81 protein-coding genes, 1 tRNA gene and 1 riboswitch (1 of these 83 running past the window's edge) are annotated in these 94391 nt (G+C 69.2%); of the genes, 57 read left to right on the forward strand and 25 right to left on the reverse strand.

Translation table 11 applies throughout. The features are described 5' to 3' along the window. Positions 1-619: the 3' portion of an SPFH domain-containing protein gene (locus ACFVHY_RS09915; RefSeq protein WP_269553678.1), read on the forward strand. 614 nt of this gene lie to the left of the window's left edge; the window shows 619 of its 1233 coding nt (coding positions 615-1233); the start codon falls outside the window, past its left edge; it ends in the stop codon at positions 617-619. A 7-nt stretch (positions 620-626) separates the two neighbouring features. On the opposite strand, the gene ACFVHY_RS09920 is transcribed toward ACFVHY_RS09915, so the two are convergent. The 3 genes from ACFVHY_RS09920 to ACFVHY_RS09930 form a co-directional block, all read right to left on the reverse strand. After that, a complete protein-coding gene (locus tag ACFVHY_RS09920) occupies positions 627-1265 on the reverse strand; it encodes a hypothetical protein (RefSeq protein ID WP_390271367.1) in 639 nt (212 codons plus the stop codon). Further along, positions 1262-1867: a hypothetical protein gene (locus ACFVHY_RS09925; RefSeq protein WP_390271369.1), complete on the reverse strand. Its 606-nt coding sequence runs from the start codon at positions 1865-1867 to the stop codon at positions 1262-1264. The genes ACFVHY_RS09920 and ACFVHY_RS09925 overlap by 4 nt, the downstream gene beginning before the upstream one ends. An 82-nt stretch (positions 1868-1949) precedes the next feature. After that, on the reverse strand, positions 1950-2732 hold the full coding sequence (locus ACFVHY_RS09930; protein ID WP_068971568.1) for a TVP38/TMEM64 family protein: 783 nt from the start codon (positions 2730-2732) through the stop codon (positions 1950-1952). Positions 2733-2877: 145 nt separating this feature from the next. On the opposite strand from ACFVHY_RS09930, the gene ACFVHY_RS09935 reads away from it, so the two are divergent. Genes ACFVHY_RS09935 through meaB form a run of 3 tightly spaced genes read left to right on the forward strand, consistent with a single transcriptional unit; the run spans position 2878 to position 8095 of the window. Beyond that, positions 2878-4824: a methylmalonyl-CoA mutase family protein gene (locus ACFVHY_RS09935; protein WP_390271371.1), complete on the forward strand. Its 1947-nt coding sequence runs from the start codon at positions 2878-2880 to the stop codon at positions 4822-4824. After that, complete coding sequence (gene scpA, locus ACFVHY_RS09940) at positions 4821-7097, forward strand: methylmalonyl-CoA mutase (protein ID WP_137810566.1); 2277 nt, start codon at positions 4821-4823, stop codon at positions 7095-7097. The genes ACFVHY_RS09935 and scpA overlap by 4 nt, the downstream gene beginning before the upstream one ends. Beyond that, complete coding sequence (gene meaB / locus ACFVHY_RS09945; protein ID WP_058250405.1) at positions 7097-8095, forward strand: methylmalonyl Co-A mutase-associated GTPase MeaB; 999 nt, start codon at positions 7097-7099, stop codon at positions 8093-8095. The genes scpA and meaB overlap by 1 nt, the downstream gene beginning before the upstream one ends. A gap of 145 nt (positions 8096-8240) precedes the next feature. On the opposite strand, the gene ACFVHY_RS09950 is transcribed toward meaB, so the two are convergent. Then, positions 8241-9191 carry an LLM class F420-dependent oxidoreductase gene (locus ACFVHY_RS09950; RefSeq protein WP_390271373.1) on the reverse strand — a complete coding sequence of 317 codons (951 nt, stop codon included), beginning with the start codon at positions 9189-9191 and terminating at the stop codon, positions 8241-8243. 4 nt (positions 9192-9195) lie between these two features. After that, positions 9196-10266 (reverse strand): nucleoside hydrolase, encoded by a 1071-nt coding sequence (locus tag ACFVHY_RS09955; protein ID WP_159370756.1) that lies wholly within the window; start codon positions 10264-10266, stop codon positions 9196-9198. Between the two features lie 112 nt (positions 10267-10378). Here ACFVHY_RS09955 and ACFVHY_RS09960 point away from each other — a divergent pair, with 112 nt between their 5' ends. Further along, positions 10379-11641, forward strand: a complete 1263-nt coding sequence (locus tag ACFVHY_RS09960) for a M23 family metallopeptidase (protein ID WP_390271375.1) — start codon at positions 10379-10381, stop codon at positions 11639-11641. A 93-nt stretch (positions 11642-11734) separates the two neighbouring features. Next, positions 11735-12664: a mechanosensitive ion channel family protein gene (locus ACFVHY_RS09965; protein ID WP_058250577.1), complete on the forward strand. Its 930-nt coding sequence runs from the start codon at positions 11735-11737 to the stop codon at positions 12662-12664. Between the two features lie 66 nt (positions 12665-12730). On the opposite strand, the gene ACFVHY_RS09970 is transcribed toward ACFVHY_RS09965, so the two are convergent. Further along, positions 12731-12819 (reverse strand) — tRNA-Leu (locus ACFVHY_RS09970). A gap of 120 nt (positions 12820-12939) precedes the next feature. Between ACFVHY_RS09970 and ACFVHY_RS09975 the strand changes: the two genes are divergently transcribed. Further along, on the forward strand, positions 12940-14274 hold the full coding sequence (locus tag ACFVHY_RS09975) for a M20/M25/M40 family metallo-hydrolase (protein WP_065632192.1): 1335 nt from the start codon (positions 12940-12942) through the stop codon (positions 14272-14274). Positions 14275-14380: 106 nt separating this feature from the next. Then, a complete protein-coding gene (locus tag ACFVHY_RS09980; protein ID WP_078112464.1) occupies positions 14381-14926 on the forward strand; it encodes a YbhB/YbcL family Raf kinase inhibitor-like protein in 546 nt (181 codons plus the stop codon). 53 nt (positions 14927-14979) lie between these two features. Here the strand turns inward: ACFVHY_RS09980 and ACFVHY_RS09985 are convergent, their stop codons facing one another. Genes ACFVHY_RS09985 through ACFVHY_RS09995 form a run of 3 tightly spaced genes read right to left on the reverse strand, consistent with a single transcriptional unit; the run spans position 14980 to position 17522 of the window. Continuing rightward, the gene (locus ACFVHY_RS09985) at positions 14980-16116 is read right to left on the reverse strand and encodes a quinone-dependent dihydroorotate dehydrogenase (RefSeq protein WP_390271378.1); all 1137 of its coding nucleotides are present in this window, start codon (positions 16114-16116) and stop codon (positions 14980-14982) included. Further along, complete coding sequence (locus ACFVHY_RS09990; RefSeq protein ID WP_068971564.1) at positions 16110-16457, reverse strand: DUF5703 family protein; 348 nt, start codon at positions 16455-16457, stop codon at positions 16110-16112. The genes ACFVHY_RS09985 and ACFVHY_RS09990 overlap by 7 nt, the downstream gene beginning before the upstream one ends. Before the next feature lie 33 nt (positions 16458-16490). Beyond that, positions 16491-17522: a YncE family protein gene (locus ACFVHY_RS09995; RefSeq protein ID WP_390271380.1), complete on the reverse strand. Its 1032-nt coding sequence runs from the start codon at positions 17520-17522 to the stop codon at positions 16491-16493. Positions 17523-17671: 149 nt separating this feature from the next. On the opposite strand from ACFVHY_RS09995, the gene ACFVHY_RS10000 reads away from it, so the two are divergent. From ACFVHY_RS10000 to ACFVHY_RS10025, 6 genes are all read left to right on the forward strand, one after another. Continuing rightward, entirely contained in the window at positions 17672-18514 is an 843-nt protein-coding gene (locus ACFVHY_RS10000; RefSeq protein ID WP_058250412.1) for an undecaprenyl-diphosphate phosphatase, read from the forward strand. A gap of 67 nt (positions 18515-18581) precedes the next feature. Beyond that, positions 18582-19343: an MSMEG_4193 family putative phosphomutase gene (locus ACFVHY_RS10005; protein ID WP_390271382.1), complete on the forward strand. Its 762-nt coding sequence runs from the start codon at positions 18582-18584 to the stop codon at positions 19341-19343. A gap of 25 nt (positions 19344-19368) precedes the next feature. Further along, positions 19369-20103 carry a DUF3090 domain-containing protein gene (locus tag ACFVHY_RS10010; protein ID WP_226513263.1) on the forward strand — a complete coding sequence of 245 codons (735 nt, stop codon included), beginning with the start codon at positions 19369-19371 and terminating at the stop codon, positions 20101-20103. Continuing rightward, positions 20075-20929 carry an SCO1664 family protein gene (locus ACFVHY_RS10015; protein ID WP_390271385.1) on the forward strand — a complete coding sequence of 285 codons (855 nt, stop codon included), beginning with the start codon at positions 20075-20077 and terminating at the stop codon, positions 20927-20929. The genes ACFVHY_RS10010 and ACFVHY_RS10015 overlap by 29 nt, the downstream gene beginning before the upstream one ends. 66 nt (positions 20930-20995) lie before the next feature. Then, entirely contained in the window at positions 20996-22249 is a 1254-nt protein-coding gene (gene mshC / locus ACFVHY_RS10020) for a cysteine--1-D-myo-inosityl 2-amino-2-deoxy-alpha-D-glucopyranoside ligase (protein WP_390271387.1), read from the forward strand. Between the two features lie 54 nt (positions 22250-22303). Next, entirely contained in the window at positions 22304-22612 is a 309-nt protein-coding gene (locus ACFVHY_RS10025) for a hypothetical protein (protein ID WP_058250417.1), read from the forward strand. Between the two features lie 28 nt (positions 22613-22640). Here the strand turns inward: ACFVHY_RS10025 and ACFVHY_RS10030 are convergent, their stop codons facing one another. Further along, complete coding sequence (locus tag ACFVHY_RS10030; RefSeq protein ID WP_058250418.1) at positions 22641-23519, reverse strand: PAC2 family protein; 879 nt, start codon at positions 23517-23519, stop codon at positions 22641-22643. Positions 23520-23570: 51 nt separating this feature from the next. Between ACFVHY_RS10030 and metH the strand changes: the two genes are divergently transcribed. Together metH and ACFVHY_RS10040 are read left to right on the forward strand one after the other, a co-directional pair. Then, positions 23571-27161: a methionine synthase gene (gene metH, locus ACFVHY_RS10035; protein ID WP_390271389.1), complete on the forward strand. Its 3591-nt coding sequence runs from the start codon at positions 23571-23573 to the stop codon at positions 27159-27161. Positions 27162-27199: 38 nt separating this feature from the next. Continuing rightward, positions 27200-27967: a crotonase/enoyl-CoA hydratase family protein gene (locus ACFVHY_RS10040; RefSeq protein WP_390271391.1), complete on the forward strand. Its 768-nt coding sequence runs from the start codon at positions 27200-27202 to the stop codon at positions 27965-27967. A 439-nt stretch (positions 27968-28406) separates the two neighbouring features. Here ACFVHY_RS10040 and ACFVHY_RS10045 read toward each other — a convergent pair whose 3' ends face one another. Then, the gene (locus tag ACFVHY_RS10045; protein WP_390271393.1) at positions 28407-30029 is read right to left on the reverse strand and encodes a DUF222 domain-containing protein; all 1623 of its coding nucleotides are present in this window, start codon (positions 30027-30029) and stop codon (positions 28407-28409) included. Positions 30030-30244: 215 nt separating this feature from the next. Beyond that, a complete protein-coding gene (locus tag ACFVHY_RS10050) occupies positions 30245-31168 on the reverse strand; it encodes a manganese-dependent inorganic pyrophosphatase (RefSeq protein WP_390271395.1) in 924 nt (307 codons plus the stop codon). A gap of 139 nt (positions 31169-31307) precedes the next feature. Here ACFVHY_RS10050 and ACFVHY_RS10055 point away from each other — a divergent pair, with 139 nt between their 5' ends. Continuing rightward, complete coding sequence (locus tag ACFVHY_RS10055) at positions 31308-32738, forward strand: MFS transporter (protein WP_390271397.1); 1431 nt, start codon at positions 31308-31310, stop codon at positions 32736-32738. Here ACFVHY_RS10055 and ACFVHY_RS10060 read toward each other — a convergent pair. Then, on the reverse strand, positions 32651-33505 hold the full coding sequence (locus ACFVHY_RS10060) for an alpha/beta fold hydrolase (RefSeq protein WP_390271399.1): 855 nt from the start codon (positions 33503-33505) through the stop codon (positions 32651-32653). The genes ACFVHY_RS10055 and ACFVHY_RS10060 overlap by 88 nt on opposite strands. A gap of 119 nt (positions 33506-33624) precedes the next feature. Between ACFVHY_RS10060 and ACFVHY_RS10065 the strand changes: the two genes are divergently transcribed. From ACFVHY_RS10065 to hisG, 5 genes are all read left to right on the forward strand, one after another. Further along, the gene (locus ACFVHY_RS10065; RefSeq protein ID WP_390271401.1) at positions 33625-34095 is read left to right on the forward strand and encodes a CinA family protein; all 471 of its coding nucleotides are present in this window, start codon (positions 33625-33627) and stop codon (positions 34093-34095) included. A gap of 65 nt (positions 34096-34160) precedes the next feature. Then, on the forward strand, positions 34161-34961 hold the full coding sequence (locus ACFVHY_RS10070; protein ID WP_390271402.1) for a helix-turn-helix domain-containing protein: 801 nt from the start codon (positions 34161-34163) through the stop codon (positions 34959-34961). 80 nt (positions 34962-35041) lie between these two features. Beyond that, positions 35042-35713 carry an HAD family hydrolase gene (locus tag ACFVHY_RS10075; RefSeq protein WP_390271520.1) on the forward strand — a complete coding sequence of 224 codons (672 nt, stop codon included), beginning with the start codon at positions 35042-35044 and terminating at the stop codon, positions 35711-35713. Continuing rightward, on the forward strand, positions 35710-35973 hold the full coding sequence (locus ACFVHY_RS10080; RefSeq protein ID WP_014926729.1) for a phosphoribosyl-ATP diphosphatase: 264 nt from the start codon (positions 35710-35712) through the stop codon (positions 35971-35973). Before ACFVHY_RS10075 ends, ACFVHY_RS10080 begins: the two co-directional genes overlap by 4 nt. Positions 35974-36062: 89 nt before the next feature. Next, a complete protein-coding gene (hisG, locus tag ACFVHY_RS10085) occupies positions 36063-36908 on the forward strand; it encodes an ATP phosphoribosyltransferase (RefSeq protein ID WP_390271404.1) in 846 nt (281 codons plus the stop codon). A 408-nt stretch (positions 36909-37316) separates the two neighbouring features. On the opposite strand, the gene ACFVHY_RS10090 is transcribed toward hisG, so the two are convergent. Together ACFVHY_RS10090 and ACFVHY_RS10095 are read right to left on the reverse strand one after the other, a co-directional pair. Beyond that, a complete protein-coding gene (locus ACFVHY_RS10090) occupies positions 37317-38162 on the reverse strand; it encodes a thioesterase family protein (protein WP_390271406.1) in 846 nt (281 codons plus the stop codon). A 67-nt stretch (positions 38163-38229) separates the two neighbouring features. Then, the gene (locus ACFVHY_RS10095; RefSeq protein ID WP_390271407.1) at positions 38230-39126 is read right to left on the reverse strand and encodes a RecB family exonuclease; all 897 of its coding nucleotides are present in this window, start codon (positions 39124-39126) and stop codon (positions 38230-38232) included. Positions 39127-39330: 204 nt separating this feature from the next. On the opposite strand from ACFVHY_RS10095, the gene ACFVHY_RS10100 reads away from it, so the two are divergent. The 3 genes from ACFVHY_RS10100 to ACFVHY_RS10110 all read left to right on the forward strand — a co-directional run bounded on the left by ACFVHY_RS10100 (position 39331) and on the right by ACFVHY_RS10110 (position 44832). After that, a complete protein-coding gene (locus ACFVHY_RS10100; protein WP_390271409.1) occupies positions 39331-40161 on the forward strand; it encodes a tRNA (adenine-N1)-methyltransferase in 831 nt (276 codons plus the stop codon). Positions 40162-40362: 201 nt separating this feature from the next. Beyond that, positions 40363-42180, forward strand: a complete 1818-nt coding sequence (gene arc, locus ACFVHY_RS10105; protein WP_390271411.1) for a proteasome ATPase — start codon at positions 40363-40365, stop codon at positions 42178-42180. Positions 42181-42297: 117 nt separating this feature from the next. Next, positions 42298-44832 carry an FHA domain-containing protein gene (locus tag ACFVHY_RS10110; protein WP_390271522.1) on the forward strand — a complete coding sequence of 845 codons (2535 nt, stop codon included), beginning with the start codon at positions 42298-42300 and terminating at the stop codon, positions 44830-44832. Between the two features lie 40 nt (positions 44833-44872). Here the strand turns inward: ACFVHY_RS10110 and ACFVHY_RS10115 are convergent, their stop codons facing one another. Together ACFVHY_RS10115 and glgP are read right to left on the reverse strand one after the other, a co-directional pair. Continuing rightward, positions 44873-45298 (reverse strand): nitroreductase family deazaflavin-dependent oxidoreductase, encoded by a 426-nt coding sequence (locus ACFVHY_RS10115; protein ID WP_390271413.1) that lies wholly within the window; start codon positions 45296-45298, stop codon positions 44873-44875. A gap of 103 nt (positions 45299-45401) precedes the next feature. Continuing rightward, entirely contained in the window at positions 45402-47996 is a 2595-nt protein-coding gene (glgP, locus tag ACFVHY_RS10120) for an alpha-glucan family phosphorylase (protein ID WP_390271415.1), read from the reverse strand. A gap of 67 nt (positions 47997-48063) precedes the next feature. On the opposite strand from glgP, the gene dop reads away from it, so the two are divergent. The 11 genes from dop to ACFVHY_RS10175 all read left to right on the forward strand — a co-directional run bounded on the left by dop (position 48064) and on the right by ACFVHY_RS10175 (position 60382). Then, positions 48064-49563, forward strand: a complete 1500-nt coding sequence (dop, locus tag ACFVHY_RS10125; RefSeq protein WP_058250430.1) for a depupylase/deamidase Dop — start codon at positions 48064-48066, stop codon at positions 49561-49563. 194 nt (positions 49564-49757) lie between these two features. Then, positions 49758-49949 (forward strand): ubiquitin-like protein Pup, encoded by a 192-nt coding sequence (locus ACFVHY_RS10130; protein WP_004019064.1) that lies wholly within the window; start codon positions 49758-49760, stop codon positions 49947-49949. Continuing rightward, the gene (gene prcB / locus ACFVHY_RS10135; RefSeq protein ID WP_159370773.1) at positions 49946-50827 is read left to right on the forward strand and encodes a proteasome subunit beta; all 882 of its coding nucleotides are present in this window, start codon (positions 49946-49948) and stop codon (positions 50825-50827) included. The genes ACFVHY_RS10130 and prcB overlap by 4 nt, the downstream gene beginning before the upstream one ends. After that, positions 50824-51615 carry a proteasome subunit alpha gene (prcA, locus tag ACFVHY_RS10140; RefSeq protein ID WP_390271418.1) on the forward strand — a complete coding sequence of 264 codons (792 nt, stop codon included), beginning with the start codon at positions 50824-50826 and terminating at the stop codon, positions 51613-51615. The genes prcB and prcA overlap by 4 nt, the downstream gene beginning before the upstream one ends. Before the next feature lie 75 nt (positions 51616-51690). After that, positions 51691-53049 carry a Pup--protein ligase gene (pafA, locus tag ACFVHY_RS10145; RefSeq protein WP_004019052.1) on the forward strand — a complete coding sequence of 453 codons (1359 nt, stop codon included), beginning with the start codon at positions 51691-51693 and terminating at the stop codon, positions 53047-53049. Positions 53050-53118: 69 nt separating this feature from the next. Next, positions 53119-54111 (forward strand): helix-turn-helix transcriptional regulator, encoded by a 993-nt coding sequence (locus tag ACFVHY_RS10150; RefSeq protein WP_390271420.1) that lies wholly within the window; start codon positions 53119-53121, stop codon positions 54109-54111. Then, a complete protein-coding gene (locus ACFVHY_RS10155) occupies positions 54111-55082 on the forward strand; it encodes a helix-turn-helix transcriptional regulator (protein WP_390271422.1) in 972 nt (323 codons plus the stop codon). The genes ACFVHY_RS10150 and ACFVHY_RS10155 overlap by 1 nt, the downstream gene beginning before the upstream one ends. Positions 55083-55165: 83 nt before the next feature. Further along, positions 55166-55438, forward strand: coding sequence for a Sec-independent protein translocase subunit TatA (gene tatA / locus ACFVHY_RS10160; protein WP_280361527.1), 273 nt, complete (start codon positions 55166-55168; stop codon positions 55436-55438). A 93-nt stretch (positions 55439-55531) separates the two neighbouring features. Then, complete coding sequence (gene tatC / locus ACFVHY_RS10165; protein ID WP_390271524.1) at positions 55532-56449, forward strand: twin-arginine translocase subunit TatC; 918 nt, start codon at positions 55532-55534, stop codon at positions 56447-56449. Beyond that, a complete protein-coding gene (locus ACFVHY_RS10170; RefSeq protein WP_390271424.1) occupies positions 56446-59250 on the forward strand; it encodes a DEAD/DEAH box helicase in 2805 nt (934 codons plus the stop codon). Before tatC ends, ACFVHY_RS10170 begins: the two co-directional genes overlap by 4 nt. A 211-nt stretch (positions 59251-59461) precedes the next feature. Continuing rightward, on the forward strand, positions 59462-60382 hold the full coding sequence (locus ACFVHY_RS10175) for a DUF4333 domain-containing protein (RefSeq protein WP_390271426.1): 921 nt from the start codon (positions 59462-59464) through the stop codon (positions 60380-60382). Positions 60383-60498: 116 nt separating this feature from the next. Here ACFVHY_RS10175 and ACFVHY_RS10180 read toward each other — a convergent pair whose 3' ends face one another. Beyond that, the gene (locus ACFVHY_RS10180; protein WP_259935891.1) at positions 60499-61455 is read right to left on the reverse strand and encodes a 5'-3' exonuclease; all 957 of its coding nucleotides are present in this window, start codon (positions 61453-61455) and stop codon (positions 60499-60501) included. A 54-nt stretch (positions 61456-61509) separates the two neighbouring features. Between ACFVHY_RS10180 and ACFVHY_RS10185 the strand changes: the two genes are divergently transcribed. After that, on the forward strand, positions 61510-62676 hold the full coding sequence (locus tag ACFVHY_RS10185; RefSeq protein WP_390271428.1) for a M24 family metallopeptidase: 1167 nt from the start codon (positions 61510-61512) through the stop codon (positions 62674-62676). Between the two features lie 107 nt (positions 62677-62783). On the opposite strand, the gene ACFVHY_RS10190 is transcribed toward ACFVHY_RS10185, so the two are convergent. After that, positions 62784-64634, reverse strand: a complete 1851-nt coding sequence (locus tag ACFVHY_RS10190) for a DUF222 domain-containing protein (protein ID WP_390271429.1) — start codon at positions 64632-64634, stop codon at positions 62784-62786. Positions 64635-64962: 328 nt separating this feature from the next. Next, on the reverse strand, positions 64963-65364 hold the full coding sequence (locus ACFVHY_RS10195) for a PPOX class F420-dependent oxidoreductase (RefSeq protein WP_247449173.1): 402 nt from the start codon (positions 65362-65364) through the stop codon (positions 64963-64965). 63 nt (positions 65365-65427) lie between these two features. On the opposite strand from ACFVHY_RS10195, the gene ACFVHY_RS10200 reads away from it, so the two are divergent. The 4 genes from ACFVHY_RS10200 to ACFVHY_RS10215 are packed head-to-tail and all read left to right on the forward strand — an operon-like array spanning position 65428 to position 69063. Further along, the gene (locus tag ACFVHY_RS10200; protein ID WP_390271432.1) at positions 65428-66222 is read left to right on the forward strand and encodes an SDR family NAD(P)-dependent oxidoreductase; all 795 of its coding nucleotides are present in this window, start codon (positions 65428-65430) and stop codon (positions 66220-66222) included. Then, positions 66219-67529, forward strand: a complete 1311-nt coding sequence (gene cbiE / locus ACFVHY_RS10205; protein WP_390271434.1) for a precorrin-6y C5,15-methyltransferase (decarboxylating) subunit CbiE — start codon at positions 66219-66221, stop codon at positions 67527-67529. Before ACFVHY_RS10200 ends, cbiE begins: the two co-directional genes overlap by 4 nt. Then, on the forward strand, positions 67526-68302 hold the full coding sequence (gene cobM, locus ACFVHY_RS10210) for a precorrin-4 C(11)-methyltransferase (protein WP_390271436.1): 777 nt from the start codon (positions 67526-67528) through the stop codon (positions 68300-68302). The genes cbiE and cobM overlap by 4 nt, the downstream gene beginning before the upstream one ends. Further along, entirely contained in the window at positions 68299-69063 is a 765-nt protein-coding gene (locus ACFVHY_RS10215) for a cobalt-precorrin-6A reductase (RefSeq protein WP_390271437.1), read from the forward strand. The genes cobM and ACFVHY_RS10215 overlap by 4 nt, the downstream gene beginning before the upstream one ends. On the opposite strand, the gene ACFVHY_RS10220 is transcribed toward ACFVHY_RS10215, so the two are convergent. Genes ACFVHY_RS10220 through cobG form a run of 3 tightly spaced genes read right to left on the reverse strand, consistent with a single transcriptional unit; the run spans position 69016 to position 72423 of the window. Further along, entirely contained in the window at positions 69016-70614 is a 1599-nt protein-coding gene (locus tag ACFVHY_RS10220; protein ID WP_390271439.1) for a precorrin-2 C(20)-methyltransferase, read from the reverse strand. The genes ACFVHY_RS10215 and ACFVHY_RS10220 overlap by 48 nt on opposite strands. Before the next feature lie 11 nt (positions 70615-70625). Continuing rightward, complete coding sequence (locus ACFVHY_RS10225; protein ID WP_390271441.1) at positions 70626-71249, reverse strand: precorrin-8X methylmutase; 624 nt, start codon at positions 71247-71249, stop codon at positions 70626-70628. Between the two features lie 13 nt (positions 71250-71262). After that, complete coding sequence (gene cobG, locus ACFVHY_RS10230; protein WP_390271443.1) at positions 71263-72423, reverse strand: precorrin-3B synthase; 1161 nt, start codon at positions 72421-72423, stop codon at positions 71263-71265. A 60-nt stretch (positions 72424-72483) separates the two neighbouring features. Next, positions 72484-72561: riboswitch (cobalamin riboswitch) on the forward strand. A 71-nt stretch (positions 72562-72632) separates the two neighbouring features. On the opposite strand from cobG, the gene cobN reads away from it, so the two are divergent. The 5 genes from cobN to ACFVHY_RS10255 all read left to right on the forward strand — a co-directional run bounded on the left by cobN (position 72633) and on the right by ACFVHY_RS10255 (position 81444). Further along, the gene (gene cobN, locus ACFVHY_RS10235) at positions 72633-76442 is read left to right on the forward strand and encodes a cobaltochelatase subunit CobN (protein WP_390271445.1); all 3810 of its coding nucleotides are present in this window, start codon (positions 72633-72635) and stop codon (positions 76440-76442) included. Positions 76443-76698: 256 nt separating this feature from the next. Then, positions 76699-77208 carry an FxsA family protein gene (locus tag ACFVHY_RS10240; protein ID WP_390271447.1) on the forward strand — a complete coding sequence of 170 codons (510 nt, stop codon included), beginning with the start codon at positions 76699-76701 and terminating at the stop codon, positions 77206-77208. A gap of 108 nt (positions 77209-77316) precedes the next feature. Beyond that, positions 77317-78951 (forward strand): amidohydrolase, encoded by a 1635-nt coding sequence (locus ACFVHY_RS10245; RefSeq protein ID WP_390271449.1) that lies wholly within the window; start codon positions 77317-77319, stop codon positions 78949-78951. Beyond that, positions 78948-80642 carry an apolipoprotein N-acyltransferase gene (lnt, locus tag ACFVHY_RS10250; protein ID WP_390271451.1) on the forward strand — a complete coding sequence of 565 codons (1695 nt, stop codon included), beginning with the start codon at positions 78948-78950 and terminating at the stop codon, positions 80640-80642. Before ACFVHY_RS10245 ends, lnt begins: the two co-directional genes overlap by 4 nt. Next, on the forward strand, positions 80626-81444 hold the full coding sequence (locus ACFVHY_RS10255) for a polyprenol monophosphomannose synthase (protein ID WP_390271453.1): 819 nt from the start codon (positions 80626-80628) through the stop codon (positions 81442-81444). The genes lnt and ACFVHY_RS10255 overlap by 17 nt, the downstream gene beginning before the upstream one ends. A 77-nt stretch (positions 81445-81521) precedes the next feature. Here the strand turns inward: ACFVHY_RS10255 and ACFVHY_RS10260 are convergent, their stop codons facing one another. Beyond that, positions 81522-81866: an RNA polymerase-binding protein RbpA gene (locus ACFVHY_RS10260; RefSeq protein WP_058250448.1), complete on the reverse strand. Its 345-nt coding sequence runs from the start codon at positions 81864-81866 to the stop codon at positions 81522-81524. A 468-nt stretch (positions 81867-82334) separates the two neighbouring features. On the opposite strand from ACFVHY_RS10260, the gene ACFVHY_RS10265 reads away from it, so the two are divergent. From ACFVHY_RS10265 to ACFVHY_RS10290, 6 genes are all read left to right on the forward strand, one after another. Continuing rightward, positions 82335-82616 carry a hypothetical protein gene (locus ACFVHY_RS10265; RefSeq protein ID WP_390271455.1) on the forward strand — a complete coding sequence of 94 codons (282 nt, stop codon included), beginning with the start codon at positions 82335-82337 and terminating at the stop codon, positions 82614-82616. Then, the gene (locus tag ACFVHY_RS10270) at positions 82613-83749 is read left to right on the forward strand and encodes a DUF475 domain-containing protein (protein WP_390271457.1); all 1137 of its coding nucleotides are present in this window, start codon (positions 82613-82615) and stop codon (positions 83747-83749) included. The genes ACFVHY_RS10265 and ACFVHY_RS10270 overlap by 4 nt, the downstream gene beginning before the upstream one ends. A gap of 201 nt (positions 83750-83950) precedes the next feature. Then, entirely contained in the window at positions 83951-84172 is a 222-nt protein-coding gene (locus ACFVHY_RS10275) for a DUF3263 domain-containing protein (protein WP_065632045.1), read from the forward strand. Between the two features lie 36 nt (positions 84173-84208). Next, complete coding sequence (locus tag ACFVHY_RS10280) at positions 84209-84532, forward strand: hypothetical protein (protein WP_390271459.1); 324 nt, start codon at positions 84209-84211, stop codon at positions 84530-84532. Next, positions 84529-85272, forward strand: coding sequence for a VOC family protein (locus ACFVHY_RS10285; protein ID WP_390271461.1), 744 nt, complete (start codon positions 84529-84531; stop codon positions 85270-85272). The genes ACFVHY_RS10280 and ACFVHY_RS10285 overlap by 4 nt, the downstream gene beginning before the upstream one ends. 99 nt (positions 85273-85371) lie before the next feature. Then, positions 85372-86379 carry an oxygenase MpaB family protein gene (locus tag ACFVHY_RS10290; RefSeq protein WP_058250453.1) on the forward strand — a complete coding sequence of 336 codons (1008 nt, stop codon included), beginning with the start codon at positions 85372-85374 and terminating at the stop codon, positions 86377-86379. Between the two features lie 18 nt (positions 86380-86397). Here ACFVHY_RS10290 and ACFVHY_RS10295 read toward each other — a convergent pair whose 3' ends face one another. Beyond that, positions 86398-87630, reverse strand: coding sequence for an NAD(P)/FAD-dependent oxidoreductase (locus ACFVHY_RS10295; RefSeq protein ID WP_390271463.1), 1233 nt, complete (start codon positions 87628-87630; stop codon positions 86398-86400). Between the two features lie 28 nt (positions 87631-87658). Here ACFVHY_RS10295 and ACFVHY_RS10300 point away from each other — a divergent pair, with 28 nt between their 5' ends. The 5 genes from ACFVHY_RS10300 (at position 87659) to ACFVHY_RS10320 (ending at position 94059) form a co-directional block, all read left to right on the forward strand. Next, complete coding sequence (locus tag ACFVHY_RS10300) at positions 87659-88888, forward strand: glucose-1-phosphate adenylyltransferase family protein (RefSeq protein WP_390271464.1); 1230 nt, start codon at positions 87659-87661, stop codon at positions 88886-88888. Then, positions 88885-90564: a phospho-sugar mutase gene (locus ACFVHY_RS10305; protein WP_390271466.1), complete on the forward strand. Its 1680-nt coding sequence runs from the start codon at positions 88885-88887 to the stop codon at positions 90562-90564. The genes ACFVHY_RS10300 and ACFVHY_RS10305 overlap by 4 nt, the downstream gene beginning before the upstream one ends. Positions 90565-90582: 18 nt before the next feature. Then, positions 90583-91014: a helix-turn-helix transcriptional regulator gene (locus ACFVHY_RS10310; protein ID WP_058250457.1), complete on the forward strand. Its 432-nt coding sequence runs from the start codon at positions 90583-90585 to the stop codon at positions 91012-91014. A 19-nt stretch (positions 91015-91033) separates the two neighbouring features. After that, a complete protein-coding gene (locus ACFVHY_RS10315; RefSeq protein ID WP_390271468.1) occupies positions 91034-91444 on the forward strand; it encodes a VOC family protein in 411 nt (136 codons plus the stop codon). 206 nt (positions 91445-91650) lie between these two features. Continuing rightward, on the forward strand, positions 91651-94059 hold the full coding sequence (locus ACFVHY_RS10320) for an ATP-binding cassette domain-containing protein (RefSeq protein ID WP_390271470.1): 2409 nt from the start codon (positions 91651-91653) through the stop codon (positions 94057-94059). Positions 94060-94391: the final 332 nt, after the last annotated feature.

A 94391-nucleotide genomic window follows, 5' to 3' on the forward strand; every position in this document is an offset into this window, starting at 1 on the left:
CGCCGAGGGCAACAAGCAGTCGCAGATCCTCGCCGCCGAGGGTGCCAAGCAGGCCGCGATCCTCGCGGCCGAGGCGGAGCGGCAGTCGCGCATCCTGCGGGCGCAGGGCGACCGCGCCGCGTCGTACCTCAACGCCCAGGGTGAGGCGAAGGCGATCGAGAAGACCTTCGCGGCGATCAAGGCGGCCAAGCCGACCCCGGAACTCCTGGCCTACCAGTATCTGCAGCAGTTGCCCGAGATGGCCAAGGGCGAGGGCAGCAAGGTGTGGGTGGTGCCGTCCGACTTCGGTTCGGCCCTCCAGGGTTTCGCGAAATCCTTCGGTGTGCAGGGAGACGATGGCGTGTTCCGGTACGAGCCGGCCGACTCGCCGCCCTCGCCGATCGACGACTCGGAGACCGAGGACTGGTTCTCGATGGCCTCCGACCCCAAGGTCGCCCAGGCCGTCGCCGAGGCGGAGGCGGTGGCCCGCACCCCGGTCGCGCCCGAGATCACCGCTCGTGCGGCGCGCGCGTCGCGCCATGCGTCGCCGGTGGGGTCCGAGCCGGCCGAGCTCACCGATGGTGCGTGGTCCCAGCCCGTACAGCCCGAGGAGCCGGGGCCGGCCGAGCCCACGACCTGAGAACGGCTCAGCGGATGAGGTGCTCGACGCCCGCCATGCCGACCGCCCACATCACCGAGGCGAAGGTGCCCATGATGAACTGCTCGGCCGCATGCGGGGCGCGCAGCTCGGGGTAGCGGGCGAGGCTTTTCACGGCCAGGATGATCGCGAGGCCTTCGGGCCACCCCGCCATCAACGTGGTGACGACCGCGAGGCGTTCGAGGTATCCGATCACCCGGCCGCCGCGCAACGGCCCGGCTTCGGCCGGGTCGGCCGGGTCGGTCGGGGCGGGCGCCGGGGAGTCGGGCGTGTCGGTGTCGTCCCCGGTTCCGTCATCCGGCGACCCCTCCGGATCGGGTCCGGGCCCCGGGCGCTGGCCGACACCTCCGGCGACGAGGACCGTCCGGACCACGGGTCCGCCGCCGGTGACCGCCGCGAGCGCGGCGACGACCGGGACGGCCGAGGCGAGGAAGCCGCTGGCGGGCGCGGCCACGGCGGCGAGGACGGCGGTCACCCCGGCCAGGACCAGCAGGACGACGGCTCCGATGACGTCGAGTCTGCGTACGACGGACACCGGCGCGTGGTTGCGCTTCTCCCGCGTCGCGAGCGCCCAGGTCGGCGTCGCCAGTGCGGTCAGGAGAAAAAGGGTGATCGCTGCGGTGGTCATTCCGATCCTCCGGACGGGCTGTGTCGGTCGGCCTCGGCGAGCGCGTCGGCGACGAGGCCGAGGGAATCGGATTCCAGATCCCACGCCGCGGTCCGCAGCCGTTGACTCATGGCCTGTGGCGTGATGTCGAGTGCGGCGGCGGCCTCGACCTGGGTGAGGCCGCGGCGCATCAGCTCCACCGCCTCCCGGCCGGCGGCACTGCGCGCGGTGATCACGTCGGCGATGAGACGGCCGGCCGTCTGGGCGTGACGGGACCAGCGAGTCTCCGGGCCGCGGACACAGAGGGGGACCCGCTGCCGCTTGGCGGCCTCGACGGCGTCGCGAGCGTGGACGAAGGCGGGCCCGCGCCCGGCCCGGGTGGACGGGGGGAGAGGCTCGTCGACCGGTCCGGCGCCGATGCCGACACTCCAGTGACCCTCGGCGGTGAGTTCGACGGCCAGTCGGGCGGCCGTCACCGGATCGGCGAGGACTCCCTGGATCTCGTCGCCCGCGGTACGTTCGAAGGCCCGTACGGTCTGGACCGTTGCGAGAGCGGTGAGGATGGCGTCCACCCGGTCGATGTCGCGGCGACTTCCGCGTTGGTCGACGGTGAGTACGAACATCACTCAAGGCTATGCACTTGATCGCTGTGAATCAAGTCCCCTGACTGGATGGGATCGCGCTGGGTGACTTGATCCTCGGGGATCAAGTCGCTGCGCTTGTTGCGTTCGACGACGAGACCGGCAGGCGGGAGTCGAGCACCAGACCGGCGATGCCGATCGCGAACAGGCCGCCGGTGACCGCGAGCTGAAGGGGATGCGTGTCACCGGTCAGGGAATCGCCCAGCATGACCACCGCCGCGGTGCCGGGGGCCATGCCGAGGATGCTGGCAATCGCGTACGGCACGAGACGCACCGAGGACAGTGCCGAGCAGTAGTTCGCCACCGAGAACGGGCATGCCGCGATGAACCGCAGCGACCCGACCGCCAACCAGCCACGACGCTCGAGCCGGTACTCGACGGCACGGACCACCGGTGCCTTCAGATACGGCTGCACGCGGTCGCGTCCGACCCTGCGGACCAGGACGAAGGCTGCCACCGCCGCCACCGACGAGGCGATCATCGCCCCCGCGAAACCGACCAGCGGTCCGAAGAAGATCCCGGACATCACCGTGAACGTCGACCGCGGGATCGGGGCGATGGTGACGACCGCGTAGGCGAGGAAGAACAACCACACGAAGGCCGGTCCCAGATCCGCGCCCCAGTCGCGGACGCTCGAGATCGAGGGCAGCGGGACGAAGTAGGACGCGGCCAGGACGGCGGCGAGGAGCACGGCGGCGACGAGAGCCCGGCGCAGGATCCGTCGATCGGCCCGACGACGGCCCGACGTCGGCGGGTGACCGTCTCCGGCGCTCGCCGCGTCCGCGATCTCCGCGTCGGCCGCGGTCGGGCCGGCGACATCCTCGCTGACAGCGGATCGATCGGGCACCCGGACACTCTACGCTGGGCCCAGCGGTGTACCGGGTCCCCGAGTGCGCCACGTCACGCCGACCTCGACGCCGAGCCGAGCGAGCGATCGGCTAGTGTCGTGTACGCGCTCATCACAGTGCATTCACGGAGGTGTGCTTCCCCACATGCCACAGCAAACTGACCAGCCCAAACCCGAGTCAGAACTCGACGACGCCTACCAGGCGTGGTCGACGGCCGCCGCGGCCGTTCTGGCGAAGTCGCGACGCGTCGACGTCGACGAGCTGCCCGACACACCCGAGGCGCTGCTCTCGACCGACACCGCCGACGGGCTGACCATCCGGCCGCTCTACACACGTCGCGACGAACTCGCCGAGCCCGGTGTCCCCGGTCGCTTCCCGTTCGTCCGCGGCGCCGACCCCGCGCGCGACGTCACCACCGGCTGGCGCGTCACGGAACGGTTCGGCGACGACGCGACGCCGGCGGCGGACCTCAACGAGCTCATCCTGGAGGCGATGGCCAACGGGACGAGCGGTCTCTGGCTCTCGGTGAGCAGGCCCGGTGACGGGCTGGGGGTCGCCGACCTCGCGACGGCGCTGCGCGGCGTCTACCTCGATCTGGTGCCGGTGACGCTCGATGCGGGCACCGAGGGCATCGCGGCGGCTCGCGAACTGCTCGGCCTGAAGGAAAAGGCCCAGGCCGCTCCGGTCGCCGCCGCTCCGACGGCGGCCACCGTCCACTCCTTCGGCCTGTCGCCGCTGACGGCCGCGTTCTCGGGCCGGGCGACCGTCGATCCCGACGAGGCCACGGCCCTCGCCGCATCCGGGCTGCCCGACGGGGTCCGTACCTTCCGGGTGGACGGCAGCGACTTCGCCACCGCCGGTGCCGACAACGGCCTCGAACTCGCACTCACGGTGGCGGCCGCGGTCGCCCATCTCCGTGACCTCACCGCGGCCGGCCTCTCGCCCGAGGCCGCGCTGCGTCAGATCACCTTCGGCGTCTCCGCCGACGACGACCAATTCGCCACGATCGCGAAATTCCGTGCGCTGCGCAAGATCTGGGCTCGGGTGGCCGAAGTCGTCGGCGCACCCGAGGTCGGCGGAGCGCTGACCCACGGCGTGACCGATCTGTCGATGTACTCCCAGCGGGACCCGTGGGTCAACATGCTGCGCAGCACCATCGCGGCATTCGGCGCCGGGGTCGGCGGCGCCGACCAGCTGACCGTCCTGGGCTACGACGCGACCATCCCGGCGGACAAGCGCACCTCGAGCGCGTCCTTCTCGCGACGCATCGCCCGTAACACCCAGCTGCTGCTGCTCGAGGAGTCCAACATCGGACGCGTCCTCGATCCGGCCGGCGGCTCGTGGTTCGTCGAGTCCCTGACCGACGATCTCGCCACGAACGCCTGGACGGTGTTCACCGAGGTCGAGGCCGCCGGTGGTTACCGTGTCGCGCTCGACACGGGCTGGATCGCCGAGAAGGTCGACGCCTCCCTCGCTCGCCGCGACACCGAGGTCGCGCATCGCCGCATCTCGGTCACCGGCGTCAACGAGTTCCCCAACATCGACGAGCGCGCACTGTCGGAGACGACGGGGGCCCCGGCTTCCGCGGTCACCGACGTCGTCACCGGTACGCCGCGCCTCGCGCGGATCGGACGCGCCTTCGAGGAACTGCGGGACCGGTCCGACGTCGTGCTCGCCGAGCACGGTGCACGGCCGTCGATCCTGCTCATCCCGCTCGGCAGCGTCGCCGAACACAACGGCCGCACCACGTTCGTCGCGAACTTCCTGGGTGCCGGCGGCATCACCGTCGTCAACCCCGGTCCGCTGACCGCGGACAAGGTCGGCGACGCGGTGGCCGGGGCGAACACCCCGATCGCGGTCCTCTGCGGAACCAAGGCGCGCTATGCCGAAGAGGGGTCCGCCGCACTCGCGGCCGCTCGCGCGGCCGGTCTGTCGACAGTGCTCCTCGCCGGACCGGACAAGGAATGGCCCGAGGGCGACGATCGTCCCGACGGTTCGCTGCGCGTCGGCATCGATGCGGTGAGCACCCTCGGCGACCTTCTCGACCAGCTGGTCTCGACATCCCCGAAGACGGCGGGAGCAACGGCATGACCCAGACCGAACCCGATCTGACACAGACGATTCCGAACTTCGCCGGAATCGGTCTGACATCGGACGACACCGGTGCGACGACCGCTGATGGTGCCGCGGCCGCGGTCGCCGAGGAACTCGCCTCGGCGCACGGCTACTCGGTGGACCAGGTCACCTGGAGCACCCCGGAGCAGATCGACGTCACGCCGGTGTACACGCGCGCCGAGCGCGACGCCGTCCTCGACGATGCCGAACATCCGTACCCGCTCGACTCCGTTCCCGGTGCCGCACCGTTCATCCGGGGCCCGTACCCGACGATGTACGTCAACCAGCCGTGGACCATCCGCCAGTACGCCGGCTTCTCGACCGCGGCCGAATCCAACGCCTTCTACCGCCGCAACCTCGCGGCCGGCCAGAAGGGACTGTCGGTCGCATTCGACCTCGCGACCCACCGCGGCTACGACTCCGACCATCCGCGCGTCGCCGGTGACGTCGGCATGGCCGGTGTGGCGATCGACTCGATCCTCGACATGCGTCAGCTCTTCGACGGGATCGACCTCGGCAGCGTGTCGGTGTCGATGACGATGAACGGCGCGGTGCTGCCGATCCTCGCGCTCTACGTCGTGGCCGCCGAGGAGCAGGGTGTGCCGCCGGAGAAGCTGGCCGGGACCATCCAGAACGACATCCTCAAAGAGTTCATGGTCCGCAACACCTACATCTATCCGCCGAAGCCGTCGATGCGGATCATCTCCAACATCTTCGAGTACACCAGCCAGAAGATGCCGAAGTTCAACTCGATCTCGATCTCCGGCTATCACATCCAGGAGGCCGGGGCGACGGCCGATCTGGAGCTGGCCTACACGCTCGCCGACGGCGTCGAATACATCCGCGCCGGACTCGAGGCCGGCCTGGACATCGACAAGTTCGCCCCGCGACTGTCGTTCTTCTGGGGTATCGGCATGAACTTCTTCATGGAGGTCGCGAAGCTGCGTGCAGCGCGTCTGCTGTGGAGTGAGCTCGTCGCCGAGTTCGGTCCGAAGAACGCGAAATCACTGTCGCTGCGTACACATTCGCAGACCTCGGGCTGGTCGCTGACCGCCCAGGACGTGTTCAACAACGTGGCCCGCACCTGCGTCGAGGCGATGGCCGCCACGCAGGGTCACACCCAGTCGCTGCACACCAACGCCCTCGACGAGGCCATCGCGCTGCCGACCGACTTCTCGGCCCGCATCGCGCGCAACACCCAGCTGCTCCTGCAGCAGGAGTCGGGCACCACCCGTCCGATCGATCCGTGGGCCGGTTCGAACTATGTCGAGTGGCTCACGCATCAGCTGGCGCAGAAGGCGCGCAAGCACATCCGCGAGGTCGAAGAGGCCGGCGGCATGACGCAGGCCATCAACGAGGGCCTGCCGAAGCTGCGCATCGAGGAGGCGGCGGCGCGCACCCAGGCGCGTATCGACTCGGGCCAGCAGCCGTTGGTGGGTGTGAACAAGTACCAGGTCGCCGACGACGAGGAGATCGAGGTCCTCAAGGTCGAGAACTCGAAGGTGCGCGCCGAGCAGCTCGAGAAGCTGGACCGTCTTCGCGGACAACGCGATTCGGCTGCGGTCGAGGCGGCCCTGGCCGACCTCACCCGTGCGGCCGCGTCGTCGGAGGGCGGCCTGGAGAACAACCTGATGGCGCTGGCCATCGAGGCAGCACGGCATCAGGCGACGGTCGGCGAGATCTCCGAGGCACTCGAGAAGGTCTATGGTCGCCATCAGGCGGAGATCAAGACGATCAGCGGGGTGTACCGACATGAGGCGGGCGAGGTGAGCAACATCGACGCGGCGATCGAGGCCGTGCGCCAGTTCGCCGAGGCGGAGGGCCGCCAGCCGCGTGTCCTGGTCGCGAAGATGGGCCAGGACGGTCACGACCGCGGCCAGAAGGTGATCGCGACCGCGTTCGCCGACCTCGGCTTCGACGTCGACGTGGGCCCGCTGTTCGCCACGCCGGAGGAGGTGGCCGCGCAGGCCGCCGACAACGACGTGCACGTGGTGGGTGTGTCGTCGCTGGCCGCCGGGCACCTGACGCTGGTCCCGGCCCTGCGGGAGGCGCTGCGTGAGGTCGGCCGCGAGGACATCATGGTGGTCGTCGGCGGCGTGATCCCGCCCGGCGACTTCGCCGAACTGTACGAGGCCGGCGCCGCCGCGATCTTCCCGCCCGGATCGGTCATCGCCGACTCGGCCGTGGAACTCATCGGCAAGCTCGCCGACACCCTCGGCCTGGAACTGCCCGGGGCGACCGCGAACTGATGGCGGTCCAACCGCGACGTCCCATCGACGTCGACGCGCTGGCCGACGCTGTGCTGGCCGATCGCCGCGCCGATCTGGCGCGTGCGATCACGCTCGTTGAGTCCAAGCGCGCCGATCACCGGGCCGCCGCCCAGGAGCTGTTGCTGAAGCTGACGCCGCACGCGGGCAAGTCGTTCCGCGTCGGCATCACCGGCGTCCCCGGGGTGGGCAAGTCGACGACGATCGAGGCGCTCGGCATGCACCTGCTGGAGCTGGGCCACAAGGTGGCGGTGCTCGCCGTCGACCCCAGTTCGACGCGCACGCGGGGCTCGATCCTCGGCGACAAGACCCGAATGGGCCGGCTGTCGACGGCCGAGAACGCCTACATCCGGCCGTCGCCGACGTCGGGCACGCTCGGCGGCGTGGCCAAGGCCACCCGCGAGAGCATCGTGCTCGTCGAGGCGGCCGGCTTCGACGTCGTGCTGGTCGAGACGGTGGGAGTCGGGCAGTCCGAGGTGACGGTCGCGAACATGGTCGACACGTTCACGTTCCTCACCCTGGCCCGCACCGGGGATTCGTTGCAGGGCATCAAGAAGGGTGTCCTCGAACTCGCCGACGTGGTCGTGGTGAACAAGGCCGACGGCAAACACCTCAACGAGGCGAAGAGCGCGGCACGCGAGTTGAAGAACGCGCTGAAGCTGATCTATCCGCACGACGCACTGTGGATGCCGCCGGTGTTGACCATGAGCGCGATCGAGAACACCGGCGTCGACGAGTTCTGGAAGACCGTGGTACGCCACAACGAGACCCTCACCGCGGCAGGGGAGTTCACCGCCCGCCGCAACCAGCAACAGATCGACTGGACCTGGGCGATGGTCAACGACATCGTGTTGTCCCGGCTCGGTGACTCACCCGCCGTGCGCGGGATCCGCGGCGACGTGGAGCAGCAGCTCCGGGACGGGTCGCTGACCCCGGCACTCGCCGCGCAACGGATCGTGGACGCGTTCGACGAGCGTTGAGTGCACCGATCGAGGTCGCATGCGATCTCGATCCGTCCGTGCGACCTCGATCGAGGTCGCGTCAACGGACTGAGGTCGCATGCGACGTCAATCCCGGCGGCGGCGTGGACATCTGGTGCGGCCCGGCGCCCCCGGGGTTGGAGCATCAGCCGATCAGCGGTGCCAGCGTCTCGCCGAGTAGCGAGACCCGCCCCGGCACATGGCCGTTGGCGGGAGCGTTCACCGTGACACCGTCGACACCGGTCGCGAGCAGCTCGGCGTAGCGGGCGGCCACCTCGTCGGGATCCCCGACGATCGTCGATCCGCGGCGTGACTCGGCCGCCGGTGTGCGCTCCAGGTAGGCCTCCAGCTCCGCGGTCGCCTCGGCGGCGGTCGGCGCCACGCAGGCCGACGTCTGCACGGTCACGGTGATCTCCGAGCGGTCCCGGCCGAGTCGTTCGCAGTGTTCGGCGAGGGCGTCGAGTTTGCGGGGGATGTCGGCGGGTGTGCACAGCAGGTTCGATTCGTCGGCGTACTGCGCGACCATCCGCAACGTCTTGCGCTCGCCGCCGCCGCCGATCATCACCGGGATCTTCGAGAGCGGCGCAGGCACATTGAGAGCGTTGGTGACCTGATAGCGGTCACCGTCGAGGTTGGGATTCCTGCCGGCGAGCATGCCGAGGATGATCTGCAGCGCCTCCTCGAGGCGCTCGAACCGGTCGGTGAATGTCCCGAACTCGTACCCGAGCGAATCATGTTCCAGCTCATACCATCCCGCACCGATGCCGAGCTGGGCCCGACCACCCGACACCACGTCGAGAGCCGTCACCGTCTTCGCGAGCAGCGTCGGGTTGCGGTAGGTGTTGCCGGTGACGAGCGACGACAGACGGACCTTCGAGGTGTGCTGGGCGAGTGCCGCGAGCAGGGTGTAGCACTCGATCATCGGATCGTCGGGCTCACCGAGCATCGGCAACTGATAGAAGTGGTCCATCACGAAGACGGTGTCGAAGCCGGAGTTCTCGGCCTCTTGCGCCTGCGCGACCACGGTGGGGAACAACTGGTCGGCGGCGACGCCGGGGTAGGTGAAGTTCGGGATCTGGTAACCGAGTCGAGTCACCCGTTCAGAGTAGTCCGGTGGACTCCTCCGGCGCGGTGCCGACGATTTCGGGTGCGCGACTGCGCGCGAACGCGCCGATCGTCTCGATCAATTCGTCGAACACGGCGTCGACGTCGGTGGAGGTCGCGATGCGGGCGTTGGGTCCGGGCGCGGTCATCGCGCGTTCGTCGGCCACGGTCATGCCCCGCGTCAGCGTCCCGGCGAGTTCGACGTCGACGCGCGCCGGGCGGGTCTCGACCGTGTCGGGGGCCAGCGCGACCAGTGCGGCGAACGGGTCGTGCAGGTGGGCGATGTAACCCTCGTCGTGATCGTCGTGGAACTCGAAATAGAACCGCAGGGCGTCGACGAGATGCCGGATGATCTCGTTGTCGGCGACCGAACGGAGTCCGCGTTCGTCGGTCGGGTCCGGGCACTCGACGGGCGTGCTGCCGGCCGCGGCGGCGAGTCGGACCACGTGATCGGGTGTCAGGACGACCGACTCGGTGAGGTCGAGCGCGCAGACGATCGGTTCCGGGGCGCCCGCGGTGCCGAAGGCGGTGAACACCTCGGCCGCTGCTTCCGGGTCGACGGCCACATTCCACTCCGAGGTGGGCGTCGTGTTGCCGTGGGTGTGGAAGGCGCCGCCCATGATGACCAGGCGCCGCAGGCGCGCCGGCAGGTCCGGGTCGCGTCGGATCGCGGTCGCCAGAGACGTGAGGGGGCCGGTCACCAGGCCGACGAGTTCGCCGGCGTGCGCCTGCGACGCCTCGATCCAGGCGTCGGCGGCGTCGAGATGGCTCGGCGTCGTGGTCGGGGCCGGCAGTTCGGCGTGTCCGACGCCCAGCGGACCGTGGGTGTCCTCGGTGGTCATCAGCGCGGCGACGAGGGGAGTGGCCGGGCCCGTGTGGACGGGCACCTCGGGGCGTCCGCACAGCTCCAGCCACGAGAGATTGTTGGCCGTCACGACATCGACGGGCACATTGCCGGCCGTCGAGGCCACTCCGACGAGGTCGACGTCGGTGCGCGCGAGCAGATAGATCAGCGCGAGTGAGTCGTCGATGCCGGTGTCGCAGTCGAAGAACAGGCGCTGGGTCACCGCACAATTGTGCCGGGTCCGCTGCGAACGCGGGTCCACCACCCCGTCGGGACCCTAGGCTCACGGCAGCCGGGGCGGACCGTCGTCGGCCCGATGAGCCCCGGAGGAACCGATGGCCCCGACACGACACACGCTGGCCGCCCTGGGTGCCGGTGCGGTCCTCCTGGTGAGCGCGTGCGGCGCGAACAGCGCCGAGCCCGAGGCTTCCTCGACGAGTGGTTCGGCCGGCGCGAGCGGTACGCCGTCGGCTCCCGTCGTCACACCGGTGGTCGGGTCGGTGATGTTCGCGCCGACACCGTTCGCCGGTTCCGACGGCGACAACCACCTCGTCTATGAGATCTCGCTGACCAACTACATGCGCACACCGGTGACGGTCGCCGGAGTCGAGGTGCTCGACGCCACCACCGACCGCGAACCGCTGCTCACACTCGACGAAAACGGGGTCCGCGGTCGGCTCAAGCCCACCGGCGCCCCGTCGGTGCCGCCCGGTCCGGGCGCACCCGAGGGGTACTCCGACGTGCTGGCGCCGGGACAGAACGGCGTCCTCTTCCTCCACGTGACCTTCTCCGGGAATGCGCCGAAGCAGCTGATCCACGAGATCTCCGTGCGTGCCGATGCGGCGCCACCGGGTATGCGGGATGTCGACGAACGCCTCGCGCCCGTCACGGTGGGCGATTCAACCGTCCCGGTCCTGGGACCACCCCTGCTCGGTGAGCACTACATCGCCGCCGACGCGTGCTGCGACGCCGTCCGGCACACACGCGCGCTTCTCCCCCTGAACGGATCACCGGTCCTCGCCCAGCGGTACGCGGTGGACTGGGAGCAGGCCGGTGCCGATGGTCGGATCTTCGTCGGCGACGCGAAGAATCCGGCGAGCTACCGGATCTTCGGCGATGACGTGCTCGCCGTCGCCGACGGCACGGTGGTCGCCAGCCGCAACGACCTGCCGGAGCAGACACCGGGGACGTTCCCGCCGGATCTGGCCATCGGCGACGCCGACGGCAACAACCTCGTCCTCGACATCGGCGACGGCTTCTACGTGAACTATGCGCACATGCAACCCGGGTCGGTCCGCTTCGCCCCTGGCGACCGGGTGCGCCGGGGTGAGGTCATCGGCAAGGTCGGCAACACCGGGAACTCGGTGGCGCCGCACCTGCACGTCCACGTCATGAACGGGCCGGAGTTCCTCGGCTCGCAGGGTGTGCCCAGCGTGACCGAGGAGTTCACGATCACCGGCCGGGTGGTCGACACCGCGGCGTTCGACGCCTCGGAGGCCACCGGGGTGCCGTTGCGGCTCGCCCCCGGCGTGACGGAGAGCACACACGAGAAGCAGATGATCCTCGATCAGAACATCGTCACGTTCACCGCAGGCTGACAACGGTTTCCGGCGTCACCGCCTCTCACCCGCCACCCAACACGGGGTCGGTCACGACTGGACAACGATCTCATCATCCGTACGGTCGGACCCATGTCGATTCAGGACTCTGCCTTCGAATGGACGGAAACGAACCGCGAATGGCTGATCGAGAATCCCGCTCGCATCGTCGCCTACGTGGCCGTGGCGTTGATCGTCCGCTTCGTGATCCACCGTGCCATCGACCGCGCCACCCGGCCACGGACCGCCGGCGGGGAGCCGGGCCGCGGCACCGCTCTCATGCGCGGACTGCGGTCGAAGTCGGCCTCCACCGAGCGCAACGCCCAGATCGCCGCACGCCGTGCACAGCGGGCCGCGACGATCGGGTCGGTGCTCAAGTCGACGGTGTCGATCGTGCTGCTCGTCTGGGTGGTGCTGTCGGTCCTGAGCGTCCTCGGCGTCAACATCGCGCCGTTCATCGCCTCGGCCGGCATCGTCGGCCTCGCCATCGGTTTCGGTGCGCAGAACCTGGTGCGCGACTTCGTGACCGGCGTCTTCATGCTGCTCGAGGACCAGTACGGCGTGGGTGACATCGTCGATCTCGGCGAGGCCGTGGGCGAGGTCGAATCGGTGGGGCTGCGCGTCACCACCCTGCGCGACATCGACGGCACTCTCTGGTACGTCCGCAACGGCGAGATCGCCCGCGTGGGCAACATGAGCCAGGAGTTCGCGGTCGCGCGCGTCGACGTCCCGGTGGCGCCCGGCGCCGACATCGACAAGGCGCAGCAGGTGGCCGACGAGGCGGCCCGCACCGCGGTGGAGGAGGACTCGACCGACATCCTCGGCCAGATCGAGATGCTCGGCGTCCAGGAGGTGTCGTCGGATCAGGTCGTCCTGCGTCTGACGGTGAAGACCAAACCGAACGGCCAGTGGGCGGTGCAGCGGCGACTGCGTCGGGCGATCCTGCGGGCCTTCGTGGAGAACTCGATCGATCTGCCGTACTCGCGGGCGTGGGCGGCGCTCGCGGATTCGGTCGCACCCTGACGCGGAGATCGCCTGCGGCACAACGAGAAGAACCCCGGCGGTGAGCCGGGGTTCTTCTCGTTGTTCTGGTGTCCGAGGGGGGACTTGAACCCCCACGTCCGTTAATAGGACACTAGCACCTCAAGCTAGCGCGTCTGCCATTCCGCCACTCGGACCTGCGTGCCGCGGTGAGCGTCCGGCGATCTCCCGCCGGTGGTCTCTCGACCCCGTCTCGCTGCAGCGGGATAACCCTAACCGAGGTTGCCCGTGTATCCCAAATCCCGTAGGAGTGAGGGGTGTCTTCACAGTCTGCGACCGACGAAGTGGTCGATCTGGTCAGCCAATTGATCCGTTTCGACACCTCCAACACGGGCGAGCCCGAGACCACCAAGGGCGAGGAGGAGTGCGCCAAGTGGGTGGCCCAGCAGCTTGAGGAGGTGGGCTACACCACGCAGTACGTCGAGTCCGGCCGTCCCGGCCGCGGCAATGTGTTCGCGCGCCTCGCCGGTCCGCCCGACTCCGATCGCGGCGCGCTGCTGATCCACGCCCACCTCGACGTCGTGCCCGCCGAACCGGCCGACTGGAGTGTTCACCCGTTCTCCGGTGCCATCAAGGACGGCTACATCTGGGGCCGCGGCGCGGTCGACATGAAGGACATGGCCGGAATGGCCCTGGCGCTCGCGCGTCAGTTCAAACGAGACGGCACGGTGCCGCCCCGGGAGCTGGTGTTCGCGTTCCTCGCCGACGAGGAGGCCGGCGGGGCGTGGGGCGCGCACTGGCTCGTCGAGAACCGGCCCGACCTGTTCGAGGGCATCACCGAGGCCGTCGGCGAGGTCGGCGGCTTCTCGCTCACCGTCGACCGGCCCGACGGCACGCAGAAACGTCTCTATCTGGTCGAGACGGCCGAGAAGGGGCTCGCGTGGATGCGGCTCACCGCCGAGGCGCGGGCCGGGCACGGATCGTTCCTGCACGAGGAGAACGCCGTCACCGAGGTCGCCGAGGCGGTCGCCCGGATCGGTCGGCACACGTTCCCCCTGGTGATGACGGAATCGGTCAGCCAGTTCCTGGCCGAGGTCAGTGCGGAGACGGGCCTGGACCTGAGTCCCGAGGCCCCCGACCTGGAGACGTCGCTGTTCAAGCTGGGCAACCTCGCGCGGATCATCGGCGCGACCCTGCGTGACACCGCCAATCCCACGATGCTCAAGGCCGGCTACAAGGCCAACGTCATCCCGCAGAAGGCCGAGGCGGTCATCGACTGCCGCGTGCTCCCCGGGCGGCAGGCCGCGTTCGAGAAGGAGATCGACGAACTCATCGGGCCCAACGTGCGGCGGGAGTGGATCACCCATCTCGATTCCTACGAGACGACCTTCGACGGCGACCTGGTGGATGCGATGAACGCCGCCGTCCTCGAGCACGATCCGCAGGGAAAGACGGTGCCGTACATGCTCTCCGGCGGCACCGACGCCAAGGCGTTCGCGAAGCTGGGCATCCGATGCTTCGGGTTCGCGCCGTTGCGGTTGCCGCCCGAACTCGACTTCGCGGCCCTGTTCCACGGCGTCGACGAGCGCGTGCCTGTCGATTCGGTTCTGTTCGGCACCAAGGTCTTCGAGCACTTTCTGCGGCACAGCTGAGCACACCACTACAGTGGGCGGCACGGCCTTCCCGCCGATCCGGACGCACCGGTTCGGAGGGTGACCGGCACTCTTCCGACGCGCGAAACGTGAGAAAGGTGAACACATGTCGTCATTCGACCCGTACTCCCCGCTGCCGAGCCTTCCCGGTTTCACCCTGACCTCGGAGAGCTTCACCGACGGGGCCGCACTCGCCAACGGGCAGGTGAGCGGGATCATGGGTGCGGGTGGCGAGGACCTCTCCCCGCAGCTGAGCTGGTCCGGATTCCCCGCCGAGACCAAGAGTTTCGCCGTCACCGTCTACGACCCCGACGCTCCGACCGCCGCCGGGTTCTGGCACTGGGCCGTCGCCGACATCCCCGCCTCGGTCACGAGCCTGCCCGAGGGCGCCGGCGACGACGACGGGTCCGGGCTCCCCGAAGGCGCGGTCACCCTCACCAACGACGCCTCGCTACGCCGCTACATCGGTGCCGCGCCGCCTCCCGGACACGGCCCGCACCGCTATTTCGTCGTCGTGCACGCCGTGGACACCGAATCGCTCGGGCTGCCGGAGAACGCGACACCGGCCTACCTGGGTTTCAACCTGTTCTCGCATGCGATCGCGCGGGCGACCCTCGTCGGCACCTACGAGCAACCAGCCGAGAACGTCTGAGTTCTCGCACGGCCGATCGCCCGGTGCCCTGCGTACCGGGCGATCGGTGGCCGTCAGGGCTGGTTGCGGGCCGCGCAACCGACCGCGTCGGAGATCGAGACGAAGCCACCGTCCCGGGCGCGCCGGGCGAGTCCGGCATGGAGCTCGGCGAGCCACACCGGGCCGCCGTAGATGAAGCCGGTGTAGACCTGCAACAGGTCGGCACCGGCGCAGATCCGCTCCCAGGCCTGGTCGACGGTCTCGATGCCGCCCACGCTGACGAGCGCGACACGTCCGCCGACGCGGTCGTAGAGGCGACGCAGCACCGTCAGCGACCGAGCGTTGACCGGCGGCCCCGACAGGCCACCGGCACCGATGTCATCGACCTCGTGCGACGGGGTGCGCAGACCCTCGCGGCCGATCGTGGTGTTGGTGGCGACGATGCCGGCCAGGCCGAGCTCCACGGCCAGGTCCGCCACGGCGTCGACGTCGTCGTCGACGAGATCGGGGGCGATCTTCACCAGCACCGGGACGTCCACGGCGGCGAGCACCGCGGCCAGGATCGGTCGCAGTGAGTCGACGGCCTGCAGATCACGCAGTCCCGGGGTGTTCGGCGAACTCACGTTGACCACGACGAAATCCGCGAGCGGTCCGAGCAGTTCCGCCGAACGCCGGTAGTCGTCGATGGCGTCCTCGACCGGGACGACCTTGGTCTTGCCGATGTTGGCTCCGATGGGGACCGACACCGGCCCCCGTCGTACCTCGGTCAGGTGCTGTGCGGCCACCTCGGCACCGGGATTGTTGAAGCCCATCCGATTGATCAGCGCACGGTCCGCGGGCAGCCGGAACAATCGCGGCGTCGGATTCCCGGGCTGCCCCTGGCCGGTGATCGTGCCGATCTCGGCGAACCCGAAGCCGAGCTGACCCCAGGTGTTCACCGCGCCCGCCGTCTTGTCGAACCCGGCCGCCAGACCGATCGGGGCGGGAAAGTCGACGCCGAACACCCGCGTCCGCAGGATCGGATCATGCCGGGCCAACAGCCTCGCGGTCAGGAACGCCAACGGCGGAAACCGCCCGACGACGCGCAGCACCGAGAACACGATGTGATGGATTCGCTCCGGATCGACGCGGAACATGACCGAGCGCAGCAGGGGATAGCACCACCGGTTGAGCACGGGAAGTACTCGGGTGGTGCTGCGGGACATCAGCATGCGCGGGCGCTCCGTGGGTCGTTGTCGTCGAATCCGGTGGACCGGTCGCCGGTCGGGTCGGCGGTGTCGGGCCCGCGTGAACCTCGCGGCGGCCGGCGCCGTTTGAGCAGCACCTTGCGGGTTCCGTCGGAGTAGAGCCGCACCCTGGACAGCTCCCAACCGCCGAACTCCGCCTCGAGGGCCAGCCGCATCGAGGCGGTCACCCGGGTGACGTCAGGGGGAAGACGCAGCAGGATGCACTCGACATCCTCCGAGGTGACCTCCCACCCGTCGGGATAGCGGGAACCGAGGCGCGCAGCAGTACGCGCACTACGAGCGTGCGGACGCCGGTCAGGATTCATTCGGCCCGCTCGCTTCGCTCCCGGCGCCGGGATTCATTCGGCCCGCCCGTCGTCGGGAACCACCTGGAGCCCGCCGTTCCGCGCCGAGAGGACGTAGACGGGGCCCGATCCGTCGACCACGATGTGGTCGGGCTGTACGACCGAGGCGAACCGCCGGACCTCGGTGGGTTCACCGTCTGCCAGGTCAAATGCCACCACCTCGTTGTCGCCGGTCGTCGAGACCCAGAGCAGGTCTCGGGTGTCGTCGTAGTCTACGGCGTACGGTCCGCCGGCCACCGGGTAGCGAAAGCGCATCACCAGCGGTGATCCGAAGAAGCCGAGGATCTCGCCGTCACGGGTGTTGGCGACCAGCACGCGTCCGAACTCGTCGACGGTCGAGTTGGTGGCCCCGTTGCCCGCACGCAGCGCCGGCCCCAGTTCACCGGATTCGGGGTCGACAGGGGTCACCGACGACTGCGCCCGATCCAGGACGACGACCTGGCCGTCGAGGCCTTCCGCAGACTCGGGCGCGGCCGTCACCGAGTCCACCCGTACGAAGCGATCGACGTCGTGCTTCTTCGCGAAATCGTTGTCGTACACGAGGACTCGTCCATCGGCCGTGCCGACGACGAGAAGCCCGGCCGTGGTCCGGGCGATCGCCGTCGGCTGGTCGGACTCGAGGTCGCCCGTGCGGATCCGCCCGTCGGCATCGACGACGACGAGCGCACCCGGGCCCGCGCCGACGAACCCGCCGTCGTCGCCGGCGGCCAGGGTGGTGAGGCCCGGGACCGCGATCGTCTGCGGCGGGGTCGTCAGCGCCCCGGCGTCGTATCGGAGGATCTGGTTGCCGTCGGCCGAGAGGACGGCGACGCTGCCACCCGACGCGGCGAGCGCACGCGCCCCGGCCGGGGCGGGCACGACGGTGCCCGCGGGAGCCGTCGTCGAATTCGCGGGCGCCTCCGGCGCGGTCGCGGGCGCGACGGTCGGTACGTCGGGGGTGCCGTCGTCGGAGCCGCACGCGGTGATCATGCCCACACCGATGACCAGTGCCGCCGTGGCCGCGATCGGACACCGTAGCCGCGACATGCCCGTGTGGGACTGGTGACTTGGGCGTGAAGGTCGCGGGAAGAGCATGTCCCCATCTTGCGCGACCGCTTCCGCGCGCCGCTCAGGCGGGTCGGGGCCGTGTCGTCGTGTCGGGTCGGGCGCGGCGGTCCCAAGTAGCATCGGGCGCCGTGACCGACACCATGACGTGGACCCAGTCGATCGTCCTCGGGGCGTTGCAGGGCCTCACCGAGTTCCTGCCGATCTCGTCGTCCGGGCATCTCCGGATCGCCTCCGAACTGATGTTCGGCGAGGACGCCGGCGCTTCCTTCACCGCGGTCACGCAGCTCGGCACCGAGGCCGCGGTCCTCGTCTTCTTCGCCCGCGACATCGTCCGCATCATCACCGCGTGGTTCCGCGGGCTCCGCCATGCCGACGAGCGGAACGTCGACTACCGGATCGGCTGGTACGTGATCTTCGCGACCATCCCGATCGGCCTGATCGGCTTCCTGTTCAAGGACGAGATCCGCACCACCGGACGCAATCTGTGGCTCGTCGCCATCATGCTGATCGTGTTCGCCGGCGTGTTCTGGCTGGCCGAGCGATACGGGCAGAAGCAGCGGAACCTCGAGCAGCTCACCCTGCGGGACGGCCTCGTGATGGGTGGCGCCCAATGTCTGGCGCTGATCCCGGGCGTGTCGCGTTCCGGTGCGACCGCGAGTGCCGGCCTGTTCCTCGGACTCGAACGCGAAGCCGCGTTCCGCTTCTCGTTCCTGCTGGCCATCCCCGCGGTCACCGCATCCGGCCTGTTCAGCCTCCCGGACGCGTTCAACCCGAGCGGGGAGGGCATGGAGGCCAGCGGGCCCCAGCTGCTCGTCGCGACGCTGGTCGCGTTCGTCGTCGGTTATGCCGCGATCGCCTGGCTGCTCAAGTTCGTCAGCGCGCACTCCATGAACTGGTTCGGCGCCTATCGCATCGTGCTGGGCGTCACGCTGATCATCCTGCTGTCGACCGGCGTCGTCTCGGCGACCTGATGCCACGGCCGCGGCGCCGGGCGGTCGCGCCGTGCGGTCCCGCCGGGCCGGTGCCTATGGTTGTGGGATGACCGTGATCCTTCTCCGGCACGGCCGTTCGACGGCGAACACCTCAGGGGTGCTCGCCGGTCGCAGCGCCGGCGTCCACCTCGACGACCGCGGGCGCGCCCAGGCCGATGATCTGGTTCGTCGCCTCGGCGACCATCTCGGGTCCATCCGCGCGGTGGCACGTTCGCCGCTCGATCGGTGCGCCGAGACCGTCCAGCCACTGCTGGCGGCGCTGGCCGCCGATGGTCAGGCGCCACCGGAAATCGTCGTGGACGATCTCGCCGAGGTCGACTACGGCGGGTGGACCGGGCGTCCGATCTCGGAATTGTTGACCGAACCGCTGTGGAAGGTCGTGCAGCGGCAGCCGTCGGCCGCGATCTTCCCCGACGGGGAGGGACTCGCCGACGTGCAGGCACGGGCCGTACGCGCCATCCGCGAACTGGACCGCGTCCACGGCGGCCCGGACGGTTCGGGGGTGTGGATCGCCTGCTCGCACGGTGACGTGATCAAGTCGATCATCGCCGACGCCATGGGCAGCCACCTCGACGCCTTCCAGCGCATCGTCGTCGAACCGGCGTCGATCAGCGTGATCCGCTACACGCCGTCGCGTCCGTATGTCCACACGGTGAATGCGACCGAGTCGCTGTCCATCCCGAAGCCCCCGCCGCCGGCGCAGGACGGGCAGCGACCGTCCGACGACGCGGTGGTGGGCGGCGACACGGGCGCGGATGTCGCGCCGTCCGCCAACGGTGCCGCGACGATCCCGGCGACATCGGGATAATGAACCAGACGACGAAGGAGGTGTGATGTCTCGAGCGATACACGTGTTCCGGAGCCCGGACCGCTTCGTGGCGGGCACGATCGGGCAGCCCGGTGACCGCACGTTCTACCTCCAGGCGGTCCACGAGGCCCGCATCATCAGCGTGATGCTGGAGAAGCAGCAGGTCCAGATCCTCGCCGACCGGATCGGTGCCCTGCTCGACGAGATCCACCGACGCTTCGGCACGCCGATCCCGCCGGAGACCGACCGGGTCGGTGACCTGAGTCCACTGGTGATGCCGGTCGACGCCGAGTTCCGGGTCGGCACGATGGGGCTCGGCTGGGACGCCGAATCCGAGGCGGTGGTGGTCGAGTTGCTCGCCATCACCGAGGGGGAGTTCGACGAGAGCGTGGTCCTCGACGACACCGACGAGGGCCCGGACGCGGTGCGGGTCTTCCTGACGACCGCGGCGGCCCGTGAGTTCGCCGCCCGTTCGTCGAGGGTGATATCCGCGGGACGACAGCCGTGCCCGCTGTGCAGCGAACCGCTCGACCCCGAAGGTCACCTGTGTATCCGGACCAACGGATACAAACGGGACGCGGAGTTGAGCAAATCCCTCGACTTCATCGACCCCGATGTCTTCAACAGCCTTGCCGCACAGAATGATCCGGGCCTGGCGGCCGATGACGACCCCTTCGGCCAGGCGGGGGACACCCCGCCGTCCGGTGACCCGGACGACCCCGACGAGCCCGGTGACGCCGGCTCTTCCGCACGTGACTGACGAGCCCGCGGTCGACCACGTCCTCCGCGAGGGCGAACTCACCATCCTCGGCCGGATCCCGTCGGCCAGCAACGCGACGCTCGTGTGCGATGCGGTGCTCGACGACCGGACCTCAGTGCGCTGTGTGTACAAACCGGTGCGCGGTGAGGTGCCGCTGTGGGACTTCCCCGACGGCACGCTCGCCGGACGGGAAGTGGCGTCGTATCTGATCTCGGAGGCGCTGGGGTGGGACACGATCCCGACCACGGTGCACCGCGACGGGCCGCTCGGGCCCGGGATGGTGCAGCGCTGGGTCGAGACACCCGACAACACCGATCACCCGATCCCGGAGACCGAACCACGGGTCGACCTGGTCGACCTGTGCCCGGTGGGCGCGGTACCCACCGGCTATCTCGCGGTCCTGCAGGCCTACGACCCGTACGGCGACCCCGTCGTGCTGGTGCACGCCGACGACCCGCGGTTGCAGCGCATGTCGGTGCTCGACGTCATCCTCAACAACGCCGACCGCAAGGGCGGTCACGTCCTAGAAGGTCTGGACGGCACCGTCTACGGGATCGACCACGGCATCTGCCTGCACGAGGAGGACAAACTGCGGACGGTGTTGTGGGGCTGGGCGGGCGAACCGGTACCCGGGCACCTCGTCGCCGATGTCGCCGAACTCGCCGAACGTCTGGAGACCGACGGCTCGGCCCTGCGCGCACAGCTCGCCGAACACATCACGCCCGACGAGATCGAGTCGCTCGCGATCCGCGCGATCGTGGTCGCCGAGAGCGCGACCATGCCGCACCCGCCCGGTCACCGGCCCATCCCGTGGCCGCCGTTCTGAGCGAGTGCGCTCCGTCCCGGACGAGGCCGTGAAGGGCCTGCGCGCGGTGGGCAATACAGTGGACGCATGCAGTCGTGGCCCGATCTCGAACTCCCCGCCGTACCGGGCAGTGGACCCGCCCTCCGTCTCTACGACACCGCCGACCGTGCGGTCCGTCCCGTCGCCCCCGGGGCCACCGCGACCATGTACGTGTGCGGCATCACCCCCTACGACGCGACCCACCTGGGGCACGCCGCCACCTATGTGACCTTCGACCAGGTCAACCGGATCCTGCGCGATCAGGGCCACGAGGTCCATTACGTGCAGAACGTCACCGACGTCGACGACCCGCTGTTCGAACGGGCGGACCGGGACGGCGTCGACTGGCGTGATCTCGGGGCGCGGGAGACGCAGTTGTTCCGCGACGACATGACCGCCCTGCGCGTCCTGCCCCCACGCGATTACATCGGCGCGGTCGAGTCGGTCAACGAGGTCGTCGAGGTCGTCGGCAAGCTGCTGGCCTCCGGGGCCGCCTACACCGTCGACGACGCGCAGTTCCCGGACGTCTATTTCCGCACCGATGCCACCGAACAGTTCGGCTACGAGTCGGGGTACGACCGCGAGACCATGGAACGGTTCTTCGCCGAGCGCGGCGGCGATCCCGATCGTCCCGGCAAACGCGATCCGCTCGACGCGCTCCTGTGGCGCGCCGAACGTCCGGGCGAGCCGTCGTGGGAGTCGCCGTTCGGTCCGGGCCGGCCGGGCTGGCACATCGAGTGTTCGGCGATCGCGCTGAACCGCCTCGGGATCGAGTTCGACATCCAGGGCGGCGGCAACGATCTCATCTATCCGCACCACGAGTACTCGGCGGCCCACGGGGAGGCCCTCACCGGTTCGCGGCGGTTCGCCCGGCACTACGTGCACACCGGAATGGTCGGGCTCGACGGCGAGAAGATGTCGAAGAGTCGTGGCAATCTCGTGTTCGTGTCGGTCCTGCGTCGCGAGGGCGTGGACCCCGCGGCCATCCGACTCGCACTGCTCGCCGACCACTACCGCGGTGACCGGATGTGGACGGACGCGGTCCTGGACACGGCCGTCGAACGCCTCGGTCGCTGGCGTACGGCGCTCGGCGCCGGCGCCGGACCCGACGCCGAACCGGTCATCGAGCGGCTCCGCCAGCATCTCGCCGACGACCTCGACACCCCTAAAGCGCTTGCCGCAGTGGACGGTTGGTGCGCGGATGTGCGCAACGGAATCGGTTCGTCGACGACGGCGCCCGCCGAGCTCGCGGCCGCGGTCGACGCGCTGCTGGGAATCCCGCTCGTCCCCGACGTCCGATAGGCGTTGTCCCCACGCCCGGATGTCCGCGCGCCGACGTCTGGGTAGAGTGCTGACGTGGCGCGCGTGCAAGAGATCCGACCCGAGACCGACGCCGGGGTGTACACCGTCGTCACCCGGACGTCGACCTACCTGCTGGATTTCACCGAGATGACGCTGCTCCGGGCCCCCGGGGTCGGCGGCACCGAGAACGAGGACTGGACGGTCAGCAGGCTCCGACGCGACTCCGAGGACATCCCGCTGCTCGGGGTGAAGTCCTGTCGCCTGGGGGAGTCCGCGCAGTTCTGGGTGCGCGCCGCCGACGATCCCGACGTCCGCACGTGGCGGATCACCACCCCGGTGGTGTCCATCGAGAAGATCGGCTGACGACCCGGATTCCGGCCGGACGCCTGGTTCAGGGTCCGAACGGGCCCTGGCCGCGACGTTTGAGGTAGCGCTCGAACTCGGCGGCCAGCGCGTCGCCGTCGATCTTCGCCATGACCTCGTCGGTGTCGACCTCGGCGTCCCCGCGCTCTTCGAGCCCGCGCACGTAGTCGGCGATCTCCTCGTCGTCTTCCGTCATCTCGGTGACCGCGCGTTCCCATTCCTCCGCCTGCTCGGGGAGGGTGCCGAGCGGCACCTCGATGTCGAGGACCTCCTCGACCCGGGTCAGCAGCGCCACCGTGGCCTTCGGGTTCGGCGGCGTCGACACGTAGTGGGGGACGGCCGCCCAGAACGAGACGGCCGGCAGACCTGCCTGGACGAAGAGATCCTGGAGCACACCGGTGATGCCGGTCGGTCCCTCGTAGCGACTCTCCGCGAGGTTGTACCGGGCCGCGGACTCGCTGCTGTAGGCCGCGCCGGTCACCGGCACCGGACGGGTGTGCGGGGTGTCGGCGAGCAACGCGCCCAGCATCACCGTGGTCTCGACACCGAGCTCCTGCGCGAGGTCGACGATCTCGGCGCAGAACGCCCGCCACCGCATGTTGGGTTCGATGCCGCGGACCAGCACGATGTCGCGGTCGGCGCCCCGCGGGCTGCAGTACGAGATCGACGTCGTCGGCCAGTCGATCCGGCGCGTGACCCCGTCGATCTGATTCACGGTGGGGCGATTGACCTGGAAGTCGTAGTATTCATCGGAGTCGATGTCGGCGAGGGGTCGGGCGTCCCATTCGAGTGCCAGGTGCTCGACAGCGCTGCTGGCGGCGTCCCCGGCGTCGTTCCACCCCTCGAAGGCCGCGAGCAGAATGGGTCTGCGCAGCTGGGGAAGGTTCGACGTCTGCTCAGCGTTCACCGATCCAGCCTACGACCGAACACGCAGAGAGGGCGAACTACGCTGTCAACCATGTCCCCTGACTTCTCCGGAACCGATCCACGCGATTTCGACACGACATTTCTGTCGGCGATGTCGCGTCGGGTACTGATCGGCGACGGGGCGATGGGCACCATGCTGCAGGCCGCGGATCTGACGCTCGACGACTTCCGTGGCCTCGAGGGTTGCAACGAGATCCTCAACGACACCCGGCCCGACGTCCTCGAGGGCATCCACCGTGCGTACTTCGAGGCCGGCGCCGACGCCGTGGAGACCAACACCTTCGGGTGCAACCTGTCGAATCTGGGCGATTACGACATCGCGGACCGGATCCGGGAGCTGTCGTACAAGGGAACGACGATCGCGCGCGGCGTCGCCGACGAGATGGGTCCCTCGGCCGACGGCACCGACCGTTTCGTCCTGGGTTCGATCGGGCCGGGCACCAAGCTGCCCAGCCTCGGCCACACCACGTATGCGGCCATCCGCGACGCCTACCTGGAATGCGTCATCGGCATGCTCGAGGGCGGTGCCGACGCGATCCTGATCGAGACCTCGCAGGACCTGCTGCAGGTGAAATCGGCGGTGGTGGCCGCCCGCCGTGCGATGGAGCGGGTGGGCCGCAGGATCCCGATCATCTCCCACGTCACGGTCGAGACGACCGGCACGATGCTCCTCGGCTCGGAGATCGGTGCCGCGCTGACAGCGCTGGAGCCGCTCGGTATCGATCTGATCGGCCTGAACTGCGCCACCGGTCCCGCCGAGATGAGCGAGCACCTGCGGTACCTCTCCAAGCACGCGCGCATCCCGGTGTCGGTGATGCCCAATGCCGGTCTGCCGGTCCTCGGTGCCAACGGCGCCGAGTACCCGCTGACGCCCGAGGAACTCGCGCAGGCCATGTCGCAGTTCGTGGGCGAGTTCGGCCTGCAGTTCGTCGGTGGCTGTTGCGGCACGACACCCGAACACATCCGGCAGGTCGCGGACGCGGTGTCCGAGGTGACCCCGGCGACCCGGACCCCGGAACACGAGTCGGAGACGTCGTCGCTGTACTCCGCGGTGCCCTTCGACCAGGACGCCAGCTTCCTGGTGATCGGTGAGCGCACGAACACCAACGGCTCCAAGGCCTTCCGCGAGGCGATGATCGCCGAGGACTACCAGAAGTGCCTCGACATCGCGAAGGACCAGACCCGCGACGGCGCGCACATGCTCGACCTCAACGTCGACTACGTCGGTCGCGACGGCGCCGCCGACATGACGGCTCTCGCCAGCCGGTTCGCCACCTCGTCGACGCTGCCGATCATGCTCGACTCCACCGAGCCGGAGGTCATCCGAGCCGGTCTGGAGTCGCTGGGCGGGCGCTGCGCGGTGAACTCGGTCAACTACGAGGACGGCGACGGACCGGATTCGCGGTTCACCAAGATCATGCAGCTCGTCGTCGAGCACGGGGCGGCGGTCGTCGCGCTCACCATCGACGAGGAGGGGCAGGCGCGTACCGCGGACTGGAAGGTCCGGGTGGCCGAGCGGCTGATCGCCGACATCACCGGCAACTGGGGACTCGCCGAAGAAGACATCATCCTCGACACGCTGACCTTCCCGATCTCGACGGGTCAGGAAGAAGTCCGACGCGACGGCATCGAGACCATCGAGGCCATCCGCCGGCTGCACGAGGCCCACCCCGACGTGCACTTCACGCTGGGCATCTCGAACATCTCCTTCGGGCTCAATCCCGCTGCGCGACAGGTGCTCAACTCGGTCTTCCTGCACGAGTGCGTACAGGCCGGCCTCGACACCGCGATCGTGCACGCGTCGAAGATCCTGCCGATGGCCCGGATCCCGGAGGAGCACCGCGAGGTCGCCCTCGACCTCGTCTACGACCGGCGGCGTGAGGGTTACGACCCGCTGCAGAAGCTCATGGAGCTGTTCGAGGGTGTCTCGGCCGCCTCGGCGCGTGAGTCGCGGGCCCAGGAACTGGCGAAGCTGCCGCTGTTCGAGCGCCTGGAGCGCCGGATCGTCGACGGTGAGCGCAACGGTCTGACCGACGACCTCGACGAGGCGATGACCCAGGTCCCGCCGCTGACGATCATCAACGACACGCTGCTGGCCGGGATGAAGACCGTCGGCGAGCTCTTCGGTTCGGGCCAGATGCAGCTGCCGTTCGTGCTGCAGTCCGCCGAGGTGATGAAGACCGCGGTGGCGCATCTCGAGCCGCACATGGAGGCCACCGGCGAGGACGGCAAGGGACGCATCGTCCTCGCCACCGTCAAGGGCGACGTGCACGACATCGGCAAGAACCTCGTCGACATCATCCTGTCCAACAACGGGTACGAGGTCGTCAACATCGGCATCAAACAGCCGATCGCGACCATCCTCGACGTCGCCGCGGACAAGCGCGCGGACGTCATCGGGATGTCCGGGCTGCTGGTCAAGTCGACCGTGGTGATGAAGGAGAACCTCGAGGAGATCAACTCCCGCGGGCTCGCCGACGAGTACCCGGTCCTCCTCGGCGGCGCCGCACTCACCCGCTCCTACGTCGAGAACGATCTCTCCGAGACCTACGAGGGCGACGTGCACTATGCGCGTGACGCTTTCGAGGGTCTGCGCCTGATGGACGACATCATGGCGACCAAGCGCGGCGGGGGACCCGACCCGGACAGCGACGAGGCGAAGGCCGCGGCGGAGAAGGCCGCCGAACGCAAGGCCCGCCATGAGCGATCGAAGCGCATCGCGGCCAAGCGCAAGGCCGCCGAGGAACCCGTCGAGGTGCCGGCCCGCTCGGATGTGGCCGCCGACAACGAGATCCCGACCCCGCCGTTCTGGGGGTCGCGGATCGTCAAGGGCGTCCCGATCGCGGACTACATGCAGCTCCTCGACGAGCGCGCGCTGTTCCTGGGTCAGTGGGGTCTTCGGGGCGCCCGCGGTGGTGACGGGCCGTCGTATGAGGACCTCGTCGAGACCGAGGGCCGTCCGCGACTGCGGTACTGGATCGATCGCCTGTCGACCGAGAACATCCTGCAGCACGCCGCGGTGGTCTACGGGTACTACCCGGCGGTCAGTGACGGCGACACCGTCCACGTGCTCACCGAGCCGGAACCCGGTGCGCCGGTGCGGTTCAGCTTCACGTTCCCGCGTCAGCAGCGGTCGCGGTTCCTGTGCATCGCGGACTTCATCCGGTCCCGCGCCGACGCGAAGGCGGCCGGCAAGGTCGACGTGCTGCCGTTCCAGCTCGTCACCATGGGACAGCCGATCGCCGACTTCGCCAACAAGCTGTTCGCCGACAACGCCTACCGCGACTACCTCGAGGTGCACGGCATCGGCGTGCAGCTGACCGAGGCGCTCGCCGAATACTGGCACCAGCGGGTGCGCAGCGAACTCGCGTTCGGCGACCGCACGATGGCCAGCGAGGACCCGGAGAACGCCCAGGGCTTCTTCGACCTCGAATACCGCGGCGCGCGTTTCTCGTTCGGTTACGGCGCCTGCCCCGACCTCGAGGACCGGGCGAAGATGATGGAGTTGCTCGAGCCAGGGCGGATCGGCGTCGAACTGTCCGAGGAGTTGCAGTTGCATCCCGAGCAGTCGACCGACGCGTTCGTGTTGCACCATCCGGAGGCGAAGTACTTCAACACCTGACGTACTTCGCCACCGGATCGAGGGACGGGGGACAGGCGATGACGGTTCTGGAGCGGTCCGAGGGGCCGGTGCGGATCATCGGGATCGACCGGCCGGATCGGCGCAACGCCGTCGACCGGGCGACGGCCGATGCGCTGGCGGATGCCTTCCGGCGGTTCGACGCCGACGACTCGGTGTCGGTCGCGGTGCTCTACGGCGAAGGCGGGACCTTTTGCGCCGGAGCCGATCTCAAGGCCATCTCGGACGGTGACCCGAATCGGGTGGCACCCGACGGTGACGGTCCGATGGGCCCGACGCGGATGACGTTGTCCAAGCCGGTCATCGCGGCGATCTCCGGGCACGCCGTGGCCGGCGGACTGGAGCTGGCGCTGTGGGCGGACCTGCGTGTGGTCGACGACGACGCCGTCTTCGGGGTGTTCTGCCGGCGCTGGGGCGTCCCGCTGATCGACGGTGGGACCGTTCGACTTCCGCGCCTGATCGGCGAGAGCCGGGCCATGGATCTCGTGCTGACCGGCCGGGCGGTACCCGCCGATGAGGCCCTGTCGATCGGGCTCGCGAATCGCGTCGTGCCGTCCGGGACTGCGCTACCGGCCGCGATCGCACTGGCCACGGAGATCGCCGCGTTCCCGCAGACGTGCGTGCGGCAGGACCGGCTGTCGGTCCTCGAACAGGACGGCCTGGACACGAACGCGGCCATCGCAAACGAACTCCGACACGGCATGGTCTCGCTCGCCACCGACACCCTGGCCGGCGCAAGCAGATTCGCCGGCGGGGCCGGCCGGCACGGGGAGGGCGTCGGCAGTTAGACGAACCGACGAATGCGGAACCTCTCGACGCGCCGAGCTATTCACCAGCCCCTGCTCCCTGATCCGAAAGAACGCCCTGCCCCCGCTCCCTGATCCGAAAGAACGCCCTGCCCCTGCTCCCTGAGGAGCGCCCGGAGCTTGCGGAGGGCGACCAACCCCGCTCCCTGAGGAGCGCCCGGAGCTTGCGGAGGGTGCGTCACGAAGGGTCTTCACAACCCGACTCACCAGGACCCTTCGTGACGGCCTCCGCAAGCTCCGGCCTCCTCAGGGAGCAATGATTGGGCTCGCGCCGATCACAACGGGTTCTTTCGTCGTCCACGACGTCCGTCGGGCCGCAGACACTGAGGTATGAGCAGCGATAGCCGCCGGGCCGAGCAAGCGACGAAGGAGCGCGTCGAGGTCGACGAGCTACGACGGGTCCTCTTGCGTTGCAGCGCAGTCAGTTGCGTGCGAGGTACTCGGCTAGGAATGCTTCGACGAGGGAGGGTTGGAGCTGTCGCTGGCCGGGTCGGGGTGGTCTCACGTCGATGACGTGGCTGGTTGTCGACCATGAGCGACGCGCGTCGTCGTGGTGCCGGTTGTTCGGGCGCGCGTGATCGCCGGACCGCGTTGGTGGTCCGTGGATCTGCTCGCGCACGGTGTTCAGGTGGTGTGCGAACCGCCGGGGTATGTCGGGTCGGCGGTTGATGTGTTCGGGGTTGGGCGGTGCGCCGGGTTCGGCGTTCAATCGCCACAGGCAGCGGCCTTCGTCGGGTCCGGAGCGTGCGATGCGGGTGGTGTATTGGCCGGGCTGGTCGCCGACCATGCGGTTGTGACGCGGGCAGGCCGGGGCGAGGTCGTCGATGTCGGTGAGACCACCCTTCGCCCAATCTTTCTGGGCGTGATGCATGTCGACCTGAGTGGCGGGCTGATCACACCCGGGTGCCGAACACACTTCCCCGTCAGGGCGGGCGAAGGAGACCAGGCGTTGTTCCCGGGTGGCGAGACGTTTCCCGCGCCCGAAGTACAGCGGGACGGCGGTGGCGTTTTTGAAGATGGCCAACCACGGCTGGATGTCGCCGGCCATGGCGATGAGGTCGGGGATGGGGAGCAGTGTTCCGGTGGCGGTGGTCGCGAGTCCGGCTTCGCGGATGAGGTCGCCCAGGTCGGCTTTGACGATCAGTTGCACGGGCAGCCCGCGGTGCGAGGTGCCGAGAGTCCCGTCGGCGAAACCTGCGGCCAGGGCGGCGTCGAGCGCGTCGTGATTGATCTGCGCGGGAGTACGGCTGTCGCGGTCGGCTGCGGCGGTGAGGGCGTCATGGTCGGCGGTGCCGGCCGGTCCGGACGGTGAGTGGGGGTCGTCGGGGTTGTTGAGTCCGGGTTTGCCCCAGACCGCGAACATCATCGTCAACCGGGCGGCAAGTGCGGGTGTCAGGGTGCCCGAGATCTTGGCGGTGCCATCAGCGCGTTGCCGACCGATCCACAGGTTGCGGCGTCGTTTCTGGTCGGTGTCGTCGGTCAGGGTGCCGTCGGGGTCGAGGTGGGCGAGCAGCCGCGCTCCGAGTTGGGTGATGTCGGCGGGTGTGTGGTCGGTGGCGATCTCGGCCATCTGACGTTCAGCGGCGATCTTGATGTCGTGGTCGACGGTGCCGGGGATGCGATCGAGGACATCGAGGGTGGCCTGCACGTGCGCGGTACCGACTGCGCCTTGTGCGAAAGCTTCGGCGAGGCAGGGGTATTCGGGTTCCAGTATGTCACCGCCGAGGCTGGTGCGTGTGGCGGTGGCGTCCATCTGCTTACGGCGTCGCATCGGGTTGGAGACGCGTAGCCGGTGGGTCATGAACTGCATGAGGGTGCGGCAGCCGGCCTTGCGGGGCAGGTCGCGGGCCTCGGCCTGATCGATCTGCCGGTCACCGGCAACAGTCAACCGTGCGATCGCTTTCTCGGTGTCGGCTGCCACTTCGGCCAACTCGGCATCGGTGCACGGCCCCAGGTCGACCGTCTGCAACTCGTCCACGATGCGGTGGAGGTCGGCAATCAACTCGACGGCACGCGGCTGCGGCGTCGCTGATCCGTCAGACATGGCCACCCCCGAGAACCGTAGCTGCGAATGTACGTTCGAGTGTACACCACAGCCGGCATCGCGCAACCCGAAAATGTCTGTTGTGCAACGGTATTCGTCGGCGACAACTTGTCGGTGCGTTGTGGTAGATGGGGCGCCGGTTTGCGTTGTCCTCGAATTATGTTGGTATGAGTCCTCTCTCGACTGCGGATGTGCGCGGGGAGGCCAGAGACCGCTCAGACGTCCAGCACTTCGGTCAACTGCGGGACAATCTGCTTCTTGCGCGAGACGACGCCTTTGCCGAAGGCATGGCCGTCGGCGACGGTGACACCCAGCGCCTGCTCGATGGCCGAGGCGGGTTCGCCGACCACGAGCAGATCCGAGTCGGCCTTGATCACATCGGTGATGAGCAGGACATAGAGGTCGTACCCGGCTGCCTCCTTCTCTGTGGTCATCGCCGTCAGGAATTCGTCGCGGCGGGCGAGCACCTCCGCGGAGTCGACCGTGGTGATCTGCGAGACCCGCACCGTCTTCGGCCCCATTTCGAAGCTCTTGGAGTCCCGTCCGATGATCGCCGACACCGGCTCGTCGCCGAGCGCGGTCCCGGCCCGTAGAAGCGCGTCGCCGTACTCGTCGACGTCGACGCCCGCGATCGCGGCGAGCTCGGCGGCGGCGGCACGGTCAGCGTCGGTGCAGGTGGGGGAGTTGAACAACAGGGTGTCGGAGATGATCGCCGACAGCATGATGCCCGCCTCTGGGCGCGGGATCTCGACCCCGTTCTCCGCGTACATCCGGGTGAGAATCGTGCAGGTGCATCCGACCGGTTCGACGCGCATGTACAGCGGCGCCGCCGTCTCGAAATTGGCGATCCGGTGGTGGTCGATGACCTTCAGGACGGTCACGTCGGTGATGTCGGCGACGCTCTGCTGGCGCTCGTTGTGGTCGACGAGCATCACCTCCGCCGGCGCGGCCGTCTCGATGACGCGCGGCGCGTCGAGTCCGAAATGGTCCAGGGCGAAGGCGGTTTCGAGACTCGGCCGGCCCAGGGCGACGGCCTCGACATCGCTGCCCAGCGCGGCTTCGAGGTGGGCGAGGCCGATCGCAGCCCCGATGGCATCGGTGTCGGGGTTGCGGTGTCCGAACACCAGGATCTTCGACATGGGACCTCGGCTTTCTCCTCGGCGGTGCGCGTGGGCCCAGACTACGACGATCTCGGCGCCTCGCGGGTCTCGTTCCCGGTGAGCATGATCCTCAGCCGGGTCGGCGCCCGCCCCGGGGTCGGCGTTCTACATTGGCTCCATGTCCACGACCGGGCGTCGACGCGTCATCCTGGTCGTCTGCTGTCTGAGCATGTTCCTCGTCGGCCTCGACGTCTCCGCGGTCAACGTGGCGCTGCCGTCGATCGGCGCCGATCTCGACGCCACGCCGTCTCAGCTCCAGTGGGTGGTCGACTCGTACACGCTGGTCGTCGCGAGCCTGCTCATCCTCGGTGGCACCACCGGTGACCGGCTCGGTCGCAGACGCATTTTCGGGGTCGGCCTCGCGATTTTCGGAACCGGGTCGGTGCTCTGCGCGGTGTCGCCGACACCGGAGGCGATCATCGCGGCCCGGGCCGTCCAGGCGGTCGGTGGCTCGATGCTGAACCCGGTGGCTCTGTCGATCGTGACCAATGTGTTCACCGAGCCGAAGGCGCGTGCGCGGGCGATCGGGTTGTGGGGAAGTGCATTCGGGGCGAGTCTGGCCTTCGGCCCGGTCGTCGGTGGTGCGCTGGTCTCTGGCCTGGGCTGGCAGGCGATCTTCGTGCTCCATGTCCCGGTGTGCGTGCTCGCCCTCGTTCTCAGCCGGCGGTACGTCCCCGAGTCGAGGGCGCCACAGCCTCGACGGGCCGATGTGGTGGGTCAGCTGCTGATCCTCGTGCTGTTGGGAACCGTGACGTTCGGGATCATCGAAGGGCACGTGCTGGGCTGGAGGTCCGGCGTCATCGTCGGCTGTTTCGCGGTCGCTGCGTGCTCGTCTGCGGTTCTCGTCTGGTACGAGTTGCGCCGCGACGAGCCGCTCCTGGACCCGCGGTTCTTCGGCAGTGTGCCGTTCACCGTCGCGGTCGTGTGCGCGGTCATCGCGTTCGCGGCGACCGGCGGGTTCCTCTTCCTCAACACCCTGTACCTGCAAGAAGTCCGCGGACTGAGTCCGCTCGGGGCGGGTCTGATGCTGATTCCGATGGCTCTGGCCGCCGCGTGCTGCGCGCCGGTCTCGGGACGCCTCGTCGCCGCGCGGGGGGCCCGGCCGCCACTGTTCGCGGGCGGGTCCGGGATGGCGGCGGGCGGGGTGCTGCTCCTCGGCGTCGGACCCGATACCCCGTTCACCTATCTCGGCGCGGCCTACCTCGTGTTCGGCATCGGCTTCGGACTGGTCAACGCGCCCATCACGAATGCCGCGGTGTCGGGCATGCCGCGGACCCAGGCGGGGCTCGCCTCCGCGATGGCCTCCACCGGACGCCAGGTCGGGACGGCGCTGGGCGTGGCGGTGTCCGGTGCCATCGCGTTCTCCGGACGGGTGGGAACGGTGGCCGACGACCTGAGCGCCACCGCACGACCGTTCTGGATGGTGGTGACATCGTGCGGCGTGGCGATCGCCGTGCTGGCCTATCTCGCCACCTGCGCCTGGGCGGAACGAACCGCCGTGCGCACACGCGGCCGCGTCGAGTCCCGATCGGGCTCCTGGACGGCGTGAGATTCCCACCATCGCGCGATCAGCTCGACGATCCCGTCAGGTGTCCGCGTCCATCCGAGGTGCGTCGCGACGCCCCCGGCCGGGCCGTCGGAGGCCCGGTAACACAGTGCCGACATCGCGGCCTTGTCGAACGCCGCATCGTAGGCGTCCGCGGCGCGGCCGGACACGACCTCGTCGTCGTGCAGCCGTATCGACAACGCCGGCAACGCGATTCGGAAGTCGAGTGCGAACGGCGCCCACCCGGTCAGCACCATGCGCGCCCACTCCCGCATCAGCGTGCGCGGCGTCGGACCGCCGAAGCCGCGTCGTGGCCACCGGCCGACCACCGCGGCGACCGGCGTCACCGACGCGGCCAGTGCCGCGAGCGGGATCCCGCGTGCGCCGTAGTGGCGGAAGTGGGGGACCGAGGCACCGATCGCCACGACCCCGTCGGGACCACGATCGGTCCGTGAGGCCACCATCGCAGCCAGCTGTGCACCCAGGCTGTGACCGAGCACCAGGACCCTCGTCTCCGGGGTTTCGGCCCGGGCGGCGGTCACGGCGCCGGCCAGGTCGTCCGCCTCGTCGGCATAGGACCAATCGGAACGTCGAGACGGTGGCTCGCTTCCGTCCTCGATCCCTCGCCGAGGGACGATCACGACGTCGAATCCGGCTCTGGTCAGGGCCTCCGCCAAGCGCCGGTAGACACGCGCCGGCACTCCCATCGCCGGCGAGATCAGCACCGTCGTGTGCCGTGTGCGAACAGGGTCGTTCTCGATGCGGGTCATGTTCCCCAACGTCTCGCACCCGCGCCGCCGGCACCACTACCTACCAGGTAGTCGTTTCAAGGCGCGGCCCTGTGGATACCAACCAGCGATGGTCGACGCGGACGCGAAGGGAGCGACACATGTCGGATGTGAGTGATTTCTCGGAGACCTGCAAACGCGTGGCGGACGCCGCGATGGAAGCGGGCGTCCGGATCGCGGTCGCCGAATCGCTGACCGGCGGGAACCTGGCAACGGAACTGAGCAAGGCGCCGAACGCGGGTACATGGTTCCGCGGCGGGGTCGTGGCCTACCACAAGGACGTGAAGTACAGCCTGCTCGAGGTGCCCGAGGGGCCGGTCGTGAGCGAGACCGCGGCGCGCGCGATGGTCGCGTCGACCGCCCGGTTGTTCGACGCCGACCTCGTCGTCGCGGTGACCGGTGAGGCCGGTCCCGAACCCGACGAGGCGGCACCGGGGACGGTGTGGTTCGGACTGGATCACCGTGGCCGCGTCAGCGCATCCCGGGAAGTGTTCGACGGCGAACCCGAAGAGGTCCTCGCCAAGACGATCGGACACTCGTTGGAGTTGATCGAGTCCTGCCTACGGTCCTGATCGCCGGACGACCGTTACCCGTGAGGTAGTCGCCACGCTCCCGCCCGGGACCTACCATGACCCCCATGACCGTCGAGGTGGGAAGCATGCTGCGGCAGTGGCGCTCTCGCCGCTCGCTGAGTCAGCTGGATCTCGCCTACGAGGTCGGTGTCTCGCCGCGTCACCTCAGCTTCGTCGAGACCGGCCGGTCACGCCCGAGTCCGGCGCTGCTCGAGGCGCTGTCCGAGCGGCTCGATGTTCCACTGCGAGAAAGGAATTCGCTGCTCCTCGCCGCCGGGCACGCACCCCGCTACAGCGAGGAACCGCTCGACTCGGACACGATGGCGCACGTCCGGTCGTCGGTCCAGCGATTGCTCGACGCCCACAACCCGAACATGGGCATGGCGCTCGACCGGACCTGGAACGTCGTGCTGGCCAACGACACCGCCCTCACCCTTCTCGAGTTGCTGCCGCCCGAACTGCAGACCGGACCGGTCAATCTGTTCCGGGTGTCGCTGCATCCGGACGGATTCGCGCGGGCCACGCACAACTTCGACGAGTGGGCGACCTACCTGCTCGAGTTGCTCCGGCGGATGGCGCGGATCACCGGCGACCCGCGCCTCGCCGACCTCGAACGGGAGGTCTCGGGGTATCCGACCGTCGCCGCACTCGACGGACGTCTCGCCCGCGACCGTGCCGGAGTCGGGGGAGAACCGCAGTTGCTGGTGCCGTTCCGGCTCGTCCTCGGCGACCAGGTGTTGTCGTTCTTCAGCACCCTCACGACGTTCGGCTCCCCACGCGACGTCACCCTCGAGGAGCTGACCATCGAGCTGTTCTACCCCGCCGACGAGCCCACCGAGCGGTGGGTTGCGATGATGCAGGGGTGACCGACACCGCCCCCGACGTCTCCACCGCCGGCCCCACATCACCCTCGGGTGCGCGCCTTCCCGCTGCCGTGCTGTGGGACATGGACGGCACGCTGCTCGACTCCGAACCGATCTGGGACGTCGCGATGGCGGAACTGGCCGCACGGCACGGCATCGTCATGTCACCGGAACTCCGCGAATCCACTCTCGGGAACTCGCTGCCGGACGCATTGGCGAAGGTGCACGACGCGGCCGGTCTGTCCGCCGCGGAGCGCGACACCGACGCCGACGGACGTTGGACCCTCGATCGGGTCGCCGAACTGTTCGCCGACGACCTGCCGTGGCGTCCCGGCGCACCCGAAGCACTCGACCTGGTGGCCGGGGCAGGGATCCCGATGGTGCTGGTGACGAACACGGTGCGGGAGTTGACCGAGGTGGCCCTGGAGACCATCGGGCGTGGACGCTTCACCACGACGGTCTGCGGCGACGAGGTGGCGGTGGGCAAACCCGCGCCCGACCCCTACCTGCGCGCGGCGGAACTGCTCGGTGTCCCGTCGGCCGACTGTCTGGCCGTCGAGGACTCGCCGACCGGTGCCCAGGCGGCATCGGCGGCCGGATGTCCGACGCTCGTCGTCGAGTCGGCAGCACCGGTCGAGCCGGGTCGGCTGCGCGTCTTCCGGACCAGTCTGGTCGGGCTGGACCTCGACGATGTCGCCGGTGCATGGACCGGCGGTCTCGCGCGCATCTCGACATGCAAAAATGAGGAATCGTGAAGACTTTCGAGGAGCTGTTCGCCGAACTCAGCGACAAGGCGCAGAGCCGTCCCGAGGGTTCGGGTACCGTCGCCGCCCTCGACTCCGGTGTCCACACCCTGGGCAAGAAGATCATCGAAGAGGCGGGTGAGGTCTGGCTCGCCGCCGAACACGAATCCGACGAGTCGCTCGGCGAGGAGATCTCGCAGCTCGTCTACTGGCTGCAGGTGATGATGATCAAGCGGGGACTGACGCTGCAGGACGTGTACCGACATCTGTGACCGGTTGACCCGGTCCGGACACAGTCCACACGACACAGTTCTGCTCCATCCCCGCGCCGGCAGGCGCACTCCACGAAAAGGACAACGAGATGCTGCGAGTGGCCGTACCCAACAAGGGTGCGCTCTCCGAATCCGCGTCGGCCATCCTCTCCGAGGCCGGCTATCGCCGCCGGACCGACGCCAAGGACCTCACGGTCCTCGACAACAACAACGACGTCGAGTTCTTCTTCCTGCGTCCCAAGGACATCGCGATCTACGTCGCCTCCGGCCGGCTCGACCTGGGCATCACCGGACGTGACCTCGCCCGCGACTCCGGTGCCGAGGTGGGCGAACAGCTGGCCATGGGCTTCGGCTCGTCGACCTTCCGTTACGCGGCTCCGGCCGACCAGCAGTGGGCGGTGGCCGATCTCGCGGGCAAGCGCATCGCCACGTCGTACCCGAACCTCGTCCGTGAGGACCTGGCCGGTCATGGCATCACCGCCGACATCATCCGGCTCGACGGTGCGGTCGAGATCTCGATCCAGCTCGGTGTCGCCGACGCGATCGCCGACGTCGTCGGTTCCGGTCGCACGCTGCGTCAGCACGGCCTGGTGGCGTTCGGTGAATCGCTGTGCGATTCCGAGGCGGTCCTCATCTCCCGACGCGACGCCGACCTCACCAAGGCCGAACGGCAGTTCGTCGCCCGAGTGCAGGGCGTGGTGTTCGGACAGCAGTACGTGATGATCGACTACGACTGCCCCCGTTCGCTTCTCGATCAGGCTTCGACGCTCACGCCGGGCCTCGAGTCGCCGACCGTAGCGCCCATGGCCGACCCGGACTGGGTCGCGGTCCGCGCAATGGTGCCCCGCAAGGACCACCAGAACCTCATGGACGAGCTGTCCGAGCTCGGCGCCAAGGCCATCCTGGCGACGGACATCCGGTCCTGCCGGTTCTAGCCACTCCTCCCTGGAGAACGCACGGAGTTTGCGGAGGGAACGTTCTCCTGCTCCCCGAGGAGCGCACGGAGTTTGCGGAGGGAACGTTCTCCTGCTCCCTGAGGAGCGCCCGCAGCTTGCGGAGGGAACGTTCTCCTGCTCCCTGAGGAGCGCCCGGAGCTTGCGGAGGGCGCGTCACGAAGGGTCTCCCACGCCTCTTACCAGGACCCTTCGTGACGGCCTCCGCAGGCTCCGGCCTCCTCAGGGAGCGGGGGCTGTGACCGGCCTCCGCAGGCTCCGGCCTCCTCAGGGAGCGGGGGCTGTGACCGGCCTCCGCAGGCTCCGGCCTCCTCAGGGAGCAGCGGGGGCTGTGACCGGCCTCCGCAGGCTCCGGCCTCCTCAGGGAGCGGGGGCAGGCCGGATCTGCGGCTACTGCACCGCGCTGAGCATCACCGTTTGGGCCGACCGGCCGATGTGGCCGGAGGCGTCGTAGAGGTCGGCGAAGGTGCTGCCGAACCCGTCCGGACCGGCGATCATGTGGGCGTCGATGCCGACCCACGGTCCGCTCGGGACGCGTGTCAGGTGCACGGTGGTGTCGGTGTTCATCCACGTCCACCGATTCGGGCGGAGCTGGGTGCCCAACCCGTTGGCGACGTCGATGACGGTGAAGATCGACTCCAGGTCCTCGGTCTTCTCGTCGGCGACGAGCGGGATCGCCGGCCGCAGCCACACCCCGGGAGTCGAGCCGTTGCGCCCCTCGGCCCGGACCGTCTCGATGGTGCCGATGAACCCGAGGGTGCCCCAGTCGACCGCCTCGCCGTTGTCGTCGGAGAAACCGATCACCGCCTTCGACTCGTCCGGTCCGGGCGTCAGGGGATCGGGACCGTTCGCGATCTCGGCGGTGTCGGCGACGCGGAGCCGCCACCCCACCGAGCGGGCGGCGGCGCGGAACGTCCCGTCGGCCTGCTGCACCTGCAGTTCGGATTCGACGAGGCTGATCTGGCGGCCCGGCCGCACGACCCGGGCGGCGACCCGGTTGACGCCCAGCCCGACCGGTCCGAGGATCTCGGTGGTGACCCGCGTGAAGTGCTGCGCCGGGTCGGTCTGGCACCGCAGCAACGACCGCATCAGGAGGGCCGACGGGGGACCACCGTGCTGCATCGTCGGCGACCACACGCTCAGCGTCGCCTCGGTCGGGCGGAAGTACTCGAAGTCGCCTTCGCCACGGGCAGCATCCGACGGGGCATCGATGGGTTCGTAGTACGAGTTCTCCACCCGAGTCACTCTATGACTGCCGACATAATGGGTCTGTGCGGGGGCGTCCGGCGGACGTCGGGGCCGCTCAGACGGCAAAACCCGCCGGGGGACCGGGGTACGGCGGGATGACGCCCCCGAACTCCGGACACCGGGCGCGGTGCTCACAGAACTTGCACGACCACGACTTCTTCGGCCGGAAGTCACCCGAGGCCACGGCCGTGCGGATCGCCTGCCAGATCGCGCGCAGGGTGCGCTCGAAGCGGAGCAGTTCGTCGCGGTCCGGGCGGTAGATCAGCTGTTGCCCGTCGGAGAGGTACATCAGCTGCAGCCGGGCCGGTACCACCCCGCGGGTACGCAGGATCGCGAGCGCGTAGAACTTCATCTGGAACAGCGCCTTGGCCTCGTAGGCCTCACCCGGCGACCGACCGGTCTTGTAGTCGACGACGCGTATCTCGCCGGTCGGCGCGACGTCGATGCGGTCGATGAACCCCCGCATGAGCATGTCGTCGGCGTCGATCTCGACGTGTTCCTCCACCGCGTCGGCGTCGAAGGCGGTCGGGTTCTCCATCGTGTAGTAGGTGGCGATGAGCTTGTGCGCATCGGCGAGGAACGCGGCCTGGCCACCTTCGCCGATGACCTTCGCGAGCTCGGGGTCGCCCTCGCACATCGCGGCCCAGGCGCCTTCGACCAGCAACTCGGCCGAGTCCTGCGTGCGGAGCTCGGCCGGGAGGTCGAACAGATTCTCCAGCGCGGCATGGACGACGGTGCCCCTGGTCTGCGCGGTGGTGGGGGTCTCCGGGAAGCGGTCGATCGCACGGTAGCGGTAGAGCAGCGGGCACTGCTTGAAGTCCGCAGCGCGGGACGGCGACAGCGCCAGGGGGCGCCCGACGATCCCTCGCGCATCCGAGTCGGGGCCGCCCGGGGTCCCCGCAGGGGTCCCCGCCGCGGTCGTGCTGGGGGAGGCGTCTCCGACTCCGGTCATCGTGCTCACCCTTCGCAGGGTAGGCGCCGGGCCCGACAGTCCGAGGTCCCGACACTCGGGTCCGCTCGCCGGCCACCCGGGCGGCGCCCCTCCCCGCAGCGACACGAGGCAGGGCCGGCCCACCTCGTCGGGTAACGTCCACACGGCCCACGAACCCCTGCGCCGAGTCGCGCGGGTTCGGATCGTTCACGAGAGGAAGCACCAGTGCCCACCACCGGACCGTTCGTCGTCGGCGACCGGGTTCAGCTGACCGATGCCAAGGGGCGCAAGTTCACGGTGCTGCTCGACGAGGGAAAGCAGTTCCACACCCACCGCGGTGCCATCTCCCATGACGACCTCATCGGTTCGCCCGAGGGCAGCGTCGTCTCCGCGACCAGCGGTACCCAATACCTGGCGCTGCGCCCGCTGCTCGTCGACTACGTGCTCTCGATGCCGCGCGGGGCTCAGGTCATCTACCCCAAGGACGCTGCCCAGATCGTCCTCGAGGGCGACATCTTCCCGGGCGCCCGCGTCCTCGAAGCCGGTGCCGGCTCCGGCGCGCTGACGTGTTCGCTGCTGCGCGCGGTCGGTGCCGACGGAGAGGTCGTCTCCTTCGAGATCCGGGATGACCACGCCGAGCACGCGATCCGCAACGTCGAGACCTTCTTCGGGGGACGGCCGGACAACTGGCACCTCATCGTCGACGATCTGGCGAACGTGGATCGGGACGAACGGTTCGATCGCGTCATCCTGGACATGCTCGCGCCCTGGGAGCCGCTCGACGTCGTGCGGACCGTGTTGAAACCAGGCGGGGTCTTGACGGTCTACGTGGCGACCGTCACCCAGTTGTCCCGGGTGATGGAGGCCCTGCGCGAGCAGGAGTGCTGGACCGAGCCCCGGGCCTGGGAGACGCTCCTCCGCGAGTGGAGCGCGGTGGGCCTCGCGGTGCGTCCCGAGCACAAAATGCAAGGCCACACGGCTTTTCTGATCACAGCCCGGCGCCTGGCCGACGGCACCACCACACTGCGTCCGCAGCGCCGTCCGAGCAAGGGCTGAGCCCGGTCGCGGAGCACCGGCCAGTCGCCGAGCTGTGCGGTGAAACATCGCGAATACGTTGCGAAGACGCACATTTAACACACCGTCAACACCGGCGATTGCGCGGTGGACGGCGATTCGCCGTCTCGGCCGGTAGCGTAGGGATACGGCGCGAGCATTCCGATCGAGGGATCGGGTGATTGCCGGCGAGAGGAGTCAGCAATGACCGAATCTGACCGCCACGACGCACTGGGGGACCGCGCGGTTCCCGAGGGCGCCAGTGCATCCGACGAGGGCTTCGTCCCCGCCTACACTCCGCCCCCGCCGCGGAGCGGCACCGATACGCCGCTGTCGCGGAGCGGCCCGGACTCGTCTGCGCGCGGCGCTGCCGGCCGGCCGGCCGGGGATCTCCAAGAGCGGGTGGACAGCCTCACCGCACGCAACGCGAAGCTGCTCGACACTCTCAAGGAAGCCCGACAGCAACTCGTCGCACTCCGCGAGGAGGTCGACCGTCTGGGTCAGCCGCCGAGCGGATACGGGGTCCTGCTGGACGTGCACCCCGACGCCACCGTCGATGTGTTCACCTCGGGCCGCAAGATGCGCCTCACGTGTTCGCCCAACATCGACACCGACCTGCTGACCAAGGGTCAGACCCTGCGTCTGAACGAGGCCCTGACCATCGTCGAGGCCTGTGAATTCGACACCGTCGGCGAGATCAGCACGCTGCGCGAGGTGCTCGGTGACGGCAAACGCGCCCTGGTCGTCGGTCACGCCGACGAGGAGCGGGTGGTCTGGCTGGCCGAACCGTTGCTCGGCGAGGTCGACGGTGAGGACGGTCTGCGTCGCAAGCTGCGTCCCGGCGACTCGCTGCTCATCGACACCAAGGCCGGGTTCGCGTTCGAGCGGGTGCCCAAGGCCGAGGTCGAGGACCTCGTCCTGGAGGAGGTCCCGGACGTCGGGTACGAGGACATCGGTGGCCTGGGCCGCCAGATCGAGCAGATCCGCGACGCCGTCGAACTCCCGTTCCTGCACAAGGACCTGTTCCGCGACTACCAGTTGCGTCCCCCGAAGGGTGTCCTGCTCTACGGTCCGCCCGGGTGTGGCAAGACGCTCATCGCCAAGGCCGTGGCAAACTCCCTGGCGAAGAAGATCGCGCAGGTGCGCGGCGACGACGCCAAGGAGGCGAAGTCGTACTTCTTGAACATCAAGGGCCCCGAGCTGCTCAACAAGTTCGTCGGTGAGACCGAACGGCACATCCGGCTGATCTTCCAGCGGGCGCGCGAGAAGGCTTCGGAGGGCACGCCGGTCATCGTCTTCTTCGACGAGATGGACTCGATCTTCCGCACACGCGGGTCGGGCGTCTCCTCGGACGTGGAGACCACCGTCGTCCCGCAGCTGCTCAGTGAGATCGACGGCGTCGAGGGCCTCGAGAACGTCATCGTGATCGGCGCGTCGAATCGCGAGGACATGATCGACCCCGCGATCCTGCGCCCGGGGCGCCTCGACGTGAAGATCAAGATCGAGCGTCCCGACGCCGAGTCCGCGATCGACATCTTCTCCAAGTACCTCACCGAGGAGCTGCCCATCCACGCCGACGACATCGGCGAGTTCGGGGGCGATCGCACGGCCTGTGTCAACGCGATGATCGAGAAGGTCGTCGAGCGGATGTACGCCGAGAGCGAGGACAACCGGTTCCTCGAGGTCACCTACGCCAACGGCGACAAAGAGATCATGTACTTCAAGGACTTCAACTCCGGCGCGATGATCCAGAACGTCGTCGACCGGGCCAAGAAGTACGCGATCAAGTCGCAACTGGACACGGGTGCACCGGGTCTGCGCGTCCAGCATCTCTTCGACTCCATCCTCGACGAGTTCGCGGAGAACGAGGACCTGCCCAACACGACCAACCCCGACGACTGGGCCCGGATCTCGGGCAAGAAGGGCGAGCGGATCGTCTACATCCGCACGCTGGTCACGGGCAAGAGTGCGGGCGCGAGCCGGGCCATCGACACCGAGACGAACACGGGTCAGTACCTGTAGCGACAGTGCTCTCGACCGAGCAGACAGCCGACTCCCACGGGGTCGGCTGTCTGGTCGACAGAACCGCGTGGACAGCGCCGTCACGCACTAGAGTTGTCGGCGATGAACAGAACATCGATGGCGCGTGGACGAGTGATCGTCGACGGTGGGGCGCCGCATCCACTGGGCGGCGCTCAGCGCATCACCCTGGGGCGTGAGCCCGACAACGACATCGTGATCAACCATCCGATGGTGTCGCGTCGGCATCTCGCCATCGAGTGGCGCGGTACGGCCTGGTGTCTCGTCGACATCGGCAGCACCAACGGCTTCTTCGTCAACGGCCGGCGAATGGCCGAGTTCATGGTGCCCGGAACGACCCAGGTACGCCTCGGCGACGTGAACACGGGTCCGGTCGTCGACCTCGTGGTCGACGTGCCCGCATCCGGCGGCCGACCGCCCTCGAGTGGTCCCGGGCGCAGCGTGCCGTCCCGGCCGGGTCCGCCGGTCTCGCGTCCGATGCAGTCGGGCTACCCGCCGTCAGGTCCTCGCTCGGCGGGGTTCCCGGGCGTGGGCGTTCCGGCCTCCGGGCAGATGCCCGCCCACTCACCGGGCGGGCGACAGTACCGTGTGGACCCGATGCCGCAGGAAGTCCTGAGCGCGCCGCATCTGCAGGCGCTGCAGCAGAACGTGTCGGCGGTCTACCGCCTGCCCGGCGCGCCGACACCGCCCGAGCGCGAGTCGATCTCGCTCCGCGGAGTCCAGCGGATCGGACGCACGCCCGACAACGACATCGTCGTCAGCGACGTCCTGGCGTCCCGGCACCACGCGCAGGTGTCGAGCCGCGGGGCTGCCCTCGTGATCGAGGACCTCGGCAGCGTCAACGGAACCTTCGTCAACGGCCGGCGGGTGTCGAGCGCGCAACTGACCGACGGCGACGTCGTCACCATCGGGAACAGCGACTTCGTGGTGTCCGGCGGCACGCTGATGCGCGGGCAGGAGAGCGCCGCGGTCGCCGACGGCCTCCACGTCCACGGTGTGAGTCTCGTCGTCGACGGCGGGAAGCGTCTGCTCGCCGATGTGGACTTCAGCGCCAGTCCGGGCACGCTGACCGCGGTGATCGGCCCCTCGGGCGCGGGTAAGTCGACGGTGTCGAAGATCGCGGCCGGACTCAACTCACCGACGAGCGGCCTGGTCACCTTCGAGAGCCGCAACGTCCACGCCGAATACGACGCTCTGCGCACCCGTATCGGCATGGTGCCGCAGAAGGACGTCCTGCACCACAAGCTCACGCTGCGGCAGGCATTGCGCTACGCCGCGGAACTGCGCCTGCCACCCGACCTCTCGAAGGCCGATCGGGACCGGGTCATCGACGGGGTGCTCAGCGAGCTGCAGCTGACCGAGCACGTCGACACCCGCGTGGAGAAGCTGTCCGGCGGCCAGCAGAAGCGCGCGTCGGTCGCGATGGAGTTGCTGACGGGTCCGTCACTGCTCATCCTCGACGAACCGACCTCCGGTCTCGATCCCGCACTCGACCGCCAGGTGATGGCCACCCTCCGCCGGCTCGCCGACGCCGGGCGTGTGGTCCTCGTGGTCACGCACTCGCTGACCTATCTGTCCATGTGCGACCAGGTGCTGCTGCTGGCGCCCGGTGGAAAGACGTCCTTCTGCGGCCCGCCCGGACAGGTCGAGGGGGAGATGGGCACCTCCGACTGGGCAGAGATCTTCGCGTACGTCGCCGATCAGCCGGACACCGCACACATGCGGTACCTGGACCGGCACCGCCGAGCGCCGAATCCGCCGCCGCCCCAGCGTCCTCCCGGGCCACCGATACCGGTGCCGCACACGAGCTCCACCCGCCAGTCGTCGACCATCGCCCGACGCCAGGTGCGGCTCGTCTTCGCCGACGTCGGCTACCTCGTCTTCCTCGTGCTGCTACCCGTCGTGCTCGGCCTGCTCACCTTGGTGATCCCGGGTTCGAGCGGGTTCGCCCGCCTCGAGGTGATCCCGAACGCGCCACCACCGAAGGACGGCGCGGAGGCGATCCAGATCCTCGTCGTGCTCGTCGTCGGGGCCGCGTTCATGGGTGCCGCGCTCACCGTGCGCGATCTCGTCGGGGAGCGCGACATCTTCGAACGCGAGCGCGCCGTCGGTTTGCGGCCCGGCGCATACCTTTTCGCCAAGATCGTGGTGTTCTTCGTCGCCGCGGTGCTGCAGACGATCATCATGGTCGGCATCACCTTCGCCGGTCGGGGACTGCCCGACTTCGGCGGTCCGATCCTCCCGCCGCCGCTGGCGTTGCTCGTCGCGGTGGCCGTCCTCGCCTGCGTGAGCACGCTCGTCGGTCTCGCGATCTCGTCGGCGGTCAAATCCAACGAGCAGGTCATGCCGCCGCTGGTCATCGTCGTGATGGTCCAGTTGGTGTTCTGCGGCGGCCTGTTCAAACTCGACGGCATCGGACTCGAACAGCTGTCGTGGATCTTCCCGTCGTTCTGGGGGTATGTCGCCGCGGCCGGCAGCGTGGACCTCTACAACATCAATGTGGCCGCGCCGCAGCGCATCACGCTGTGGGAGACATCGGTCGCGCACACCGCACTCGCCTACGGCGTGCTCGCGGTGATCAGCGCGCTGCTGCTCGCCTTCACCTATTCGCGGCTGCGATTGAAGAAGCGCTGACGAGGCCCATCGCCGGGCCAACCAGCTGGGGGCCGACGCGTCACGCGTCTCGCATGATGGCGCACAACACCTTCCGGTCGTCGTCGAGGCTGTCGGGGAGGGGTGCGCCGCTCCGCGACGCCGGCAGCACGCGGACGTCCCCGATCTGCCATCGACGACCGCGGCGTCGGATCGAGGCCCCCTGCGCCGCGAGCACGTTCGCCACCCAGTCCGACCCGGCGCCATAGTTCAGGACGACCCAGATATCGCGACCCGACGCCAGCGCCATGACCGGCGTCCGGTAGCGGCGGCCACTGCGTCGACCATCGTGTTCGATGACCGCCATACCCGGGACGCGCCCGGCCCACAGCAGCACGATCCGGTTGGTCACGTGCTTGTTGAGCACCGCCACCAGCCGCATGCGTCGCTCACCCAGCATCGAAGCGATCTGCGACGCCGTCCTCGCGACCGTCGACGACACGGTCATCCGGTCCTCCCGTCACTGGCTCTGTTCGACCCAGTGTGGCGTGGCGAGGGCGGCGACGGAATCCGGGAAGACCCTGAATCAACCCCGGGGATGGACGGATCCGTCAACCGGTCGTCGCCGGAAAGCGTACGAACCCGAGTTCGGACTCCGACGACAACTGCGGATGGCGGGGCAGCACCCGGACGGTGTAGCCGAGATGGCCGGAGGCCGACGGCGGCACCAGTGCGGTGAACACCACTCGGCCCGACGCATCGCGGTCGGGACCGGGGGTCATGTCGGTGAACGTCGGTGCCAGGATCTCGCCGTCGTCGCCGACCCGGCCGAGCACCATCTGCACCGCGACCGACTCGGGCACGAGATCTCCCACTGCCACATGGGCGGTGATCCAGAGTCCGTCGGCACGTCGCTCGTCCTCCACACCTGCCACCAGTACCGAGGACCATCCGGTCTCCAGTGTGCGCCGATAGACCGCGAGGTCGCGTGCGCCCGCGTACGAGTCGGCGCATGCGGACTCGTACGCGCGGGCGGCCGGGCAGTAGAGGTCGGTCGTGTAGTCGCGGACCATACGCGAGGCCAGCACGCGTGGTCCGAGCCGAGCGAGGGTGTGGCGCATCATCTCCACCCACCGGCGGGGCACACCGTCGTCCGGCCGGCGATAGAACAGGGGGATCACCGTCTCCTCGAGAAGCGTGTACAGCGCCTGCGCCTCCAGATCGTCGCGACGATGTTCGTCGGTGATTCCCTCCGCGGACGGGATCGCCCACCCGTTGTCGCCGTCGGCCATCTCGTCCCACCAGCCGTCCAGGATCGACAGATTGAGCCCGCCGTTGAGCGCCGATTTCATCCCCGAGGTCCCGCAGGCCTCCATGGGACGGACCGGATTGTTCAGCCACACATCGCAACCGGCGTAGATCAAACGCGCCATCGAGATGTCGTAGTCGGGGAGGAACACGATGCGATCGCGCAGTTCCGGATCCTCGGTGAACCGGACGACCTGCTGGATCAGGGACTTGCCCCCCTCGTCGGCCGGGTGGGCCTTGCCCGCGATGACCAGCTGCACCGGCCGATCGGGATCGGTGAGGATGGCGCGCATGCGCTCGGGATCGCGGAGCATCAGCGTCAGCCGCTTGTAGGTCGCCGCTCGCCGTGCGAATCCGATGGTCAGCACGTGCGGTTCGAACAGGTCGGCGGTCCATGCCAGCTCGGCGTGGGTGAAGCCGCGGTCGAGGCCGCTGGCGAGTGCGCGCCGCCGCACCTCGTCGACGAGTTCCGCGCGCAGCTCCTCGTGCGTTCGCCAGATCGTCTCGTCGGACAGGCCCGCGTACACCTCGGGCGCGGAGTCCTCGTCCCCGTCGGCGAAGTCACGCCACGCCGGGGCCACCCAGGTCGGTCCGTGCACGCCGTTCGTGACCGCGCCGATGGGCACATCGGCGGCGTCGAAACCCGGCCACAGGTCGGCGAACATCTCCCGACTCACCGCACCGTGCAGCTGCGACACCCCGTTGCTGCGTTGCCCGAGCCGAAATCCCATGTGCGCCATGTTGAACACGCCGGGGTCCGCCTCGTCGCCGAGTTCGGCCACCGTCGCCGCGGCCAGCCCGGGCAGCAGGCGGGACGCACCGTCGGAGTCGGCGTCGAGGTAACGGGCGACGAGGTCGGCGGGGAAACGGTCGATACCGGCCGGGACCGGGGTGTGGGTGGTGAACACGTTCGAGGCGCGGACCACCGCTTCCGCGGTGTCGAAGTCGAGCCCGCCGGCCACCAGCTCGCGGATGCGTTCCACGCCGAGGAAGCCCGCGTGTCCCTCGTTCATGTGGAACACCGTCGGCTCGGGCCGGCCGGTGATCCGGACGTACTCGCGGAGCGCGCGGACACCGCCGATGCCGAGCAGGATCTCCTGTGCGATCCGGTGTTCCTGATCGCCGCCGTAGAGCCGGTCGGTCACCGCGCGCAGGGCGGCGCCCTCGGGCTGATCGTCGTTGCGATCGATGTCGGAGTCGAGGAGCAGCAACGGGATTCGACCCACCGACGCCACCCACACCTGGGCCGACAGGGTCGCCCCGCCGGGCATCGCGACCTCGACGGTCACCGGCTCCGCGCCGTCGCCCGGGGCGAGGAGCGTGAGGGGCAGGTCGGCGGGATCGTTCACGGGATACCGCTCGATCTGCCAGCCGTCGTGATCGAGGCCTTGGCGAAAATAACCGGAGCGGTACAACAAACCGACGCCGATCAGCGGCAGCCCGAGGTCGGAGGCCGCCTTGAGATGGTCACCGGCGAGGATGCCGAGGCCGCCGGAGTAGATCGGCAGGACCTCGGAGACGCCGAACTCCATCGAGAAGTACGCGATTCCCGGGGGCACCACCCGGTCGTGCGCCGAACCGTCCTGTCCCGATGACTCGGCCGCATACCGCTGGAACCACTGCGGTGCATCGAGATACTGCTGGAGGTCGGCGTGTGCCTCGGCGACCCGCGCCACGAAACCCTCGTCCTCGGCCAGCTCGGCCAGACGGGCGGGGTCGGTGTCGGCGAGAACCCGGACCGGATCGCCGGTCGACGACCACAGGCGCGGGTCGATGGTGGCGAACAGCTCCTGGGTGGGGGTGTGCCAGGCCCATCGCAGATTGTGCGACAACGACGCGAGGTTCGCGATCGGGTCGGGCAGCGGGACTCGAACGGTGAACCGGCGGAATGCTTTCACGGCGTCGACCGTACTCAGCGCGTGCGGTGGTTGCGACCGGCGGCAGGTGAACATCTACCCTCGAAGGATGCAGCGAATCATCGGGACCGAGGTCGAGTACGGAATCTCCGCGCCCGGCGACCCGACCGCGAACCCGATCATGACGTCCACCCAGGCGGTTCTCGCCTACGCCGCGGCCGCCGGTGTACCGCGCGCGAAGCGGACACGCTGGGACTACGAGGTAGAGTCACCGCTTCGCGACGCCCGAGGTTTCGACCTCGGCCGCGGGGCCGGACCCGCACCGATCATCGACGCCGACGAGATCGGCGCGGCCAACATGATCCTCACCAACGGGGCGCGACTCTACGTCGACCACGCCCACCCCGAGTACTCCGCGCCCGAGGTCACCGACCCGATGGACGCGGTCATCTGGGACAAGGCCGGGGAGCGCGTGATGGAGGCCGCTGCTCGTCACGTGGCGAGCGTCCCGGGCGCGCCGAAACTGCAGCTGTACAAGAACAACATCGACGGCAAGGGCGCCTCTTACGGCACCCACGAGAACTACCTGATGGCGCGGGAGACCCCGTTCACCGCCGTCATCGCCGGGCTCACGACCTTCTTCGCGTCCCGGCAGGTGATCACCGGTTCGGGACGCGTGGGTATCGGCCAGTCCGGCGACGAGGCGGGCTATCAGCTGTCGCAGCGGTCGGACTACATCGAGGTCGAGGTCGGGCTGGAGACCACGCTCAAGCGGGGCATCATCAACACCCGCGACGAGCCGCACGCCGACCCCGAGCGATACCGGCGACTCCACGTCATCATCGGCGACGCCAACCTCGCCGAGACCTCGACCTACCTGAAGGTCGGGACCACCGCGCTCGTCCTCGACCTCATCGAGGCCGGGGTCGACTTCTCCGACATCGAGCTCGCGCGGCCGGTGCAGGCCGTACACACGATCAGTCACGACCCGTCGCTGACGGCCACGGTCGCACTCACCGACGGTCGCGAGCTCACCGGCCTCGCTCTGCAGCGCGAGTATCTGGAGCGTTGTCAGAAGTTCCACGACCAGGAGCACTCCGACGACCAGCGCGCCGCACACGTCCTGCAGACGTGGGCGGACGTGCTGGACCGCCTCGAGCGCGACCCGATGGAGTGCGCCGACATCCTCGACTGGCCCGCGAAGCTGCGCATCCTGGAGGGCTTCCGCCAGCGCGAGAACCTGTCGTGGTCGGCACCGCGTCTGCAGCTCATCGACCTGCAGTACTCCGACGTCCGGCTCGACAAGGGGCTGTACAACCGGCTCGTCGCGCGCGGGTCGATGAAGCGGCTGACCGACGAGAACGACGTGCTCGCCGCGATCAGCGAGCCGCCGCGGAACACGCGCGCCTACTTCCGCGGCGAGTGCCTGCGCCGGTTCGGGGCCGACGTCGCGGCGGCGAGCTGGGACTCGGTCATCTTCGATCTGGGCGGGGACTCGCTGGTCCGTATCCCCACCCTCGAACCGCTACGCGGCACCGCCGCGCACGTCGGCAAGCTCCTCGACTCGGTGGACTCGGCCGCCGAACTGGTGGATCAGCTCACCACCTGACAGGCCGCGGCGCCTCGCCGTCTCCGACTGCATGTGCTTCGTTCCGCCACAGTTGTCGTCCCCACAGGTAGTGTGGGAGCACACGATTCCGCAGGGTCGAGACACCGGATCACCGCCGCGACAGCGACACCCGATCCCGACTCCCTCGACCGCGGTAGCCCGCCAAGGGGCGATCGGTTTCAAGGAGGCAGCAGATGGCGCAGGAACAGACCAAGCGTGGTGGCGGCGGCGACGACGAGGGCGTGGGCCCCGATTCCGGCGCCGGACAGGAACGTCGCGAGAAGCTGGCCGAGGACACCGACGACCTGCTCGACGAGATCGACGACGTGCTGGAGGAGAACGCCGAGGACTTCGTGCGCGCCTACGTCCAGAAGGGCGGCCAGTGAGCGACAGGTTCGGTTCACTGCCCCCGCTGTCCCAGTTCCGCCCCGGCGCGTTCGCCGGCGCCGACATCTCGTCGTTCACCGAATTCCTCCGGACGCATGCGCCGGAACAACTCCCGCAGGCCCAGGTCGACCGGGTGGGGTCGTTCGCCGGCGGCGCCGACGGCGCCGGTGACATCCCGCACGGCACGACGATCGTGGCCGTGTCGTACCCGGGTGGGGTCGTCCTCGCCGGGGACCGCCGGGCCACCATGGGCAACCTCATCGCCACGCGCGACGTCAAGAAGGTCTACATCACCGACGAGTACTCGGCGGCCGGGATCGCCGGCACCGCCGGGATCGCGATCGAGATGGTCCGGCTGTTCACCGTCGAACTCGAGCACTACGAGAAGATCGAAGGCGTCCCGCTGACGCTGGACGGCAAGGTCAGCCGGCTGGCCTCGATGGTGCGGGGCAATCTCGGCGCGGCCCTGCAGGGTCTGGCTGCCATTCCGCTGCTCGTCGGCTACGACATCGACCACGACGATCCGAACGAACGCGGACGCATCTTCAGCTTCGACGTCGCGGGTGACCGACACGAGGAATTCGGTGGCTACACCGCCATCGGCTCGGGGTCGGTGTTCGCCAAGTCCTCGCTCAAAAAGCTCTACCGACCCGATCTGACCGCCGACGAGGCGCTCGCGATCGCCGTCGAATCGCTGTACGACGCCGCCGACGACGACTCGGCGACCGGCGGGCCCGATCTGGTCCGCAAGATCTTCCCGATGGCCGCCATCGTCGGCGCCGACGGGGCCCGGGAGGTGGACGCGACCGACATCGAGGCGGCGGCACGTGCCGTCGTCGAACGCCGCAGCGCCGAGCACGAGGGGGGTGCCCGATGACCTTCCCGTACTACGCCAGCGCCGAGCAGATCATGCGCGATCGCTCGGAGCTCGCCCGCAAGGGCATCGCCCGGGGACGCAGCGTCGTGATCCTCACGTTCGCCGACGGTGTGCTGTTCGTCGCGGAGAACCCGTCCAACACGCTCCGCAAGACCAGCGAGATCTACGACCGGATCGGTTTCGCGGCGGTGGGCAAGTACAACGAGTTCGAGAGCCTGCGTAAGGCCGGCATCCAGATCGCGGACATGCGCGGCTACAGCTACGACCGTGCCGACGTGTCCGGGCTGTCGCTGGCCAACACCTACGCCAACGCACTGGGCAGCGTCTTCACCGAGCAGGCGAAGCCGTTTGAGGTCGAGCTCTGCGTCGCCGAGGTCGCCCGTCCGGGCAAGCCGAAACGGTCGCAGCTGTACCGGATCTCCTACGACGGGTCGATCACCGACGAGACCCGCTTCCTGGTGATGGGCGGGGCGACCGAGCCGATCGCGGCGGCGCTCAAGGACAGCTACGAGCCCGACATGGAGCTCGGCCGGGCGATCGGCGTCGCGGTCACCGCCTTGACGGCGCCGGCCGACAACGGTGGCGGGACCCCGACCGACCGCCGGGTGCTCGCCGCGGGCGATCTCGAGGTCGCCGTCCTCGACCACAACCGTCCGCGGCGCGCGTTCCGGCGCCTCACGACGTCCACGGTCGAAGGGCTCCTCCCGCAGGCTGCGGCGGCCCAGTCCTCGGATACATCGTCCGAGGCGGACGAAGCCCCTGGTGAGACGCCATCCTCCGAACAGTGACGAGAACGCCGCGGCGCGCGGCGGCCGGTGCGTGTCGACCGGTCCGCCGCGGTCCGCGCGAGTAGGGTTGGTCAAGTGCAGCGACGAATCATGGGCATCGAGACCGAGTTCGGTGTCACGTGCACCTTCCACGGCCACCGCCGCCTGAGTCCGGACGAGGTCGCGCGTTACCTCTTCCGACGGGTCGTGTCGTGGGGCCGGTCCTCGAACGTCTTCCTGCAGAACGGCGCTCGCCTCTATCTCGACGTCGGATCGCATCCCGAATACGCCACGGCGGAGTGCGACAGCCTCATCCAGCTGATCAACCACGACCGCGCGGGCGAACTGGTTCTCGAGGACCTGCTCGTCGATGCCGAACAACGCCTGGCCGACGAGGGCATCGGCGGCGACATCTATCTGTTCAAGAACAACACCGACTCGGCCGGCAACTCCTATGGATGCCACGAGAACTATCTCGTCGTGCGGGCGGGGGAGTTCTCCCGCATCTCCGACGTCCTGTTGCCGTTCCTCGTGACGCGCCAGCTGATCTGTGGTGCGGGCAAGGTTCTGCAGACCCCCAAGGCCGCGACCTTCTGCTTGTCCCAGCGCGCCGAGCACATCTGGGAGGGCGTCTCCTCGGCGACCACCCGGTCGCGCCCGATCATCAACACACGTGATGAGCCGCACGCCGACGCCGAGAAGTACCGCAGGCTGCACGTCATCGTCGGCGACTCGAACATGTCGGAGATGACCACCCTCCTCAAGGTCGGTTCGGCGGCTCTCGTCCTGGAGATGATCGAGGCCGGTGTCGCGTTCCGGGACTTCGCACTCGACAATCCGATCCGCGCGATCCGCGAGGTCAGCCATGACCCGACGGGGCGGCGCCCGGTTCGCCTTGCCGGCGGTCGGCAGGCCAGCGCCCTCGACATCCAGCGCGAGTACCACGCCCGCGCTGTCGAACACCTCACCAACCGCCGACCCGACCCCGAGATGGACATGGTCGTGGACCTGTGGGGACGGATGCTCGACGCCGTGGAGAGCGACGACTTCGCGAAGGTCGACACCGAGGTCGACTGGGTCATCAAGCGCAAGCTGTTCCAGCGCTACCAGGACCGGTATTCGATGGAGCTCTCGGATCCGAAGATCGCGCAGCTCGACCTGGCGTTCCACGACATCAAACGCGGCCGCGGCGTGTTCGACGTCCTGATGCGCAAGGGGCTGGTCGCCCGGGCCACCACCGACGAGGCCATCAAGACCGCGGTCAACGAGCCGCCGCAGACCACGCGTGCCAAGCTCCGTGGCGACTTCATCTCGGCCGCGCAGAAAGCCGGGCGTGACTTCACCGTCGACTGGGTTCACCTCAAGCTCAACGACCAGGCCCAGCGGACCGTCCTGTGCAAGGACCCGTTCCGCAGTGTCGACGAGCGCGTCGATCGCCTCATCGCCTCGATGTGAGCGCCGGGTTCAGCGGCGAACCCAGCGTGCCTCCGCACGCGGTGAACGGCCACGTTCTAACCTGACTCGGTGGCAACCCCCAAAGTCGAGCGTCTGCTCAACCTCGTGATCTGCCTGCTGTGGACGCGGCAGTACGTCACCGCCGACTACATCCGCCGCAACGTCGCGGGTTATTCGGACGACGGGCAGTCCGACGAGGCGTTCAACCGGATGTTCGAGCGGGACAAGAACGAGCTACGAGATCTCGGGATCCCGCTCGTGACGGGCCGGTCGCCGATGGCGGCCGGCGCCGAGGGATACCGCATCGACCGCGACTCCTACGAGTTGCCGGAGATCTCGCTGGAGTCCGACGAGGCCGCGGCGATCGCCATGGCCGCCGCGCTGTGGGACACCCCCGAGGTCTCGACGCTGTCGCAGACGGCGATCCTCAAGCTCCGGGCCGCCGGGCTCGATGTCCGCTCCGAGGACGATCTGGGGATCACCTCGGGCGGGTCATCGCGATCGCTCGGCTCCGAAGAGGTCATCGCCGGCCTGCTGGCCGCGGTCCAGGACCGCCGCGCGGTCGAGTTCCGGCATCGATCGTCTGCCGCGGCCGCGCCGACCACCCGACGCGTCGAACCGTGGGGGGTCGTGTCGCATCGGGGCCGCTGGTATGTCGTCGGGCACGATCGTGACCGCGACGCCACCCGGACGTTCCGGCTGTCGCGGATCACGGCGGTCGCCGCGGTCGGTGCCGCCGACGCGGTCGTGGTCCCGGCCGGCACCGATCTCCAGCAGATCGTCTCCTCGGCGGTCGATTCCGCGGCCGGTTCGGACGGACGGACCGCGCGGATCTGGGTCGCGGCCGACCGGGCATTCGGCCTCCGCAGGGCCGCGACGACGACTGAAGCCGCCCACTTCGACGGCGACCCCGGCGACATCGTGACCCTCGACATCCACTCGCTGACCGCGGTGGCACGGATGGTGCTGGGTGTGGGCCGCGATGCGGTCGTCCTCGATCCACCCGAGCTGCGCGAGCTCGTCATCGCGAGCCTCGACCGTCTGATGGGGGTGAGCGTCTGATGGCCGCGGCAGCACCGTCGAGACTCAACCGGCTGCTGGCGATGGTCCCGTACTTCCAGGCGCGCCGGGGCATCTCGGTTGCTCAGGCCGCCGACGAACTCGGGGTCACGCAAGCGCAGCTCACGAAGGACCTCGAGCTGCTCTTCGTCTGCGGACTGCCGGGCTATTACCCCGACGACCTGATCGAGCTCGAGTTCAGCGAGGGGTACGTGACGGTCGGGTTCACCGCGGGCATGGACCGGCCACTGCGGCTGACGACCGTGGAGGCGAGCACGCTCCTCGTCGCACTGCGGGCGCTGGTCGAGACCCCGGGCGTCATCGACGTCGCGGCGGCCAGGCGGGCGATCGCCAAGATCGAGCAGGCGGTGGGTGCGACGGTGCCGGCGGTCGCGGGCGCGTCCGACACACCCGCCGGCCCGTCGGGGGAGAACCCCACGTACACGACGATCCGGGAGGCCACCAAGGAAGCGCGGGCATTGCGGCTGCGCTACTACTCGGCCGGGCGCGACAGCGTCACCGACCGCGTGGTCGACCCCATCCGCCTGCAGGTCATGGACCAGCACACCTATCTCGAGGCCTGGTGCCGGATGGCCGAAGGCGTGCGGTTGTTCCGGTTCGACCGTGTCGACACCGCGACCGCCCTCGACGAGCCGAGCCGTCCGCCGGCCGAGGCGGCGGCGTCGAATCAGTCGGTGCTCGTCGCCGAGGACCCCGACCTCCCGGCCGTCGAGATCGAGATCGACGCCGATCACCTGTGGATTCTCGACTACTACCCGCTCGAACCCCTCGAGACCGTCGAGAACCGGCCCGATCCCGGTCTCCCCATCCGCGCCCGGTTGGTCTACGGCTCGCCCGAGTGGCTCACCCGGTTCCTGCTCGGATTCGCCGGCGCCGTGCGGGTCGTCGACGACCCGGCGATCGTCGCCGCGGTCGCCGACACCGCGGAGGCCGCCCGCGGGCGTTATCGCTGAGACCGATCACGGCTGGGCCCTTCCGGCCCGGCGTGTGTCGGGTAGCATTGGGCACTGTCTGCTCCGAACTGAAGGGTGATCTCATGGGCTTCACGTCATGGTGGCACTGGGCGATCGTCGCCATCGTGCTGCTGATCCTGTTCGGCTCGAAGAAGCTGCCGGACGCCGCCCGTGGTCTGGGACAGTCGCTGCGCATCTTCAAGAGCGAGGTCAAGGAGATGCAGAAGGACGACGACAAGGACGCGCCGGCCACCGCCGACGCGGCAGCGACCGATCCGGCACGACGCGAGCTGCCCGCGGGTGACTCGACCCAGCCGGCCACGCAGCGCGACGCCGACGCCAAGAAATCGGCTTAGGGGCGCGTCGGAGCATCGCCAGTGCGCACTCTCCCGATTCCCCGACGCCTCGACCCGCGGCAACGCAAGCGAAAACTCAATCCCGACGGCACCATGTCGTTGGTCGAGCACCTGTACGAGTTGCGCACTCGCATGGTCATCTCGCTGCTGGCCATCATCGCCACCACCATCATCGGGTTCGTCTGGTACAGCCACGGCTTCCTGGGCATCCCGTCGCTCGGCGACATGCTGCGCGGTCCGTATTGCGATCTGCCGGCTTCGTCACGTGCCACCCTGACGCCTGACGAATCCTGTCGCCTCCTCGCGACCGGTCCGTTCGACCAGTTCATGCTCCGCTTGAAGGTGGCGCTGACCGCGGGCGTTGTGATGGCGTGCCCGGTGTGGATCTACCAGATATGGCAGTTCATCACTCCGGGTCTCCACGCCCACGAACGTCGCTACGGCATCATGTTCGTCACGATGGCGACGACCCTGTTCGTCAGCGGTGCGGTGCTCGCGTATCTGGTCGTCGCCAAGGCCTTCGACTTCCTGCTGACGGTCGGCAACGAGGTCCAGGTCACGGCACTCGCCGGCGACCAGTACTTCGGTTTCATGCTCAACGTGCTGGTGATCTTCGGCGTGAGCTTCGAACTCCCGCTCCTGATCATCGCGCTCAACGTCGTCGGGGTCCTGACCTACGCCCGGCTGAAGAGCTGGCGCCGCGGGCTGATCTTCGCCGTGTTCGTCTTCGCGGCCATCGTGACACCGGGCCAGGATCCGTTCACGATGCTCGCACTGGCCCTCGCGCTCACCGTGCTGCTCGAGTTCGCGATCCAGTTCGCGCGGATCTTCGACCGACGCAAGGCGAAGAAGGCGTCCGCATGGGCGGGCCTCTCCGATGACGAGGCCAGCCCACTGCCGCCGACGAAACCGATCGCCCCGGCATCGCCGATCCCGGCGCCGGCGAACGCGGTCGCCAACGCCACCCGTACGTCGACGCGGGCACGCGAGACCTTCGACGACGTCCTGTGACCCAACTCGACTCGTTCACGTCGAGACTCGCTTTCCGACTCGACGACTTCCAGCGCCGTGCGTGCGAGGCGCTCGAGGGCGGCCATGGCGTGCTGGTGTGCGCACCGACCGGCGCGGGCAAGACCATCGTCGGCGAGTTCGCCGTCCATCTGGCCCTGGCCGGTGGCTCGAAGTGCTTCTACACCACGCCGATCAAGGCGCTCAGCAACCAGAAGTACAACGATCTCGTTGCCGTCCATGGGCACGAGTCGGTCGGGCTGCTGACCGGCGACAGTTCGATCAATCCCGATGCCCCGGTCGTCGTCATGACGACCGAGGTCGTGCGCAACATGATCTACGCCGAATCACGGGCCCTGGACGGTCTGTCCCACGTCGTCATGGACGAGGTCCACTTCCTGGCGGACCGGTTCCGCGGGGCGGTGTGGGAAGAGGTGATCCTGCACCTCGAACCGTCGGTGCGGGTCGTCAGTCTGTCGGCGACGGTGAGTAACGCCGAGGAGTTCGGCGACTGGATCCAGACGGTCCGCGGTGACACCTCGGTGATCGTCGACGAACACCGTCCGGTGCCGCTGTCCCAGCACATGCTCGTCGGGCAGCGACTGTTCGACCTCTTCGATCCGGCCGACACCGGTCCGGCCCGCAAGGCCGGCACGCGTCCGCGCGTCAATCCGGAGCTCAAGCGCCAGATCCGGCACCGGCTCCTGATGGCCGACGACGAGCGGGAGTCGTCGCGCGGCCGAGGACGTGGCGGCGCGCCCCGTCGGCGCGACGGACGGGGACCCGCGCTCTCCCGGCCGAACCTCGTCTCGCGACTCGACCGCGAGGGGTTGCTCCCGGCGATCGGGTTCATCTTCTCCCGTGTCGGTTGCGACGCCGCCCTGGCGCAGTGTCTGCGATCCGGGATCTCGCTCCTCACACCCGCCGAGATCGGCGAGGTCGACGCGATCGTCGACCGCCACCTCACCGAACTGGCGTCGGCCGACCTCGACGTGCTCGGGGTGCACGAATGGCGCGAGGGGCTGCGCCGCGGACTCGCCTCGCACCACGCGGGCATGCTCCCGACCTTCCGGCACACGGTCGAGGAACTGTTCGTGCGCGGCCTGGTCCGGATGGTGTTCGCCACCGAGACGCTCGCGCTCGGCATCAACATGCCCGCCCGCTCGGTGGTTCTCGAGCGTCTCGTGAAGTACAACGGCGAATCGCACGTCGACCTGACGCCCGGCGAGTTCACGCAGCTGACCGGTCGCGCCGGCCGTCGCGGGATCGACGTCGAGGGTCACGCCGTCGTGGTGTGGACACCCGAGGTGGTTCCGGAGGAGGTCGCCGGCCTCGCCGGCGCGCGGACGTTCCCGCTGCGGAGTTCGTTCTCTCCGGAATACAACATGGCGGTCAACCTGCTCGGCCGATTGGGCCTGGACGGCGCGCGTGAGCTGCTCCATCGGTCGTTCGCCCAGTTCCAGGCCGATCGATCGGTCGTCGGTCAGGCGCGAAAGCTGGACGAGGCGCAACGGGCGCTGCGCAAGCTCGACGGCGAGCTGGCCCGCGCCGCGCAGGCTCGGGGGCTGGAACCCGTTGGCGCCGAATCGGATTCGGACGACGATCCGTACGCGGGCTTCCTCGGTTACATCACTTTGCGCGAGGACATCCGCCGCCGCGAACGAGACCTCAAGTACCGCAAGCGGGTCAATACACACGACGCCATCACCGCCGACCTGGCCGCACTCAAACGCGGTCATGTCATCGGCGTACCCGTCGGCCGGCACCGCGGTCTGGCGGTCATCATCGAACCGGCCACGCAAGCGCAGGATCCGAAGCCGCTCGTACTGACCGAGGACGCCTGGTGCGGACGCATCGGTACCCGCGACTTCGTCAACCCGCCCGAGGTGCTGGGCAACATGCGGATGCCGAAGAACGCCGACCGACGCACCGGGCGCGGCCGCCGAGACCTGGCGTCGGCGTTGCGATCGACCGGCATCGAGATGCCGCGCGGACGTCAGAAGAAGCGCGCCGACGCCGCCGACGACACCGAACTCGCGCACCTTCGGCGAACCCTGCGCGCGCATCCGGCACATCAGCTGTCCAACGGTGACGAGCTGTTCCGGCTCGCCGAACGCCGCAACCGGCTGGTGCGCGACATCGTCAACGCCGAGCGCAGCATCGGGGAGCGGACGTCCACCCTCGGGGTCACCTTCGATCACATCGTCGGCGTCCTCAGCGAGCTGGGATATCTCGAACGCGTCGCCGAGTCGACCGAGTCCACCGGGCACACGATGATGGTGACCGATTCGGGCAAGCTGCTCGGCCGTATCTACAGCGAGAGCGACCTGGTCGTGACCGAGTGCATCCGTGCCGGGGTCTGGGACGAGTTGTCACCCGCCGACCTCGCCGCGGTCGTCGCCGCACTCGTCTACGAGAGCCGGCGCGACAGTTACAGCGGGGTCGACGCCCTGCCCGGCAGCAGCTCGATGCGTGCGGCGATGGCCGCGACCGTCGAGATCTGGTCGCGGGTCACCGCGGTCGAGCAGCGTCATCGGGTCAGTCCGACACGCGAACCCGACACCGGTTTCTCGGTCGCCGTGGCCACGTGGGCGTCGGGTCGTTCGCTCGGCGAGGCCCTGTTGCTGGCGGGCGAACGCGGACAGCTGCTCTCTCCGGGCGATTTCGTGCGATGGAACCGGCAGGTCGTGGACCTGCTCGAACAGATCCGACTCGGGGTGGGCTCCGACACGCGCCTCGGTGGGACGGCGCGAGCAGCGGTCAAGGCCATCCGCCGCGGCGTGGTCGCCGCCGAGCTCGGCTGAACCGCGCCGTCGACCTCCGCCGACGAGTGTGCGCCGGTGTCGGTTCACCGGACGACGCGACGCCGGGCCACGCGCGATGTTCGCTGATAGTCCCAGGCCGCTGAGGTAACGTTCATCCCGCATTCGGTGTCGGCGTGTTCTGCCCCGATACTGCCGCGACGTCACAGTTCGCCGGCACCCGTCCGGGTGAACGGCCGAGTGGGAGGGACTCATGACCGACCCGTACAACCCCAACCCGTCCCAGCCGAATCCCTCCGGTGATCAGTCCGGTCCCGACGGCAAGACTGAGATCGTGAACCTCCCCGGCGCCACTCCGACGGGCGCCCCGCAGGCCGACCCGACCACCATGGCTCCCAACCCGGGCTCCTCCAACGCCGGGCAACAGAACCCGGGTTATGGTCAGCCGCAACAGAATCCGTACCAGCAGAATCCCTACCAGCACAACCCGTACCAGCAGCCGGGTGGGCCGACGGGCCAGCCGCCCCAGTCGGCCCCGTTGCAGTCCCAGCCGACTCAGGTGGGCAATCCCGGACAGTACGGTCAACCGGGTGCTCAGCAGTACGGACAGCCGGGTTCTCCGTACGGGGCCGACCAGTACGGCGCTCCGGGACAGTACGGCGCCGGTGCCGGTCAGTACGGGGCGCCCGGGCAGGGCCAGTACGGCCAACAGCCGTACGGCCAGAACCCGCAGGCAGCTGGGGCACCGAACGCCCAGAACCCCTACGGTCAGCAGCCCTACGGCCAGAACCAGTACGGCCAGAACCAGTACGGGGGCGGCGACCAGTTCAGCGGGATGGCGACCGGGAAGTCGAACAAGACAGCCCGGACACTGATGTTCGTCGGCGCCGGCGCGCTGGTCCTCATCGCCGCGATCGTATTGCTCACGGCGTTCTGGAAACCCGGGTGGGCGCCGAAGAACCTCGATCAGCAGGCGGCGCAGGACGGCGTGCAGAAGATCCTCACCGAGGACTACCAGGCCAGCGAGGTCTCCGACGTCCAGTGCCCGTCGGGGCAGCGGGTGGAGACCGGAGCATCGTTCACGTGCTCGGTCACCGTCGGCGGGCAGCAGCAGCAGGTCACCGTCACGTTCATCGACGACGACGGCCGCTACGAGGTCTCGCGCCCCAGCTGACTCGACCGGCTGTGAGCTCCAGCCTCAACCGACTGTGACATCCGGCCTCAGCCGGCTGCGACATGCGGCCTCAGCCGGCTGCGACATGCGGCCTCAGCCGGCTGCGACATCCGGCCTCAGCCGGCCTGGGGCCAGCCGAGAGCCTTGGCCAGCCTCCCCACCGACGCTCCGATACCCAGTTCCTCGACGAGCTCCGCGAGGGCCGCGGGGTCGGCAGGCTCAGCCGGGAGGATGTCCGAACCGCTGTCGATCGTCTCGGCGTCGGTGCGCACGGAGACGACGGTCCGCGCCGCCTGCAGGTACTCGACCGAGGCGAGCAGTGCCTTGCGGCTCCGCGTCGGAACCGATGACGACGGATCGGCGGCAGCCGCCTCAAGGGCGTCGAGGCTGCCGTACTCGGTGATCAGTTTCGCCGCGGTCTTCTCGCCGATACCGGCGACGCCCGGCAGACCGTCCGAGGGATCTCCGCGCAACATCGACATCTCCGCGTAGCCGATACCCGCGCGCTCGACCGGCACGCCGTATTTCTCGGCGACCTCCACCGGGCCCATCATCTCGGCCTTCGCCAGACCGCGGCCGACGTACAGGACGCGCACCGGGACGGGATCGTCGGCGACCACCTGCAGCAGGTCCCGGTCACCGCTGACCACGATCACCGGATCGTTCGCCTCGTCGTAGGCGAGTGTGCCGATCACGTCGTCGGCCTCACAACCGACGGCGCCCGAGGTGGCGATGCCCGCTGCCGCGAGAACGGCCATGATCATGTCGACCTGAGGGGTGAGCGTGTCGGGTACCTCTTCGACGTCGATGTCCCGGCCCTCTACGTCGGTCCCACCGTCGGGGACTGCGACGCGATGGGCCTTGTAGGTGGGGATCAGGTCGGTGCGGAACTCGGGGCGCCAGTCGAGATCGAGGCACACCACCAAGCGTGTGGGGCGTTCGCGCACCACGAGATTGGCGATCGTGTCGACGAAACCGCGTACGGCGTTGACCGGTCGCCCATCCGGGCTGGTCATCTTCTCCGGCAGCGCGAAGAACGATCGGAACCACAGGCTGGCGCCGTCGAGCAGCATCAACGAATCCGTCACCCCCACACTCTGTCATGAGTCGGCGGTAGTGTTCGTCGCATGGCATCTGGGAGTGGGGCAGCACGGGTCGCGACGGCGGGCGAGGGGACCGGAGCCGGGCCGCTCTTCGAGGCGCAGGTCTATCGCGACCGGGTCCGCCGCGCCGCCGAACTCACCCGCGCCGCGGAGTTGGACGCGCTGGTCGTCGCCCCCGGGCCGGACCTGCGTTACCTCATCGGTTCCCGGGCGGAGACCTTCGAACGGCTCACGGCGCTGGTGATCCCCGCGACCGGTGATCCCCGGCTGGTGATCGCGCGGCTCGAGGTCCCGTCGCTGTCGTCCTCCGCGGTCGGTGATCTCGACATCGAGGTGGCCGACTGGGTCGACGGCGACGACGCCCACGCTCTCGCATTGGCCGGATTGCCGTCGCAGCCGCGGATCGCGGTCTCCGACTCCATGCCCGCCCTCCACGTCATCCCGCTGGCCCGACACACCGGCGCCACACCGCAATTGGCGACCGACGTGCTCCGCGAACTACGAATGATCAAAGATGCCGCAGAGATCGACGCGCTCCGCCGCGCGGGTGCCGCGATCGACCGGGTGCACGCGCGGATGGGGGACTGGCTGATCCCCGGCCGCACCGAACGCGAGGTGGCCGCCGACATCGCCGCCGCGATCCTCGAGGAGGGACACACCGAGGCGGCCTTCATCATCGTCGGGTCGGGACCGAATGGAGCCGATCCCCACCACGAGTTCTCCGACCGGGTCATCGAGCGGTCCGACATCGTAGTGATCGACATCGGCGGCCCGGTCGAGCCGGGCTACAACTCCGATTCCACGCGCACCTACTGCTTCGACGATCCGCCCGCCGACATCGCCGACGCCTACGCCGCCCTGCTCGAGGCCCAACGCGCGGCGGTGGCCGCCGTCCGACCGGGGGTGAGCGCGTCCTCGATCGACGCCGCGGCGCGTGATCTGCTCGCGGAGCGCGGCCTGGCCGATCGGTTCATCCACCGGACGGGCCACGGGATCGGGCTGTCGGTGCACGAGGAGCCCTACATCGTCGGTGGCAACGACATCCCGTTGCGCTCGGGCATGGCGTTCAGCGTCGAGCCGGGGTTGTACGTGCCCGGTCACTGGGGTGCCCGCATCGAGGACATCGTCGTCGTGACCGATGACGGCTGCGAGTCGCTGAACAACCGCCCGCACGAATTGGTCCGGTTGTAGGCGAAAGTCGACCGGTGAACCTCATTTGGACCGATGGACTTCGATCGAGGTCCATCGGTCGAGTTGAAGTTCGCTGGTTGGCGGGTCTGAATTCGGGGGGGGCGCGGTCAGAGGGCGGCGAGCAGCTCCATGAGGTGCGCTTCGACGAGGGACGGGCGGGGTTCGGGCGCGCCGGGCTGTAGTGGTCTGACGTCGATGACGTGGCTGGTTGTCGACCATGAGCGGCGCGCTTGATCGCCGGGCATCCTGCTCCCTGAGGAGCGTCCGGAGCTTGCGGAGGGCGCGTCACCTCCGCTCCCTGAGGAGCGTCCGGAGCTTGCGGAGGGCGCGTCACCTCCGCTCCCTGAGGAGCGTCCGGAGCTTGCGGAGGGCGCGTCACCTCTGCTCCCTGAGGAGCGTCCGGAGCTTGCGGAGGGCGCGTCACCTCTGCTCCCTGGGGAGCGTCCGGAGCTTGCGGAGGGCGCGTCACGAAGGGTCCGGCGACCGAGCCTGCCAAACCCTCGGGTGGTCGGTCCGTGGATCTCGTTGCGCACGGTGTTCAGATGTTCTGCGAACCGCCGGGGTATGTCGGGTCGGCGGTTGAGTCGGTCGGGGTTGGGTGGTGCGCCGGGTTCGGCGTTCAATCGCCAGAGGCAGCGGCCTTCGTCGGGTCCGGACCGTTCGATGCGGGTGGTGTACTGCCCCGGTTGGTCGCCGACCATGCGGTTGTGGCGTGGGCAGGCGGGGGCGAGGTCGTCGATGTCGGTGAGACCGCCCTTGGCCCAGTCTTTCTGGGCGTGATGCATGTCGACGTGGGTGGCGGGTTGATCACACCCGGGAGCCGAGCACACTTCCCCGTCGGGGCGGGCGAAGGAGACGAGTCGTTGTTCGCGGGTGGCGAGTCGTTTCCCGCGTCCGAAGTGCAGCGGGACGGCGGTGTGGTTTTTGAAGATCGCCAACCACGGCTGGATGTCGCCGGCCATGGCGATGAGGTCGGGGATGGGCAGCAGGGTGCCGGTGGCGGTGGTGGCGAGTCCGGCTTCGCGGATGAGGTCATCGAGGTCGGCTTTGATGATCAGTTGCACGGGCAGTCCGCGGTGCGAGGTGCCGAGTGTTCCGTCGGCGAAACCTGCGGCGAGTGCGGCGTCGAGGGCGTCGTGGTTGATCTGCGCGGGAGTGCGGCTGTCGCGGTCGGCGGCGGTGGTCAGGGCGTCGGGGTCGGCGGCGCCGGCCGGCCCGCTGGGCGAGGCGGGGTCGTCGGGGTTGTTGAGTCCGGGTTTGCCCCAGACCGCGAACATCATCGTCAGCCGGGCGGCGAGTTCGGCAGTGAGGGTGCCGGAGATCTTGGCGGTGCCATCAGCGCGTTGCCTGCCGATCCACAGGTTGCGGCGTCGTTTCTGGTCGGTGTCGTCGGTCAGGGTGCCGTCGGGGTCGAGGTGGGCGAGCAGCCGGGCTCCGAGTTGGGTGATGTCGGCGGGTGTGTGGTCGGTGGCGATCTCGGCCATCTGCCGTTCGGCGGCGACTTTCACGTCGTGGTCGATTCCGTGGGGGATCTGGTCGAGGACGTCGAGGGCGGCCTGTACGTGTGCGGAGCCGACCGCTCCGGCGGCGAACGCTTCGGCCAGGGTGGGGTGTTCGGGTTCCAGGATGTCGCCGCCGAGGCTGGTGCGGGTGGCGGTGGCGTCCATCTGCTTACGGCGTCGCATCGGGTTCGAGACCCGTAGCCGATGGGTCATGAACTGCATGAGTGTTCGGCACCCGGCCTTGCGGGGCAGGTCGCGCGCCTCGACCTGATCGATCTGCCGATCACCGGCAACAGTCAACCGTGCGATCGCTTTCTCGGTGTCGGCTGCCACGTCAGCGAGTTCGGCATCGGTACACGGCCCCAGGTCGACCGTCTGCAACTCGTCCACGATGCGGTGGAGGTCGGCAATCAACTCGACGGCACGCGGCTGCGGCGTCGCGGACTCGTCAGACATGGCCACCCCCCGAGAACCGTAGCTGCGAATGTACGTTCGAGTGTACACCAACGCGGCCACACGACAAGCTCAAAAAGTCTCCTGCGCAACGGTATTCGTCGACGACAACTTGTCGGTGCCTTCTGGTAGAGGGGCGCCGGTGCCAGACGGCCCCTTCGCCGAGGCCCGTTGTCCTCGATGTCGCAGATCGCCGGTCACATCAGCGTGCGGAGCGCGACACCGGTCGAGAAGTAGCGGCCGGTACTGATGACTATGCAATGAACCGGACCGAACCCGCTGACGGCGCCGGTGCCCGCGTCGAGCTGCATCCGACTTCAGACGCGCGGCACTAACTGAACAGCGAGGCCGAACCCAGTACCCGGCTCACGCTGATCTCGATCACGACGCGGCGCGGGTTCGGCCTGGGCTCCCGGTATCGCTGCGCGTAGCGCTGCTCGGCCTCGCGCACGCGCTCGGGCTCACGACGCACCGTCGCGGGACCCTCCAGGGTCAGCCATCGCGGGCCGTCGACGTTGGTGACGGCAGCGTAGCCGCCGCGCTCGGTGTTGCGGACCTTCTGATTGCCGTCCGAGGTGATGACCCGCGCCAGGCCGGCATCGGGATCCCAGGTGAACCCGACGGCCACGGCGTGGGGGGTGCCGTCGGCGCGCAGCGTGGTGAGGGTCCCGAGGTGGCGTTCGACGAGGAAGGCGAGCGCGTCGGGCCCGAGATCGGCGGCGGTACGAGGCATGACACCAAACTAGCCGCGACGCCGCACACGGTCGGCCGCGGGGCCGATGCGATACTGGCAGCCATGGCGTCACGCAGAGGGGCATCAGCGCGTCCGGACACCGACCCGGCCGGTGCCCTCGTGCTGTTCGGCGGCCGCAGCGAGATCGGCGTCGCCACCGCGGCGCGCCTCGCATCCGGGCGGACCGTCGTCCTGGCGGCCCGCCGTCCCGACGACCTCGCGGCCGAGTCCGCACGACTGCTCGATGCCGGTGCAACCGAGGTACACACCGTCGCCTTCGATGCGAACGACACCGACAGCCACCCAACGCTCGTCGCGTCGCTGACCGAACGACACGGGCCGATCGGGATCGCGATCATCGCGTTCGGCATCCTCGGCGACCAGGCTCGCGCCGAAACCGATGTGGCGCATGCACTTCAAATTGCCCACACCGACTACTACGCCCACATCAGCGTGCTCACCCCGCTCGCTTCGGTGTTGCGGACGCAGGGCTCCGGAACCATCATCGTCTTCTCCTCGGTCGCCGGTGTCCGGGTGCGCCGCGCCAACTACGTCTACGGGTCGACCAAGGCGGGTCTCGACGGATTCGCGAGCGGACTCGCGGATGCGTTGCACGGCACCGGCGCTCGCCTGCTGTTGGCCCGCCCGGGCTTTGTGATCGGCGCGATGACCCGCGACCTGATGGCGTCCGGGGTGAAGCCGGCCCCGCTGTCGCGGGATGCCGAGCAGGTCGCCGACGCGGTGGCTCATGCCTATCGCAAGGGCCGCGGAGAGGTCTGGATCCCGGGGACGTTGCGTCCGTTGTTCTTCGGGATGCGTCTACTGCCACGAGCGGTGTGGCGGAGGCTGCCCCGATGACGTCTCCGGACACCGAAGCCAAGTCGTCTGTCCCCTCCGAGTTCGTCCCGTCGGAGTTCGTGGTGGTCGGGATCGGCGCCGACGGATGGCCCGGCCTCGGTGAGACCGTGCGCGACGAACTTCGCCGCGCTCGCGTGATCTACGGCGCTGCGCGGCAATTGGCGCTCCTCGACGGCGCCGCACCCGAGCTCGGCGCACAGCTGCGTCCCTGGCGCTCACCCATGTCGGAGCACTTGGCCGAGCTCGTCGAGGCGGGGGCCGCGGACGCCGCCGACGCGGACACGATCCACATCCTGGCGAGCGGCGACCCGATGTTCCACGGCGTCGGTGCGAGCATCATCGCGCGCGTCGGTACCGACCGGGTACGGGTGTATCCGGCCGTGTCGAGCGCGAGCCTCGCCTGTGCGCGTCTGGGCTGGGACCTCGCCACGACCCGGATCGTCAGTGCGGTGCGCGCCGAGCCGGGCGTCGTGCTCGGCGAGGTCACCGACGGGGCTCGCGTACTGGTCTTGAGCCGCGACGAGACCACACCCGCCGCACTCGCCGGCATTCTGGTCGACGCGGGTTTCGGTGCGTCGACGATGACCGTCCTCGAGCAGCTCGGCGGGCCGGCCGAACAGATCGCCACCGATACCGCCGAGACCTGGCGCCGCCGGGCCGGGGACCCGCTCAACATCGTCGGCGTCGACTGCGTCGGACCTCGCCGGTCCCGGCTCCCGGGCCGGCCGGACGACACCTATGAACACGACGGCCAGATCACCAAGTCGACGATCCGTGCCCTCTCCGTGTGCGCGTTGGAACCGGCCGGCACGCAGGTCCTCTGGGACATCGGAGCCGGGTCGGGCAGTGTGACCATCGAGTGGTTGCGCGCGGACGACCGGGGAGTGGCCGTCGCGTTCGAGCGCGATCCCGATCGCGCTGATCGGTTGCGACGCAACGCTACCCGGCACGGGGTGGCGCATCGGCTGTCGGTGCGGGGACCGGCTCCCGACGACCTGCCCGAGGCGCCGCAACCGGATGCCGTCTTCATCGGTGGCGGACTGGACGAGGCGATCCTCGAGCTCGTCTGGGCCAGGCTGTCGGACTCGGGGCGGCTCGTCGTGAACGCGGTGACCGTGGAGAACCAGACGCTCGTCACGCGTTGGCACGCCCGACACGGCGGTGCGCTACGACGCCTGTCGGTCGAAACCGTGGCACCGCTCGGTACGATGCACACCTGGCGCCCGGCTCTGCCGATCGTGCAGTGGGCCGTCGCGAAGACGGCGCCCCACGCTGCCGCCGCGGCTTCGACGGAGGCGCTGCGTTGACCGTCTACTTCATCGGGGCCGGCCCGGGTTCGCCCGATCTCATCACGGTGCGCGGAGCGCGGCTGTTGGGGGAGTGTCAGACCTGTGTCTATGCCGGGTCACTGGTGCCCCCGGAACTGCTCGACCTGTGTCCCGACGGTGCCGAACTGGTCGACACCGCCCGGATGCCGTTGTCGGACATCATCGATGTCATCGCGGCGGCCGTCGGCAAGGGGCACGACGTGGCCCGCCTGCACTCGGGCGACCTTTCCGTGTACTCGGCGATGTCCGAGCAACAGCGTGAGCTGACCGCGCGCGGAATCGATCATGAGATCGTGCCCGGTGTCCCGGCGTTCGCGGCTGCCGCGGCGGCACTCGACACCGAACTCACCATCCCCGGTGTCGGCCAGAGCCTCCTGATCACCAGGGTCTCCACCCTGTCGACGGACATGCCGCCGGGGGAGGACCTCGCGACCTTGGCTCAGACGGGGGTGACACTCGCGCTGCATCTCGCAGCCCATCGGGCCGAGGAGATCGTGGCGGCGCTCACCCCGCACTACGGCGATGACTGCCCCACCGCCACAGTCGCTTTCGCCAGTCGGGAGAACGAGCAGATTGTGCGGTGTCCGCTGAACCGATTGCCCGAGGCCCTCGACGCCGCCGACATCCGGAGAACCGCCGTCATCTTCGTCGGTCACGTGCTCGGTCCGCGCCCGTCGGACGTCACCGACAGCTATCTGTACTCGCATGCGCGGATGACCAAACTCCGCGCTGATCGCCACTCGACGTCGTGACCGACCAGAGCCCGCCGGATCCTGTCCCACACGTCCTGATCCTCGGCGGGACCGGGGAGGCGCGAGCCCTCGCCTCGACCCTCGCCGACACCGACATCGCGTTCATCAGTTCCCTCGCCGGCCGGGTGAAACACCCCCGTCTACCGGTCGGGCCGGTGCGCATCGGCGGGTTCGGCGGATCCGACGGGCTCCGGGACTGGCTGCCGAACAACCGCATTCAGGCAGTGGTCGACGCGACTCATCCTTTCGCCGCGACCATCACCCGCAACGCGGCGCGAGCCACCGCCGATGCGGGTGTCCCGCTGTTGCGCCTGCGCCGGGACCCGTGGGTGCCCGGCGACACCGACACGTGGACACGCGTGCCCGACCTGCCTGCTGCCGCTCGTGAAGTGGCCGCCCGCGGCGGACGCGTCTTCCTGACCACCGGGCGCCAGGACGTCGGAGTCTTCGCGGGGATCTATTCGGCGTGGTTCCTGATCCGGGTCGTCGACGCCCCGACCGGAGCGCTCCCACCGCATCACGAGGTGCTGCGCTCGCGTGGGCCCTATGACCACGAGTCGGAGCGGGAACTGCTGCGCGACAATCGGATCGATCTCCTGGTCACGAAGAACAGCGGGGGATCGCTGACCTCGGCCAAGCTGGCGGCCGCGGCCGAACTCGGGATCGAGGTCATCATGGTCGACCGGCCCGCCGAACCCGACACGCCGGTCGTCTCAGATGTCGGTGCCGCGCGGAACTGGCTCGAGGACCTGTTCAGCTGAGTGATCGGTGGTGTGATCAGCGTCCACCGGGCGGTGACTGCGTGGCGTGAACACCAACGTTCCGGCTGCGCGCGACACGACCCTTGTGGCCGACGACCCGATGATGATCATCGTGCGCATGTCGACGACCGCGGGATCGAAGTCCGCGACCGTGGTGGTGGTGAGTTGCTGCTCCGGACCACCGACGTCCCGTCCGAGGACGACGACGCGATCGGGCGACACCGTCTGCGAGAGAGTGTGTTTGAGGGCGCCTACCTGCCAGGCGCGGCTCGCCGAGCCCGGGTTGTAGATGGCGATCACCAGGTCGGCGCCGAGTGCGGCTCGGATGCGCCGTTCGATGACCGACCACGGCTTCAACCGGTCGGAGAGCGAGATGATCGCGAAGTCATGCCCGAGGGGCGCTCCCACGGCAGCGGCGACTGCGGTCGCCGCCGTGACGCCGGGTACGACGCGGACGGGCACTTCGTGCCATCGGGGCTGTGCGGCGACCTCGGCAACCGCCGCAGCCATCGCGAACACGCCGGGATCACCGGACGAGACGACGGCGACGCGAGCGCCGCGTCGAGCGAGGTCGAGCGCGAACTCGGCCCGCTCGGCCTCGACCCGGTTGTCGCTGGCGTGTACTCGCTGCCCCGGCCGCGGGGTGACGCGCTTGAGATAGGTGGTGTAACCGACGAGGTCGGTGGCGGTGGCCAGCTCGGCGCGGACCTCCGGGGTGGTCCAGCTGTCGTGACCCGGTCCGAGGCCCACGACGACGAGTTCACCGGGCACGGGCTCCGGTTCGAACATCGGGTTGTTGCGGCGTCCGGGGACGACGAGGATCGAGAAGTACGGCACCTCTGCCGGATTCACGTCGGCGGCCGGCAGCACCCGCTCGACGGTCGTCGAGGCGCGTTCGACGTAGAAGGCCTCGTCGAGACGCCCGGCTTCGCGGAGGGCGTCGCGCACCCGCTCGAAGGTCCGACCGAGTTTCATGACCACGATCGCGTCCGCGGACCGGAAGCGGAAGAGCAACTCCGAGGTCGACGCGGTCCCGGGCACGACGGTCAGCGTCTCCTCGCCCTCGACGAGCGGGACCCCGGTCGCCGCGGACGCCGCGCTCACCGAGGTGACGCCGGGCACGATCTCGGCGTCGAAGTGCGGTGCCAGGCGCTTGTGCATGTGCATGTAGGAGCTGTAGAAAAGCGGATCGCCCTCGGCGAGCAGGACGACATCGCGGCCCGCGCGCAGGTGCACCGCAAGACGTTCGGCACTCTCGGCGTAGAAGTCGTCGAGCGCGCCCTGATACCCGCCGGGGTGGTCGGTCGTCTCGGTGGTGACCGGGTACATGAGACGTTCCTCGGTCTGGCCGTCACGCAGGTAGGGTGCGGCCACCGATCGCGCGATGCTGTTGCCGTGTCGCGCAGAGTGATACGCGATCACGTCCGCGGTGCTGATCAGGCGGGCGGCCTTGACGGTCATCAGCTCGCTGTCACCCGGGCCGAGTCCGATTCCGTAGAGTGTGCCCGGACCTGACTCCCGTCCGGCCGCTGCGGTGCTGTCAGAGTTCATGGGGTCCACCATCATTCCTGCGGGGTCGCGAGCGCGTTGACCGCGGCCGCGGTGATCGCCGATCCACCGCGCCGGCCCGTGACCGTGATGAATTCGAGGTCGTCGCGTTCGGCCAGTGCCGCGCAGGATTCGACCGCGCCGACGAAACCGACGGGTGCGCCGACGATGGCGGCGGGACGCGGTGCGCCGTCGTCGATCATGTCCAGCAGCGCGAACAGTGCGGTCGGCGCGTTGCCGATCGCGACCACCGCACCTTCCAGGCGTGGCAGCCAGAACTCCAGTGCCGCAGCGGTCCTCGTGGTTCCCATCTTCTCGGCAAGGGCAGGGAGAGTGGGTTCGGACAGGTGGCAGAGCACCTCGTTGTCCGCGGGGAGACGCTTACGCGTGATCCCGGACGCCACCATGTTGGCGTCGCAGAGTATCGGGGCGCCGGCCTCGAGCGCACTGCGCGCGGCGGCCACGACGCCGGGCGTCGCGACCACGTCGCGCGTCAGGTCGGTCTGGCCGCACGCGTGGATCATGCGGACGACAACGGTCGCGACGTCGGGTGCGAACGCGGCGAGGTCGGACTCCGCGCGGATCGTGGCGAAGGACTGGCGGTAGATCGCGGCGCCGTCACGCAGGTACTCGGTCATGGTGGGAACGAGCCTAACGGCGCCGCCGTTCGTATCCGCCGTCGGGCGTGGCCTGCACCGACAGGTGCGATTCGGCCGGCGACCCGCAGCCACGGGCGCACCCCACCCAGTGTTCACGCTCCTCGACGGGGTCGCCGTCCTGCACCCGGGCCACCAGGTCGTCTCGGACCGGCGCGTGCGCGGACGAGCAACCCGGGGCTCCGACGCAGCAGCTGACCTGGGCCCATGGCGAAGCGGCATCGAAGATCAGACCCATCGGTGCGAGCACGCGGACGACGGTCTCGGCCACGCCTTCGCCGAGGTCGCACAGGAGGATCTCGCGGTCGGGGGTGAACACGACCGGCGCCTGCACGGCCGCGATGAATTCCGCCAGCCGGGCCGGCAAGCGTCCGAGTTCGACGACCGCGCCGAGCAGCACCGCGCCGTCGTCCTGGTCGAACCAGCCGACGATCGGTTCCCCCGAGGCGACCGGTGCCGCGTCCGGGTCGGCCCCGATGACGGGATCCAGCGTCGGGGAGATGAGTTCCGCGAGCCGGCGCCGGGAGTCGTCGTCGAGGTCGCGGACCCGCCAGGCGCCGGGCGAGACCTCGCCCAGACCCGCGGCCACCGCGATGAGCGCGCGCACGATCGCCTTCGTACCGGTGGCCGATCCGACGGCCGTCCCGCCGATGAGGACGTCTGCGGCCAGGGGAGTGCCGCCCCGGATCATCGCGCACGCATCGGGTCGTCGGCCGGCGATGTCACCGCGCCCGTCGTCGATGCCGAACAGGAACCGGCCGGACAGGGTGGCCGCGGTCGGGTCGGCCCGCAGGGCGTCGTCGAGGGCCGCGGCGAGCGGACGCGCGTCGGCGACGCCACCGATGCGACCGGTCAGGGGGCTGAGCTCGATGTTGCGCACCTTGTCGTGGCTGCTGCTCGGCGCGAGCCCGGCGGCGACGACGGCCTGCGCGACGGCCTCGACGTCGGTGATCCCGCGCAGCTGGAGGTTGCCGCGCACCGTCAGTTCCAGGTGCCCATCGGCGTGGTCGGCCGCGGCCCGGGCGAGCATCTCCAGCTGGTCCGGACGGATCCGTCCGCCCGGCAGCCGGACACGGGCCAGCGCGCCGTCGGCCGCCGGGTGCGTGTCGAAGACCCCTGGGCAACGGTCGGTGGCGGCCCGGGCTGGCTGGTTCATCCCACCAGCCTACGACCGGCGGGCTCGGTGGCCGTAGGCTGAACGCACCGCGAGCGGGCTGAAGCCGGTGCGATTCCGGCGCGGTCGCGCCACTGTGACCGGGGGTCGGCATCGGCCGGACATCCGGAAGTCAGACCAGTCCCTCGCACTGCACCCGCCACCCACGGCACCGACACGCACCGGGCGCGACAACCCGGCGAGGAGACACGATGATCCTGCTGCTCTCGACCTCGGACACCGACCTGCTCACGGCCTCGGCTGCCGACGAGGGCTGCGCGTCGCCCGACGCGCCGGTGTCCTACCGCGGCGCGAATCCGTCTCGCATCCTGATCGAGGACATCCCGCGTCTCGCCGCCGACGCCGACCTCATCGTCGTCCGCATCCTGGGCGGCGTACGCGCCTGGGAGGACGGCCTGGCCGCGGTCGAGGCGACCGGCAAGCCGCTCGTCGTCTGCTCCGGGGAGCAGCAGCCCGACCCCGATCTGATGGCGCACTCCACGGTGCCCTCCGGCGTCGCCGCCCAGGCTCACGACTATCTCGCCGCGGGCGGTGTCGCCAACCTCGTGAACCTGCACCACTTCCTGTCCGACACCGTCCTGCTCACCGGCAACGGTTTCGAACTCCCGCAGCAGACGCCCGCGTGGGGTGTGCTCGAACGTTCTTCGGCCGCCTCCCCTCCGCTCCCTGAGGAGACCCGCAGCTTGCGGACGGCCGCCTCCCCTCCGCTCCCTGAGGAGGCCCGGAGCTTGCGGACGGCCGCCTCCCCTCCGCTCCCTGAGGAGGCCCGGAGCTTGCGGAGGGCCGTCACGAAGGGTCACGCCAGCCATCCAAACGCCGACGCCCCGACCATCGCCGTCCTCTACTACCGCGCCCAGCACCTGGCGGGCAACACGCGGTACATCGCCGCGCTGTGCGATGCGATCGAGGACCGCGGGGCCCGCGCGCTGCCGATCTTCTGCGCCTCGCTGCGGACCGCCCCCGACGACCTCCTCGAGTTGCTCGGTACCGCCGACGCCCTCGTGGTCACCGTGCTGGCCGCCGGCGGCGCCACCCCGGCCACCGCATCGGCCGGTGGCGACGACGAGGCGTGGAACATCGAACGTCTCGCCGCCCTCGACATCCCGATCCTGCAGGGTCTCTGCCTCACCGGGTCCCGCGCGGACTGGGAGGACAGCGATGACGGCCTGTCGCCACTCGACGTCGCCACCCAGGTGGCGGTGCCCGAGTTCGACGGCCGCATCATCACCGTGCCGTTCTCCTTCAAGGAGTTCGACGACGACGGATTGCCTTGGTACCAGCCGGATCTCGAGCGCTGCGCCCGGGTGGCGGGGATCGCCACCGCGCACGCCCGGCTGCGTCGGACCCCGGCCGCCGACAAGCGGATCGCGGTCATGCTGTCGGCCTACCCGACCAAGCACGCGCGGATCGGTAACGCCGTCGGTCTCGACACCCCGCGCAGCCTGCTGCGCCTGCTCGCCGCGATGCGCGATGCCGGCTACGACATCGGCCCGGAGGCCGGCCCGGACGCGATCCCCGGTCTCGCCGAGGACGATTCGGATGCGCTGATCCACCAGATCATCGCCACCGGTGGTCAGGATGCCGACTGGCTCACCGAGGAGACCCTCGCCGCCAACCCGATCCGCCTGTCGGCGCGCGACTACCGGGAGTGGTTCGACACCCTGCCCGAGGGGCTGCGCTCGGCGGTCACCGAACACTGGGGCCCCGCACCGGGCGACCTGTTCGTCGACCGCACGCACAACCCCGACGGCGACATCGTCATCGCCGCACTGACCTTCGGCAACATCGCGATCATGGTGCAACCGCCGCGCGGGTTCGGCGAGAACCCGGTCGCGATCTACCACGATCCCGATCTGCCGCCGTCGCACCACTATCTGGCCTCGTACCGGTGGATCGCGGCGCACGACAACGGCTTCGGCGCCGACGCCATCGTGCACGTCGGCAAACACGGCAACCTCGAGTGGCTGCCCGGCAAGAACCTCGGCATGTCGGCGGAATGCGGGACCGACGCCGCCCTCGGCGACCTACCGCTCGTCTACCCGTTCCTGGTGAACGACCCGGGCGAGGGGACGCAGGCCAAACGGCGTGCGCACGCGGTTCTCGTGGACCATCTGATCCCGCCGATGGCACGCGCGGAGTCCTACGGCGACATCGCCCGGCTGGAACAGCTGCTCGACGAGCACGCCAACATCTCCGCCCTCGACCCGGCGAAGCTGCCCGCGATCCGCCAGCAGATCTGGACACTACTGACCGCGGCGAAGATGGACTCCGATCTCGGGCTCACCGAACGGCCCGACGAAGAGGTCTTCGACGACATGCTGCTGCACGTCGACGGGTGGCTGTGCGAGATCAAGGACGTGCAGATCCGCGACGGGCTGCACGTGCTCGGCGAGCCCCCGCGCGACGACGCCGAGGTCGACCTGGTCCTCGCCATGCTGCGCGCACGCCAGCTGTGGGGCGGCACGTCGGCCCTGCCCGGCCTGCGCGAGGCCCTCGGGCTCGTCGAGGACGGCTCGGCCGAACGCGGTTCCGTCGACGCCGTCGAGGCGCAGGCCCGCGAACTCGTCGCCGCCTGCGCGAAGGACGACTGGTCGACCGAAGCGGTTGCCGCGGCCACCGTGGGACTGCCCGGTGCGGTCGGGGATGTGCTCACCTTCGCGGCGACCGAGGTCGTCCCGCGCCTGCGTCAGACGACCGGCGAGGTCCCGCGGGTGCTGCACGCACTGGACGGCGGGTTCATCCCGGCCGGCCCGAGCGGGTCACCGCTGCGCGGGCTGATCAACGTGCTGCCGACCGGACGCAACTTCTACTCGGTCGACCCGAAGGCCGTGCCCTCACGGCTGGCGTGGGAGACCGGTCGCGCGATGGCCGACTCCCTGCTCGAGCGTTACCTGACCGACCACGGCGAGTACCCGGCGTCGGTGGGGCTGTCGGTGTGGGGGACCAGCGCCATGCGCACCTCGGGTGACGACGTCGCCGAGGTGCTCGCACTGCTCGGGGTCATGCCGGTGTGGGACGAGATGTCGCGGCGGGTCTCCTCGCTCGAGCTCATCGGCCTCGAGGAACTCGGACGTCCCCGCATCGATGTCACCGTCCGCATCTCCGGCTTCTTCCGGGATGCCTTCCCGCACGTCGTCACGATGCTCGACGACGCGGTCGCGCTCGCCGCGGCCGCCGACGACGAGTCCGACGAGCAGAACTTCGTCGCTGCCCACGTGCGCGCCGCGATGTCCGAGCACGGCGACCGGCGTCGGGCCGTGACGCGTGTCTTCGGTTCCAAGCCCGGCACCTACGGCGCCGGCATCCTGCAACTCATCGACTCGCGGGACTGGCGCAGCGACGAGGACCTGGCGCGTGTCTACACCGAGTGGGGCGGTTACGCCTACGGACGTGACCTCGACGGGGTGCCCGCGGTCGACGACATGCGCGCCGCGTACAAGCGGATCGCCGTGGCGGCCAAGAACACCGACACCCGCGAACACGACATCGCCGACTCCGACGACTACTTCCAGTACCACGGCGGCATGGTCGCGACCGTTCGCGCACTGACCGGTTCCTCGCCCGAGGCCTACATCGGCGACAGCACCCGACCCGACTCCGTCCGCACCCGCACGCTGTCAGAGGAGACCAGCCGGGTGTTCCGCGCCCGCGTCGTCAACCCGCGCTGGATCTCGGCGATGCAGCGCCACGGATACAAGGGTGCGTTCGAGATGGCCGCCACGGTCGACTACCTCTTCGGATACGACGCGACCACCGACGTCGTCGCCGACTGGATGTACGAGAAGCTCACCGAGTCCTATGTCCTCGACGAGACGAACCAGGAGTTCATGCAGCAGTCCAATCCCTGGGCGCTGCACGGCATCGCCGAACGTCTCCTCGAGGCCGTCGAACGCGACATGTGGCGCGAACCGCCGGCCGAGCTCCTCGACGCCCTGCGCACCGTCTACCTCCAGACCGAGGGCGACATCGAGGGCCGCGGCGAGGACGCCTCTGCCGGCTGAGCCGCCCACCGCCGGCTGAGCAGCCCACCGCTGGCTGAGCAGCCCACCGCCGGCCGAGCCGCCCACCGCTGGTTGAGCCGCCCACCGCCGGCTGAGCCTCCACCGCTGGTTGAGCCGCCCACCGCTGGTTGAGCCGCCCACCGCTGGTTGAGCTTGTCGAAACCACCCTTCGGGACAAAACCGCGTCGTCGTTCGTTGTCCACGCAGACCCTGACGTCAACGGGTGCCGAGAGCACCGAAAGACAGGTGAAACACCATGGCTTTCCGCTGGTTCGCGGCCTACGCCGTGCTGGAGATCGCCGCATTCGTCGCGATGGTCATGACCCTCGGATTCGGCTGGGCGGTGTTGATCAGCCTCGCCGCCGTGGTCCTCGGATTCGTCGTCCTGCGCTGGCAGGGCGGCAAGGTCTTCGACGAGCTGCGCCGCGCGTCGAGGAACGAGGTCGACGCCCGCGCCCCGCTGGCCGACACCGCGCTCGTCGCCGTGTCGACCATCCTCCTGGTGGTCCCGGGCGTCGTATCGACCGTGGCCGGGACCCTGCTGCTGTTCCCGCCCACCCGTCGGGTGATGCGTCCGGCCGTCGCCGCGGTCGGTGCGCGCCGTGTGGCGACCGCGATGGACCGGGCCGGGATGTATGCCACCGGTGTCTACGGCGCAGGACGTGGCGCGACCGTCGTCGAGGGTTCCGTCGTGGAATCCGACACGTCCGAGCCGGGGTCGCCGTCGGCGCCGCCGCACACCCGGGGCCTACCGCAGAGCCGCTGAACAGGTCCTGATCAGCCGACGGTCGGCGCCGCGCCGCCCGCGTCACCGACACGCACGCACCCGGACCGCTCGCCACCCTCCTCCGACGGCAAGGCACACTGAACGATCGTGGCAACCCAACTGCTTCTCGGCGGCGCCGTGTACTCGCCGGCCGCCCCCGACGCGACCGCGATGGCCGTGACCGACGGAATCGTCGTCTGGGTCGGAACCGACGACGTCGGCCGCGCACTCCATCCCGACGCCGAGGTCATCGACCTCGCCGGACACTTCGTCAGTCCCGGGTTCGTCGACTCCCACGTCCACCTGACGTCCACCGGGCTCGGACTCGACGGCCTCACATTGAACGAGGCGTCGAGCCGTACGCACTGCCTGCGGCTGGTGGAGAAGGCCGTGGCCGCCGAATCCGCCCACGACGGAGGCGACCTCATCTGGGGTCTCGGCTGGGACGACTCGACGTGGGCGGGCGCCGAACCCGACGACGGTCGATTCCCGACGACCAGCGAGCTCGACGCCGTCGTCGGGACCAGGCCGGTCTACCTCGCCCGGATCGACGAGCACTCCGCGGTGGCGTCCACCGCGCTGCGACGCCTGATCCCGGACCTGGCCGACGCCGTCGGGTATCACCCGGAGGAGCCGCTGGTCGCCGAGGCCCACCATCTCGTCCGCGGCGCGGCCCGCCTCCTGGTCACCGCGGCGCATCGCGAACGTGCACAACGCCGCGCGCTCGACGGGGCCGCCGCCCACGGGGTGGTGGCCGTGCACGAGAACGGCGGACCGGACATCAGCGGCATGGACGACTTCCTCGCGCTCGCCGAACTCGACCATCCCGTCGAGATCCGGCGCTACTGGGGCCAGGCCGTCACCGACGCCGACCACGCCCGCGAACTGATGTCGATCACCCGGGCCGACGCCCTGGGCGGTGACCTGTTCATCGACGGTGCCATCGGCTCCCACACCGCGTGGCTCTCGGAGCCCTACACCGACGATCCGCACACCAGCGGTATCAGCTATCTCGACGCCGAGGCGATCCGCGATCACCTGCGCGCCTGCACGATCGCGGGCATCCAGGCGGGCTTCCACGTCATCGGCGACGCCGCGACCGGCGTCGTCGTCGGCGCACTCGCCGAACTCGCCGACGAACTCGGCACGCCCGCGCTCGCCCGCTGTGCGCACCGGCTCGAACACGCCGAGATGGTCACCGCCGCCGACGCCGAGGTCCTCGCGCGCTGCGGCGTCATCGCGAGCATGCAACCGTTGTTCGACGCCGAATGGGGCGGTCCGGGCGATCTGTACGACGCCCGTCTCGGGGCGAGCCGCGCGGCCACCCTCAACGACTTCGCGATGCTGGCCAAAACCGGTGTCGCCCTGTCGTTCTCGTCAGACGCGCCGGTGACGGCCATAGACCCGTGGTCGACCATCCGGGCCGCCGTGCACCATCATCAGCCGACCAACGCGATCTCGGCGCGCGGCGCGTTCGCCGCGACGACCCGCGGCGGCTGGCGGGCCGGGGGAGTCAACGACGGTGTCACCGGGACCCTGACGCCCGGCGCCCCGGCGAGTTACGCGGTGTGGGAGGTCGACGACCTCGTCGTCGCCGGGTCCCACGAGAAGGTCCAGCGGTGGTCGACCGATCCGCGGTCGCGGGTGCCCGCGCTGCCGGACGTCTCACCGGGGGCCGCGCTGCCGCGCTGCGTACGCACCGTGCACCGGGGCCGGACCCTGTACGACCGGGACGCCGGGTGAGTCCCCCGCGGGTCTCCCGATCCCGGATCTCACCGTCCTGGCTCGCACGTACCGGGACCGCCGCCGCCGCGGGTGTCGCGATGTGGGCCGCGTTCCCACCGCGCAACTGGTGGTTCCTCGCGGTCCTCGGCCTCGGCCTGTTGTTCGCTGCACTCTTCGTCGGGTCGCCCCGGGTGCGCACCGGCGCGTGGGTCGGCTTCGTCTTCGGGCTGGCGTTCTTCGTGCCGCTGTTGCCGTGGATCGGCGTCTACGTCGGTCCGCTTCCGTGGCTGGCCCTGGCCGCGGTGCTCGCCGTCTATCTCGCGCTGTTCGGCGCGATCGCCACCCTGACGATGCGGCTTCCGGTGCCTCCGGTGTGGTTCACGTTGTCGTGGGTGCTCGTCGAAGCGCTCCGTTCCGCCTTCCCGTTCGGCGGGTTCCCTTGGGGGAGAACCGCATTCAGTCAGGTCGATGGACCGCTGCTGCCGCTGGCCTCGGTGCTCGGCGCACCCGGGCTGTCAGCCGGTGTCGCGCTGTTCGGCTCCGCGGTCGCCTGGCTGTTCGTGATCCTCACCCGGGCGTACCGGCGCACGACGACCGTCTCCGACCCCGAGCACGTCGACGGCCCGGGGCCGTCCACCGAACGTTCCTCGGGCGTGGTGCGCGTCGCGACCGCCGCGGTGGCCATCGCACTGCTCGCACCGATCGCGGCCATCGCGGCGACCCCCGCCAGCCTCGACCGCAACATCGCGACGTCCTCGGCTCGGATCGGTGCCATCCAGGGGAATGTCCCGCGCCTGGGTCTGGATTTCAACGCCCAGCGGCGCGCTGTCCTCGACAATCACGTCCGCACCACGATGTCCTACGGCCGGGCGATCGACACCGGGCAGACCGAGCAGCCCGACTTCGTCCTGTGGCCGGAGAACGCCTCGGACATCTCGCCGCTGGACAACGCGGACGCGGCCGCCGGCATCACCGCAGCCTCCGAGGCCGTCGACGCGCCGATCCTGGTCGGCACGCTCATCCGCAACCCCGATGGCCGACCCACCAATTCGGTCCTGGTCTGGGACGGCGCGCTGGGCCCGGTCGACCGCTACGACAAGCACATCGTCCAGCCGTTCGGCGAATACCTCCCGTGGCGGCCGTTCTTCCGCCTCTTCTCGTCGTATGCGGACATGGCCGGGGACTTCCGCCCCGGCACCGGACCCACCGTGGTCGACGTGCCCGGTCGCTCGGGGACGGTGACCGTCGGTGTCGCGACCTGCTGGGAGGTCGCCTTCGATCGGGCCGCTCGGCAATCCGTCCGGGACGGCGCGCAGATGCTGTTCGTGCCCACCAACAACGCGACCTTCGGCCGGACCGAGATGACCTACCAGCAGTTGGCCATGTCACAGGTCCGGGCCGTCGAACACGGGCGGTCCGTGGTCGTCGCCGCCACCAGTGGGGTGAGCGCCGTCATCGAGCCGGACGGATCCATCAGCCAGCAGTCCGGCATATTCACCGCGGACGTGCTGACCGGGCGTCTGCCACTCCATGAGGACATGACTCTCGCGACCCGCCTGGGCCCCTGGCCGGAGGTGGTCGCGATCATCGCCGCGGTGGCCGGGCTTTTGTTTGCGCTGCGCTCGCGTACTAGGTTCTCACTCAGGCCACGCAGGGTCGCCGCACGGGCGACCGGTGACACGAAGGAGCTCGATGGCATCGGGGATTGACGCCACGGCAGGGCAGCGGCGGCCCGACGACACGCCGCAACGCGTGGTCGGCGCCGACGGCACGGGCGCACTCGTCGTCGTGCCGACATTCAACGAACGCGACAACCTGCCACTCATCATCGGACGTCTGCAGGACGTGCTGCCGGGAGCGCATGTCCTCGTGGTCGACGACTCGAGCCCGGACGGCACGGGTGACGTCGCCGACGACCTCGCCCGCGCCGATGCGGCGACCCGGGTCCATGTCATGCACCGCGTCGACAAGGACGGCCTGGGCAAGGCGTACCTCGCCGGCTTCGCGTGGGGACTCGACCGCGACTACGCCGTCATCGTCGAGATGGACGCCGACGGCAGCCACGCGCCCGAGCAGCTGCACCGCCTGTTCGACGCCGTCAACGACGGCGCGGATCTCGTGATCGGGTCCCGCTACGTCCCGGGCGGCAAGCTGGTGAACTGGCCCAAGCGCCGGGAGTTCCTTTCCCGCGGGGCCAACACCTACGCCCGTCTCGCCCTCGGTGCGGGCGTCCACGACATCACCGCCGGGTTCCGCGCCTATCGCCGCATCGTGCTGGAGAAGATCCAGCTCGACACCGTCGAGTCCGCGGGTTACTGCTTCCAGATCGACCTCGCATGGCGCACGGTGCGTGCCGGCTTCGACGTCCGGGAGGTTCCGATCACCTTCACCGAACGTGAGATCGGGGTGTCCAAGATGAGCGGCGGCGTGATGTCCGAGGCGTTCACGATGGTCGCCCGCTGGGGAGTCCAGAGCCGCCTCGAGCGCTGGGGACTCGTCCGGAAGCGATGATCCGCTGAGCAGACGAACAGACCCGGCAGGATGTCCTGCCGGGTCTGTTCGGTTCCGGGCGTCGGCGCCCGCGGGTGTCAGTTGGTGATGCCCTTGCGCCGCTGCTTGAGCAGGTCGAGGCGCTCGTTGAGCAGCACTTCGAGCTCTTCCTCGCTACGACGCTCGAGCAGCATGTCCCAGTGCGTACGCGGCGGCTTGGTCTTCTTCTCCTCGGGCTCGGCGCCCTCGAGGATGGTGCCTTCCATGCCGTTCTTGCACGGCCACTTCGACGGGACCTCCGCGTCGTCGGCGAACGGCACGTCGAAGATCTCGCCGTTGTCGGTGCGGTACTGGACGATGCGTCGTGGCGCGAGGTCGTGGTCACGATCGGTCTCGTAGCTCACCGCGCCGAGGCGGCTACCCCGAAGTACTCGATCTGCCATGAAGGGTTCCTCTCAACTTCGTCGGATCTCCCGGTCTGCCGGGAGATCTCTGTTGCATTCCAGGATCGCGCGCAACGGTGCGCACGACTTTCGGGTCGTCAACAGGAACATTCTACGCGCATTCCTGCGTGGGTTCGCCACCGGCGACGACCCGTGTTGTCCACCGCGGTCCGCGGGGCCGCCGCCGGGAGCGCAGCGAGCGGGGCGAGTGCGTGTGCGCCGCCGGGAACGCAGCGAGCGGGGCGAGTGTGTGTGCGCCGCCGGGAGCGCAGCGAGCGGGGCGAGTGTGTGTGCGCCGCCGGGAGCGCGGCGAGCGGGGCGACTGTGTGCCGCCGCCGGGAGCGCAGCGAGCGCGGCCGGTCGTGACAGCGGTACGGTCTCGGTGTGGAACCAGGCACTACGCACGGCGTACAAACGGACGCATCGCGTCGGCGTCGGCCATACGCCTGCGCCTGGTGCGGCCGCACGATGGTGGACTCCGAGATGGGGCGTCGGCGGAAGTACTGCAAGCGATCGTGCAGGCAGCGTGCCTACGAGCAGAGAACGCTGCTCGAGGGCACATCCATTCCCGACGACGCGGTGATCCTCTCCTCGGCCGAGGCCGCAGACTTCGGCGACCGGATGTTCGCACTGCGGTGCGCCGCGGAGGACCTCGGCACCGCGGTGGCCGAAGGTGCCGGACACGACGTGCTGGCCGACCTCACCGACACGCTGCTCGATCTCGTGCGGGAAGCCGAGAAGCTGCGGTGACCGCGCGCATCTTCGCGCCCTCGCTCGTCGTCACGCTCGTGGCGCTGGTCGTCGCCTACCTCTACCTCGGCTGGACCGGCCTCGCCCTGTGCGCCATCCTCGGCGTGCTCGAGGTGTCCCTGTCGTTCGACAACGCGGTCATCAACGCGACGATCCTCGAACGGATGAGCGCGTTCTGGCAGAAGATGTTCCTCACCGTCGGCGTGCTCATCGCCGTGTTCGGCATGCGTCTGCTGTTCCCGCTGGTCATCGTGTGGATCACCGGAGGTCTCAACCCCGTCGAGGCGCTCGACCTGGCGATGAACCCGCCGCCCGAGGGGCAGACGCATTTCGCCGACGGTCAACCCAGCTACGAGACGATCCTCACCGAGGCCCACCCGCAGATCGCGGCGTTCGGCGGCATGTTCCTCCTGCTGCTGTTCCTCAACTTCGTGCTCACCGAGCGCCCGCAGACCTGGCTCACGTGGCTGGAGAAGCCGCTCGCCACGCTCGGCAAGCTCGACCAGCTGGCGGTCGTACTGGCCGCCCTCGCGCTGGTTCTCACCGCCGAGTTCCTGGCGCCGGACGAGAGCCGCGCGACCGTCCTGATCGCCGGAATCCTGGGCATGGTCACCTACATCACCGTCGACGGGCTCAGCTCGCTGTTCATGGCCGAGCCGGAATCGGACGCGGCGGAATCAGACGCGCCCGAATCGAACAAGTCCGGATCGAACCGCTCCGGTCCGCACCCGGTCACCGTCGCCACCGGCAAGGCCGGGTTCTTCCTGTTCCTCTATCTCGAACTTCTGGACGCGTCGTTCTCCTTCGACGGGGTGATCGGCGCCTTCGCCATCACCTCCGACCCGATCATCATCGCGTTGGGGCTCGGATTCATCGGCGCGATGTTCGTGCGGTCCATCACGATCTACCTCGTCCGCAAGGGCACGCTGGGGGAGTACCGCTACCTCGAACACGGTGCGCACTGGGCCATCGGCGCGCTGGCCGCGATCCTGTTGATCAGCATCGAGATCGAGATCAACGAGGTGATCACGGGGCTCGTCGGCGTGGCGTTCATCGGCGCGTCGCTCGCCAGCAGCATCCGCGCGAACCGGCGCGAAGCGCGTGCCGGGACCGGCGATCGACTGGCCGTCTGAGCTTCTCCCCGGCCGTCCTCGAACGTGCGGTGAACATCTGCGGGACCTTTGGAATCAGCATGGGCCGGCTGCTGTCTTCTGTCGGTCGACAGGTGTAGAAATGACGACGTCGGTGACGTGTGTCACGCAGGAGCCGAAGCCGAGTGGCTCCGCGACACAGGTCCGGGGTTTCAGGTCGAAAACGCAGATTCGGTGGTCGTCATGGACAGCAAACAGCAGCAGATGATCCAGTTCGAGACGGACTGGTACTCCCTGGGCGGGGGCTCCTCCCGGCAGATCGTCGAGGAGTTCGGCCTCACCGATCGGGACTTCTTCTCCCAGGTCGACCGCCTCGTCGACACCGACCCGCCGTCGGGACTGACCGCTGCGGAGCTGCGCCGCATGCGCCAGGTCATCCGCCGTCGGCTGTGGATGGCCCGCTGATCCCAGCCCGCGCGCTGCCCGGGGGATAATCGACGGGTGCCCTTCTCCGATGACGATCTCGAAGCGTTCTATCGCGATGTCGAGGCACGCACGGCGTTCCGGAATCAACCCCGACGCCGGCGCCGCGCCGGCGTCGACTATCCGGCCTGCCCGACGCCGGACAAACTGCCGTTCGCCTCGCCGGCCGACGCTCGTGAGGGCATCGATCGACTCCGGCGCCACCTCGTCGGTACCGCCCCGGAGCTGCGCTACTACGAGTGCTCCTGCCGCGCTTGGCATATCACCAGCTCGGCGCAACTGATTCATCGACGGGTGCCGCCGGCGCCGGCTCGTCGTCGGAAGGGTAAGAAGAAGCGGTGACGATTCCGCCCGCCGGCCCGCACGCACTCGTCGACCTCGCGAGCGACGACCCGTCGACGACCGCCGAGACCTACCAGCGGTTGCTCGGACGCGAGGTCGGTACAGGCACCGACGGCCGGCGAGTGGTGAACCTCGGCAACGTCGCCCTCTCGATACGGCCGTCGGCCGGCGAGCCCGACACCCACGATGTGTACTTCACGGTCGACGACGTCCCCGCGTCCCGGCGTCTACTCGGCCGGCGCGGGTATCCGCTCGCGGACACCGCCCTCGGAGCGCTGGGTGAGACCAGTCCGGTCGGGATCGCCGAACGACACGAGTCCGAAGCCGCCGACGGCGATCTGACCGGCCTCGACCATCTGGTTTTCACCTGCGACAACCGCGATGTCGCCGTCGCGCTGTTCGCCGGTACCTTCGGCCTCGATTTCCGTCTCGACCAGCCGATCGGGCAGGACGCCCGTCAGCTGTTCTTCCGGCGCGACGACCTGATCGTCGAGGTCGTCGCCGCGCCCCGCCCGCCGGCCGACCCGGTGCCGTCGTCGCCGGTCATGCTCTGGGGTGTGGCATGGCGGTCGACCGATGTGGACACGACCCACGCGCGTCTGACGGCCGACGGACTCGATCTCAGCGAGGTCCGCATCGGACGCAAGAAGGGCACGCGGATCTTCACGGTTCGCCACCGCGAACTCGCCACGCGGACCGTGGTCATCGGCCCCGACGCCGGACCCGACTCGCTTCAGTAGCCGAAATCCGACAAACGGTGGGTTTTCGGGAACGCCTGCGCTAATCTGACTACGAATGTTGTCGAATTAGTAGTATCCGAGACCGATGTTGGGGGCACCATGACCGCGGTACACGAAGAACGGACAGCGTCCGAACCCGCAGCGAGTGACTTCGTGGCGGGCGAGCCGCTGCTCAACCACCGCGACGACGAGATCGAACTGATCCCGCCGGACTCGCTGACCGCCAAGCTCACCGGCATGTACACGTTCCTCCCGATCAACGGGGCGGCCTTCGTGATGCAGGTGATGCACCCCGTCATCGGCGATGTCGTCGACAAGTACTCGGTCTTCCGCACCGACCCCGTCGGACGTGCGATCCGCTCCGCCGACTCGGTGCTGCGCTGGACCTACGGCGGTCAGGAGGCTCTCGAAGAGGGCAAGCGTCTCCGCAAGCTGCACCAGCCGCTGCAGATGCGCAACTCGGAGGGCAAGCACATCAGTGCACTCAACCCGGAGGCATACGCCTGGGTGATCGCCACCGCGCTGCCGACGATCGAGACCGCCGCGCCGCTGGTGCTGGGTCGGCACTTCACTCTCGAGGAGCGCAAAGAACTCCTGCGGGACAACCGCCGCATCGCCAAGATCGTCCAGGTACCGATGAAGAACTACCCCGAGACCCTCGAGGAGTTCGACGAGTACTTCGACGACTTCATCGAGAACAAGCTCGTCCGGCACCCGGTCGCGCTGGAACTGATCGGTCAGATGCGCGCCGCGCCCGTCGTCCCGAAGTCGGTGCCCAAGGCGTTGCGCCCCGCCGTGAAGAAGGCCGCTGCCACCGCGTCGGTGCCGTTCCAGAACTTCAACTACCTGACCACCGTCGGCGTCATGGATCCGCGCGTGCGGGAAATCCTGGGCCTGAGCTGGTCCGACGCCGAGCAGCGTCACCTCGAGCGGATTCATCGCAATCTGCGATTCGCCTACCGCACCCTGCCGGAGCGGCTGACGTACTTCCCGCTGGCCTATCACGCCCGGCGTCATCACGACGCGATCCAGGCCATGAAGGTTCGCGAGAAGGCAAGCGCTGCCTACCAGTACCACCCCAAAGAGGGTGCGGCGCACCAGGGCTGAGCGCTCCGGTCGGTCTGGTCACGTCGTCGGGGGCGTGACCAGGCCGACGACATGGTCGGCGATCGCCAGCGATGACGTGATGCCCGGCGACTCGATACCGAACAGGTTCACCAGACCGGCGATGCCGTGTGACCGCGGACCCTGGATCACGAAGTCACCGGCACCGGCACCCGGCCCGGCGACCTTCGGCCGGATCCCGGCGTAGGCGGGCACCAAGGCATTGGCCGGCAATTGCGGCCAGTACGTGCGGATGGCTCGTTCGAATGCGTCGGCGCGCGCCTCGTCGACGGCGTAGTCGAGTTCCTCCCCGGCGGTCGCCTCGTCGGGGGACGGCGTCAGCCATTCGACGTCGGGGCCGAATCGGGCCTCGCCGGCGAGATCCATCGTGAAGTGCACGCCCAATCCGCCGTCGGCGGGGATCGGGTAGACGAGGTGACGGAACGGCGCCCGGACGCCGGACAACCCGAAGTAATTTCCCTTGGCGAGGAAGCGCGGCGGGATCGGGCCGCCGAAGCCGGCCAGCGCCCGGGCCACGTCCCACGCGCCGATCCCGGCACAGTTGACGAGCGTCCGGGCGGAGGCCGATTCACCGTCCGACGTCTGCACGGTGACGCCGTGTGCGTTGATCTGTCCGCCGATCACTCTGCTGCGCAACGCGATCGCGCCACCGTGTGCCTCCAGGTCGCGCACCAGCGCACGCACCACACCGTCGACGTCGACGATCCCGGTCGACGGTGAGAACAGTGCCGCGACGCCGTCGACTGCCGGTTCCCGGTCGCGCAGTTCGTCCACTCCGATCCGTCGGAGGTCGGACACGCCGTTGGCCAGGCCGTGTCGGAGCAAGACGTCGAGGCGTTCGCTCTGGGTGCCGTCGGTGGCGACGATGAGTTTGCCCGGTCGCGCCCACGCGACGCCGTGCTCGTCGCAGAAGCGGGTCAACTGCTCGCGACCGCGGACGCACAGTTCCGCCTTCAGGCTGCCCTCGGGGTAGTAGATGCCGGCGTGGATCACCTCCGAGCTCCGCGAGGTCGTCTGCGCGCCAACCGAATCGGTGGCCTCCAGGACGACGACGTCGCGTCCTCGCCGGGCGAACGCCCGCGCCACCGCCAGGCCGACGATGCCGCCGCCGACCACGAGGCAGTCGACCTCCACACGCTCCGTCGTCGCGTGCGCTGCGCGGCGGCTGAGCGTCACGGTGTGCCTCCTCGTCGAGTTTGCCATCGGGTTCCGTTGGCCACGGTATCCGGGCAAACCCGGCGGCGTGGGGCAGACTGGGGTGATGCGGTATTCGGAGGTTCTCGCGATCGTGCAGGCCGGTGGACGTGGTTCGCGGATGGAGGTGCTGACCGATCGGCGGGCGAAACCCGCCTTGCCGTTCGCGGGGAACTATCAGCTCATCGACTTCCCGCTCTCCAACCTGCACCACAGTCACATCGACGACGTGTGGTTGTGCGTGCAGTACGAGGCCGAGACCATCACCCAGATAGTGGCGGGCGGCCGCCCCTGGGACCTGGACCGCACCAGCGGCGGGTTGCGGGTCGTGATGCCGGAACAGACCGACGCCGCGGAGACCGAAGACGGCTTCGCCACCGGCAACGCCGACCTGCTGTACCGCATCCGCGGCCGCATCGCCGAACACGCGCCGGCCGAGGTCATCGTCATGAGCGCCGACCACGTCTACGACTTCGACTTCCGCGACGCCATCGAGACCCACCGCCGCCATGGCGCCGAATGCACAGTTGTCACCACGACGTGTCCGCTCGAGGAGGCCGCGCAGCACGCCACCGTGAAGGCCCGCCGCGACGGGACCGTCCGCGAGTTCCGCTACAAACCCGAACGCGCCACCACGCGCACGATCGCCACCGAGATCTTCGTCTACGACCCGGCCGTGCTCATCGAGGGCCTCGAGTACCTGGAGAGCCGGACGACCGAGGGATCCCCGAAGGACGACACCGGCCTGGGGGACTTCGGCGAACACCTGGTGCCGTGGTTCGTCGACCGCGGGAAGACCGTGGCCCACGCGATGCCGGGCTATTGGATCGACGCCGGCCGTCCCGAGACCTACCTGCAGGCGCACCGCGACCTCATCTCCGGGTCGCTCGACGTCTTCCGCGGCGACCGCCCGATCCTCACCAACCAGCCGCAGCGCCCGGCCGCGCGTATCGAGGCCGGGGCGGTCGTCGAGGACAGCCTGGTCAGCAGCGGCGCCAATGTGCACGGAACGGTCCGACGCAGCGTTCTCGGACCGGGTGTGGTCGTCGAAAAAGGTGCGGTCGTGGCCGATTCGGTGATCTTCGGCGACGTTGTCATCGGCGCCGGCGCGTCGGTCGCATGGTCTGTCCTCGACGATCGTGTGCGCGTCGGCCCGAACGCGGTGGTCGGCGGACACCCGCGGACACGCCCGGTCCCGACGGAGAAGATCACGTTGGTCGGGATGGACACGCAGATCCTGCGCGGCGCCCGGGTGGCGCTGGGCGACCGCGTCGAGCCGGGTCGCCGCATCCGGTGACCCGGGCCGACCTGTTCGCGACCGCACGACACTGGCGAGACCACGATCCGGATCGGTCGACCCGTGCGGTGCTCACCGAACTGATCGACGCGGCCGAGGCCGGTGACGACGCCGCTGCCGACGATCTCGCGTCCCGCTTCAGCGGACCGCTGACCTTCGGCACCGCCGGTCTGCGCGGCGAGGTCGGTGCGGGCGAGTCGCGGATGAACGTCGCCGTGGTCACCCGCGCCACGGCCGGTGTCGCGCGGTATCTGCTCGACACGGTCGGTCCAGACGCGCGCGTCGTGGTCGGGTGCGACGCCCGGCACCGATCCGCGGAGTTCTTCGATGCGACGACCGAAGTGCTTGCGGCGCAGGGGCTCACGGTGTTCGCGCTGCCTCCTCGGTTGCCGACGCCGGTCACCGCTCATGCGACGCGTGCGCTCGACTGCGACGCCGGGGTGATGATCACCGCCTCGCACAACCCACCGGCCGACAACGGTTACAAGGTGTATCTCGGCGGGCGTGTCACCGACGATGCGGGCAGGGGAGTGCAGATCATCTCGCCGGCCGACGCCGACATCGCGGACCGGATCGCGCAGGCGCCGCCCGCCGACGAGGTGCCCCGCGATCCCGCGGCGGTCGTCCACCTCGACGACGAGACCGTGCGGACCTATGTCGAGCGCACCGCGCGGCTTCGACCCGGCGGCGGTCCGTCGCCGGTGCGCGTCGTCCTCACGCCGATGCACGGGGTCGGGGGTACGGTCGCTCGGGATGTGTTGCGGGCCGCGGGAATCGGCGACGTCCACGTGGTGGCGGCGCAGTCCGCTCCAGATCCGGACTTCCCGACGGTGCCGTTCCCGAACCCGGAGGAGCCCGGTGCCCTCGACCTCGCGCTCGATCTCGCACGCGACATCGACGCGAACGTCGTGATCGCCCTCGACCCCGACGCCGACCGCTGCTCGGTGGCGACGGTCGGTCCCGATACTCAGTGGCGGCAGCTGACCGGCGACGAGATCGGCGCGCTGCTGGGGGAGCAGGCGGCACGGGATGCGACGCGCCCCGGTGACACCCTGGCGTGTTCGATCGTGTCGAGCCGGCTGCTCGGCCGGATCGCCGCGGACCACGGGCTGCGGTTCGCCGCGACGCTCACCGGATTCAAGTGGATCGCCCGGACCTCCGGCCTGCGTTTCGGTTACGAGGAGGCGATCGGTTACTGCACCGACCCCGAGACCGTCCGCGACAAGGACGGCATCGGTGCGATGGTCCGGGTCATCTCCCTCGTCGAGGAACTCGGGAGGGACGGCCGTACGCTGACCGACGAACTCGACCGGCTCGCCCGTCGCCACGGCCTGCATGCCACCGCACCGTTGACGATCCGCGTCGAGGACACCGCGCTGATCGACGAGATGATGCAGCGCCTGCGTTCGTCACCGATCGAACGACTGGCCGGCTCGCCGGTGGTGGAGAACCGCGACCTGGCAGGCGGTTCCGCCGATCTCCCGCCGACCGACGGTGTTCTGGTGCGGACGGCCGCCGACGACCGCGTCGTCGTGCGTCCCTCCGGCACCGAGCCGAAGCTGAAGTGCTATCTGGAAGTCGTCCTCGACTGCCCGGACGGCGCCGTACCGCGGGACGAGGCCGCACGCCGTCTCGACGCCCTCGGTGCGGACATCTCGGCGGTGCTCGGGGTCTGAGCACACTACGATCGACTCGTGCCGCGAACCGATTCCGATCAGCGCCTGCGCGACCTGACGCTGCTGCGTCAGGTCCGCGACCGGATCGACCGCGAGTACGCGCAGCCGCTCGACGTCGAGGCGCTCGCGCGCGGGGTGAACATGTCGGCCGGTCACCTGAGCCGGAAGTTCCGCCAGACCTACGGCGAATCGCCCTACTCGTACTTGATGACTCGCCGCATCGAACGGGCGATGACGCTGCTGCGGCGCGGCGACCTGACCGTCACCGAGGTCTGCTTCGAGGTGGGCTGTTCGTCGCTGGGCACCTTCAGCACCCGGTTCACCGAACTCGTCGGGGTCCCTCCGACGGTCTATCGCGAACAGTCGGCCGACGCGACGGACGGGATACCGGCGTGCCTGGCGAAGAACATCACGAGACCGATCAGGAATCGAGAAGCACAGCGCGGGTGAGACTGCCTAGCCTGATCCCATGAACATAACGATCCAGTACACCTTCCTCCCACACACCGATGGCGACGCCGCCCTGGGCTTCTACCGCGACCTCCTCGGGTTCGAACTCCGCAAGGATGTCGGCTACGAGGGCATGCGATGGCTGACCGTCGGCCCGCCCGGACAGCCGGGCACGTCGATCGTCCTGCATCCGCCGGCCGCGGATCCCGGTATCTCCGACGAGGAACGACAGACGATCCTCGAGCTGATCGCCAAGGGGAGTTACGGCGCGCTCACGCTGGCGACCGACGACCTCGACGGGCTGTTCGACAAGTTGCAGTCCAGCGGCGTCGACATCGTGCAGGAGCCGATGGATCAGCCGTATGGCGTGCGCGACGCCGCCGTTCGTGACCCGGCGGGCAACCTCATCCGTATCGACCAGGCCGGCTGAGTCGTGTGCGGACCCGGTCGATACCCGCCCGCGGAAGCACTCGGCGCGGTCGTCGACCGACAACACCCCGCGGCCGTGTCCTCCACCCTGGTTAGATCGACCGGGAGTCCGCGCACCGACCTCGCGGCGACGGACCTCCGGAATGACACGAGCACCCCGAACGCCGACGACCGCCCGCCCGCGGTCGCGCCAGTGATGGAGAGACGATGAGCCGAACCGCCACCCGTCCCGCACGGAAGGTCGACGCCGTGCGGGCCGACGGCATCCACCCCGCCGATACGCACGACATCATCCGCGTCCACGGCGCCCGGGAGAACAACCTCAAGGATGTCAGCGTCGATCTGCCGAAGCGTCGGCTGACGGTCTTCACCGGGGTGTCGGGTTCCGGGAAGAGTTCACTGGTCTTCAGCACCATCGCCGCGGAATCCCAGCGCCTCATCAACGAGACGTACAGTGCGTTCGTCCAGGGCTTCATGCCGTCGATGGCGCGTCCGGACGTCGACATCCTGGAAGGTCTGACGACCGCGATCATCGTCGACCAGGAACGCATGGGGGCCAACGTCCGCTCGACCGTCGGTACGGCCACCGACGCGAACGCGATGCTGCGTATCCTGTTCAGTCGCTTGGGAACTCCGCACATCGGTTCACCGCAGGCGTTCTCGTTCAACGTCGCCTCGATCAGCGGGGCGGGTGCGGTGACCATCGAGAAGGGCGGGCAGAAGGTCAAGGAGCGTCGGAGCTTCTCCATCACCGGCGGCATGTGCCCGCGATGCGAGGGACGCGGCGACGTCTCCGACTTCGACCTCACCGCACTCTACGACTCGTCGAAGTCGCTCAACGAGGGCGCGCTGACGATCCCCGGCTACTCCATGGACGGCTGGTACGGCCGGATCTACCGCGGCTGCGGCTTTTTCGACCCCGACAAGCCGATCGCGAAGTACACCAAGAAGCAGCTCAACGACCTGCTGTACAAAGAGCCCACCAAGATCAAGGTCGAGGGCATCAACATCACCTACGAGGGTCTGATCCCGAAGATCCAGAAGTCGATGCTGAGCAAGGATCGTGAGGCGATGCAGCCGCACATCCGTGCCTTCGTCGACCGCGCCATCACCTTCGCGAAGTGCCCGGACTGTGAGGGCACCCGCCTCACCGCCGAGACCCGCTCGTCGAAGATCAAGGGCATCAGCATCGCCGACGCATGCGCGATGCAGATCAGCGATCTCGCCCAGTGGGTCGCCGAACTCGACGATCCGTCCGCGGCCCCGCTGATCACCGCGCTGCGAGACCACCTCAACGCGTTCGTCGACATCGGTCTCGGCTACCTGTCCCTGGAACGCCCGGCCGGCACCCTGTCCGGCGGAGAGGCGCAGCGCACCAAGCTGATCCGTCACCTCGGTTCGTCGCTGACCGACGTGACCTATGTGTTCGACGAGCCGTCGATCGGTCTGCACCCGCACGACATCACCCGGATGAACGATCTGCTGCGCGCCTTGCGGGACAAGGGCAACACGGTGCTGGTGGTCGAGCACAAGCCGGAGGTGATCGCGATCGCCGACCGCGTTGTCGACATCGGCCCGGGAGCGGGCACCGACGGCGGCACGATCGTGTTCGAAGGAACCGTCGACGAACTGCGGGCCGCGGACACGCTCACCGGGCGCCACCTGGAGGACCGCGCCGCCGTCAAGGACGAGGTCCGCACCCCCCGTGGTCATCTCGAGGTCCGCGGAGCCGACGCCAACAACCTGCGCGATGTCGACGTCGACATCCCGCTCGGTGTGCTGGTCGTGCTCACCGGAGTCGCCGGCTCCGGCAAGAATTCGTTGATCAACTCGACGGTTGCCAAGGAGGACGGGGTCGTCTCCATCGACCAGAGCGCCATCAAGGGGTCGCGGCGTTCCAATCCGGCGACCTACACCGGTCTGCTCGAACCGATCCGCAAGGCGTTCGCGAAGGCCAACGGCGTGAAACCGGCTCTCTTCAGTGCCAATTCGGAGGGTGCCTGCCCCAACTGCAACGGTGCGGGTGTCGTCTACTCCGACCTCGCGATGATGGCCGGCGTCGCCGCACCCTGCGAGGTGTGCGAGGGCAAGCGTTTCCAGGCCGAGGTGCTCGACTACACCTTCGGCGGCCGCAACATCAGCGAAGTGCTCGAGATGTCGGTCGCCCAGGCGGAGACCTTCTTCGCCGATGGCGATGCCAAACTCCCGGCAGCGCACAAGATCCTGCACCGGATGGTCGACGTCGGGCTCGGCTACATCAAGGTCGGTCAACCGCTGACCACCCTGTCCGGCGGCGAACGCCAGCGGTTGAAGCTGGCCGGCCACATGGGGGAGAAGGGCGACGTCTACATCCTCGACGAGCCCACCACGGGCCTCCACCTCGCCGACGTGGAACAGCTCCTCGGGCTGCTCGACCGTCTCGTCGACTCCGGGAAGTCGGTGATCGTCATCGAGCACCATCAGGCCGTGATGGCCCACGCCGACTGGATCATCGACCTCGGCCCGGGCGCCGGCCACGACGGCGGCCGGATCGTCTTCGAGGGCACACCGGCCGACATCGTCGCCGACCGATCGACGCTCACCGGTGAGCACCTCGCCGACTACGTCGGTGCCTGACACCGGGGTGCGGGCGAGAAGGGGCACCTCCGACTGCTCCCTATCCGAAGGAGCGCCCCCTCTGCTCCCTAATCCGAAAGAACGACCTGCCCCTGCTCCGTGAGGAGCGCCTGGAGCTTGCGGAGGGCGACCAACCCCGCTCCCAGAGGAGCGCCCGGAGCTTGCGGAGGGCGACGGCGGATTCAACCCGCTCCCTGAGGAGCGCCCGGAGCTTGCGGAGGGCGACCAACCCCGCTCCCTGAGGAGCGCCCGGAGCTTGCGGAGGGCGACCAACCCCGCTCCCAGAGGAGCGCCCGCAGCTTGCGGAGGGCGATTAACCCCGCTCCCTGAGG

Origin of the sequence: Gordonia sp. NPDC127522, assembly GCF_042672305.1 — a bacterium.
GTDB lineage: Bacteria > Actinomycetota > Actinomycetes > Mycobacteriales > Mycobacteriaceae > Gordonia > Gordonia hongkongensis.

Coding starts and splice junctions, on each gene's coding strand:
- ACFVHY_RS09920 (WP_390271367.1), bottom strand. CDS start 1,265: ATGACCACCGCAGCGATCACCCTTTTTCTCCTGACCGCACTGGCGACG.
- ACFVHY_RS09925 (WP_390271369.1), bottom strand. CDS start 1,867: ATGTTCGTACTCACCGTCGACCAACGCGGAAGTCGCCGCGACATCGAC.
- ACFVHY_RS09935 (WP_390271371.1), top strand. CDS start 2,878: ATGCCACAGCAAACTGACCAGCCCAAACCCGAGTCAGAACTCGACGAC.
- scpA (WP_137810566.1), top strand. CDS start 4,821: ATGACCCAGACCGAACCCGATCTGACACAGACGATTCCGAACTTCGCC.
- meaB (WP_058250405.1), top strand. CDS start 7,097: ATGGCGGTCCAACCGCGACGTCCCATCGACGTCGACGCGCTGGCCGAC.
- ACFVHY_RS09960 (WP_390271375.1), top strand. CDS start 10,379: ATGGCCCCGACACGACACACGCTGGCCGCCCTGGGTGCCGGTGCGGTC.
- ACFVHY_RS09965 (WP_058250577.1), top strand. CDS start 11,735: ATGTCGATTCAGGACTCTGCCTTCGAATGGACGGAAACGAACCGCGAA.
- ACFVHY_RS09980 (WP_078112464.1), top strand. CDS start 14,381: ATGTCGTCATTCGACCCGTACTCCCCGCTGCCGAGCCTTCCCGGTTTC.
- ACFVHY_RS09985 (WP_390271378.1), bottom strand. CDS start 16,116: ATGCTGATGTCCCGCAGCACCACCCGAGTACTTCCCGTGCTCAACCGG.
- ACFVHY_RS09990 (WP_068971564.1), bottom strand. CDS start 16,457: ATGAATCCTGACCGGCGTCCGCACGCTCGTAGTGCGCGTACTGCTGCG.
- ACFVHY_RS09995 (WP_390271380.1), bottom strand. CDS start 17,522: ATGTCGCGGCTACGGTGTCCGATCGCGGCCACGGCGGCACTGGTCATC.
- ACFVHY_RS10005 (WP_390271382.1), top strand. CDS start 18,582: ATGACCGTGATCCTTCTCCGGCACGGCCGTTCGACGGCGAACACCTCA.
- ACFVHY_RS10010 (WP_226513263.1), top strand. CDS start 19,369: ATGTCTCGAGCGATACACGTGTTCCGGAGCCCGGACCGCTTCGTGGCG.
- mshC (WP_390271387.1), top strand. CDS start 20,996: ATGCAGTCGTGGCCCGATCTCGAACTCCCCGCCGTACCGGGCAGTGGA.
- metH (WP_390271389.1), top strand. CDS start 23,571: ATGTCCCCTGACTTCTCCGGAACCGATCCACGCGATTTCGACACGACA.
- ACFVHY_RS10040 (WP_390271391.1), top strand. CDS start 27,200: ATGACGGTTCTGGAGCGGTCCGAGGGGCCGGTGCGGATCATCGGGATC.
- ACFVHY_RS10045 (WP_390271393.1), bottom strand. CDS start 30,029: ATGTCTGACGGATCAGCGACGCCGCAGCCGCGTGCCGTCGAGTTGATT.
- ACFVHY_RS10050 (WP_390271395.1), bottom strand. CDS start 31,168: ATGTCGAAGATCCTGGTGTTCGGACACCGCAACCCCGACACCGATGCC.
- ACFVHY_RS10055 (WP_390271397.1), top strand. CDS start 31,308: ATGTCCACGACCGGGCGTCGACGCGTCATCCTGGTCGTCTGCTGTCTG.
- ACFVHY_RS10060 (WP_390271399.1), bottom strand. CDS start 33,505: ATGACCCGCATCGAGAACGACCCTGTTCGCACACGGCACACGACGGTG.
- ACFVHY_RS10065 (WP_390271401.1), top strand. CDS start 33,625: ATGTCGGATGTGAGTGATTTCTCGGAGACCTGCAAACGCGTGGCGGAC.
- ACFVHY_RS10070 (WP_390271402.1), top strand. CDS start 34,161: ATGACCGTCGAGGTGGGAAGCATGCTGCGGCAGTGGCGCTCTCGCCGC.
- ACFVHY_RS10075 (WP_390271520.1), top strand. CDS start 35,042: ATGGACGGCACGCTGCTCGACTCCGAACCGATCTGGGACGTCGCGATG.
- hisG (WP_390271404.1), top strand. CDS start 36,063: ATGCTGCGAGTGGCCGTACCCAACAAGGGTGCGCTCTCCGAATCCGCG.
- ACFVHY_RS10095 (WP_390271407.1), bottom strand. CDS start 39,126: ATGACCGGAGTCGGAGACGCCTCCCCCAGCACGACCGCGGCGGGGACC.
- arc (WP_390271411.1), top strand. CDS start 40,363: ATGACCGAATCTGACCGCCACGACGCACTGGGGGACCGCGCGGTTCCC.
- ACFVHY_RS10110 (WP_390271522.1), top strand. CDS start 42,298: ATGGCGCGTGGACGAGTGATCGTCGACGGTGGGGCGCCGCATCCACTG.
- ACFVHY_RS10115 (WP_390271413.1), bottom strand. CDS start 45,298: ATGACCGTGTCGTCGACGGTCGCGAGGACGGCGTCGCAGATCGCTTCG.
- dop (WP_058250430.1), top strand. CDS start 48,064: ATGCAGCGAATCATCGGGACCGAGGTCGAGTACGGAATCTCCGCGCCC.
- ACFVHY_RS10130 (WP_004019064.1), top strand. CDS start 49,758: ATGGCGCAGGAACAGACCAAGCGTGGTGGCGGCGGCGACGACGAGGGC.
- prcA (WP_390271418.1), top strand. CDS start 50,824: ATGACCTTCCCGTACTACGCCAGCGCCGAGCAGATCATGCGCGATCGC.
- ACFVHY_RS10155 (WP_390271422.1), top strand. CDS start 54,111: ATGGCCGCGGCAGCACCGTCGAGACTCAACCGGCTGCTGGCGATGGTC.
- tatA (WP_280361527.1), top strand. CDS start 55,166: ATGGGCTTCACGTCATGGTGGCACTGGGCGATCGTCGCCATCGTGCTG.
- tatC (WP_390271524.1), top strand. CDS start 55,532: ATGTCGTTGGTCGAGCACCTGTACGAGTTGCGCACTCGCATGGTCATC.
- ACFVHY_RS10175 (WP_390271426.1), top strand. CDS start 59,462: ATGACCGACCCGTACAACCCCAACCCGTCCCAGCCGAATCCCTCCGGT.
- ACFVHY_RS10180 (WP_259935891.1), bottom strand. CDS start 61,455: ATGCTGCTCGACGGCGCCAGCCTGTGGTTCCGATCGTTCTTCGCGCTG.
- ACFVHY_RS10185 (WP_390271428.1), top strand. CDS start 61,510: ATGGCATCTGGGAGTGGGGCAGCACGGGTCGCGACGGCGGGCGAGGGG.
- ACFVHY_RS10190 (WP_390271429.1), bottom strand. CDS start 64,634: ATGTCTGACGAGTCCGCGACGCCGCAGCCGCGTGCCGTCGAGTTGATT.
- ACFVHY_RS10195 (WP_247449173.1), bottom strand. CDS start 65,364: ATGCCTCGTACCGCCGCCGATCTCGGGCCCGACGCGCTCGCCTTCCTC.
- ACFVHY_RS10200 (WP_390271432.1), top strand. CDS start 65,428: ATGGCGTCACGCAGAGGGGCATCAGCGCGTCCGGACACCGACCCGGCC.
- cbiE (WP_390271434.1), top strand. CDS start 66,219: ATGACGTCTCCGGACACCGAAGCCAAGTCGTCTGTCCCCTCCGAGTTC.
- ACFVHY_RS10220 (WP_390271439.1), bottom strand. CDS start 70,614: ATGAACTCTGACAGCACCGCAGCGGCCGGACGGGAGTCAGGTCCGGGC.
- ACFVHY_RS10225 (WP_390271441.1), bottom strand. CDS start 71,249: ATGACCGAGTACCTGCGTGACGGCGCCGCGATCTACCGCCAGTCCTTC.
- cobG (WP_390271443.1), bottom strand. CDS start 72,423: ATGAACCAGCCAGCCCGGGCCGCCACCGACCGTTGCCCAGGGGTCTTC.
- cobN (WP_390271445.1), top strand. CDS start 72,633: ATGATCCTGCTGCTCTCGACCTCGGACACCGACCTGCTCACGGCCTCG.
- ACFVHY_RS10240 (WP_390271447.1), top strand. CDS start 76,699: ATGGCTTTCCGCTGGTTCGCGGCCTACGCCGTGCTGGAGATCGCCGCA.
- ACFVHY_RS10255 (WP_390271453.1), top strand. CDS start 80,626: ATGGCATCGGGGATTGACGCCACGGCAGGGCAGCGGCGGCCCGACGAC.
- ACFVHY_RS10260 (WP_058250448.1), bottom strand. CDS start 81,866: ATGGCAGATCGAGTACTTCGGGGTAGCCGCCTCGGCGCGGTGAGCTAC.
- ACFVHY_RS10265 (WP_390271455.1), top strand. CDS start 82,335: ATGGTGGACTCCGAGATGGGGCGTCGGCGGAAGTACTGCAAGCGATCG.
- ACFVHY_RS10275 (WP_065632045.1), top strand. CDS start 83,951: ATGGACAGCAAACAGCAGCAGATGATCCAGTTCGAGACGGACTGGTAC.
- ACFVHY_RS10290 (WP_058250453.1), top strand. CDS start 85,372: ATGACCGCGGTACACGAAGAACGGACAGCGTCCGAACCCGCAGCGAGT.
- ACFVHY_RS10300 (WP_390271464.1), top strand. CDS start 87,659: ATGCGGTATTCGGAGGTTCTCGCGATCGTGCAGGCCGGTGGACGTGGT.
- ACFVHY_RS10315 (WP_390271468.1), top strand. CDS start 91,034: ATGAACATAACGATCCAGTACACCTTCCTCCCACACACCGATGGCGAC.
- ACFVHY_RS10320 (WP_390271470.1), top strand. CDS start 91,651: ATGAGCCGAACCGCCACCCGTCCCGCACGGAAGGTCGACGCCGTGCGG.